This window comes from Paractinoplanes aksuensis (genome assembly GCF_024137025.1).
Taxonomy (GTDB): domain Bacteria; phylum Actinomycetota; class Actinomycetes; order Mycobacteriales; family Micromonosporaceae; genus Actinoplanes; species Actinoplanes aksuensis.
The window spans coordinates 1-84,958 of sequence record NZ_JAMYJR010000019.1 but is presented as its reverse complement, the minus strand read 5'-3'; the positions used below and the strand labels follow the sequence as shown (position 1 = coordinate 84,958).

General features: G+C 70.2%; 87 protein-coding genes and 1 pseudogene. 54 read left to right on the top strand and 34 right to left on the bottom strand.

Annotated elements, in window-relative coordinates:
- Positions 1-167: 167 nt before the first annotated feature.
- Positions 168-1,088, top strand: coding sequence for a hypothetical protein (locus M1L60_RS18950; protein ID WP_253238769.1), 921 nt, complete (start codon positions 168-170; stop codon positions 1,086-1,088).
- 324 nt (positions 1,089-1,412) lie between these two features.
- A complete protein-coding gene (gene groL / locus M1L60_RS18945; RefSeq protein WP_253238768.1) occupies positions 1,413-3,035 on the top strand; it encodes a chaperonin GroEL in 1,623 nt (540 codons plus the stop codon).
- A 45-nt stretch (positions 3,036-3,080) separates the two neighbouring features.
- Here the strand turns inward: groL and M1L60_RS18940 are convergent, their stop codons facing one another.
- Positions 3,081-8,432: an Ig-like domain-containing protein gene (locus M1L60_RS18940; RefSeq protein ID WP_253238767.1), complete on the bottom strand. Its 5,352-nt coding sequence runs from the start codon at positions 8,430-8,432 to the stop codon at positions 3,081-3,083.
- Between the two features lie 138 nt (positions 8,433-8,570).
- Between M1L60_RS18940 and M1L60_RS18935 the strand changes: the two genes are divergently transcribed.
- Positions 8,571-10,367: a glycerol-3-phosphate dehydrogenase/oxidase gene (locus M1L60_RS18935; protein ID WP_253238766.1), complete on the top strand. Its 1,797-nt coding sequence runs from the start codon at positions 8,571-8,573 to the stop codon at positions 10,365-10,367.
- Positions 10,364-10,627, top strand: a complete 264-nt coding sequence (locus tag M1L60_RS18930) for a DUF4031 domain-containing protein (RefSeq protein WP_253238765.1) — start codon at positions 10,364-10,366, stop codon at positions 10,625-10,627. Before M1L60_RS18935 ends, M1L60_RS18930 begins: the two co-directional genes overlap by 4 nt.
- Here M1L60_RS18930 and M1L60_RS18925 read toward each other — a convergent pair.
- Complete coding sequence (locus M1L60_RS18925) at positions 10,624-11,256, bottom strand: HD domain-containing protein (RefSeq protein ID WP_253238764.1); 633 nt, start codon at positions 11,254-11,256, stop codon at positions 10,624-10,626. The two genes, M1L60_RS18930 and M1L60_RS18925, sit on opposite strands and share 4 nt — an antisense overlap.
- Positions 11,257-11,460: 204 nt before the next feature.
- Here M1L60_RS18925 and M1L60_RS18920 point away from each other — a divergent pair, with 204 nt between their 5' ends.
- Complete coding sequence (locus M1L60_RS18920; RefSeq protein WP_253238763.1) at positions 11,461-12,639, top strand: FUSC family protein; 1,179 nt, start codon at positions 11,461-11,463, stop codon at positions 12,637-12,639.
- Between the two features lie 51 nt (positions 12,640-12,690).
- Here M1L60_RS18920 and M1L60_RS18915 read toward each other — a convergent pair whose 3' ends face one another.
- A complete protein-coding gene (locus tag M1L60_RS18915) occupies positions 12,691-14,943 on the bottom strand; it encodes a PrsW family intramembrane metalloprotease (RefSeq protein ID WP_438862131.1) in 2,253 nt (750 codons plus the stop codon).
- A 131-nt stretch (positions 14,944-15,074) separates the two neighbouring features.
- Entirely contained in the window at positions 15,075-15,371 is a 297-nt protein-coding gene (locus M1L60_RS18910; RefSeq protein ID WP_253238774.1) for a GroES family chaperonin, read from the bottom strand.
- 111 nt (positions 15,372-15,482) lie between these two features.
- Between M1L60_RS18910 and M1L60_RS18905 the strand changes: the two genes are divergently transcribed.
- A complete protein-coding gene (locus M1L60_RS18905; protein WP_253238762.1) occupies positions 15,483-16,736 on the top strand; it encodes an AI-2E family transporter in 1,254 nt (417 codons plus the stop codon).
- 10 nt (positions 16,737-16,746) lie between these two features.
- Here the strand turns inward: M1L60_RS18905 and M1L60_RS18900 are convergent, their stop codons facing one another.
- The 5 genes from M1L60_RS18900 to M1L60_RS18885 form a co-directional block, all read right to left on the bottom strand.
- Positions 16,747-17,076, bottom strand: coding sequence for a DUF1416 domain-containing protein (locus M1L60_RS18900; protein WP_253238761.1), 330 nt, complete (start codon positions 17,074-17,076; stop codon positions 16,747-16,749).
- 2 nt (positions 17,077-17,078) lie between these two features.
- On the bottom strand, positions 17,079-17,927 hold the full coding sequence (locus tag M1L60_RS18895; RefSeq protein WP_253238760.1) for a sulfurtransferase: 849 nt from the start codon (positions 17,925-17,927) through the stop codon (positions 17,079-17,081).
- 171 nt (positions 17,928-18,098) lie between these two features.
- Positions 18,099-18,176, bottom strand: a complete 78-nt coding sequence (locus M1L60_RS48275; RefSeq protein ID WP_369077235.1) for an Ms5788A family Cys-rich leader peptide — start codon at positions 18,174-18,176, stop codon at positions 18,099-18,101.
- Positions 18,177-18,291: 115 nt separating this feature from the next.
- On the bottom strand, positions 18,292-19,086 hold the full coding sequence (locus tag M1L60_RS18890) for an LmeA family phospholipid-binding protein (RefSeq protein WP_253238759.1): 795 nt from the start codon (positions 19,084-19,086) through the stop codon (positions 18,292-18,294).
- A gap of 235 nt (positions 19,087-19,321) precedes the next feature.
- On the bottom strand, positions 19,322-20,320 hold the full coding sequence (locus M1L60_RS18885) for a hypothetical protein (RefSeq protein WP_253238758.1): 999 nt from the start codon (positions 20,318-20,320) through the stop codon (positions 19,322-19,324).
- 261 nt (positions 20,321-20,581) lie between these two features.
- Between M1L60_RS18885 and M1L60_RS18880 the strand changes: the two genes are divergently transcribed.
- The 6 genes from M1L60_RS18880 to pstB all read left to right on the top strand — a co-directional run bounded on the left by M1L60_RS18880 (position 20,582) and on the right by pstB (position 26,548).
- Entirely contained in the window at positions 20,582-21,298 is a 717-nt protein-coding gene (locus M1L60_RS18880) for a winged helix-turn-helix transcriptional regulator (protein ID WP_253238757.1), read from the top strand.
- A gap of 9 nt (positions 21,299-21,307) precedes the next feature.
- Positions 21,308-22,189, top strand: a complete 882-nt coding sequence (gene mshD, locus M1L60_RS18875; RefSeq protein ID WP_253238756.1) for a mycothiol synthase — start codon at positions 21,308-21,310, stop codon at positions 22,187-22,189.
- Positions 22,190-22,469: 280 nt separating this feature from the next.
- A complete protein-coding gene (gene pstS, locus M1L60_RS18870; RefSeq protein ID WP_253238755.1) occupies positions 22,470-23,567 on the top strand; it encodes a phosphate ABC transporter substrate-binding protein PstS in 1,098 nt (365 codons plus the stop codon).
- 41 nt (positions 23,568-23,608) lie between these two features.
- On the top strand, positions 23,609-24,679 hold the full coding sequence (pstC, locus tag M1L60_RS18865) for a phosphate ABC transporter permease subunit PstC (protein WP_253238754.1): 1,071 nt from the start codon (positions 23,609-23,611) through the stop codon (positions 24,677-24,679).
- A 32-nt stretch (positions 24,680-24,711) separates the two neighbouring features.
- Positions 24,712-25,761, top strand: a complete 1,050-nt coding sequence (gene pstA / locus M1L60_RS18860) for a phosphate ABC transporter permease PstA (protein ID WP_438862132.1) — start codon at positions 24,712-24,714, stop codon at positions 25,759-25,761.
- Positions 25,762-25,771: 10 nt separating this feature from the next.
- On the top strand, positions 25,772-26,548 hold the full coding sequence (gene pstB / locus M1L60_RS18855) for a phosphate ABC transporter ATP-binding protein PstB (protein WP_253238752.1): 777 nt from the start codon (positions 25,772-25,774) through the stop codon (positions 26,546-26,548).
- Positions 26,549-26,673: 125 nt separating this feature from the next.
- Here pstB and M1L60_RS18850 read toward each other — a convergent pair whose 3' ends face one another.
- Positions 26,674-27,429, bottom strand: a complete 756-nt coding sequence (locus M1L60_RS18850; protein WP_253238773.1) for an NUDIX hydrolase — start codon at positions 27,427-27,429, stop codon at positions 26,674-26,676.
- Between the two features lie 126 nt (positions 27,430-27,555).
- Here M1L60_RS18850 and M1L60_RS18845 point away from each other — a divergent pair, with 126 nt between their 5' ends.
- Positions 27,556-28,533, top strand: a complete 978-nt coding sequence (locus M1L60_RS18845; RefSeq protein ID WP_253238751.1) for a Gfo/Idh/MocA family protein — start codon at positions 27,556-27,558, stop codon at positions 28,531-28,533.
- Positions 28,534-28,648: 115 nt separating this feature from the next.
- On the opposite strand, the gene M1L60_RS18840 is transcribed toward M1L60_RS18845, so the two are convergent.
- The 3 genes from M1L60_RS18840 to M1L60_RS18830 form a co-directional block, all read right to left on the bottom strand.
- The gene (locus tag M1L60_RS18840; RefSeq protein WP_253238750.1) at positions 28,649-29,662 is read right to left on the bottom strand and encodes an inorganic phosphate transporter; all 1,014 of its coding nucleotides are present in this window, start codon (positions 29,660-29,662) and stop codon (positions 28,649-28,651) included.
- Positions 29,663-29,665: 3 nt separating this feature from the next.
- Positions 29,666-30,292: a DUF47 domain-containing protein gene (locus M1L60_RS18835; protein WP_253238749.1), complete on the bottom strand. Its 627-nt coding sequence runs from the start codon at positions 30,290-30,292 to the stop codon at positions 29,666-29,668.
- Between the two features lie 79 nt (positions 30,293-30,371).
- Positions 30,372-31,319 (bottom strand): PI-PLC domain-containing protein, encoded by a 948-nt coding sequence (locus M1L60_RS18830; RefSeq protein WP_253238748.1) that lies wholly within the window; start codon positions 31,317-31,319, stop codon positions 30,372-30,374.
- 103 nt (positions 31,320-31,422) lie between these two features.
- Here M1L60_RS18830 and sigJ point away from each other — a divergent pair, with 103 nt between their 5' ends.
- The gene (sigJ, locus tag M1L60_RS18825; RefSeq protein ID WP_253238747.1) at positions 31,423-32,289 is read left to right on the top strand and encodes an RNA polymerase sigma factor SigJ; all 867 of its coding nucleotides are present in this window, start codon (positions 31,423-31,425) and stop codon (positions 32,287-32,289) included.
- On the opposite strand, the gene M1L60_RS18820 is transcribed toward sigJ, so the two are convergent.
- On the bottom strand, positions 32,269-32,775 hold the full coding sequence (locus M1L60_RS18820; RefSeq protein ID WP_253238746.1) for a DUF402 domain-containing protein: 507 nt from the start codon (positions 32,773-32,775) through the stop codon (positions 32,269-32,271). The genes sigJ and M1L60_RS18820 overlap by 21 nt on opposite strands.
- A gap of 55 nt (positions 32,776-32,830) precedes the next feature.
- On the opposite strand from M1L60_RS18820, the gene M1L60_RS18815 reads away from it, so the two are divergent.
- Positions 32,831-34,837 (top strand): ATP-dependent DNA helicase, encoded by a 2,007-nt coding sequence (locus M1L60_RS18815; RefSeq protein WP_498370527.1) that lies wholly within the window; start codon positions 32,831-32,833, stop codon positions 34,835-34,837.
- Between the two features lie 37 nt (positions 34,838-34,874).
- Positions 34,875-35,696, top strand: a complete 822-nt coding sequence (locus M1L60_RS18810) for a hypothetical protein (protein ID WP_253238745.1) — start codon at positions 34,875-34,877, stop codon at positions 35,694-35,696.
- Positions 35,697-35,711: 15 nt separating this feature from the next.
- On the opposite strand, the gene M1L60_RS18805 is transcribed toward M1L60_RS18810, so the two are convergent.
- Complete coding sequence (locus M1L60_RS18805) at positions 35,712-36,086, bottom strand: DsrE family protein (RefSeq protein WP_253238744.1); 375 nt, start codon at positions 36,084-36,086, stop codon at positions 35,712-35,714.
- A gap of 14 nt (positions 36,087-36,100) precedes the next feature.
- Between M1L60_RS18805 and mtfM the strand changes: the two genes are divergently transcribed.
- From mtfM to M1L60_RS18760, 10 genes and pseudogenes are all read left to right on the top strand, one after another.
- The gene (mtfM, locus tag M1L60_RS47590; protein ID WP_274622891.1) at positions 36,101-36,205 is read left to right on the top strand and encodes a small membrane protein MtfM; all 105 of its coding nucleotides are present in this window, start codon (positions 36,101-36,103) and stop codon (positions 36,203-36,205) included.
- A complete protein-coding gene (locus tag M1L60_RS18800; RefSeq protein ID WP_256516692.1) occupies positions 36,199-36,804 on the top strand; it encodes a heme-binding beta-barrel domain-containing protein in 606 nt (201 codons plus the stop codon). Before mtfM ends, M1L60_RS18800 begins: the two co-directional genes overlap by 7 nt.
- Before the next feature lie 50 nt (positions 36,805-36,854).
- A complete protein-coding gene (locus tag M1L60_RS18795) occupies positions 36,855-37,250 on the top strand; it encodes a Fur family transcriptional regulator (RefSeq protein WP_253238771.1) in 396 nt (131 codons plus the stop codon).
- A gap of 1 nt (position 37,251) precedes the next feature.
- A complete protein-coding gene (gene ygfZ, locus M1L60_RS18790; protein ID WP_253238742.1) occupies positions 37,252-38,286 on the top strand; it encodes a CAF17-like 4Fe-4S cluster assembly/insertion protein YgfZ in 1,035 nt (344 codons plus the stop codon).
- A 10-nt stretch (positions 38,287-38,296) separates the two neighbouring features.
- Positions 38,297-39,154: a beta-keto acid cleavage family enzyme gene (locus M1L60_RS18785; RefSeq protein ID WP_253238741.1), complete on the top strand. Its 858-nt coding sequence runs from the start codon at positions 38,297-38,299 to the stop codon at positions 39,152-39,154.
- Between the two features lie 6 nt (positions 39,155-39,160).
- On the top strand, positions 39,161-40,099 hold the full coding sequence (locus M1L60_RS18780) for an asparaginase (protein WP_253238740.1): 939 nt from the start codon (positions 39,161-39,163) through the stop codon (positions 40,097-40,099).
- 184 nt (positions 40,100-40,283) lie between these two features.
- Positions 40,284-40,655, top strand: a pseudogene (locus tag M1L60_RS18775) (helix-turn-helix domain-containing protein); the annotation flags it as partial.
- A gap of 11 nt (positions 40,656-40,666) precedes the next feature.
- Entirely contained in the window at positions 40,667-41,125 is a 459-nt protein-coding gene (locus M1L60_RS18770) for a hypothetical protein (RefSeq protein WP_253238738.1), read from the top strand.
- 65 nt (positions 41,126-41,190) lie between these two features.
- Positions 41,191-41,505 carry a DUF2516 family protein gene (locus tag M1L60_RS18765; RefSeq protein ID WP_253238737.1) on the top strand — a complete coding sequence of 105 codons (315 nt, stop codon included), beginning with the start codon at positions 41,191-41,193 and terminating at the stop codon, positions 41,503-41,505.
- Positions 41,502-42,389 (top strand): alpha/beta fold hydrolase, encoded by an 888-nt coding sequence (locus M1L60_RS18760; protein ID WP_253238736.1) that lies wholly within the window; start codon positions 41,502-41,504, stop codon positions 42,387-42,389. The genes M1L60_RS18765 and M1L60_RS18760 overlap by 4 nt, the downstream gene beginning before the upstream one ends.
- Positions 42,390-42,439: 50 nt before the next feature.
- On the opposite strand, the gene M1L60_RS18755 is transcribed toward M1L60_RS18760, so the two are convergent.
- Positions 42,440-43,483, bottom strand: coding sequence for a hypothetical protein (locus M1L60_RS18755; RefSeq protein ID WP_253238735.1), 1,044 nt, complete (start codon positions 43,481-43,483; stop codon positions 42,440-42,442).
- A gap of 245 nt (positions 43,484-43,728) precedes the next feature.
- On the opposite strand from M1L60_RS18755, the gene M1L60_RS18750 reads away from it, so the two are divergent.
- On the top strand, positions 43,729-44,085 hold the full coding sequence (locus M1L60_RS18750) for a hypothetical protein (protein WP_253238734.1): 357 nt from the start codon (positions 43,729-43,731) through the stop codon (positions 44,083-44,085).
- Positions 44,086-44,115: 30 nt separating this feature from the next.
- A complete protein-coding gene (locus M1L60_RS18745; protein ID WP_253238733.1) occupies positions 44,116-44,925 on the top strand; it encodes an EI24 domain-containing protein in 810 nt (269 codons plus the stop codon).
- Here the strand turns inward: M1L60_RS18745 and M1L60_RS18740 are convergent.
- From M1L60_RS18740 to M1L60_RS18730, 3 genes are all read right to left on the bottom strand, one after another.
- Positions 44,890-45,915: a LacI family DNA-binding transcriptional regulator gene (locus tag M1L60_RS18740; protein WP_253238732.1), complete on the bottom strand. Its 1,026-nt coding sequence runs from the start codon at positions 45,913-45,915 to the stop codon at positions 44,890-44,892. The two genes, M1L60_RS18745 and M1L60_RS18740, sit on opposite strands and share 36 nt — an antisense overlap.
- A 7-nt stretch (positions 45,916-45,922) precedes the next feature.
- Positions 45,923-47,347, bottom strand: a complete 1,425-nt coding sequence (locus tag M1L60_RS18735; protein WP_253238731.1) for a GH1 family beta-glucosidase — start codon at positions 47,345-47,347, stop codon at positions 45,923-45,925.
- A 153-nt stretch (positions 47,348-47,500) separates the two neighbouring features.
- Positions 47,501-48,262 (bottom strand): maleylpyruvate isomerase family mycothiol-dependent enzyme, encoded by a 762-nt coding sequence (locus M1L60_RS18730; protein WP_253238730.1) that lies wholly within the window; start codon positions 48,260-48,262, stop codon positions 47,501-47,503.
- Positions 48,263-48,330: 68 nt separating this feature from the next.
- On the opposite strand from M1L60_RS18730, the gene M1L60_RS18725 reads away from it, so the two are divergent.
- Positions 48,331-49,365 (top strand): UDP-N-acetylmuramate dehydrogenase, encoded by a 1,035-nt coding sequence (locus tag M1L60_RS18725; protein ID WP_438862130.1) that lies wholly within the window; start codon positions 48,331-48,333, stop codon positions 49,363-49,365.
- Here M1L60_RS18725 and M1L60_RS18720 read toward each other — a convergent pair.
- The gene (locus tag M1L60_RS18720; RefSeq protein WP_253238728.1) at positions 49,362-49,913 is read right to left on the bottom strand and encodes a CAP domain-containing protein; all 552 of its coding nucleotides are present in this window, start codon (positions 49,911-49,913) and stop codon (positions 49,362-49,364) included. The two genes, M1L60_RS18725 and M1L60_RS18720, sit on opposite strands and share 4 nt — an antisense overlap.
- Positions 49,914-50,221: 308 nt before the next feature.
- Between M1L60_RS18720 and M1L60_RS18715 the strand changes: the two genes are divergently transcribed.
- The 25 genes from M1L60_RS18715 (at position 50,222) to M1L60_RS18595 (ending at position 72,219) form a co-directional block, all read left to right on the top strand.
- The gene (locus tag M1L60_RS18715) at positions 50,222-50,920 is read left to right on the top strand and encodes a response regulator transcription factor (RefSeq protein ID WP_253238727.1); all 699 of its coding nucleotides are present in this window, start codon (positions 50,222-50,224) and stop codon (positions 50,918-50,920) included.
- Positions 50,921-51,009: 89 nt separating this feature from the next.
- Positions 51,010-53,355, top strand: coding sequence for a chemotaxis protein CheW (locus M1L60_RS18710; protein WP_253238726.1), 2,346 nt, complete (start codon positions 51,010-51,012; stop codon positions 53,353-53,355).
- A 1-nt stretch (position 53,356) separates the two neighbouring features.
- A complete protein-coding gene (locus M1L60_RS18705; protein WP_253238725.1) occupies positions 53,357-53,794 on the top strand; it encodes a chemotaxis protein CheW in 438 nt (145 codons plus the stop codon).
- Positions 53,794-54,666, top strand: a complete 873-nt coding sequence (locus M1L60_RS18700) for a hypothetical protein (RefSeq protein WP_253238724.1) — start codon at positions 53,794-53,796, stop codon at positions 54,664-54,666. Before M1L60_RS18705 ends, M1L60_RS18700 begins: the two co-directional genes overlap by 1 nt.
- Positions 54,667-54,679: 13 nt before the next feature.
- Positions 54,680-55,846, top strand: a complete 1,167-nt coding sequence (locus tag M1L60_RS18695; protein WP_253238723.1) for a protein-glutamate methylesterase/protein-glutamine glutaminase — start codon at positions 54,680-54,682, stop codon at positions 55,844-55,846.
- Positions 55,843-56,688, top strand: coding sequence for a CheR family methyltransferase (locus tag M1L60_RS18690; protein WP_253238722.1), 846 nt, complete (start codon positions 55,843-55,845; stop codon positions 56,686-56,688). The genes M1L60_RS18695 and M1L60_RS18690 overlap by 4 nt, the downstream gene beginning before the upstream one ends.
- Before the next feature lie 5 nt (positions 56,689-56,693).
- Complete coding sequence (locus M1L60_RS18685) at positions 56,694-57,080, top strand: response regulator (RefSeq protein WP_253238721.1); 387 nt, start codon at positions 56,694-56,696, stop codon at positions 57,078-57,080.
- Positions 57,077-57,562 (top strand): chemotaxis protein CheX, encoded by a 486-nt coding sequence (locus M1L60_RS18680; RefSeq protein ID WP_253238720.1) that lies wholly within the window; start codon positions 57,077-57,079, stop codon positions 57,560-57,562. The genes M1L60_RS18685 and M1L60_RS18680 overlap by 4 nt, the downstream gene beginning before the upstream one ends.
- The gene (locus M1L60_RS18675; protein WP_253238719.1) at positions 57,559-57,921 is read left to right on the top strand and encodes a response regulator; all 363 of its coding nucleotides are present in this window, start codon (positions 57,559-57,561) and stop codon (positions 57,919-57,921) included. The genes M1L60_RS18680 and M1L60_RS18675 overlap by 4 nt, the downstream gene beginning before the upstream one ends.
- A gap of 7 nt (positions 57,922-57,928) precedes the next feature.
- Entirely contained in the window at positions 57,929-58,417 is a 489-nt protein-coding gene (locus M1L60_RS18670; protein ID WP_253238718.1) for a hypothetical protein, read from the top strand.
- A gap of 120 nt (positions 58,418-58,537) precedes the next feature.
- The gene (locus M1L60_RS18665; RefSeq protein WP_253238717.1) at positions 58,538-59,002 is read left to right on the top strand and encodes a flagellar hook assembly protein FlgD; all 465 of its coding nucleotides are present in this window, start codon (positions 58,538-58,540) and stop codon (positions 59,000-59,002) included.
- A gap of 25 nt (positions 59,003-59,027) precedes the next feature.
- Positions 59,028-60,311, top strand: coding sequence for a flagellar hook protein FlgE (locus M1L60_RS18660; protein ID WP_253238716.1), 1,284 nt, complete (start codon positions 59,028-59,030; stop codon positions 60,309-60,311).
- A 183-nt stretch (positions 60,312-60,494) separates the two neighbouring features.
- Positions 60,495-60,794, top strand: coding sequence for a flagellar FlbD family protein (locus M1L60_RS18655; RefSeq protein WP_253238715.1), 300 nt, complete (start codon positions 60,495-60,497; stop codon positions 60,792-60,794).
- The gene (locus tag M1L60_RS18650) at positions 60,794-61,585 is read left to right on the top strand and encodes a flagellar motor protein (protein ID WP_253238714.1); all 792 of its coding nucleotides are present in this window, start codon (positions 60,794-60,796) and stop codon (positions 61,583-61,585) included. Before M1L60_RS18655 ends, M1L60_RS18650 begins: the two co-directional genes overlap by 1 nt.
- Positions 61,586-61,589: 4 nt before the next feature.
- Complete coding sequence (locus M1L60_RS18645; protein ID WP_253238713.1) at positions 61,590-62,618, top strand: OmpA/MotB family protein; 1,029 nt, start codon at positions 61,590-61,592, stop codon at positions 62,616-62,618.
- A 13-nt stretch (positions 62,619-62,631) separates the two neighbouring features.
- Complete coding sequence (locus M1L60_RS18640; RefSeq protein WP_253238712.1) at positions 62,632-63,090, top strand: flagellar basal body-associated FliL family protein; 459 nt, start codon at positions 62,632-62,634, stop codon at positions 63,088-63,090.
- A gap of 123 nt (positions 63,091-63,213) precedes the next feature.
- On the top strand, positions 63,214-64,164 hold the full coding sequence (locus M1L60_RS47875; protein ID WP_253238711.1) for a flagellar motor switch protein FliM: 951 nt from the start codon (positions 63,214-63,216) through the stop codon (positions 64,162-64,164).
- Positions 64,161-64,922: a flagellar motor switch protein FliN gene (gene fliN, locus M1L60_RS18630; protein ID WP_253238710.1), complete on the top strand. Its 762-nt coding sequence runs from the start codon at positions 64,161-64,163 to the stop codon at positions 64,920-64,922. The genes M1L60_RS47875 and fliN overlap by 4 nt, the downstream gene beginning before the upstream one ends.
- A 5-nt stretch (positions 64,923-64,927) precedes the next feature.
- Positions 64,928-65,368, top strand: a complete 441-nt coding sequence (locus tag M1L60_RS18625) for a FliO/MopB family protein (protein ID WP_253238709.1) — start codon at positions 64,928-64,930, stop codon at positions 65,366-65,368.
- On the top strand, positions 65,365-66,204 hold the full coding sequence (gene fliP, locus M1L60_RS18620; RefSeq protein WP_253238708.1) for a flagellar type III secretion system pore protein FliP: 840 nt from the start codon (positions 65,365-65,367) through the stop codon (positions 66,202-66,204). Before M1L60_RS18625 ends, fliP begins: the two co-directional genes overlap by 4 nt.
- Complete coding sequence (gene fliR, locus M1L60_RS18615; RefSeq protein ID WP_253238707.1) at positions 66,201-66,965, top strand: flagellar biosynthetic protein FliR; 765 nt, start codon at positions 66,201-66,203, stop codon at positions 66,963-66,965. Before fliP ends, fliR begins: the two co-directional genes overlap by 4 nt.
- A 6-nt stretch (positions 66,966-66,971) precedes the next feature.
- Positions 66,972-68,063: an EscU/YscU/HrcU family type III secretion system export apparatus switch protein gene (locus M1L60_RS18610; RefSeq protein ID WP_253238706.1), complete on the top strand. Its 1,092-nt coding sequence runs from the start codon at positions 66,972-66,974 to the stop codon at positions 68,061-68,063.
- A gap of 166 nt (positions 68,064-68,229) precedes the next feature.
- Positions 68,230-70,284, top strand: coding sequence for a flagellar biosynthesis protein FlhA (gene flhA, locus M1L60_RS18605; RefSeq protein ID WP_253238705.1), 2,055 nt, complete (start codon positions 68,230-68,232; stop codon positions 70,282-70,284).
- Positions 70,262-71,980, top strand: a complete 1,719-nt coding sequence (locus M1L60_RS18600; protein ID WP_253238704.1) for a flagellar biosynthesis protein FlhF — start codon at positions 70,262-70,264, stop codon at positions 71,978-71,980. The genes flhA and M1L60_RS18600 overlap by 23 nt, the downstream gene beginning before the upstream one ends.
- Positions 71,977-72,219, top strand: coding sequence for a hypothetical protein (locus tag M1L60_RS18595; protein ID WP_253238703.1), 243 nt, complete (start codon positions 71,977-71,979; stop codon positions 72,217-72,219). The genes M1L60_RS18600 and M1L60_RS18595 overlap by 4 nt, the downstream gene beginning before the upstream one ends.
- A 195-nt stretch (positions 72,220-72,414) precedes the next feature.
- On the opposite strand, the gene M1L60_RS18590 is transcribed toward M1L60_RS18595, so the two are convergent.
- The 14 genes from M1L60_RS18590 to M1L60_RS18525 form a co-directional block, all read right to left on the bottom strand.
- On the bottom strand, positions 72,415-74,196 hold the full coding sequence (locus tag M1L60_RS18590) for a flagellar hook-length control protein FliK (protein WP_253238702.1): 1,782 nt from the start codon (positions 74,194-74,196) through the stop codon (positions 72,415-72,417).
- 34 nt (positions 74,197-74,230) lie between these two features.
- Positions 74,231-75,241, bottom strand: coding sequence for a transglycosylase SLT domain-containing protein (locus M1L60_RS18585; RefSeq protein ID WP_253238701.1), 1,011 nt, complete (start codon positions 75,239-75,241; stop codon positions 74,231-74,233).
- Positions 75,238-75,651, bottom strand: coding sequence for a flagellar FliJ family protein (locus M1L60_RS18580; RefSeq protein WP_253238700.1), 414 nt, complete (start codon positions 75,649-75,651; stop codon positions 75,238-75,240). The genes M1L60_RS18585 and M1L60_RS18580 overlap by 4 nt, the downstream gene beginning before the upstream one ends.
- 118 nt (positions 75,652-75,769) lie before the next feature.
- Positions 75,770-77,077 carry a FliI/YscN family ATPase gene (locus tag M1L60_RS18575; protein ID WP_253238699.1) on the bottom strand — a complete coding sequence of 436 codons (1,308 nt, stop codon included), beginning with the start codon at positions 77,075-77,077 and terminating at the stop codon, positions 75,770-75,772.
- A 10-nt stretch (positions 77,078-77,087) separates the two neighbouring features.
- Positions 77,088-77,768 carry a FliH/SctL family protein gene (locus M1L60_RS18570; protein ID WP_253238698.1) on the bottom strand — a complete coding sequence of 227 codons (681 nt, stop codon included), beginning with the start codon at positions 77,766-77,768 and terminating at the stop codon, positions 77,088-77,090.
- Positions 77,752-78,777, bottom strand: coding sequence for a flagellar motor switch protein FliG (gene fliG, locus M1L60_RS18565; protein ID WP_253238697.1), 1,026 nt, complete (start codon positions 78,775-78,777; stop codon positions 77,752-77,754). Before fliG ends, M1L60_RS18570 begins: the two co-directional genes overlap by 17 nt.
- 73 nt (positions 78,778-78,850) lie before the next feature.
- Positions 78,851-80,464 carry a flagellar basal-body MS-ring/collar protein FliF gene (gene fliF, locus M1L60_RS18560; protein ID WP_253238696.1) on the bottom strand — a complete coding sequence of 538 codons (1,614 nt, stop codon included), beginning with the start codon at positions 80,462-80,464 and terminating at the stop codon, positions 78,851-78,853.
- A 1-nt stretch (position 80,465) separates the two neighbouring features.
- Positions 80,466-80,810: a flagellar hook-basal body complex protein FliE gene (gene fliE / locus M1L60_RS18555; RefSeq protein WP_253238695.1), complete on the bottom strand. Its 345-nt coding sequence runs from the start codon at positions 80,808-80,810 to the stop codon at positions 80,466-80,468.
- An 8-nt stretch (positions 80,811-80,818) separates the two neighbouring features.
- The gene (locus M1L60_RS18550; RefSeq protein ID WP_253238694.1) at positions 80,819-81,211 is read right to left on the bottom strand and encodes a flagellar basal body rod protein FlgC; all 393 of its coding nucleotides are present in this window, start codon (positions 81,209-81,211) and stop codon (positions 80,819-80,821) included.
- A 2-nt stretch (positions 81,212-81,213) separates the two neighbouring features.
- Positions 81,214-81,561: a flagellar basal body rod protein FlgB gene (locus tag M1L60_RS47870; RefSeq protein ID WP_253238693.1), complete on the bottom strand. Its 348-nt coding sequence runs from the start codon at positions 81,559-81,561 to the stop codon at positions 81,214-81,216.
- 179 nt (positions 81,562-81,740) lie between these two features.
- Positions 81,741-82,061 (bottom strand): hypothetical protein, encoded by a 321-nt coding sequence (locus M1L60_RS18540; protein WP_253238692.1) that lies wholly within the window; start codon positions 82,059-82,061, stop codon positions 81,741-81,743.
- Between the two features lie 15 nt (positions 82,062-82,076).
- Positions 82,077-82,463: a flagellar export chaperone FliS gene (fliS, locus tag M1L60_RS18535; RefSeq protein WP_253238691.1), complete on the bottom strand. Its 387-nt coding sequence runs from the start codon at positions 82,461-82,463 to the stop codon at positions 82,077-82,079.
- A gap of 46 nt (positions 82,464-82,509) precedes the next feature.
- Entirely contained in the window at positions 82,510-83,895 is a 1,386-nt protein-coding gene (fliD, locus tag M1L60_RS47865) for a flagellar filament capping protein FliD (protein ID WP_253238690.1), read from the bottom strand.
- Between the two features lie 113 nt (positions 83,896-84,008).
- On the bottom strand, positions 84,009-84,958 hold a 950-nt coding region (locus M1L60_RS18525; RefSeq protein ID WP_274622890.1), incomplete at its 5' end, for a flagellin.

Here is an 84,958-nt window from a genome sequence, read left to right as displayed (position 1 = left end):
CGCCCAACGCCATCCAGCGATCAAGAAGACCAACGTCAAGACCCCAAAACGACGAAACCGATGTTAAACGCGAAGCTAAGCTGCCCACCCTGGGTGGGGCGGCGGCGGCAGCGAGCGATGCGGCGGCCGGGGTGGCGGCCGGCCCGGTGCTCAGGCAAGGTGTCCCGGTGGACCACGGCGAAGCGCGCATCTTCATGGTCGAGGCACCGGTGGTGGCCGCCGCCGATCCCTTCGACCCTGAGGGGCGGACGGCCGACCTCACCCTGTCCCGCGCCTTCGTTCCGCCGGCCCCCGAGCCGCCCGACCCGCTGGTCGCCGGCCCCGGCCCGGCCGAGTGGTCGCAGCGCTTCGGCGCGGTGCTCGGCCGCAACGCCCTCGCTCTGCTGCCGGTGACCCTGCTGGCCGCCCTGCCCATGCACTTCTTCGTCGGCCGCCTCGACGAGGCCGTGATCGCCGCGCCCTATCTCTCGGACGTGGCCGGCGGGCTGGGGCTGCTGCTGCTCCCGTTCATGTGGCTGGCCTACCTGGCTGTGTCGGCGCTGCCCCAGGTGCTCAGCCTGGCCGGGGCGACCGGGGTGGCCGTGCCGCGCGCGGCCGAGGGCTCCCGGCCCCGCCTGCGCCGCACCTGGTCGCTGGTCGCGCTGCGCCTGCGGGCCCTCTGGCTCTGGTTCGCCGCCTTCTCGGTGCTCACCGGCAGCCTGCCGCTGGTGCTCACCGAGGACCAGTTCGGGCTGGCCGCCGCCGTGCCGCTGGCCGTCGTGCTCGGGGCCGTGTCGACCGGGCTGCTGACCCTGGGCGGGATGCTCGGTTGCGTCGTGCTGATCGAACGCGGTCAGGCCTGGCGGCGCTCGATGTATCTGCTGTCGCGCTCGCGGCCGGTCGGGCTGATCGCCGCCGCGGCCGGGGCCACCTTCGTGCCGGGGGTCACCGAGGCCGTGCTCGGCGGGTTCGCGGCCACCGCGGCCGGGGTGGTGGCGGTTCAGCTGTGGGCGATCGCGGCCCTGGTCACGTACGCCCAGGCACGCCGGGCCGACGAGCCGGTGACCAGCCTCTCCCTGCTGAACGAGCTGGCCGCCCCCGAGGACTGAGCGGGTCGGGCCAGCCAATTCAGCCTTCGGGCCGGTCTTGGGCGGCGGGCGGGGCGGTCGGATGGGTTTCCTTGCACTCGCACCCGGGGAGTGCTAAACAAGTCATTGGCACTCGGGACTGCTGAGTGCCAAGCAGGTCGGGACGGTGGGGTCTCGGTCGCGGCGTCGCCATCGACGCCGGGGCACGGGGCCGGTCGTCGCGGGCTATCCGGCTCGGCCTGAGGACGTCACATCGCCAGGTGGTGACGTCCGCAGAGTTCCGCACACGTGCGGGGGCGGGGCCCAACGGCCCAGCACCTCGAATGTCCAGGAGGACACAGCCGTATGGCCAAGATCATCGCATTTGACGAGGAAGCTCGTCGCGGCCTCGAGAGTGGTATGAACCAGCTCGCCGACGCCGTCAAGGTGACGCTCGGCCCCAAGGGCCGCAACGTCGTGCTCGAGAAGAAGTGGGGCGCTCCCACGATCACCAACGATGGTGTATCCATCGCCAAGGAGATCGAGCTCGAGGGTACCTTCGAGAAGATCGGCGCCGAGCTGGTCAAGGAGGTCGCCAAGAAGACCGACGACGTTGCCGGTGACGGCACGACGACGGCGACCGTCCTGGCCCAGGCGCTGGTTCGCGAGGGCCTGCGCAACGTCGCCGCCGGCGCCAACCCGATGGCCCTCAAGCGGGGCATCGAGGCCGCCGTGGCGAGCGTTTCCGAGGGCCTTCAGCAGCTCTCGAAGGACGTGGAGACCAAGGAGCAGATCGCTTCGACCGCCTCCATCTCCGCCGGTGACTCCACGGTCGGCGAGATCATCGCCGAGGCCATGGACAAGGTCGGCAAGGAAGGCGTCATCACCGTCGAGGAGAGCAACACCTTCGGTCTCGAGCTCGAGCTCACCGAGGGCATGCGCTTCGACAAGGGCTTCGTGTCGGCCTACTTCATGACCGACGCCGAGCGCATGGAGGCCGTCTTCGACGACCCCTACATCCTCATCGCGAACAGCAAGATCTCCGCGGTCAAGGACCTGCTCCCCATCCTCGAGAAGATCATGCAGAGCGGCAAGGCGCTCGTCATCATCGCCGAGGACGTCGAGGGCGAGGCCCTGGCCACCCTGGTCGTCAACAAGGTCCGCGGCACCTTCAAGTCGGTCGCCGTCAAGGCTCCCGGCTTCGGTGACCGTCGCAAGGCCATGCTGGAGGACATCGCCATCCTCACCGGTGGCGCCGTCATCAGCGAAGAGGTCGGCCTCAAGCTCGACAACGCCGACCTGAGCCTGCTGGGCCAGGCCCGCAAGGTCGTCATCACCAAGGACGAGACCACCATCGTCGACGGTGCGGGCAACGCCGAGCAGATCCAGGGCCGGGTCAACCAGATCCGGGCCGAGATCGAGAAGTCGGACTCCGACTACGACCGTGAGAAGCTGCAGGAGCGCCTGGCCAAGCTGGCCGGCGGCGTTGCGGTCATCAAGGTCGGCGCGGCCACCGAGGTCGAGCTCAAGGAGCGCAAGCACCGCATCGAGGACGCCGTTCGCAACGCGAAGGCGGCCGTCGAAGAGGGCATCGTCCCCGGTGGTGGCGTCGCCCTGGTGCAGGCCGGCAAGACCGCGTTCGACAAGCTCGACCTGGTCGGCGACGAGGCCACTGGCGCCAACATCGTCAAGGTCGCGCTCGACGCCCCGCTGCGTCAGATCGCCGTGAACGCCGGCCTCGAGGGCGGCGTCGTGGTCGAGAAGGTGCGCAACCTGGAGGCCGGTCACGGTCTCAACGCCGCCAACGGCGAGTACGTCGACCTGCTGGCCGCGGGCATCATCGACCCGGCCAAGGTCACCCGCTCGGCGCTGCAGAACGCCGCGTCGATCGCCGCGCTGTTCCTCACCACCGAGGCCGTCGTGGCCGACAAGCCCGAGAAGACCCCGGCTCCGGCCGGTGCCCCGGGTGGCGGAGACATGGACTTCTAAGTCCTTCTGAAAAGGGCGGGTCGCGTCAGCGACCCGCCCTTTTTGCTATCCCCGGTGCCGGCCGGGGCGGTGACGTCCCGGGGCGCCCAGGATCGGGATGCCGCCGGCCATCAGCAGGAACCCGCCGACCAGGACGGCGACGCCGCCCGCGGCGACCACGCTGATCACGTCGAGGCCGGTCTTGGCCAGCTTGCCGTCGCCGGTGTGGGCCGCGACCTCGTTGACCGTGACCGTGACGATCGCGGTGGCGGTGCCGCCGTGGCCGTCGCTGATCGTGTACGGGAACGAGTCGACCCCGCCCGCGTACGTCTTGAACGGCGCGTAGGTGACCGTGCCGTCCTTGTTCAGCACCGCCGTGCCATGTCGCGGCTTGCCGATCTTCACGACCTTCAGGGTGTCCGCGTTGGCGTCCTTGTCGTTCTTCAGCAGCGCGATCACCACCGAGTCACCGGCGTCGACCTTGGCGGCGTCGTTCGTGGCCACCGGGGCCGTGTTCACGCCGGCCACCTTGATCGTGATCGTGCCCTCGGCCACGTTGCCGTTGGCGTCGACCGCCTCGTAGGTGAAGGTGTCCGTACCGCTGAAGCCCTTGGCCGCGATGTAGGTGACCGTGTCGTCGGCGTTGAGCTTGGCCGTGCCGTGCTTCGGCCGGCCGATCGAGCGGACCGTGACCGGCACGCCGTGCTCGTCGGTGGTCGGCAGCGTGATCTTGACGGCCTGGCCCGGGCGCGCCTTGAGGGCCTTGTCCGGCACCACCGGCGGGGCGCCGACCGTGACCGTGACCGTGGTCGTGACGTGGTTGCCGTCGCCGTCGACCGCGGTGTAGCTGAACTTGGCGACCCCGGTGAAGTCGGCCGGCGGCGTGTACTTGACCTGGTTGCCGACGATCGTGGCGGTGCCGTGGTCGGGCGGGGTCACCGCGGTCAGCTTCAGGGTGTGCTCGGGGTCGAGGTCGTTGGCGAGCACCGGCACGGTGACCGGCTGGCAGTACGGGGTGGTCCGCTCGTCGGGCACGGCGACCGCGGCCCCCGAGCTGACGGTCACGGTGACCGTGGCCTGGGCGGTGCCGCCGTGGCCGTCGCTGATCGTGTAGGTGAAGGTGTCCGGGCCGGCGTAGTCGGGCCGGGCCGTGTAGCGGATCTTCCCGCCCACGACGGACGCCGTGCCGTGGGCCGGGGTGCCGACGGCGGTCACCGTCAGCGTCTGGCCGGTGTTGGCGTCGGTGTCGTTGACCAGCACGTCGAGGTCGATGCGCTTGCCCGCCAGCACCGCGGCGTTGTCGTCCTGGGCGACCGGCGCGGCGTTGGCCACGGTGACCGTCACCGTGCCGGTGGCGGTGTTGCCGGCCGCGTCCCGCACCACGTAGGTGAAGGTGTCGGCGCCGCTGAAGCCGGCCGCGGGCAGGTAGCGGACCTTGCCGTCGACGACGGTGGCCGTGCCGTGGGCCGGGGCCGAGACCGAGACCAGGGTCAGCGCGCCGCCCTCGGGGTCGGTGTCGTTGCCGGTGACCGGGATGTCCACGGCGGTGCCGGCGGCCGCGGTGGCGGTGTCGGCCGTCGCGGTCGGGGCGGCGTCGATGACGACGGTGACCGTGCCGGTGTCGGTGGCGCCCAGGTCGTCGGTGAGCACGTAGGTGAAGGTGTCGATGCCGCCGGTGAGGGCGTTCGGGCGGTAGCTGACCGTGCCGTCCGCGTTGCGGGTGACCGTGCCCTTGCCCGGGGTGCCGAGCGTGGCGATGCTCAGCGCCTGGCCGGTGTTCGGGTCGCGGTCGTTGGCCAGCAGGTCGAGCACGGTGGTCAGGCCGGGCCGGACGGTGAACCGGTCGTCCACGGCGATCGGGGCGGCGTTGCGGACGGTCACCCTGACCAGCGCCGACGCGGTGCCACCGTGGCCGTCGCTGATCGAGTAGGTGAACGTGTCGGTGCCGAACCAACCGGCCCGCGGGGTGTAGGTGACGGTGTTGCCCGCGGCGAGCACAGCGGTGCCGTGTGCGGCCGCCGTGACCGCGGTGACCTGCAGCGTGTCGCCGTTGAGGTCGGTGTCGTTGCCCAGCGGCGTGAGCACGACGGCGGTGTCGGTGTCGGTGGTGACCGCGTCGTCGCGGGCCACGGGCGCGGTGTTGATCACGCCGACGGTCACGGTGGCGCCGGCCTGGCCGCCCCGGCCGTCGGTCACGGTGTAGTGGAACGAGTCGGCGCCGAGGTAACCCGCCGCCGGGGTGTAGGTGACCTTGCCGTCGGTCCCGACCGTGGCCGTGCCGTGGGCCGGCGCGGCGTCGATGGTGACGGTCAGCGGGTCGTTGTTCGGGTCGTTGTCGTTGGCCAGCACGTCGATGGTCGCCACGGTGCCGCCGGGCACGGTGACCGAGTCGGGCCGGGCCACGGGCGCGCCGTTGGTGACGACCACGGTGATCTTCTTGGTGTCGGTGCCGCCGCGGCCGTCGTCGATCGTGAAGTCGAACGTGTCGGTGCCGGACCAGCCGGTGACCGGCGTGTAGGTCAGCGTGCCGTCGGCGTTCTTGGCCACGCTGCCGTGGGCCGGCGTGGTGAAGCCGAAGACGGTCAGGGTGTCGCCGTTGGGGTCGTTCGCGCCGGTCAGCGCGTCGATCCGGACGGCGGTGTCATAGGCCGTGTGCACCGACTGGTCGGCCGCGGTGGGCGTCGCGTTGCCCACGGTCACGACGACGGTCGCGGTGTCGGTGTCGGCGCCGTCGGTCACGACGTACGTGAAGGTGGCGTCCCCGGAGAAGCCGGCCGGCGCCTGGTAGACGATCTGGCCGCCGGTGATCGTGGCGGTGCCGTGGTCCGGCGGCCCGACCGACTGGATCGTGCGGGTGTCCCCGTTGGCGTCGGTGTCATTGGCCAGCACGTCGATCGTGACGCTGCCGCGGTAGACCACACTGGCCACGTCGTCGGCCGCGTGCGGCTTGGCGTTGCCCACCAGCACCTTGATCTGGCCGGTGCTGCGGCCGCCGAGGCTGTCCTCGACGACGTACGTGAAGGTGGCGGTGCCGGTGAACCCGGCGGCCGGGGTGTAGCTGACCACGTCGCCGGTCAGCGTCGCGGTGCCCGCGCCGGCCTGCGGCTGGGTGATCGAGTCGACGTGGATCGGGTTGTTGTTGGGGTCGGAGTCGTTGCCCAGCACCGGGATGTCGATGCGAGTGCCCGACGGCGTCGAGCGGGTGTCGTCGTTGGCCACCGGGGCCGCGTTGGCCGTGGTCACCGTGACGGTGGCGGTGGCGCCGGCGCCGTGGCCGTCCGAGACGGTGTACGTGAACGAGTCGGCGCCGGCCCAGCCCAGGGTGGGCGTGTAGGTGACCGTGCCGTCGGCCTCGACGACCGCGTGGCCGTGCGCGGGCGGGGTGCCCAGGGTGACGGTCAGGTCGGAGCGGGCGTCGTCGGGGTCGCTGTCGTTGGCCCGTACGTCGATCGACACCGGCACGCCGTTGGTCGTGCTCGCGGTGTCGGCCCCGGCCACCGGCGCCGCGTTGACCCGCAGCGCGGCCGAGCCGGTGTTGTTGCCCGTGACCACGTCGGCCCCGGCCCCCGAGACCTTGGCCGTGGCGACCGCGCTCGGCGCCGCGCCCGCACCGGCCACGGCGGGGATCGTGAAGGTGGCCTGGCTACCGGCCAGCAGGGTGCCGGCGGCGCAGGTGACGACCGACCCGGCGAGCGTGCAGCCCGAGGGCAGCGAGCCCGCGGTGACGCCGGTGGGCAGGGTCAGCTCGGCCTTGGCCGCGGGCTCCAGGTCCGTACCGTTGTTGGTGACCACGACGGTGTAGGCGACGGGGTTGGGCGCGGCGGCGCGCTGCACCGTGGCCGGCGAGACGGCGACCGCGACCGACAGGTCGGCCTTGGGCTGCTGCACGGTCATCCCGGTGGCGGCGGGCGTGCCGCTGATCGCCATGCCGGTGAACTTCGCCGTGTACGACGAGTTGGCCACGTTGGTGATCGTGAAGCCGGCCGGGGTGTCGGTGTCGACCTTGACCCGGAACGTGACGTACGAGGTCTCGTTGTGGGCCAGCGAGCCGCCCGCCGTGCCGGTGGGCGCGGTGCCGACCCCGAAGGTGGCCGTGCCGCCCGCGAACTGCGCGGTGTCGTCGCCCGCGGCGTCGGTCCGCGCGGCGCCCTCGACCTTGAGCGTGCCCGGGACGTAGGTGGTGTGGGTCGGGATCGCGTTGGACAGCACGGTGTTGAGCGCGACGTCGGTGCCGTCGTTCCTGACCGCGATCCGGTACTCGATCACGTCGCCCGGCAGCAGGTCGCCCCCGTCGACGTCGGTGCCGGTCATGGTCGTGACCACGTCGGGCGCGAACAGGTCGGTGGTGAAGGTGACGACGCCCGGATAGAACGTCTCGCCGCCCGTGGTCAGGGTCAGTTTGGCGTTGTTGACGCTGTTGTTGAGCTTGCCGCTGGCGTCGAACTGGTCGATGTCGACACCCATCAGGTTCTTGTTGCCGGGCGCGCGCCCGTTGTTGATCAGCGTGCCGGCCTGGCTCACGGTGCTGTTGAAGAAGTTGTCCTCCGGGTTCACCGCGTCCGACATCTTGTCGTTGTCGAGGGTCAGGGTGTCGCCGGTCAGGCCCAGGTCACCCTCGTAGACGACGGTGCCGATGCTGGCGTGCACGGTGCCGCTCTGCGGGGTCTCGAAGCCGGTGACCGGGATGACGACGCTGGTGTCGCTGCTGCTGACCACGCCGAAGCCGTCGAAGATGCGCAGGCTGTGCATGGGCTCGGCCGCGTTCTGGTAGGCGATGGCCAGGGCCCAGCCGGCGTACCGATCCTTGCCCGTGCCGGCCTGGATGTCGGCCACGCTGTAGACGCCGTTGCCGGCCCCCGAGACGAGCGCGGTCACGTCGGCGAAGCCCTGGTAGGCGGCGTTGTTGCTGTTGGTGAACACCTTGGAAGCGGTCACCGGCTGCCAGGCCGAGACGGGCGTACGGAACTTGACCGTGCCCCGGTCGGCCGCGTTCCTGGCCACGACACCGTTGCCGCCGGCCGAGGTGTCGGCACTCCAGTACAGACCGGCGAACAGCACCTTGCTGCCCGCGGGCATGCCGATCGTCGCCGTGCTGTCGTTGAACGTGGCCGGGTCGTTGTCGGCGTCCGCGTACTCCATGACGTACGCGTTGTTGTTGAGCGAACCGTTGGTGCCGGTGGCGAGGCCGTCCTGACCGGCCGTGCAGCCGGTGGCTGAGGGCGGGCACAACATGTTCGTGTTGCCGCGGAGCAGGATCGAGCCGTTCACGTTCGCCTCGAAACGCGAACTGAACGCGGTGGTGAGGGCAGCATCGGCTCGGTTACCCAGCAGCGTGATCGTCGCCGTCAGCGCGACGGCGGTCACCACCACCAGGACCAGCGTCCGATAGGCCTTGGACCGCAGAACGGCTCGAAGCATGAAGGACCCCGTCGTGTCGGCGAACGGCCTGGACCCCGGTGGTCCAGGCATTGAGATCGACGCTAGGGACGGCCGAGTGCGGAACGGTTGCGGCGGCGAGCGACTTCGGGAGCGACCGGGCCGCGTAACGTGGGACAGGTGCGCGAACCCTCCGTCTCCCGTTACACGGCCGGCCGGCTCTCCCCGATCCGGCGCGTGGCCGACCTCCGGCGCCTGCGTGACGAGCAGTTCGACGTCCTGGTCGTCGGCGGCGGCGTCACCGGGGCCGGGGCGGCCCTCGACGCGGCCTCCCGTGGGCTCAAGGTGGCCCTGGTCGAGGCCCGTGACCTGGCCGCCGGCACGTCCAGCCGGTCCAGCAAGCTGATCCACGGCGGCCTGCGCTACCTGGAACAGCTCGAACTGCACCTGGTGCACGAGGCGCTGACCGAGCGGGGCCTGCTCTCGACCCGGCTGGCACCCCATCTCGTACGACCGGTGCCGATCCTGGTGCCGCTGCCGGCCGGCCACCCGGCCGCGCGGGTCGGCCGCCGGGCCTACTACGGGCTCGGCGTCGCCGCGTACGACGCCTTCGCCGGCATCTTCGGCCCCGGCCGGGGCATGCCGCTGCACCGGCACCTGAGCCGCGACGGCGCCCGCCACCTGTTCCCCAGCCTGCGGGCCGAGACGGTGAGCGGGGCCATCCGCTACTACGACGGCCAGGTCGACGACGCCCGCCTGGTGGTCAACCTGGCCCGTACGGCGGCCAGCCTGGGCGCGGCCGTGGTGACCAGCGCCCGCGTGGTCGGCTTCGTGCGCGAGGCCCGCGAGGTGGTCGGCGTCCGGGTCCGCGACCTGGAATCGCCCGACTCACCGGAATTCGAGGTCCGGGCGCGCACGGTGGTCGCCGCCACCGGCGTCTGGAGCGACGACATGTCGCAGATGCTGCGCGACGTTGGCGTCCGCCCCGGCCTGCGGGTCCGCGCGTCCAAGGGCGTCCACCTGGTGGTGCCGCGCTCGGCCATCACCGGCGAGGCCGGCCTCATCCTGCGGACGCCGACGTCGGTGCTCTTCGTGATCCCGTGGGGCGGTCACTGGATCATCGGCACCACCGACACCGACTGGAAGCTCGACCGGTCGCATCCGGCGGCCTCCGCGCGCGACATCCGCTATCTGCTCGACCAGGTCAACGAGGTGCTCGACCGCCCGCTGACCACGGACGACATCGAGGGCGTGTACGCCGGGCTGCGGCCCCTGCTCAGCGGCGAGGCCGACTCGACGTCCAAGCTGTCGCGCGAGCACGCGGTGGTCGAGCCGATGCTGGGGCTGCTGCTGGTGGCCGGGGGCAAATACACGACGTACCGGGTGATGGCGGCCGACGTCATCGACCGGGCGGCCCGGCGGCTCGGGGTCGACCGGCCATCCCGTACGGCCGAATTGCCCCTGCTGGGGGCCGACGGCTACGCGGCGGCGTGGCGCGACCGGCAAGATGCGGCCCGCCGGCACGGCGTCACCACCGGGGTGATCGAGCACCTGCTCGAGCGCTACGGCACCCTCTCGGTCCACCTGCTCGCCATGATCAAGGCGGATCCGGCCCTGGCCGCGCCGCTGGCCGGGGCGCCGGAATATCTGGCGGCCGAGGTGGCGTACGCGGCCCTGGCCGAAGGCGCCCTGCACCTCGACGACGTGCTGACCCGCCGCCTGCGCATCTCGATCGAGACGGCCCACCGCGGCAGCGAATCGGTGGCCCACGCGGCCACGGTGATGGGGGCGGCGCTGGGCTGGGACGAGGCGGTGCGCGAGCGCGAGATCGAGCACTACACGGCCCGGGTGACGGCCGAACGGCAGAGCCAGACGATGGACGACGACGTGGCGGCCGACGCGGCCCGGCTGGGCGCGCCCGACGTGCGGGGTTACGCCGCCGACCGCGGGGTCGACCTGCTGCAAGTCGACCTTTGATCCTCGTCGACGAGCCGCGCTGGCCGGCCCGGGGCCGCCTCTGGTCCCACCTGGTCAGCGACGCGAGCTACGAGGAGCTGCACGTGTTCGCGGAGATGCTGGGCGCGCCCCGCCGAGCCTTCGATCGGGACCATTACGACATTCCGGACATGCGTTTCCGGAGCGCGCTGTGGTTGGGGGCGACGCTGCTGCCCTCGCGCGAGCTGGCGGCCCGGCTGCGGGCGGCCGGGCTGCGCCGCCCCAAACACCTGTACGGCTAGCCCTTGAGCTCGCGCTCCAGGTTGGCGCGGGCCTTCGACTCCCACTGCTCCCGCAGCGGGGCGAGACGGTAGATGGAGGGCAGCTCGAGCAGGGCCTTGAGCACCTGGGCCCGGCCGGCTTTGAAGTCCTCGTCGGGCACGTGGGCGTACTCCCGGCGGATGGCCGCGGTGTATTCGGCGTACGCCTCGTCGTTGCCGGCCAGCACGGCCAGGTCGGCGTCGCAGAGCAGTTCGCCATCCGGGTCGTCCTCTTCGGTGGCGTGGCCCGCGGTGAGCCCGACCAGCCGCGCGACCTCGGCCGCGGTGGCATCCGGCACGCCCAGGGTGGCCAGCAAACCCTCGGCGAACTCGGCGCTGTCCCGCTCGTTGGCGTCGCCCAGCGCCCGGGGGTCGTAGACGGCGTCGTGCATCCAGGCCGCCAGGCGGACCCGCTCCGGGTGCGGCGCCAGCTCGGCGAACTGGTCGACCACATCGAGCACGGCCGTCAGATGGGCCACAGTGTGGTACTGGCGTTGCGGCTCCGACCACCGCCCGATCAGATACCCACCGGCGGCCTCGAGGTCCGCGTCCGGCGCTGTGGCCCCGGCCGCCCGAACAGCCTCCCGGAACCGCCCCACAAGATTTTCCACACCCCAATCCTGACACCGTGCGTATCACGCAGCCTCAGCCGCCGGGGGTCGAGCGCGCCCCTACGCCTCCTAGCCAGCCCACCCGCCCCGGGGGTTGCCGTCAACTTACGCTTTTGTCCAGCTGGGACGAGCCGTTGTCCACAGGCGTGGCCTTGGCCTCGGTGAGTGCCTGTGGAGGACGGTGAGGACCTAGGGTCAGAAGTCATGACCGAGGTCGTACGGCAAGGGCGGATAGCTCGGGTGGGCGCCCGGGCCGGCACCGGCGTGCGGGCGGGCCTGCGCCGGGCCCGCCACGGGCTGGCGCTCGCCCTGCAGGCCGGGGTGGCGGCCGGGCTGGCCTGGTTCCTGGCCCACGACGTGATCGGCCGCCCGACCCCGTTCTTCGCTCCGATCGCGGCGGTGATCACGCTGGCGTCGTCGGTCGGGCAACGAGCCCGGCGTACGGCCGAACTGGTCCTCGGGGTGGCCATCGGCATCGGCATCGGGGACGCCCTGATCCTGGTCATCGGCAGCGGCCCCTGGCAAATCGGGCTGATCGTGCTGCTGGCCGTGATCGTGGCCACCGCGGTCGGGGGCGGCACGCCGCTGGTGGTGCAGTCGGCCTCCTCGGCCGTCCTGGTGGCCACGCTCACCTCGAGCACCGGCCTGCCGTGGACGCGGTTCCTGGACGCCCTGGTCGGCGGTGGTGTCGGCCTGGCCGTGATGACGGTGCTGCTGCCGCTCAACCCGCTCAACGTCGTGCGCCGCGCGGCCGACCCGGCCCTGCGCGCCATGTCCGACGGACTGCACCAACTCGGCATGGGCATGTCCGAACGCAACCGCGACACCATCAGCGACGCCCTGAACCACATGCGAGCCGCTGAAACCTCGTTCGCCGCGTTCTCGTCAGCCGTCACCGCCGCCCGCGAGAACGTCGCCTTCGCCCCCGCCCGCTGGCGCACCCGAGGCGCGCTGGCCCTCTACGTCGACGGCGCCAACCACATTACGTACGCCCTGAGAAACTGCCGCGTGATGAGCCGCCGCGCCGACACCGCCCTCAGCGACGACGAACCGATCCCGCAGGTGCTGGCCGTCTCGGTGGGCCTGCTGGGCGACGCCGTCGACCTGCTCCGCCAGGAATGGGCAAAAGGCGTCGAGCCGGTCGCCGCCCGCGAACGCGCCCTACGCGCCGCAGCCGAATGCGGCCAGGCGTACGAGGAAGGTGTCGCCTTCTCCGGCGGTGTCATCGTGGCCCAGATCCGAACTGCCGCCACCGACATCCTGCGCGCCAGCGGCATCGACTACGCCGAGGCCCCCCGCCTGGTCCGCCGAGCGGTCGGCCGCCCTCACTCCAGCCGCCGCAAGCCCACCTCCCGCTCCGCCCTGGGCCACCCACCCACCTGACCCAACGGCCACGCCGACACGGCCACCCGTCCCGGGCCGCGAAGTGGGCTACTACTGGGGAGGGTCAGCCGGCCGGTTCTCCACATCCGGGGCCGGTGCGACCTCGGAGGGCGGCGGCGCGAACGGCGGGGGCGTTGGGTAGCCGCCGGTCGTGGGGGCCTGGGTGTGGTCGGTCGGATAGCTGTAGCCAGGCTGAGCGCCATAGCCGGGCTGAGCGCCATAGCCGGGCTGAGCGCCATAGCCGGGCTGAGCGCCATAGCCAGGCTGAGCGCCATAGCCGGGCTGGGCGCCGGTGGTCGGCTGGGAGCCGGGGTCGGGCAGCGCGGCGTACCCGGGCTGGGTGCTGTCCGAGGGCTGGACGTCCCGAGGATTCTGATCCGGCTGGGTGGCATTGCCCGGCTGACTGCCGTTCCCGGACTGGGGAGGCGGCGAGTTGTACCCAGGCTGTGGTGCATAGGAAGGCTGCCCGCCATACCCCGGCTGGGCAGCATAGGGCGGCTGGGAACCATACCCAGGTTGCCCGCCGTACCCAGGCTGAGTGCCGTACCCAGGCTGAGTGCCGTACCCAGGCTGAGTGCCGTACCCAGGCTGGCTCCCGTACCCAGGCTGGCCGCCATAACCGGGCTGGCCATAACCGGGCTGAGCGCCATACCCAGGCTGAGTGCCATACCCAGGTTGCCCGCCGTGGCCCGGCTGAGTGCCGTAGCCAGGCTGAGTGCCGTACCCGGGCTGAGTGCCGTACCCGGGCTGGCCGCTGTAGCCGGGGTAGGAGCCGTACCCGGGCTGGGGTGCCTGCTGCGGCCAAGGCGCATACCCCGGCGGCGGCCCCCCATAGGCGCCACTGGTCGGGTGAGCGCCGTATGCGCCGCCAGCCGGGGCGCCGTACGGCAGGGCTGGATAACCGCCCTGTGCGTACGCGGGCTGGGCGAACCGGATCGGCACCGGCACCACCGGCTCGGCGGGCGGCGGCACCGTGCGGGTCACGCCGTCGGGGAAGTTGATCTGGTAGTTGTGCCCGTCCCAGAACGCCTGCGGCGCCTGCGGGTCCTTGGCCGTGAAGACCGCCCGGTACTCGACGATGTCGGCCAGCAACCGCTGCTCCTCGACCGCCGCCCGCTGCAAGTCTTGCGGCTTGCGGTCGAGCCCCCGGTTCATCCCGTCCCGGAGCAGGGCCAGCTGTGTCGACGCGAACTGGAAGCTCTTCATCGCCTTCTGGCCGGCCTCACCCGAGACCCGCCGGGCCCACTGCCGGGCCGAGTAGCGCCGGCCCAGGCTGCCCAGCGCCGCCACCTCGGGCGGCGAGAACCAGCCCGCCGACACGTAGTACGGCAGCACCCGCTCGGTGAGCCGGCCCTCCCAGGCGCGCAGCGCGATCGCGAAGCCGACGACCGCGAAGAAGAACGGCACCATGAAGCCCAGATAGCCGTACAACATGATGAAGGGTTGGGACAGGCTGACCGAGAGCGTCGGCAGCAGGTTGAACGTGCCGTGCAGGATCATCGCGAGCAGCAGGCCGGCGATGGGGGCCAGCCAGCGCACCCGGCGGTCGCCGGAGCGGGCCGCGATGCCCAGGCCGATGCCGGTCATGGCCGAGAACAGCGGGTGGGCGAAGCCGGTGAACAGGATGCGCACGATGAAGATCGCGAACAGGTTCTGCAGGCCGGTGGCCGGGCCGTACTGCTCGACGCCGGCCGCGTAGCCGTGCTGGCCCAGGTAGAGCACGTTCTCGACCATGGCGAAGCCGAGCGCCGACATGCCCAGATAGACGATGCCGTCGGTGATGCCGGACCACTCGGCCCGGCGCCGCCAGAAGATCAGGAACGGGCCGGCCGCCTTCATCAGCTCTTCGATGAAGGGCGCCACGAGCACCGCGACCAGGGCGTCGGGCAGGCCGATGTTGTCGAAGAGGATGGCCGAGCCGGTGTTGACCCCCAGCGCCACCGCGGTCGCGATGGCGGCGCCCCAGGCGAAGCAGAAGGCCAGGTAGCGGATGGGTTCGGGCTCGTAGCGGTCGAGCCACAGGAACGCGGCGACCAGCAGCGGGACCGGCAGCACGGCCGCCGTCAGGCCGATGGCGAGGCCGGTCGGGCCGATGTTGACGCCCAGGAACAGCAGCATGCCGATGGCGCCGGCCAGCAGGAACGAGACGACGCCGGCGATCGGCAGCCAGCGCCGCCAGCCGGTGCGGCGGCCGGCCACGGCCAGCCCGGTGCCCGGCATGACGTCCGTGGCGACGGCAGCAGTCGGCTCGGCCTCGGTGGCGGCGGGTGGAGGAGCTGACTGGTCGGGCGAGACGTCGGCCATGTGGCCAGCGTAGTCACCCGATAGGCGACAAGCCGCCCCGAGTCGCCTGCCGGCCGATCAAGGTCGCCCGCCGGCCGATCAAGGTCGCCCGCCGGCCGATCAAGGCTGCCCGCCGGCCGATCAAGAAGGGGTCAGAGGTAGAGGCCGGTGCCGTCGGTCTCGACCCGGACGGCGGCCACGGCGTGCACGTCACGCTCGCGAAGCAGCACGTATTCGCGGCCGTGCAGTTCGACCTCGGAGCGGTCGTCGGGGTCGAAGAGCACCCGGTCGCCCACGACGATCGAGCGGACGTTGGGCCCGACGCCGACCGCGGTGGCCCAGGAGAGCCGCCGGCCCATCGACGCCGTGGCCGGGATCACGATGCCGGCGGTCGAGCGGCGCTCGCCCTCGCCGCCGTCCTGGCGGACGAGCACGCGGTCGTGCAGCATGCGGATCGGCAGTCCGCTCTCGGTGCGGGTGTCGGTGCTCACGACTGCTGACGGTACGCCGCCCGCCGTGGCGGCCACCCTGCGGGAGCGTCCGGAGACTAGGTTGTATCGGTGAGCCGGTTGCAGCGAGTCCGGGACAACGTCAAGCGGGCCTACGAAGCGGGGCGGGACTCGGTTCGTCTGGCTCGGGAGGATTCGCGCCCCGAAGCGGAGCCCGAGGTCGAGTTCGCCCCGCCGCCGCCCGAGCCGGCCGACGCCCATCATTCGACCAGCAGCCGCGACGACGCCGAGGTGCCGCACTCGTTGCGCATCGCCGCGGCCTGGGGCTGGCGGCTGATCGTGGTCGGCCTGGTCGGCTGGGCGCTGCTGCGGTTCGTCGGCATCATCAGCGTGGTCGTGATCCCGCTGGCCGTCTCGTTGCTGCTGTCGGCGCTGCTGGCGCCCGCGGTGGGCTGGCTCCGCCGGTTGCGCCTGCCGGCCTCGCTGGCCACGTTCCTGGTGCTGATCTGCGGTCTGGCCGCCGTCGCGGGCACCCTCACGCTGGTCATCACCCAGTTCGTCAACGGTCTGCCCCAGCTGACCGAGGGGGCCACCGCGGGCATCCGGACGATTCAGGAGTGGGCCAAGACCGGGCCCCTGCACCTGTCGGACGACCAGGTCAACCAGGCCATCGACAACGCGCAGAACTGGATCAACCTGAACACCGCGTCGCTGACCTCGACCGGCATCGCCACCGCGGCGACCGTCTTCGAGGTGCTGACCGGGGCGATCCTGGTGCTGTTCTCGACGTTCTTCTTCCTGCGGGACGGCCGCAAGATCTTCCGTTTCGTCGTCCGGCTGTTCCCGGTGAACGCGCGCTGGTCACTGGCCGACGCGGGCGACGCCTCGTGGGCCACGCTGGGCGCCTACGTCCGGGCCACCGTGCTGGTCGCTTTCATCGACGCCGTCGGCATCGGCATCGCCCTGGTCGTGCTGGACATCCCGTTCCCGTTCCCGCTGGCCGCGCTGGTGTTCCTGGGCGCGTTCATCCCGATCGTCGGCGCGAGCATCTCGGGCGCGGTGGCCGTGCTGGTGGCCCTGGTCGACCAGGGCTGGGTGATCGCGCTGATCGTGCTGGGCGCGGTGATCCTGGTCCAGCAGGTCGAGGGGCACATCCTGCAACCCCTGATCATGGGACGGGCCGTGGCGATCCACCCGCTGGCCGTGATCGTCGGGATCGCGTCGGGGGTGGTGCTGGCCGGCATCATCGGCGCGCTGATCGCGGTCCCGCTGATCGCCGTGCTCAATACGGGCGTACGCCGTCTGACCCGCCGCAGACCAGAAGTGCCGCCGACTGCCGTGGTAGTGGCAGGCGGCGGCACTTGATGCCGGAGAACTAGGCGGGGCTGACGCTCAGTCCGACCTCGTTGACGCCGACCGTGGCGTCCACGACGACCTCGCCGTTGCCGCTGCGGCTGAGGGCGCGCAGCGTCCACGAGCCGGGCGCCGCGAAGAAGCGGAACACGCCCTCGGGCGACGAGACGACCTCGGCCGTGAACTCGCCGGTCGAGTCGAGCAGCCGCACGTACGCGCCGCCGACGGCCTCACCCTCGGCGGTCTGCACGATGCCGGTCAGGACGGTCTCGCGGTGGATGTCGACACTGGCCGGCATCGGGGCCGACTGGTCGGGGGCGGCGCAGCCGGCCGCGACATTCGGAGAAGTCATTGTCACGCCTTTCCGGGTTCGTCGCCGAGGGCGATCGGGACGCCGATGAGCGAGCCGTACTCGGTCCACGAACCGTCGTAGTTCTTGACGTTCTCGTGGCCGAGCAGTTCCTGCAGCACGAACCAGCTGTGCGAGGACCGCTCGCCGATCCGGCAGTACGCGATGGTGTCCTTGCTGCCGTCGAGGCCGGCCTCACCGTAGATCTTGGCGAGCTCGTCGTCGGACTTGAAGGTGCCGTCCTCGTTGGCCGCCTTGCTCCACGGCACGCTGATCGCGGTCGGGATGTGCCCGCCGCGCTGCGACTGCTCCTGGGGCAGGTGGGCCGGGGCCAGCAGCCGGCCGGCGAACTCGTCGGGGCTGCGCACGTCGACCAGGTTCTTCACGCCGATGGCCTCGACGACCTCGTCGCGGAAGGCGCGGATCGACAGGTCGGGCGCCTTGGCCGTGTACGTGGTGCCGGCGCGGACCGGCACGTCCTTGGTGTACGGGCGGGCGTCGAGTTCCCACTTCTTGCGGCCGCCGTCGAGCAGACGGACCTGCTCGTGGCCGTACAGCTTGAAGTACCAGTAGGCGTACGCCGCGAACCAGTTGTTGTTACCGCCGTAGAGGATCACGGTGTCGTCGTTGGAGATGCCGCGCTCGGACAGCAGCGCGCCGAACTGCTCCTGGTTGACGAAGTCGCGCCGGACCGGGTCCTGCAGGTCCTTCTTCCAGTCGATCTTGATCGCGCCGGGGATGTGCCCGCCGTCGTAGGCGGTGGTGTCCTCGTCGACCTCGACGAAGACCAGGCCCGGGGTGTCGAGGTTCTGCTCGGCCCAGTCGGCCGAAACGAGTGCGGTGTCGCGACTCATCAGTTCACTCCCTTGTCAGGTGAGAGATGGGGGTGAGTCAGCGCACGGGGTGGTGTCGCACCGCGCGCGGGACCCAGTGGAGAAGATCTCGGGCTGTCGTGCGACGGAACCACGGACCCGGCAGCGTTGCCGGCGGGGTGAGCTAGAAAGTGCTCAGCACAGGTGGCCCCGTCAGAAGACGGGGCGACACAGGCAGGCGGCCACGCGGCACAGGTCGACCGCGCGCCTCTTGGTGAGCAACAGGCTCATGAGAACGGACCCTACCAGCGGTTCACGTGCTGATAACAGAGCCGACCACGAACTGGGACATGGGACGAGTCTTCAGTCAGGTCAAAGGGCGGCGGCGGGGTGGTTGGATGGGGGGTCACACACCGGCGGCGTTCAGTGACACGTCGTTGGCCCCGGCGGTGAAGCGCAGACCCTCGGGAGTGGGCTCGACCTTCTGCACGGCCAGCTTGAGCGGAAGCTCCGGAACGCGCAGGTCGACCGACAGTTTCTGCACGTAGCTGTTGATGAGGTTGCGGATGATCGGCACGTTGGGCAGGTTCTCGGCGGTCACGTCGGAGAAGCGGACCTGCACGACGCCCTCCTTCACCGTGACCGCGGCCGTGCCCGAGACGTCGAAGGTCTGGCCGAGGGCCTGGACGGGCGCGTTGCCGACGAGCTTGCCGTCGCGTTCGGCCAGCTTCAGGCCGGGCTGGCCGATCAGCTCGGCCAGCTGCGGGTAGTCGATGGTGCCGGTGCCGGTCACAGTCTTGGCCACGATCGGCCCGCTGCCGCTGCGGATGGTGTCGAGCGGCGCGTTGACGTCGTCGGCGTTCACGTCGAGGTCGGCCACGCGGACGGTCCGGTTGTTGCCGGCCGGGCCGGAAAGATTCGCCAGCTGGATCCGGATGCGCTCGTAGTTGCCGTCGAGCACCTGGGTCAGGAACGGCACGCCCTCGATCGAGACCTCGGGCTTCTCGCTGGTCGCGTTCTGATCGGCGATCTGCTCGGAGACGCGCTCGCCGATCATGCGCTCGGCGTAACCGGCGGCGAACCGGTCGAGCCCGACCAGCACCCCGCCGACCAGGATCAGAAAGATGAGCAGGGTGATCAGCAGGCGTCGTCCCCGCCGCTTCTTGCGCGGGCGCTCAGTGCCGTAGACCTCGCCGCTCACCGACCGTCCTCCCACCAGAGCCGAAACTGCCCAGAACCGTACATGCCCCGACTGTGGCGGCTACGAAACCGTAGGGTCCGTTTCTCAGCTGGGGCGGGGCTGCGGCGAGGCCCAGATTCCGCCTGGCGGCGTCCTGTGGAGGCCTGGTTACAACACCGGTAGCCAGGCCTCCACAGGCCACCACCAGACGAAATCTGGACCGCGCCTCGCTCCCACCCCAGCTGAGAAACGGACCCTAACCGAGATACCAGTGGCTCAAGGCGTACGCGATGGGGGAGAGCAACGCGAAGGCGCCGAGCGGCCCCTGCATGTGCCGGGCCACCCAGAACGTCGGCGCGTCGCCGGCCAGCTGGCGGTCGGCCTGCCCGAAGTTGACCGCGAGGTCGACCAGGTGGGCGATGAGGACGGCGATCAGCCCCACGACGGCGCCCTTGGCCGGAGTGAACGGCAGCACCAGCACGCTGCCCAGCGCGGCCGCTGACAGCGTGCCGAGCATCGCGCCGAGCACGATCCCGGTGGCGCCGCGGGGCACCTGGGCGGCCAGGCGGGGCTTGGGGAAGATCGCGTCGGTGGCCCGCGCGACCAGCAGCGCCACCCCCGCGGCCACGGCGCCGACGGTCAGCGTCTGGGTGCCGACGGCCTGCCGGGTCAGCAGGATCGGAACGGCGTACGCGACCACGCCGGCCACGATCACCAGCGTGGTCCGCCAGGAGTCGGTGACCCGCTTGCGGTCCTCGGCCCGGAAGAGCTGACCGACCACGGCCACGACGAGGCCGCCGAGCGTCACCCAGACCAGCGGCAGGAACTCGGCCTGCGCGCTCGTGACGGCCAGATAGTCGGCGACCAGCGCGACCACCACGCAGACGCCGGCCGTGGTCAGCGCGGCCGGTGGGCCGAGCGCCATCACCCAGGCCAGCAGGGCCAGCAGCTGCACCCCGAAGAGCACGATCGCGTACGGCAGCCGGGAGTCGGGGGCCGAGGTCACGGCGCCCAGCACCAGGCCGACCGCGAGCAGCCCGGCGAAGCCGGCGATGGCCAGCGACAGCTGACGGCGGACGGGGACGACCTCGATCTCCTCGAGTTCGTCGTCCTCGCCTTCCTCGGGCTCGGGGGCGGGCTCGTCGGGGCCGGGCTCGTCCCGGAAGCCGGCGGACGGGCGCTTGCCGCCGCCCCTCGCGATCTCCCGCGAGGCGTCGGCGTCCCAGGACTCGTCCTGCGGCATGGTGGGGAACACGCAAGCGATCGTGCCAGAACGAACGCGGACGCCCAATTCCCCGGGCTCTGTTAAACCCCTGTTACGAAACTGCCATTTGTACGCCGGTAGGGCGTTCACTACATCACTCAGACAAACGATCGAGGCGTTCCTGGTGATGCATCGGTTAAGGTAAGCCCAGCCCACCCGTCGGTGACGCCGGGAAATGTCCGCCGATGTCGGAACGAAGAGTAACGCCATCGAGTCACCCGAGCGGCCCTGGCCGCAAGGACGGAGGTGAGTGTGGAAATCCTTCTGTTGGTGACGGCGCGTGCCGGTGAACCTTCCGCCGTGCTGCCCGCGCTGGATCTGCTTCCCCACTCCGTACGCACTGCCCCCCGCGACGTCCGCACCCTGGTTTCCGGGCCCAGCCCCGACGCCGTGATGGTGGACGCCCGCTCCGAGCTCTCCGAGGCCCGGGCCACGTGCCGCATGCTGCACGCGACCGGCATCGGTGTCCCGCTGATGGCGGTCGTCACCGAGGCGGGCCTGATCGCGCTCAACGCCGACTGGGGCGTCGACGACTTCATCCTGGCCAGCGCCGGCCCGGCCGAGGTCGAGGCCCGTCTGCGGCTGTCGGTCGGCCGCCTGAGCAGCGCGACCGCGGGCGCCGGCGGTTCGGTCCGCGCGGGCGAGCTCAACATCGACCCCGACACGTACGCGGCGAAGCTCAAGGGCCGTCCGCTCGACCTCACGTACAAGGAGTTCGAGCTGTTGAAGTTCCTGGCCCAGCACCCGGGCCGGGTCTTCACCCGCGACCAGCTGCTGCGCGAGGTCTGGGGTTACGACTACTTCGGCGGCACGCGCACGGTCGACGTGCACGTCCGCCGGCTGCGGGCCAAACTCGGCTCTGAGTACGAGTCGATGATCGGCACCGTGCGCCAAGTCGGCTACAAGTTCGTGGTGCCGCCGTCCGGCCGCCAGTTGCCCGACAACGAGCCGGTCTCGCTGCCGGTCTAGGGTCGGGGTATGACGACCGTCCGCGCGATTGACCGGTTGAGTGCCGCCGAGGCGGCCGAGGTGCTCGCGCTGGCGGCCGCCGCCGAACAGGCCGACGGCGTCTACCCGCTGTCCGAAGATGTAGTGCTGCGTGTGCGCGGTGGGGGAGACCCTGCCGCGCACACGCATTTTCTGGCTTGTGCCGGCGAACACCTGGCGGGGTACGCCTTTCTCGAGCGTGCGGGCTCCGGCGAGCTGTTCGTGCACCCGGCCCGCCGCCGGCACGGGCACGGCACCGCCCTGCTGACCGCGGTCGGCGCCGGCCCGCTGCGCTTCTGGGCCCATGGCGACGAGCCCGGCGCGCGGGCCTTCGCGGAAAAGAACGGCTTCGAGCGCGAACGTGTGCTGTGGCAGATGCGCCGCTCGCTGACCGAGCCCCTGCCCGGGATCCCGCTGCCGCCCGGGGTCACGCTGCGCGACTTCCGGCCCGGCCACGACGAGCAGGCCTGGCTCGGTGTCAACGCCCGGGCCTTCGCCCACCACCCCGAGCAGGGCCGCTGGACCCTCGACGACCTGGTGACGCGCGAGAAGGAGCCGTGGTTCGACCCGGCCGGCTTCCTGCTGGCCGTCGACGGCGACGACACGCTGCTCGGCTTCCACTGGACCAAGGTGCATCCGGCGTCCGGGGCCGACCCGGCGATCGGTGAGATCTACGTGCTGGGCGTCGACCCGTCCGGTCACCGGCGGGGTCTGGGGGCCGCGCTGAGCGTGGCCGGCCTGAGCCACCTGGCCGCTCAGGGCCTGACCGTCTCGAACCTGTACGTCGACGAGTCCAACCCCGCCGCCGTGGCCCTCTACCGGCGCCTGGGCTTTGCCGTTTACAAGACGGACATCAACTACTCCCGGCCATAACCCGAGGTGGGTGTCGGTGGACACACCGGCCGGGTCCCACGAGTCACGAGCCGGACAAGGTCGTGTTTCGGGGCGGTAAACACCGCCCCTATATATCCGACATATCCGTCTGTCGTCACTCAGTTCACGCAACGGACAACTCGCCCTCAGGGCAAGGCCAACTCCAGGCGTCGACGTGTTCACTGCGCGTTCATTTAGGCCCGGGTAACCGGCTACCTCGCGCTCCTAGCTTCGGTGGTGCCGGTGCGACGCCGGTATGCAAACCATCGAAGGGAAAATTGTGAAGCTCCAGCGGTCCGGTTACCTGGCAGCCGGCATTGCCTTGACTGCGACGCTCGCGCTCTCCGCGTGCGGCTCGGACAACGAAGCGCCGTCGGCCGGAGGCGACGCCTCCGCCGCTGCCGGCAACTGTGTCGCCGGCAGCCTGACTGCTCAGGGTTCGTCGGCGCAGAAGAACGCCATGGACGAGTGGATCAAGACCTACCAGGCCCAGTGCGCCGACGCCAAGGTGGACTACCAGGGCACCGCCTCGGGCGCCGGCATCCAGGCGTTCATCGCGGGCACCGCCGACTTCGCCGGCTCCGACTCGGCCCTCAAGGAGGAGGAGCAGCCGCAGGCCGACGCCAAGTGCGCCGGTGGCACCGCCCTCAACCTGCCCATGGTCGTCGGCCCGATCTCGGTCGTCTACAACGTGGACGGCGTCGACGGCCTCCAGCTCGACGCGGCCACGCTGGCCAAGATCTTCGACAGCAAGATCACCAAGTGGAACGACCCGGCGATCGCGGCGCAGAACTCCGGCGCCAAGCTCCCGGACGAGGCCATCACCGCCGTGCACCGCTCGGACGAGTCGGGCACGACCGATAACTTCACCAAGTACCTGAGCAAGACCGCCGAGGCCGACTGGACCTACGGCAACGCCAAGGCCTGGAAGGCCAAGGGTGGCACGGGCGCCGCCAAGTCCGACGGTGTGGCCACCGCGGTCAAGAGCACCCCGGGCTCCATCTCCTACGTCGAGCTCTCGTACGCCGAGAACAACGACCTGCAGAAGGCCAAGATCAAGAACGGCGCGGGCGAGTACACCGAGCTGACCGGCGAGACCGCCGGTAAGGGCATCGAGGGCGCCAAGATCGAGGGCACCGGCAACGACCTCAAGCTCAGCATCGACTACACCGCCAAGACCGCGGGCGCGTACCCGATCGTCCTGGTGACCTACGAGATCGTCTGCTCGAAGGGCAGCCCGAAGGCCAAGGAGCTGCAGGCCTTCTTCAAGTACACCTCCAGCACCGGCGGTCAGTCGGCGCTGAACGACCTGGGCTACGCCCCGCTGCCGGAGTCCATCCGGGCCAAGGTCGAGACCGCTGCCGCCTCGATCTCCTGACCTGACGAACTAATCCCTCCGAGACGACAGCGAGCGAGCAGATGGGTGACAACCCCTCCGGCTCGGACAACGCCACCGCCGGCGACCTGGGTGTGACTGGACGTCACGCCCGGGGCGCCGGCACCGGTGTTGCTCCGGGGAGCTACGAAGAACCCCCATTCGGCGGCGGGGGCGCCCTGCCCAAGAAGACCCGCTTCGGCATGGAGGCCGGTTTCCGAGGCCTGTCCGTGGCGGCGGGTGCGATGGTGCTGGTCATCATCGTCGCCATCGCGGTCTTCCTGATCTCCAAGGCCGTGCCGGCGCTCAGCGCCAACACCGAGAACTTCCTGACCTACAAGTCGTGGTTCCCGAACGAGACCGAGCCGAAGTTCGGTATCGCGGTCCTCGCCTTCGGCACCGTGCTGACCTCGATCATCGCGCTGCTCGTGGCGGTGCCGATCGCTCTCGGCATCGCGCTGTTCCTCTCGCACTACGCCCCCAAGCGGCTGGCCACCCCGCTCGGGTTCGTGATCGACCTGCTGGCCGCCGTGCCCAGTGTCGTCTTCGGCCTCTGGGGCCGGGACGTCTTCATGGAGCCGGTCCGCAACTTCTCGGCGTGGCTCAACGAGTACTTCAGCTGGATCCCGATCTTCGGCGGCGACGGCCCGTTCGGCCGCTCGGTGCTGCTGGGCAGCCTGGTCCTCGCGATCATGGTGCTGCCGATCGTGACCTCGCTGTCGCGCGAGGTCTTCATGCAGACCCCGGGCATGAACGAGGAAGCCGCGCTCGCCCTCGGCGCCACCAAGTGGGAGATGGTCCGCACCGCGGTTCTGCCCTACGGCAAGCCCGGTGTGATCGCCGCCGTGATGCTCGGCCTCGGCCGTGCCCTCGGCGAGACGATCGCCCTGGCCCTGACCCTCGGCGTCGTCTTCAACATCTCGTTCAACATCATCGAGAACGGCGGCAACTCCATCGCCGCCAACATCGCCAACTCCTTCGGCGAGGCCAACGAGACGGGCCGTGGCGCCCTGATCGCATCCGGCCTCGTGCTCTTCGCGATCACCCTCGTGGTCAACATGGCGGCGCGGGCGATCATCTACCGTCGGCGCGAGTTCCGGGACAGTGCGGCATGAGCCTTCTAGAACGTGAGTCCTCCGACGTCGTGATGACGCCGGACAACATCCGGTCCCAGAAGCTCCACCCGGGACTGAACGTCGGCATCGCCGTGGGCGCGCTGGTCGTCGGCCTGGCCCTGGCCTATGGCTTCGGCATCGGCAACTATGTGCTCGGTGTCGTCCTCGGCGTCGTCTTCTACCTGGTCGGCCTGCAGATCGTGGCCGGTCGGATCGAGGGCCGGCGGGCCGCCCGCGACCGCATGTGGAAGGCACTCATCTACTCAGCCTGCGTGCTGGCGATCCTGCCGCTCGCCTCAGTGGTGTGGACGCTGGTCTCCAAGGGCGTCGACCGTCTCGACGGTGACTTCTTCGGCTCGTCGATGAACAACATCGGCGCCCGCGACCCCAACGGTGGTGCCTACCACGCCATCATCGGCACCCTGGAGCAGGTCGGCATCGCCACGCTCATGGCCGTGCCGCTGGGCGTGCTCGGCGCGATCTACCTGGTCGAGTACGGCCGGGGCAAGTTCGCCACGACCGTACGCTTCTTCGTCGACGTCATGACCGGTATCCCGTCCATCGTGGCCGGTCTGTTCGTCCTCTCGTTCTGGGTGCTGATCGTCAGCCCGTGGTTCAACAACGGGACGCCTCGGTTCTCCGGTTTCGCGGCCTCGCTGGCGCTGACCGTGCTGATGCTGCCGACGATCGTGCGCTCCACGGAAGAGATGTTGCGACTGGTCCCGGGTCCGCTGCGCGAAGGTGCGTACGCGCTCGGCGTACCGCAGTGGAAGACGATCCTCAAGGTCGTGATCCCCACGGCCCTGCCCGGCATCGTCACCGGCGTCATGCTCGCGGTCGCCCGCGCAGCCGGCGAGACGGCCCCCGTGCTGCTCGTGGCCGGTGGCGCCGCGGCGATCAACTTCGACCCGTTCGCCGGCGGTCAGCAGTCCCTGTCGCTCTTCGTGTACCAGCAGGCCGGTGACGCCTCGCGGTACGCCCCGGCGCGGGCCTGGACGGCCGCGCTGACCCTGGTCGCGATCGTGCTGATCCTGACCGTCGCCGCCAAGCTGCTCGCCCGTCGCAACAGTCTGTCGAAGTAGAGGTAACCCCATGGCCAAGCGCATCGAGGCGAGCAACGTCTCGTCCTACTACGGCTCGTTCAAGGCCATCGACAGCGTGTCGATGGTGGTCGAGCCGAAGACCATCACCGCCCTGATCGGGCCGTCGGGTTGCGGCAAGTCCACGTTCCTGCGGTCGATCAACCGCATGCACGAGGTGCTGCCCAACGCCCGCATCGAGGGCTCGCTCACGATCGACGAGCAGAACATCTACGACCCGGACGTGGACGTCACCGCCGTCCGCCGCCTGATCGGCATGGTGTTCCAGCGCCCCAACCCGTTCCCGACGATGTCGATCTACGAGAACGTGGTCGCCGGCCTCAAGCTCAACGGCGTCAAGAAGAAGTCCCTTCTGGACGACGCGGCCGAGCAGTCGCTGAGGTCGGCCAACCTGTGGAACGAGGTCAAGGACCGGCTGAGCCGCCCCGGCGCCGGCCTCTCCGGCGGTCAGCAGCAGCGTCTGTGCATCGCCCGCACGATCGCCGTCGAGCCCCAGGTCGTGCTGATGGACGAGCCCTGCTCGGCCCTCGACCCGATCTCGACGCTGGCGATCGAGGACCTGATGTTCAAGCTGAAGGACCGCTTCACGATCATCATCGTCACGCACAACATGCAGCAGGCCGCTCGGGTCAGCGACAAGACCGGCTTCTTCTCGATCGACAAGACCGGTGACCCCGGCCGCCTGATCGAGTACGACGACACCCAGAAGATCTTCAGCAACCCGACCGAGAAGAAGACCGAGGACTACATCACCGGCCGCTTCGGCTGACGAATGTCCGCGGGATCACGTCGGCCGGCCTGTGGATAACCCGTTTTCGGTCCCACCCGGCGCGTAGTCTCGGGCCCGCCCCCTGGTCGGGCGGGGTAGGCACGTTGGACGGCGCCTTGCCGCACCTACGACAGGTGCAGCAGGGCGCCGCCGTCGTCGGTGAGTTCGACGCGAGGCATCACCGGCGTTGCGGCGTCGCGGCGGCTCGCGGCCGCGATCACTTGCGCCATTTCCCCGTACGCCGAGAGGGAATTCACCGTCTGCCGGGTCGGCGGCAGCATGGCCAGGCCGGTCGGCGTGCCCGGGCCGATCCAGGTCGCCTCCGTGGCCTCGCCCGAGACGTCCCGGGCGGCCTGCCCCTCGGGCAGCAGCGAGACGAAGAACCAGGTGTCGTACCGCTTGGGCTCGAACTCCGGGGTGATCCAGCGGGCCCACGGGAACAGCAGGTCGTCGCGCAGCCGCAACCCGCGGCGGCGCAGCAGCTCGGTCAGGGTCAGCTCGCGCGCGGCGACGGCCGCCCGGTCGGCCTCCCAGTCGGCGGTGCCCACGTCGTGCAGGGTGCGGTCGGGCTGCTCGACCGGGCCGGCCAGCAGCACGCCGGTCTCTTCGAAGAGCTCGCGCACGGCGGCGCCGACCACCGCGTGGGCGCGCTCGGCGGGCACACCGAGACGGGTGGGCCAGTCGGTGCGCAGCGTCTCGGGGCGGTCGGTCGGGTCGACGCCGCCGCCCGGGAAGGCGTACAGGCCGCCGAAGGCCATCGTCGTCGCGCGCTTCAACACGTACAGCTCGAAGGAAACGCCCGCTGGGCGCAGAAGCACGACGGTGGCCGCGTCGCGCACCGGCGCCGGCACCCCCGCGAACTCGCGTGCCCTTTTGACCATGGCTGGGGGAAGCCGCACGGGCGTCGGATCGGTCACCCCACGATCCTCCCCATCCAACTGCCCCGCCCGCCACCCAAAAGCGGACTGAAGACGATCTGATGGGGTGCGGAAGATACCGTAAGGATCATGACCGAACAGAACGTTCGCTGGGGAATCCTTGCCCCCGGCGGGATCGCCGCCCAATTCGCCGGCGACCTGTCGCTCGTGCCCGGGGCCGAGCTGGCCGCCGTCGGCTCCCGCCGGCAAGAGACGGCCACCGCGTTCGCCGAGCGGTTCGGCTTCGCCCGGGCCCACGGTTCGTACGCCGACCTGGCCGCCGACCCCGACGTCGACGTCGTCTACATCGCCACACCGCACGCCTTCCACGCCGAGGCGGCGCACTTGTGCATCGAGGCCGGCAAGTCCGTGCTGGTCGAGAAGCCGATCACCCTCGACCTGCCGTCGGCCGCGCAACTCGTGGCCCACGCCCGCGAGAAGAACGTCTTCCTGATGGAAGCCATGTGGATGCGGTTCAACCCGGCCATTCGCAAGATCGCCGAACTGGTCGAGGAGGGCGCGATCGGCTGGGTCAGCGCCATCCACGCCGATTTCGGCCTGCAGGGCCCGTTCGACGCCGAGCACCGCCTGCGCAACCCGAAACTGGGTGGCGGCGCCCTGCTCGACCTCGGTGTCTACCCGATCAACTTCGCCCACCTGATCATGGGGGCGCCGGCCTCGGTCCAGTCCTGGGCCCACCTGACGCCCGAACGGGTCGACGAGAACACCGGCATCCTGATGGGCTGGGAGCCGGGCGCGGTCGGCGCGCTGACCTGCAGCATCAACGGCCAGAGCCGCAACAACGCGACGATCACCGGCACCGACGGCCGCATCGAACTGCCCGAGGGCTTTTTCGTGCCGCGCTCGTTCACCGTGCACCGCCCCGAAAGCGACCCCGAGGTCTTCGACCTCGACTTCCCCGGCCACGGCTACCAGTTCGAGGCGGCTGAGGTCCAGCGCTGCCTGCAGGCCGGCGAACTCGAAAGCCCGCTCATGTCCCACGCCACCACCCTCGAGCTGATGACCCTGCTCGACACCATCCGCGAAGAAATCGGCGTCGCCTACTGACGCCGCGGTTCGGCGCAGAAGATAGCGCTTAACCTTTCATGGATCGCGATCTGTGAAAGGTTAAGCGTTAACCTTTCGCAGACGTCCGAAAAGCTGTCGCCCATCCGTCAGCTCCTCAGGTGAACAGCGGGCGGAAGAGGAAGTAGAGGGCGCAGGCGATCAGGCCGGCGGCGGGGAACGTGGTGATCCAGGCGATCACGATGTTGCCGGCCACGTTCCAGCGGACTGCGTTCAGGCGCTTGGTGGCGCCGACGCCCATGATGGCTGACGTGATCGTGTGGGTGGTCGAGATGGGGGCGTGCAGCACGTACGCGTTGAAGAAGAGCACCGAGCTGGCCACCGTCTCGGCCGCGAAGCCCTCGGCCGGGCCCAGGTCGATGATTTTGCGGCCCAGGGTGCGGATGATGCGCCAGCCGCCCGAGTACGTGCCCGCGGCCAGCATCGTCGCGGTGGTGATGTAGACCCACCACGGGATGTGGCTGGCGTTGTCCTGGTAGCCGCCGATGTAGAGGGCCAGCACCACGATGCCCATGGTCTTGGCCGCGTCCTGGATGCCGTGGCCGAGCGACATCAGGGCGGCCGAGATGGTCTGGGCCACGCGGAAGCCCCGGTTGAGTTTGCCGGGGTTGCCGCGGCGGAAGATCCACATGATCGCGACCATCACGACGAAGCCCAGCAGGAGGCCGACCACGGGCGAGGCCACCATCGGGATCAGGACCTTGTCGACGATGGTGCGCCACTGCACCTCGCCCAGGGCCGGGCCGGCGACCAGGGTGGCGCCGACCAGCCCGCCGAACAGGGCGTGGGACGAGCTCGAGGGCAGCCCGAACCACCAGGTGATCAGGTTCCAGGTGACCGCGCCGAGTACGCCGGCGAAGACGACGCCCAGGCTGGGGATGCCCAGGTCGAGTTTGACCAGGCCGTCGCCGACCGTCTTGGCCACGTCGCCGCCCAGGTGGGCGCCGATGAAGTTGCCGACGGCGGCCATGGCCAGGGCGATCCGCGGGGTCAGGGCCCGGGTGCTGATGCTGGTGGCGATGGCGTTGGCGGCGTCGTGGAAGCCGTTGGTGTAGTCGAAGATCATTGCGGCGACGATCACCGCGAGGACCGCGTAGAACTCGGGCGACAAGGCCTAGGACTCCTTGACCGCGATGGTCTCGACGGTGTTCGCCACGTGCTCGAACGCGTCGCAGGCGGCCTCCAGCTCGTCGGCCACCTCTTTCATCTTCAGCACCGTCAGCGCGTCGTACTCACCCGAGAAGAGCCGGACCAGCAACATCCGGTACGACCGGTCGCCCTCGTTCTCGAGCCGGTTGATCTCGATCCAGTACTCCTCGAGCCCCTTCATCGCGCGCAGCTTGGGCATGGCGTCGGCGGTGATCTTCGCCTGCTGGTCGAGCACGTCGACCAGCTCGTGCATCTCGCGCGGCAGCGACGGGAGCTCGGTCAACCCGTACAGGTAGAGCAGGTTGCCGACCGCCTCGAGGTGGTCCATCACGTCGTCGAGCTGGGAGCCCAGCGAGTAGATGTCCTCGCGGTCGAACGGCGTGATGAAGGTCGAGTTGATCTTTTTGTAGAGGTCGTGGGTGATCTGGTCACTGTCGTGTTCGACGTCGGTCAGCCGGTCGCTGACCGACTGCACGTCGACACCGGGCAGCGCGAGCTCGTTGAGCAGCGCGGTGCCCTTGACGAGGTTGTTCGCGGCCTGGGTGAACAGGTCGTAGAAGGCACCCTCGACGGGGCGGAAGGAGAACTTCACGGCGCGAACCTCGATCGACGGACGATGGTTGATCTCCGGGAATGCTACGGCCTTCCCTGGTTCACCTTTTGCTGGGCCGCTAAACGGCCTCCCGCCGCCGTTCAGTCCTGGGGGCGTGCGGGCGGGGCGAGCCCCGCCGGACGGCCCGGGTCGGCAGCGGTTCCCGCTCGACCCACCGGCTCACCGGGTGTTTGCGCAGGTAGCGGACGAGGCCGCGCTGGTCCTGGTCGGCGATCACGTCGACGCCGGCGGCGCCCAGTTCGGCCCGGATGGCGGCCCGGGCCTGGCGGGACCCCGTGGGCAGGCCCGAGATGCGCACGGTCCGCCCGTCGTCGTGGGCCGACCGCACCATGGCGTGCAACAGGTGCCGTTCCTCGGCCGGGATCGGTTCGAGCCCGTCCCAGCCGAACCGCCGGTTCCAGGCCTCACTGATCATGGGTACGAGCGTGGCCGGCGCCGCCCGCGAGCCGAGGTCGTCGAACGTCCCCTCGGCGAACGCGTACCGCAGGTCCTGGGCCGCGAGCAGCTCCCGGACGTCCACGATGCCGGTGACCGACACGGTGACCGCCCCCGGCACCAGTTCGCCGCCGTCGCAGTGGCTCAGCAGCGCGGCGTGGTCCCGCAGTTGCTGGTCGAGGACCCGGTACGCCCGCAGCAGCGTCTCGGCGTCGCGGACGGCGCCGGTGATCTCGACCACGAGCCGGAACGGCACCTGCTGGTCGCGGGCGAGCCGGCCGTTGTTGCCCCGGGCCTTGGCGAACAGTGGGGTCAGCACCAGCCGGCGCAGGGTGCGGCCGGGTTGGGGCGCACCGGGGCCGAGGAACAGCTCGCCCCGGGGTCCGGGGGTGGCGGGCACGGTGAGTCCGCCCAGGCCGCGCCGCAGCACCGAGGGCAGCGGGTCGAGGTCGTCCGGGCGCGCGAGAGCGTGACCGGCGGCCAGGTAGGTGCCGCGGCGGCGCAGCACGGTGAGTCCGGCGGCGGTCAGCCCGGCCAGACCGACGAGCCCGGTCAGGCCGCCTGCGATCATGAGCCCGTCGTTCACACCACACCATCCGATTCGTACGAAATGGGCGTTTTACACTCTGACACAAGTGCTACCCGACCTCGGGAATCTCGCGCAGAATTCCCTCATGCCACCCTCCGCCGAGGCCTTCGAGGCCGAGCGCCCGCATCTCGTCGCCGTCGCCTACCGGATGCTCGGCAGCATGGCCGAGGCCCAGGACGTCGTACAGGAAGCCTGGTTGCGCTACGTGCGGGCGGGGGACAGCGAGATCCGCGACCTGCGGGCCTGGCTGACCACGGTCACCGGCCGGCTCTGCCTCGACGTGCTCAAGTCGGCCCGCGTGTCGCGCGAGGCCTATACCGGCCAGTGGCTGCCCGACTACTTCGTGGACCCTGACGTCGGCCCGGCCGGGCAGGCCGAGCAGCGCGACCAGGTCGGCCTGGCCCTGCTCGTGGTGCTCGAGAAGCTGAGCCCGGAGCAGCGGGTGGCCCTGGTGCTGCACGACGCGTTCGCGGTGCCCTACGGCGAGGTGGCCCAGGTGCTCGGTACCACCGAGGCCACGGCCCGCCAGCACGCCTCGCGGGGGCGCCGGGCCGCCGCCGAGGGCGAAGTACGGCACAACGCCGGCCTGGCCGAGCAGCGCCGGGTGCTGACCGCCTTCATCGAGGCCGTGAACAGCGGGGACATGCAGGCGCTGGCGGCCGTGCTCGCGCCCGACGTGGTGTCGATCAGCGACGGCGGCGGCTTCACCAGCACCGCGCTGCGCCCGATCGTCGGCGCCGACAAGGTGTCCCGCTTCTTCGTCGGCATCGCGCACGGCAGCCGGATGGCCGATGCCGTCCTCGAGCCCGCCCTGATCAACGGCGGCGCCGGAGTCTTCGTCCGCGGCCACGGCCTCTACGGCGCGCTCGCCGTCACCGTGGCCGACGGCCGCATCACCGGGCTGTTCCAGCAGCTCAACCCCGAGAAGCTGCTAGTCAGCGACCTTCTGTAGATATTGGTGGAAGTGGGTGGCGAACGGCTCGCTGCCGTCGCCCAGCGCCACGAGCAACTCGTCGGCCGCCGCGCGAGCCTCGCGGACGAGGTCGTCGGGGTAGCCGAACTGGGTGCGGTGCTCGTCGAACTCGTCCTCGTCGCGCAGCTCGACCAGGCCCGACGTGCGCCGGCGGACCACGTCGAGGTCGAGGTCGATGATGTGGACCGTGTCGCCTTCCCAGCGCGCGGGGGTGGTGATGTCGCAGTAGACCTCGCTGGTGCGCGGCTGCGGGTTGAACATGCCTGTCCACCACGTGTGATGGGGGATGAGCAGCACGAACGGGATCTGCTCGACGGACGGGCGGCCGTGGTAGACCGACTTCGTGCCCTTGGTGACGCCGACCCAGACCCCGAGCTCGTCGGAATCGAAACGGCGGGCTGGGTAGTCCCGGTGGGCCGACCCGTCGTACTTCGTGTAGACGACCCGGACCGTGTCACTCGCCATGCAAGAACCCTAACGGTGGTCGGCTTCTGTCGGTGGTGGCGGGTACCGTCTGCCCGTGCCCGCAGCAACGAAGAAGTCGGTGTCCGCAGAGCAGCTCCTCCAGGCCGCCGTCGGCGCCGTGCCCGGTGGCGCGTCCCGCCCGGGTCAGCAGGCCATGGTGGCCGCCATCGACAAGGCCGTCCGCGAGCGGGAACACCTGCTCGTGCAGGCCGGCACGGGCACCGGCAAGAGCCTGGCCTACCTCACCCCGTCGCTGCTCGTCGACGGCCCGGTGGTGATCTCGACGGCCACCCTGGCCCTGCAGAACCAGCTGGTCGAGCACGACCTGCCCCGCCTCGCGGCCGCGGTCGAGCCGGTGCTGGGCCGCAAGCCCACCTACGCTGTGCTCAAGGGCCGCCACCACTACCTCTGCGTGGCCAAGATGGAACACGCCGACGAAGAGGCGCCGACCGACACGCTGTTCGACGACGCGCCGCCCAAGACCACCCAGTGGCTGGGCGAGGCGGGCAAGCTCGGCCGGCAGATCCAGCGGCTGCAGGCCTGGGCCGAGAAGACCGCCACCGGCGACCGCGACGAGCTCGACCCCGGCGTCGACGACACGGCCTGGCGCCAGGTCTCGATGCCGGCCCGCGACTGCGTCGGGGCCGCCCGCTGCCCGTACGGGGCCGACTGCTTCGCCGAGGCGTCGCGGGCCCGGGCCCGCGAGGCCGACATCGTGGTCACCAACCACAGCCTGCTCGCGGTCGACATGCTGGCCGACCGCCACATCGTCCCGCCCCACAAGCTGCTGGTCATCGACGAGGCCCACGAACTGGCCGACCGGGTCTCGTCGGCGTCCCAGGCCGAGCTGACCCCCGAGGCGGTCGAGCGCTCCTCGCGCCGGGCTCGCACCCTGCTCTCCCCGGCCGCCGTCGAGTCGCTGGCCGAGGCGGCCGACGCGCTCACCGTCGGCCTGGCCGAGGCGCCCGCGGGCCGCATCACCGGCGGCCTGCCCGAGCCGCTGGCCCTGGCCGTGGCCCGGGTCGAGTCGGCCACCCGGGCCGGGCTCACGGCGATCGGCGAGGTCAAGTCCGACGATCCCGACCCGGTGCGCAAGCAGCAGGCCAAGGCCGCCTTCGACGACCTCAACGACACGGCCCAGCGCCTGCTCGAAGAGTCCGCCTTCGACGTCGCCTGGGTCGAGAAGTCCGACCTCGGCAACGGCCGCCGCGCGCTGGTGGTGGCCCCGCTCTCGGTGGCCGGCACGCTGGCCCAGGGTCTCTATTCCGACCGTACGGTGGTGGCCACCTCGGCCACGCTGACCCTCGGCGGCCGGTTCGACACGGTGGCCCGCTCGCTCGGCCTGCCCGTCGCCGCCCCCACCGCGGCCACCGGCCCCGAGGCCTCCGGCGACGGCTGGACGTCGCTCGACGTCGGCTCCCCGTTCGACTACCCGCGCCAGGGCATCCTCTACGTCGCGTCCCACCTGCCCCGGCCCCAGATGTCCGGCCTGCCCGCCGCGGCCGGCGAAGAGCTGGTCAAGCTGGTCGAAACCCTGGGCGGGCGCACCCTGGGCCTGTTCTCGTCGCGCAAGGCGGCCACCCAGGCCGCCGAGCTGCTGCGCGCCCGCACCGACCTGCCGATCCTGCTGCAGGGCGAGGAATCGCTGCCGGTGCTGGTCCGCAAGTTCCGGGAAGACAAAGAGAGCTGTCTGTTCGGGGTGATGTCGCTCTGGCAGGGCGTCGACGTGCCGGGTGACGCGTGCCAGCTGGTGGTGATCGACCGGCTGCCGTTCCCGCGCCCCGACGAGCCCCTGGCCGCGGCCCGGGCGGCGGCGGTCGACGCCAACGGCGGTTCCGGCTTCGCGTCGGTGAGCGTGCCCATCGCGGCGGTGCGGCTCGCGCAGGGCGTCGGCCGGCTGATTCGCTCGACGGGCGACAAGGGCGTGGTCGCCGTGCTCGACTCCCGCCTCGAGACGGCCCGGGGCTACGGTGCCTTCCTGCGCAACTCCCTGCCGCCGTTCTGGTACACCACCCGGTCCGAAGTGGCTCTCGGCGCTCTCCAGCGCCTGGCCGGGAAATGAGTCCGATGCCCCGCCTCGAACCGACGGGTGGTCAGCGGTGACAGCGCTCGGCAACCGCCGGTGGTGGCTGACCGGGCTGGTCGTGGTCTGGATCGCCGGTCTGGTCGGGTTGACCGTGTGGTCGGTCGGGCACGACCGGGCCACCGTGCCCGAGCAGCGCGACATCGACCTCGCCGTGACCGATCTCGAGCGGGCCGCCGGTGTCGTCTACGCCACGGCGAGCGGCGCCGACCGGGCCGTGGTGCTGGGCGAGCTGCAGCTGACGCGCGACTGCCGCATCACGCCCGTGCGCTCGGGAGTGGCCGCCGCCCGCGCCGTGACCGTCTACGTCGGCGACTCGAAGGCGGCCGAGGCGGTCGAAGCGATCGCGGCCGAGCTGCCGGTCGAGTGGGCCCCCGAGCAGAGCCGCACCCGGGCCGGCACCCGGGTCTCGCTGCACGCCGACGCGGGCAACTTCGTCGGCATCGACCTGAGCGGTCCGGCCGTGGCGACGACCCTCACGCTTCGGCTCACCACCGGTTGCCGGCCGCTCGACGGCGCGGCGCCGGTCGGGGGCGACGCCACCGCTTCGCCGGCGCCGGCGCTGCTCAACACCGTGGTGTCTGCGCTCGACGCCAACGTGGGCGAGCCCGTCGTCCGCACCGTGGCCTGCCCGTCCGGCGGCGTCGCGGGCTCGTGGACGGTGCCGGATCTGTCCATGCCGGACGATCTGCCCGGCCGCCTGCGACAGGCCGGCGGCGAGATCGTGCACGCCGACGACGCTGTGCGGGCCTACCGCAAGGCCGGCGATTCGATAGTCGTGCTGCCGCAGGGCGAGCAGCTGAGCGTGACCGTGAGCACCAGCTGCCGAGGTGCGTGACCGTAGCGCCAGTTGTCAGTAGACGAGCGCCTGGGCGCCGTCCGACATGATCTCTTCGACGAAGACGGCGGCGCCGGCGATGCGGATGCCCGGCAGCACGTCGTCGGCGGTGATCTCGCGGCGGGCTACGCACTGGGTGCAGGCGGTCACCCGGCCTGCCGAGAGCAGCAGGTCGAGCAGGTCGGGCAGGGGCGCCGCGTGCGGCAGCTCGAACTCGGCGGCCCGGCCGGGCAGGGCGAACCAGGCCGACTCGCCGGTGAGCCAGAACGACACGTCCACCCCCGACGCGAGCGCCGTGCTCGCGACCGTGAAGGCCTGCGAGCAGCGTTCCGGGGCGTCGGCTCCGGCGGTTGCCTTGACGACCAGCAAGCGTGCCATGGGCGCCAGCATAGGATGGTCCGGTCATGGTTACGGAAATCGGGTTCGTGAGCCTGCTGGTCGCCGGTCTGGGCGCGCTGGCGGGCAGTGTCGTCTATCTGGCGATGCGCGTGTCGAGGGGGCGTTGGTGAGCGATCAGGAAAATCCGCTGGGCCCACCGCCCTGGTTGAACGCGCCCCCGGTCGACGCGTACCCCTACGAGGAGACGCACGACCTGCGCTCCGGGGCCGACCTCAACCCGGCGCTGCTGGGCCTGCTGCCGTTCGTCGGGCTGTGGCGCGGCCGCGGTCAGGGCGGCTTCCCGGCCGAGAAGGACTACGACTTCGGGCAAGAGGTTCGGATCAGCCACGACGGCCGTCCGTTCCTGCGCTACGAGTCGCGCTCGTGGCTGCTCGACGACGAGTCGAAGCCGTCCGGTGAGTGGATCGTCGAGTCCGGGTTCTGGCGGCCGGTGCTCAACGCCGAGGGCCGTGCGACCGACGACATGGAGGCGGTCATCGTCGCCCCCGAGGGCACCGTCGAGATCTACGTCGGCAACACCGTGGGCACGACCCGGCTCGAGATCGAGACCGACGCGGTGGCGTACACCCCGACCGGCCAGCATCTGACCGGCGCGCGGCGGCTCTTCGGTATCGTCGAGGGCGCCCTGCTGTACGCCCACGAGGTGTCGATCGACAAGAGCGAACTGCGGCCCCACATGTCGGCGCGGTTGCTCAGGGTCGGCGGATAGACAGCCTGACGGCGTAACCTCGTAGCGTGTCCGCCACTTCGCTTGCCGCCATGCTCCGGGAACGTGGCCTGCGGCTCACCCCGCAGCGTCAGCTCATCCTCGAAGCGGTGCACGAGCTCGGCCATGCCACGCCCGAGCAGGTGCACAACCATGTGCGTGAGCGGGCGGCCGGGGTCAACATCACCACCGTCTACCGCACGCTCGAGCTGCTGGAAGAGCTCGGCATGGTGACTCACACCCACCTGTCGCACGGCTCGCCGACCTACCACGCGGCGGGTGAGGATCAGCACGTTCACCTCGTGTGCCGTGGATGTGGGTCGATCAGTGAGGTAGACCCGAGTGTGATGCAACCGGTGACCGACCGGTTGTTGAACGAACGGGCGTTCCGCGTCGACGTGGGCCATGTGTCCCTGTTCGGGGTGTGCGGAGACTGCAAGGAGCTGTGACATGACCGTGGTGATGGTCGAAGACCTGGATCCCGCCTCCGCCGACTCCGGTGTGCCGGCCCACTACGGCGACCCGATGCGTGAGCAACGCACCCTGGCCACCGCCGTGGGCCTGGTCGACCGCTCGAACCGCGACGTGATCGCCGTGCCCGGTGAGGAGCGCGCGAGCTGGCTGCACACGCTGACGACGCAGCATCTGTCGGAGCTGTCGGCCAACCAGGGCACCGAGCTGCTGGTCCTCTCTCCGAACGGTCACGTCGAGCAGCACGCGATGGTGACCGAGGACGGCACCACGACCTGGCTCGACACCGAGCCGGGGGCGGGCGCGGGCCTGCTCAAATACCTCGAGATGATGCGGTTCTTCACCAAGGTCGAGCCGCGCGACGCGACCTCCGAGCTGGCCGTTCTCTCGCTGGTCGGGCCGGGTGCGGGCGACGTGATTCCGGGTCTGGCCGAGCCGCGCGTGCAGCCGGTGCCGGGCGCCAAGTTCGCGGCCGGCGATGTCCGGCCCGAGGCGACCAGCCTCTACGACGTACGGGAAACCGAATTCGGCCTGGCCCGCCGGGTGCCCCTGGGCATCGACCTGCTCGTCCCGCGTACCGAAAAGACCGCGGTGATCGAGAAGCTGGGGCTGCCCAAGGCCGGTCTGTGGGCGTACGAGGCGATCCGCGTCGAACACCACACCCCGCGGCTGGGCTGGGAGACCGACCACCGCACGATCCCGGCCGAGGCCGAGTTCATCGCCGCCGCGGTCCACCTCGACAAGGGCTGCTACCGCGGGCAAGAGACTGTGGCCCGGGTCCATCACCTCGGCCGCCCGCCGCGCCGCCTGGCCCTGCTGCACTTCGACGGCATCGCCACCGATCAGCCGCCGGCCAAGGGCACCCCGGTGGTTCGCGAGGGGCGCGAGGTCGGCTTCGTCGGCACCGCCGTGCGCCACCACGAGCTGGGCCTGGTCGCCCTGGCCGTGCTCAAGCGCAACGCGACCGACAACCTGACGGTGGGCGAGTCCGCCGTGGCGGTGGACGAACACTAAGGTCACATCCATGACCGGGACCGTGATCACCGTTGCTCCGACCGGCGCCGAAAGCAGCAAGGCCGACGTGCCCGCGCTGCCCGTCACGCTCGACGAACTCGTGGCCACCGCCAAGGAGTGCGAAGCGCTGGGCGCTGCCATCATCCACGTCCACATCCGGGACGCCGAGGCCGAGCCGACCCTCGACCAGGGGCGGCTGCGTGACACCGTGCGGGCGCTGCGCGAGTCGACCGGCCTGATCGTGCAGCTCTCGTCGGGCGGCGCCGTCACCGACCCCGAGGGCGACCGGCTGGCCGTGCTCGACGCCGGGCCCGAGATGGCCTCGTGCACGATGGGCACCGTCAACTTCGGCGACGGCGTGTTCCTGAACCGGTGGGAGTTCATCGTCGACCTGCACACCCGCATGCAGGAGCGGGGCATCGTGCCCGAGTACGAGATCTTCGACCTCGGTCAGCTCACGACGCTGCAGCGGCTGCTGGGGAAGCACGGCCTGCCGTCCGGCGGTCACGTGCACGTCGACCTGGTGATGGGCGTGCCGGGCGGGATGCCGGGTACCGCGGCCGCGCTGGTCGCGTGTGAGCAGGCGATCCGCGACCTGCCCGAGGGCACGACGTTCTCGGCCACCGGCATCGGGCGCTCGACCATCCCGGTCATGCTGGCCTCGCTGAGCGCGGGCGGGCACCTGCGCGTGGGCATGGAAGACACCATCACGTACGCCAAGGGCCGCCCGGTCGAGTCGAACATGCAGCTCGTGGCCCGGGCCGTCGGCTTCGCCCAGCTGGCCCAGCGCCCGCCGCTGACCGCCCGCGAGACCCGCGAGCTGCTGGGGATCCCCGCCCCCCATCCAACCACCCCGGAATCGGACTGAAGGCGCATGATTATCGCTGAAGTAGTGCGCTCCGGTTTTGTCGAGAGCGTCCACCACGGTTCCGTCTTCTCGAGCGCCGGCAGCCGCGGCGACGTGACCACGCCGATCTTTCCGCGGTCGTCGAACAAGCCGCTGCAGACGGTGGGCCTGCTGCGGGCCGGCCTGGTGCCGCGCGACGACGCCGACCTGGCCCTGATCAGCGGCAGCCACTTCGGAGAAGCTTTCCACGTACGCCGGGTCCGCGAGATCCTCGACGCGGCCGGCCTCACCGACGACGCCCTGCGTTGTCCCACCTCGCTGCCGCTGGCCGAGGACGCCCGCGATGCCTGGGTGCGCACCGGCGGCGGCCCCGAGCGGGTGCTCATGAACTGCTCGGGCAAGCACGCCGGCATGCTCGCGACCTGCGTGGCCAACGACTGGCCGCTCGAGACGTACCGCGACCCCGCCCACCCGCTGCAGAAGGCGATCACCGAGGCGGTCGCCGACCTCGCCGGCGAGCGCATCACCGCGGTCGGGGTCGACGGCTGCGGGGCGCCGGTGCTGGCCCTGTCGCTGACCGGGCTCGCCCGCGCCTTCGAGCGGCTGGTGTCGGCCGAGCCGGGCAGCCACGAGCGGCGGGTGGCCGACGAGATGCGCGCCCACCCCGAGCTGGTGGCGGGCACCGGAGCCGACGACACGCTGCTGATGGCGGCCGTTCCGGGCCTGCTCGCCAAAGGCGGCGCCGAGGGCGTGGTCGCCGTGGCCGTGCCCGGCGCCGGGGCGATCACGATCAAGATCGACGACGGTGGCATGCGCGCCCGGACCCCCGTACTGCTGAAGGAACTGCAGCGCCTCGGCGTCGACACGCCCCGGATCGGGGAGCTCGTGCTGGGCGGCGGCGAACCGGTGGGAGAGATCCGCGCTGTGTCCATGGCCTCGCCTCCGCTCGGCGGCACTTCGCCCTGAGAGGTCGATGTCGAGGGCACCGAAAAGCGCCTCGGCTGCGCCTAGCACTTTTCGGCGCCTCGACATCGACGGGCGAAGTGCGGGTGTCCGCTGGCTTAAGTCATGTGCTGCGTGACTCGTTTCACGCTTGCTGTAGTTAGCGCTTTGCTTGCAACAGCTAGCACCCCGAGCTACGGTCGGATGCATGGCCGCACCCAAGGATCTGCCCGAGGACATCGGTGGTTTCATCCGTGACCTGCGGCAGACCGCCAAGATCTCGCTGCGCCAGCTCGCCGACAAGGCGGGCGTGAGCAACCCGTACCTCAGCCAGATCGAGCGCGGCCTGCGCAAGCCCAGCGCCGAGGTGCTCCAGCAGATCGCCAGCGCGCTGCGGGTGTCGACGCCCGCGATGTACCTGCGTGCGGGTCTGCTCGACAGCGAGGGTCAGCAGGGTGTGCTGGCCGCGATCGCGGCCGATCCCGAGCTGACGATCGCTCAGAAACAGTCGCTGTCGCAGATCTACGAGACGTTCCGCAACGAGAACGCGCGCAGCAAATCCGAGACCACTCCCGTTGATGAGGAGCAGAAATGACCGAGCAGACCAAGACCCGTTTCCCCGCCCCGCTCTACGCCGCCGCCGGTGCCGGTGACATCGCCGTCGAGCAGCTGCGCAAGCTGCCCGCCGTGCTCACCGAGCTCAGCGAGCGCGCGTCGGCCTCGCTGCGTGACTACAACGAGCAGGCCGGCACCAAGGCCGCCGAGCTGCGCGACAAGGCCTCCACCACCGACTTCGTCGCGCTGCGGGGCAACGCGGCCAGCGTCGCCACCTCGTTCGCCCAGATCGCGCAGGACCGCGCGGTCGCCGCTTACACCGCCCTCGTCGCCCGCGGCGAGCGCGTGGTCGGCACCGGCGTCGTCGAGGCGGCCGAGGTCGTCAACGCCGACATCGAGACGACCGAGGAGCCGGCCGCCATCGAGGCCGCCGAGGCCACCCCGGCCAAGCCCGCCGCCACCCCGAAGCCGCGCAAGCGCGCCGCCTCGAAGTGACGACGCGATAAACATGATCAGCGGGGCCCGGCGTGCGCTGGGCCCCGCGGCATAGACTTTCCGTCATGGCCTCTTCCGCGCCGATCTTCTACGACATCGCCGTCGGCTACATAAACCTGCTCATTCTCATCTTCTCGCTGGTCGTCCAGGCGGTCGCCCTGATCCACTGCCTGACTCAGCGGGGCGACGGCTTCCAGGCCATCGGCACCCTCCCCAAGGGTGCGTGGGCGGCGATCCTCGCGATCTGCATCGTGCTCACGCTTCTGGTCAGCAGCGCGGTCGGCATCTTCAGCCTGATCGGCATCGCCGCGGCGCTGATCTACCTGCTCGACGTACGCCCGGGTCTGAAGGATCTGTCGGACGGCAAAGGCTTCTGGTGAGGCGGCGGTTCGGTCCGCCGCCGCCCGACGGTGGGCCCCGCCTGCATCGCCGTGAACCGACCGGGCCGCGCTCGGGCCGGCCGACCCTGCCCGAGCCACCGACCGAAATGCTGTCGACCCCTTCCGGCGTACGCCTGGAGGGGTTGATCACTGGGGTCGGTGACCCCGTCACCGTCTTCGCCCACGGGCTGGCCGGTGACATCGCCGGCACCCGCCCGCTGGCCAGTGCGGTCGTCGGGCGCAGGGTCTTCTTCCACTTCCGCGGGCACGGCCGCTCCGACGCCCCGCCCGGCCCCTGGAGCTTCGGCGACCTGGCCGCCGACCTGCGTGGCGTCGCCGACCAGACCGGCGCGACCCGGGCCCTCGGGGTCAGCCTGGGCGCCGGCGCGCTCGGCCGGCTGCTCAGCGACACGCCCGACCGGTTCGAGCGGGTGGTCTTCTATCTGCCGGCGCCGCTCGACGGTCACCGGCCCGCCGCGGCCGAGGCCCGGCTCGAACGGTTGCTGGCCGCGGTCGAGTCGGGCGAGGCGGCCTCGATCGCCGCCGCCGTCGAGTCGGACCTGCCGCCCTCCGTGCGCAACACGGCGACCGGCTGGGGCTTCCTGCGGCAGCGGGTCGAGCAGCTGCAACGCGACGGCCTGGCCCCCGAGCTGACCACACTGTGGCACGAGCCCGCGGTGGCCGACGAGTCGACGCTGCGCGCGTTCCGCGGCCGGGCGCTGGTGCTGGGCTGCATCGGCGACGAGGTGCACCCGGTGGCCTGGGCCGAGCGGCTGGCGTCCCTGCTGCCCGCGGCCGAGCTGCACGTCTACGACCACCCGGCCGTGCTGTGGAACAACCGGCGCGAGCTGCGCGAGCGGATCTCGAGCTTTCTGAACGACTGAGGGCCCGCCCGGTTGCCCGGACGAGCCCTCAGCTCGGCTGTGCTGATCGATCAGCTACTGATGAACGCCGTGGCGTACTTGTCGGCGCTGACATTGCCGACCTTGTCGTAGACCCAGTAGTCCACCTCGAGGTGGTACCCCTTGGTGATCCCGGAGGCCGGCACCGACCAGGTGCCCGCGGCGGTCACCGGCGAGAGGGCGATCGCGCCGTCCGGAAGGTAGGCCGTCGGGTCGGTGACCTTGACCCACTTCTTCGTCTCGAAGTTGTAGTAGTAGACCGTCTCGCCCTTCCACTTGAAGGCGATCACCTCGACGATGTCGGCCCCGGACTGGCTGTCGCGGCCGGTGCCCTTGAACGCCTTCCACGAGCTGCCCTTGCCGGCGTTGGCCGGGAAGGTGAAGCCGCTCGTCGGCGCGGTGTCGTCGACGTCGACGTTCAGCCTGGAAGCGGTGCGCGGGGTGGCCTTGCCGAACTTGTTCGACAGCTGCACCTGCGGGCTGTAGTCGCCTTCATCGAAGTAGTGCGGCACCGTGGTCTCGGTCGCGTCCTGCTTGAGCAGGCTGAACTCGCCGTCGCCCCAGGTCGTCCAGGCCTCGTCGGCGGTGAGCGGAAGGCCCTTCGGCGTGAACACGGCCTCGGTCAGGTAGGTGCCGCCGACGCCGTCGCTGGCGGTGTAGACAGTGCTCTTCTGCCAGCCCAGGGTGCCGGGGGCGGTGGTGACCGTGACATTCGGCGCGGCGATGGTGCCCGGGCCGCTGACCGTGTCGTCCTTCAATTCGACGGCCACCTTGAAGGTGCCGGCGCCGGCGTAGGTGTGTGTCCACGAGGTCTCGCCGGCGGCCGCGGCCGTGGAGGTGCCGTCGCCCCAGGTGATGGCCCGGGTGATCGTGGCGAGGTCGGTCGTGTCGTCGTCGGCCAGGGCGTCCTGGGTGAGCGTCACCTGCTGGCCCGACCACAGCGAGGCCGTGTTGAGAGTGAAGGTGCCCGTGGGCGGCTCACCGGCGGCGAGCGCCGGGGTGCCGACGCCGATCACGCCGGCCGCTAGCACAGCGCCGCACAGGGCCGGTAGGCCACGACGGTAAACGAGTTTCATCTGTCCCCCGTTGGTGTGAACCCCCCGTCCCGACAGAGGGGAGCCAGCGGACAGTACCGGCCGGTACCGGCATTGATCAAGCCTGTTCTGCCGGTTGGGCCGTAACCTTTTTCGGCTCTCGGCACGTTGTCTAGAACGTGCGGCTATCCCCTAAATCAGTCTTTGTCGGACTCGTAGCTTTCGGGCTGCCGGTCGCCGTCGCGGTCGGCTGGAACCTCGCCGCCCCGGTCAAACTCCCCGCTGCAGTGGGAGTTCCCGGCGGCGAGAGCGTCCTGGGCGCGGCCCCCACCACGGCCCGGACGACGCCGGTGGCCGTGCGCTACTCGGCCGGTCCCTACCGTCCCAAGCCGTCGACGCTCCCCGCGTCGGCGGTCCCCCAGCCATTCGTCCCCACCACGTCCCCAGTGGTCATCAGCACGTCGCCGTCCCCCACACCGCCGCCGGTCGTAGTGCCGTCCGGAGTGTCGGAGCCCCCGCTCCCGCCCCTGGACGAGCCGCCCGTCCCCACCCCGACCGACCCGTCGGAGGCGAGCACCCCGCCCGACGCCGAGCCACCGTCCTCGGCCCCCAGCAGCACCGAGCTGCCCACGCTGTTCCCCTGACGGCCGCAGCCTTGCTCTACGCTGCTGGGCGTGAATGCTGAGGCCGGTCGGCCGTTGGGTGTCGTCAAGCAGTTCTTTCTCGGCGCCGGGCTGCTCGGCCGTGGGCTGGGCATCGTGCTGCGCAGCCCCAAGCTGCTCGGGCTCGGGCTGATCCCCGCCGTGATCGCGGGTCTGCTCTACGGCACCGCCCTGTTCTTCCTGATCGACTATCTGCCCGAGCTTTCCCGTACGGTGACCTGGTTCGCCGACGACTGGGCCGAGTGGGTCCGTGACGTGGCCCGGGTGTTCGCGGGGCTGGGTCTGCTCGGCCTGTCGGTGCTGCTCGGCATCCTGACCTTCACCGCGGTCACCCTGCTCATCGGCGACCCGTTCTACGAGCGCATCTCCGAGCTGGTCGAGGACAGGTTCGGCGGCGTGCCGGACGAGGTCGAGGTCGGGTTCTGGCCCTCGTTGCGGCGCAGCCTGGCCGACTCGTTGCGGCTGATCGGACTGTCCATCCTGATCGGTGTGCCGCTCTTCCTGCTCGGCTTCCTGCCGGTGGTGGGCCAGACGGTCATCCCGGTGCTGGGCGGCGCGCTCGGTGGGTGGCTGCTGGCCGTCGAGCTCACGGGTGTGCCGTTCCAGCGGCGCGGACAGCGGCTGCGGCAGCGCCGGGCGGTGCTGTCCACGAACCGGCCGATGGCCCTCGGTTTCGGCGTGGCCGTCTTCTGCTGTTTCCTGATCCCGCTCGGCGCGATCCTGCTGATGCCGGCCGCCATCGCGGGGGCCACGCTGCTGGCCCGGCAGTCACTCGGGCTTCCGGCCTCAGGCGGACTCGCGGACCACCAGCTCCGTCGGTAGCACCACGGCGTCGGGCAGGCCCTGCTCGCCGTTGATGAGGCCGAGCAGCTGGCGGGCCATCGTGCGGCCCATGTCGGCGATCGGCTGGCGGACGGTGGTCAGGGGCGGGTCGCTGTAGCGGCTTATCTCGAAGTCGTCGAAGCCGATCACCGCGACGTCCGTGGGCACCCGGCGGCCGGCGTCCTTGAGGGCGATCAGCGCGCCGTGGGCCATCATGTCCGAGGCCACGAAGACCGCGTCGAGTTTCGGGTCGTCGGCCAGCAGCGTACGCATGGCTTGAATGCCCGACTCGCGGGTGAAGTCGCCGAGGGCGACGTGCTGGGCCAGGCCGGCCTCTTCGAGCGTGGCCCGGTAACCGGCGAGCCGGTCGATGCCCGCCACCATGTCCTGCGGGCCCGCGATGGTGGCTATTCGGCGGCGGCCCGTGGCCACCAGGTGGCGTACGGCGGCGCAGACCCCACCGAAATGATCGACGTCCACATAGGGCACTCCGGCGCCCCTCGGATTCGGCAGGCTCAGCGGGCGGCCGCTGCAGATCACTGGGATGCCCAGCGAGACCAGCGTGCCGGGCAGCGGATCGGCGCCGTGCATCGAGGCGAACATGACGCCGTCGACGTGACCGGCCACGGCGTAGCGCTCGACCCGGCCGTGACTTTTCAGCGAACCGGCCATCATCAGGACCAGCTGCTTGTCGGCCGCTTCGAGCTCGACGCCGACGCCGCGGATGATGGCCGGAAAGAACAGGTCGTCCGAGAAGACCCGGTTGGCCGTCTCGGGCAGGATCAGCGCGATCGACTCGGTGCGCTGGGTGACCAGGCTGCGGGCAGCCTGGTTGGGCACGTAGCCCAGTTCGTCGACGGCCCGGGTGACCGCCTCGCGGATGGAGGCGGCCACCGAGGTCGAGCCGTTGACGACGCGGGAGACGGTCGCCCGGGAGACCCCGGCGCGGCGTGCCACTGCTTCGAGCGTCGGCCGCTCCCGCGTCACCACAAAAACCTCACCCCTCGCTGGAGTCCGACGCCGCGATGCCGTTGCGCCGGATCACCTCCCGGTACCACTTCGCGCTGTCCTTCAGCGTCCGCTGCTGGGTCGCGTAGTCGACGTGCACGACCCCGAACCGCTTGCGGTAGCCCTCGGCCCACTCGAAGTTGTCCATGAGCGACCAGACGAAATATCCCCGCAGATCGACACCGGCCGCCAAGGCATCATGGCAGGCGCGCAGGTGGCCGTCGAGATATTCGACCCGCCGGCTGTCGTGAACCTCGCCATCGGCCGACGGTCCCTCGGGGTACGCGGCGCCGTTCTCGGTGATCAGCAGCGGGATGCCGGGGTAGTCGTCGTTGATCCGCTTGAGCAGGCCGGTCAGCGCCGAGGGCTCGATCAGCCAGTTCATGTCGGTGACCGGGCCGTCGGGCGCGCGCCAGGCGATGCCCTCGCTGCCGGGCTGGTCGAGCGCGGCCGGGGCGCCGGGCTTGGCCGAGACGTACGCCGGTTGATAGAAGTTGATCCCCAGCACGTCGATCGGGGCCTTGATCGTGGCCAGGTCACCGTCCGCGATGTACGACAGGTCGGTGAAGCGGGCCATGTGCTCGAGCATGTCGGCCGGGTACTGACCCTTGAACAGCGGGTCGAGGAACATCCGGTTGGAGAGCCCGTCGATGATCCGCACGGCCTCCTGGTCGGCGGCGCTGGTCGGGTCGACCGGCAGCGCGACGTTCGGGTTGAGCGTGATGCTGATGCTCTGAGCGCCGGCCTCACGCAGGGCGCGGGCGGCCAGGCCGTGGCCGAGCAGCAGATGGTGCACCGCCGCGAAGACGGCCGCCGGGTCCTGCTTGCCGGGCGCGTGGACGCCGCTGCCGTAGCCGAGGTAGGCCGAGCACCACGGCTCGTTCAGCGTCGTCCAGGTCTTGACGCGGTCGCCGAGGCGGGCGTGCACGATCTGGGCGTACTCGCCGAACGCCTCGGCCGTCAGCCGGTTGGCCCAGCCGCCGAGGTCCTCGAGGGTCTGCGGCAGGTCCCAGTGGTAGAGCGTGACGACCGGGTCGATGCCCTTGCCCAGCAGCTCGTCGGTGAGCCGGTCGTAGAAGTCGAGGCCCTTGACGTTGACCGGGCCGGTGCCGTCGGGCTGGATCCGCGGCCACGCGACCGAGAACCGGTAGGAGGCCAGGCCCAGGTCCGACATCAGCGCCACGTCGTCGACGTAGCGGTGGTAGTGGTCGCAGGCCACGTCGCCGGTGTGCCCGTTGTACACACGTCCCGGCGTACGGCTGAAGGTGTCCCAGATCGACGGGCCGCGACCGTCCTCCCGCGCCGCGCCCTCGATCTGGTACGACGCCGTGGCGGCGCCCCAGATGAAGTCGTCGGGGAAGGTGATCGCGGCGAGGGCCGGCTGCGCCGATGTGGACGTGACGGTTGCCGTCATGCGTTCGTTCCCCGCTTCCTAGGGTGTGCTTGGACATCCGAACTTAACCGGTTAATCATAGGAGCGGAACAGCTCCTGGTTATCTCGGTAAGTCGAATTTAAGCTCAGCCTTCAGTCTGCACTTGGGCGGCGGGTGGGGTGGCCGGAAGGGCGCTACCCGGTGCGGAGGGCCGATACCAGGCGAGGGTCGCCGGTCACCACCAGGCGATCTGTATCGATACGCCCCATCAGCATCAGGAGTAGATCGCTGGCCGATCCGGTGGCCTGGGCGCGGGCGTGATGATCGTCGGAGTCGAGGATCGTGCCCGTGTCGAGCAGGGCCACCCCGGCCGGTCCCCGCAGCCGGACGAACCATTCGTACGAGGCGTCGGTCGCCACCAGGTGGACCACGCCCCGCAGGTCGGTCGGGCCCTTGCGGCGGCCGGCCGGCAGCCAGGTGTCGAGCACCTCGTTGACCCCGTCGGCGGCCAGTTTGGTCTCGATCGGCGTGGCCCGCTGCGCCGCCGACTCGGCGTCCCAGCGGTGCACGGAGATCTCGTGGGCCATGCGGCGTTGCCAGAACGACGCCTTCTTGGCCTGGGGCGCCCAGTTCCACGCGGGGAAGTCGGCGTCGAGGGCCTCGAGCGTCTCGATCGTGCCGGTGAGCTCGCGGCGCAGGCCGTCGAGGGCCGCCGCCCACTCGGGCCGGGACGGCACCTCGGCCGGGGCGGGCCGCTCGGTCACCCCGCGGGCGGCGGACTCGCGCACCCAGCGCAACTCGGAGGTGAGGTGCTCGACCAGGTCGGCCACCGTCCACCCGGGGCACGAGGGCACGGCCGTGTCGGCCCCGGCCTGGGCGACAGCGTCCTGCAGCGCGGGACTGTCGGCGCGCAATGCGGCCAGCCAGAAGTCTTTCGTCGCGTGCAGCCTGTTCATGGCCTTGCTCTCCGCTCCACCGGACCGCCGATGAGAATGCCCGAACCGTTGAGCCTAGGGTGGTTGGCGTGTCTGACGCTACCGCCGCCCCGCAAACCGACCTGTCGGCGTACACGACGCTACGCCTCGGCGGCCCGGCCAGCATCTTGACGGTCGCCACCGAAACCCAGCAAATCGTCGCAACAGTACGCAATGCGCCCGGCGACGTGCTGATTCTGGCCGGTGGCAGCAACGTCGTGATCGGCGACGACGGCTTCGACGGAACCGTCGTGCTGCTGCGCACCCGGGGCATCCGGGTGGTCGAGAGCCACGAGGAGAGCGTCGTCGTGCGGGTCGCCGCGGGCGAACCGTGGGACGACTTCGTGGCGTACGCCGTGGATCAGGGTTTCTCCGGGGTCGAGTGCCTCAGCGGGATCCCCGGGTCGGCCGGCGCCACTCCGATCCAGAACGTCGGTGCGTACGGGCAAGAGGTCGCCCACACCATCGTCGCGGTGCACGCGTACGACCGGCGGACCGGCACGATCCGGGTCATGCCCCCGGCCGAGTGCGGCTTCGCCTACCGGGCCAGCGTGTTCAAGCACAACGACCGCTACGTGGTGCTCGAGGTCGACTTCCGGCTCGCCCGCTCGTCCGAGTCGGCCCCCATCCGGTACGCCGAACTGGCCCGCAACCTGGGCGTCGAGGCCGGTGACCGGGTCGCCCTGCAGCAGGCCCGCGACACCGTGCTGAAGCTGCGGGAGCAGAAGGGCATGGTGCTCGACCCGGCCGACCGGGACACGTGGTCGGTCGGCTCCTTCTTCACCAATCCGGTGGTCAGCGCGGCCGAGTGGACCGGCCTCGGGCTCGACGCCCCGCACTGGCCGGGCGACGACGGCTCGGTCAAGATCCCGGCGGCCTGGCTGATCGAGCGGGCCGGGTTCGCCAAGGGCTTCGCGGGCGACGGGGTGGCCATCTCGAGCAAGCACACCCTGGCCCTGACCAACCGGGGGACGGGCACGACGGGGGCGCTGCTCGATCTGGCCCGCACGGTCCGCGACGGCGTACGCGAGAAGTTCGGGGTCGAGCTGCACCCGGAGCCCGTACTCATCGGCTGCACTTTTTAGTCCCAGCCGAAGACCTGGGTGTAGTACGGCACGCCGTTGGCCGCGTAGACGACGCCGGTCCCGATGGAATGGGCCCCGCAGTTGAGCATGTTGGCGCGGTGCCGCGGGCTGGCCATCCACGCCTCGATGACCTCGGTCGCCGTGCGGTAGCCCCACGCGATGTTCTCGCCGGCCGGTTGCTCGTACCCGGCCAGGTGGGACCGCCGGACGAACGTGGTGCCGTCGCTCCAGACGTGACTGAAGCGCCCGGTGCGCGCCATGTAGACGCTCTGGCGCACCGAGGCCACGGTCAGCTCCTGGTCCACGGTGAGCAAGCGCCGGCAGCCGTTGGCCCAGCGCTGCCGGTTGGTCATGGTGACCACCTGGGACATCAGCACACGCGGCGCGACGACGCTCGGCGGCGCCGCCGGCACGGGCACCGCCGCGTCGGCCGGCGTGGGCGCGGCCAGCAGCGCGGCGGGCGCGGCCGTGAGCAGGGCGAGACGTCGCACCACCTGGAGCACGGTTGCCTCCTCTTTCCGGTGGGCCGAGTCGCCCACCAGAGACATGGCATCCGTTTTCTGGCCGTACGTCCCTTCTTTGCCGGAAACCGGAATCCGGGGCCGAAAAATTTGTCAGGCTGAAGGGATTCGCGCGATCTGGCGAATGGCCGGGTCCGCGTCGAACAGCCCGCTAAACTTTCACTGTCCGTAAATAGACCGTGACATCACGCTATCGTGAGCTTTGCGCGGTTGATTCCGACGCCGGCTATCGAGCACACGACACCGACCCACTCCCCGGGCGCCCCCTCGGCGCGCGGCGGGCGGTCGTGTCCGGACATGAGCACGAGCGAGGGGTGGGGCAGGGTGAGCACAGAATGAGTCGCCTACTCGTGGTCGAGGACGATCCGGACATCGCACTGGCTTTGCGGATGCTCTTCAGCCGGGCGGGCTACGAGGTGGCCCACGCCGGCGACGGCCGCACCGGTCTCAAGGAGGCCTACGCCGAACACCCCGATCTGGTGGTGCTCGACGTCGGCCTGCCCGAGATGGACGGCTGGCAGGTGCTCGAGCGGCTGCGCGACGTCTCCGACGTGCCCGTGCTCGTGCTGACCGCGCACGGCCAGGAGGCCGAGAAGGTGCGCGGGCTGCGCGGCGGCGCCGACGACTACCTGACCAAGCCGTTCGCCAACAACGAGCTGCTGGCCCGGGTCGAGGCGCTGCTGCGGCGCTCGTCGACCGGGCAGAACAGCTGGGCCAGCCAGGTCTACGACGACGGGCTGGTGCACCTCGACCCGACCAAGCGGCGGGTCTATGTCAAGGGCGACGAGAAGCGCCTCACGCCGACCGAGTTCCGGCTGCTCAACGCGTTGGTGCGGCATGCCGGGGCGGTGCTCAGCCCCAACCAGCTACTGACCCAGGCCTGGGACGACCCGACCGGCATCGGCCAGGAGCGGGTCAAGTTCGCCGTGCTCCGGCTGCGCCGCAAGCTCGGCTGGTCCGACCCGGACGAGTCGCCCATCGAATCCGTGCGCGGCTTCGGTTACCGCTACCGCCGCCCGGGCGGAGATGCCTGAGCACGGACGAGGTTGCGGTCCGGGTGTTCTCAGGTGACGCAGTCAACAGTCGATGAGTGCCTTGGAACGCCGAGCAGGAGGTAACGAGCGTGGAAGACCTTGGTGAGATCGTTGGCGAATTCCTCATGGAAAGCCACGAGAACCTGGACCAGATCGACCGTGACCTGGTGGAACTGGAGCAGGACCCGAATTCCCGCGATCTGATCTCGCGCATCTTCCGGGCGATCCACACCATCAAGGGCACGAGCGGCTTCCTGGCCTTCGGGCGTCTCGAGAAGCTGGCCCACGCGGGTGAGTCGCTGCTGTCGAAGCTGCGGGACGGCGTCATGCCGGTGACCCCGACGACGATCACCACGCTGCTCGCCACCATCGACGGTGTGCGCTCGATCCTCGCCTCGATCGAGGAGACGCAGGCCGAGGGCGACGTCGACATCGAGACCATCATCGCGCAGGTCAATGCCCAGATGAACGCGGGCGAGGAGGCGCCGCCGGCGGCCGAGGCGCCCGCCGCGGAGGCCGCCGAGGCCCCGCAGCCGCTCGAGGAGATGCCGGCCCGTCCGGCCCCCGAGCCGGTCGAGAACCAGCGCAAGCCGATCGGCGAGATTCTCGTCGAGACCGGCGCCGCCCAGGCCCAGGACGTCGGATCGGCCCTGGCCCAGCAGATCGAGGGCGACGAGCGCAAGCTCGGCACGATCCTGCTCGACGAGGGCAAGGCTCAGCCGGCCGCGGTCAACGAGGCCCTGCAGGCCCAGGCGCCCAAGCGCAGCATCGCCGACAGCGCCATCCGGGTCGACGTCGACCTGCTGGACACGTTGCTGAACATGGTCGGCGAGCTCGTGCTGGCCCGTAACCAGCTGGTCCGCGGGGTCATGGAGACCGGCGACGCGACCCTCGTGCGCAGCGCCCAGCGGCTCGGCATGATCACCAGTGAGCTGCAAGAGGGCATCATGAAGACCCGCATGCAGCCGATCGAGCACATCTGGTCCAAGCTGCCCCGGGTCGTCCGCGACCTCAGCAACGGCCTCGGCAAGCAGGTCCAGCTGGTCATGCAGGGCAAGGAGACCGAGCTCGACCGGAGCCTGCTCGAGGCGGTCAAGGACCCGCTGACCCACCTGGTGCGCAACGCGGTCGACCACGGCATCGAGGACCCGGATCAGCGCGTCGCCGCCGGCAAGGGCCCCGAGGGCACGCTCACGCTGCGCGCCTATCACGAGGGCGGGCACGTCGCGGTCGAGGTGGCCGACGACGGGGCCGGCCTGAACGTGGAGCGGATCGCGCAGAAGGCGGTCGAGAACGGCCTGCTGCGCCCCGATCAGATCCCCAACATGGACCGCCGCGACATCATGGCGATGGTCTTCCAGCCCGGCTTTTCGACCGCCGCCAAGGTCACCAACGTGTCCGGCCGCGGGGTGGGCATGGACGTGGTCAAGACCAACATCGAGAGCATCGGCGGCGCGGTCAGCGTCGACTCCACGCCCGGCGAGGGCACGGTCTGGCGGCTCACGATCCCGCTGACGCTCGCCATCATCCAGGCCCTCACCGTCGACTGCGGCGAGCAGCGCTACGTGGTGCCGCAAGTCGCGGTGCTCGAGCTGGTCTTCATCGACGGTCAGTCCACCAAGATCGAGTACGCCTCGGGCGCGCCCGTCTACCGCCTGCGCGGCAAGTTGCTCCCACTGGTGCGGCTCGACCGGGCCCTGGGCCTCGACGTCGGCGCCGACGAGGGCGTCTACATCATGGTGCTGCAGGCCGACGGCCGCCGGTTCGGCCTGGTCGTCGATCGGGTCCTGAACACCGAAGAAGTAGTGGTCAAGGCCCTCAACAGCCGGTTCAAGGACATCGGGCTGTACGCCGGAGCCACCATCCTCGGCGACGGCAAGGTGGGCCTGATCCTCGACGTCTCGTCCCTGGCCCGGCGCAGTCACCTCACCGCGGATGCCGAGCGGCAGAACATGGAGGCCTCGTCGCGGGCCGGCAAGGGCGCCGGATCGGGCGAGCGACTGCTGGTCACGGCGGTCGGCGAGCGGCGGGTGGCGATCCCGCTGGACACGGTCACCCGGCTCGAGGAGTTCCCGCGCAACCGCATCGAGCACGCCGGTTCGCGCGAGGTCGTGCAGTACCGCGGCCAGATCCTGCCCCTGGTGCGGCTGTCGCATCTGCTCGGGGCGTACGGCGAGGAGCCCGAGGGCGACAACGTGTCGGTCGTGGTCTACAGCGAGGGCGCCCGCAGCGTGGCCCTGGTCGTCGACCGGATCGTGGACATCGCCGAGAACTCGACGACGGCCCGCCGCGACGCTGAGGAGGACGGACTGGTCGGCACCGCGGTCATCCAGCAACGGGTGACCGAGTTGCTGGACGTGCGCCGGGCCATCCTCGCGGCCGACCCGAACTTCTACACCGACCTGGAAAACGACGAGTTGCTGGTGGAGGCCTGAGATGGCGAGCCGACAGTTCGCCACTTTCGAAGTGGCCGGCCAGCTCTTCGGGGTCGAGGTGCACACGGTGCAGGAAGTGCTCTCGTACAGCGAGTACACCCCGGTACCCCTGGCGCCGCCGGCCATCGGCGGGCTCTTCAACCTGCGCGGTCAGGTGATCGCCGCGGTCGATCTGCGGGTGCAGCTCGGCATGGCCCGCAAGGCGCTGGAGGGCCAGGTGATGAACGTGATCCTGCGCGGCGACGGCGAGCCCGTGAGCCTGGTCGTGGACCGGATCGGCGAGGTGGTCGACCTCGACGACGACACGTTCGAGCCACCGCCGGACACGCTCAGCGGGCCGACCCGGGAGCTCGTCGTCGGGACGTTCAAACTGGACGGGCGGCTGATGCTGGCCCTCGACGTCAACCAGGCCGTCGACACGCAACGCGCCACCACCTGATGTACAGCCTCGTCAGCGCCCCGGTGCTCGGCTTCGACCTGACCCGCCTCACCGGCGGGTCGGCCACGGCCGAGGTGATGCTGCGCGGACTCCGCCTGCAGGCCGCCGACCTGCCGGTGCTCGCCGACCGGCTGCCGGACGAGGGTGTCCGCGGGCCGCTCTGGGTCGAGGTGGAGAGCGCCGCCCGCCGGATGCCGTCGCTCAAGGGCCTGAACAAGGACGACGCGGCGGGCAGCCTGGCCCTGGTCGAACGGGCCCCGATCGGCACCGTCGACTCGCTGCTGACCTGCGTTCGGTACGACGTGATGGCCTGGACCTGGACCGGTGCCGGGCGCGACGCCACGCAGACCGAGGTCGCCGCGTCCGCCACCGCGCTGCTGTGCGACGCCGCGGTGGCCAGCTACCTGCGCGAGGTTTTGGACGCCGACACCCGTCGCGGTCTGGGGGCGGGCTGGGTGGCGGCCATGCGCAAGCTGCCGACCGGCGCCCCGATCGACCTCGGTCCGCATCACTACACGGTCTCCGCCCTGCTCGACCGGCTGCGCTCGCTGCGGTCGAGCGACCTCAGCCGGCTCATCGCCTCGGCCGAGGACTCCCGCCGCAACGCCGGGGGCTGGTCGCCGGCCGTGCATTCGGCGTCCTGGGCGGCTTATCTGTCGGATCGGGTCCGCACGGCCGCGGCAGCGCAGATGCTGTTGGTACAGGCCGTCGACACGGCTGCCATTCCGCTGGCCGACCGGGCCGGCGGTGTCTGGAACATGCTCAGCGGTGCGGTGCAGGCACTGGTCGTACGCGACCTGCTGGACACCTCGACCGCCCATCGGCTGCTCGCCCCGGTGGTCGCGGCCCTCGGCCCCGCGTGGCTCGGGTAAGGGAGGTGACCGGGTGATATCGGTCCTCGTCGTCGACGACTCGGTGGTCGTCCGTCGCTTGATCGTCGATGCCCTCAGCGGCGCCGACGGCATCGAGGTCGTGGCCACGGCGTCCAACGGGCTGCTGGCCCAGGCCAAGATCGACCAGCTCAAGCCCGACGTGATCACGATGGACATCGAGATGCCGCAGATGGACGGCATCACCGCGGTCCGCGAGCTGCGCAAGCGGCACAAGCAGATCCCCGTGATCATGTTCAGCACGCTGTCGGCCTCGGGCGCGTCGGCCACGCTGGAGGCGCTCTCGGCGGGCGCCACCGACTACGTGACCAAGCCGAGCAACACCGGCAGCATCGATCAGTCGATCAAGGCCGTACGCGAGGAACTGGTCCCCAAGATCTACGCGCTCGCGGGCAAACGCCGTCCGGGCGCCCCGCCGGCCGCTCCCACCCGTCCCCTGTCCCGGCCCGGAGCGGCCCCGCCGCGCGCGGGATTGCCGCCGACCGGGCCCGGACGACCACCGGCCGGTCCGCTGCCCGGTCCCGGCGCGGCCCGTACGGCGCCGCGTCGCACCGCCCCCGGCGGCCGGATCGACATCCTCGCGATCGGCTCCTCGACCGGTGGCCCGGACGCGCTGACCAAGGTGCTGACCGGCATCCCGGCCGACCTGCCGGTGCCCATCGTGATCACCCAGCACATGCCGCCCGTCTTCACCAAGATGTTCGCCGAACGGCTGGACCGCAGCACGCCGCTGCGGGTGGTCGAGGCCGGCGACGGCATGGAGCTCACCCCCGGCTGGGCCTACGTCGCCCCCGGGGACAAACACCTGGTGCTGCACCGGCGCGGCACCTCCACGCTGACCCAGCTCAGCGGGGCGCCACCGGAGAACTCGTGCCGCCCGGCCGTGGACGTCATGTTCCGGTCGGTGGCGGCACTGTACGGCGGTTCGGCCTACGCGACCGTGCTGACCGGCATGGGACACGACGGAAGAGGTGGCGCGAAGGTGCTGAGGGACGCGGGCGCCGAGGTGCTGGCCCAGGACGAGGCCACCTCGGTGGTGTGGGGCATGCCGGGCGCCGTGGTCGGCGCGGGGCTGGCCGACGAGATCCTGCCGCTCGACAAGATTGCTGCCCACCTGGTCAGCCGGATCAAGTCCGGTCGCTCGGCGGCGGTGGCTCGATGACGCTGTCGCAGGCCGAGTTCAATTTCGTCTCCCAGCTCGTGCGGCGCGAGGCGTCGATCGTGCTCGCCCCGGGCAAGGAGTACCTGGTCGAGGCCCGGCTCATCCCGGTCGCCCGCGCGGTCGGGGCGTCCGGGGTCAGCGAGTTCCTGGCCGATCTGCAGCGCCGGCCCGACCCGACCAAGCAGCGCAAGATCATCGACGCCCTGACCACCAACGAGACCTCATGGTTCCGCGACCGGGAGCCGTTCGCGGCGCTCACCGACGTGGTGCTGCCGGAGCTGGTCAAGTCGCGCGCGGCGGCCCGCAAGGTGCGGGTGTGGTCGGCCGCCAGCTCCAGCGGGCAGGAGGCGTACAGCCTGGCCATCACCATGCAGGAAGCGCTGCCGGCCGGCTGGTCGTACGACATCATGGGCACTGACATCTCGACCGAGATGGTGAAGCGGGCCGAGACGGCCGAGTACAGCCAGGTCGAGGTGAACCGGGGCCTGCCCGCGGCCCAGCTCGTGCAGTACTTCGAGCGGGCCGGCGCGCACTGGCGGATCACCCAGGCCCTGCGCCGCAACGTCTCGTTCCGGCTGATGAACCTCACCGCGCCGCTGCCGGTCATGCAGCCGTTCGACGTGATCTTCCTGCGCAACGTCCTGATTTATTTCGACGTCGCCACCAAGCGCACCGTCCTGCAGAACGTGGCCAAGCTGCTGCGCCCGGACGGCTGGCTCTTCCTGGGGGCGGCCGAGACCACGATCGGGATCGACGACAACTACGAGCGGGTGGCCGCCGGCCGCACCTCCGCCTACCGAGTCCGTACCGGGGCGCCCGCGGGCGCCATGAGAAGGGGATGACGCGGATGCGCGCCATGGTGATCGACGATTCCCGGGCGATGCGCATGATCCTCAAGCGCATCGTCACCAAGCTGAATTTCGAGGCGATCGAGGCGGGCGACGGCAAGGAGGCGCTCGACCTGCTGCACGCGATGTCCGAGGTGCCGGAACTGGCCCTCATCGACTGGAACATGCCGAACATGAACGGGCTCGAGTTCGTGACGCACGCCCGGGCCGACCCGCGCCTGCGTGAGATGACGCTGGTCATGGTCACCACCGAGAGCGAACAGAGTCAGATCGTCCGGGCACTCGCCGCGGGCGCGCACGAATACGTGATCAAGCCCTTCACCGAAGGAGCCATGATCGAGAAGCTGGCCCTGCTGGGCCTCGTCCCGACCGGAGCGAACTCATGAGCGTCGAAGTCGAGGTCAACGAGAACGACCTCGCCGAGATGGTGGAACAGGTCTGGGAGTCGTACCTGGATCCGGAGGGCGTGAGCCCGCTGATGCAGACCTACGACGAGAACCAGGCGTCCGAGGTGCATTCCTCGGTCTCCATCACCGGTTCCTGGACCGGGCACGTGGTTTATGCGTCCTCGCAACAGGCGGCCCGTCGGGCCGCCGCCGCCTTCCTGGCCATGGCGCCGGACGAGGTGAGCGAGGAGGACCTTTCCGACGTGCTCGGCGAACTCGCGAACATCATCGGCGGCAACGTCAAGGCGATGCTGCCGCCCGGCGCGTTGCTGTCGCTGCCGCAGGTGGTGCTCGCTCCTGAAACCACGGCGCGCTACCCCAACACCCAGCGGATCACCGGGGTCTACGGGATGTGGGACGGCGAGCCGGTGTCAATTTCGATGTGGCAGAGCCGCGGAGACAACAAGGAGGGCGCGGAATGAAGATTCTCATCGCTGACGACAGCCGGGTGATGCGGCAGATCGTGATCCGCACCCTGCGGCAGGCCGGGTTCGGCGACCACGACCTGATCGAGGCGGCCAACGGGCGCGAGGCGGTCGAGATGACCAAGTCGGAGAACCCGGACCTCGTGCTCTCGGACTGGAACATGCCCGAGATGTCAGGCATCGAGGCGCTGCGGCAGCTGCGGGCGGCCGGCAACGACGTCAAGTTCGGTTTCGTGACGTCCGAGAGCACGGACGAGATGAAGGAACAGGCCGAAGCGGCCGGTGCTCTCTTTTTCATCGTGAAGCCGTTCTCGGCTGAACGATTCGACGAGGTCTTCGCTCCTATTCTGGGATGATTACGACATGTCCGATGTTTCGGTTCTTCCTGGCACCCTGGCCGTCCGCAACCTCTTCGAGGACCTGCTCGGCCGCGAGGTGACCGTCAACCCCGGTGAGCCCATCAGCGCAGATGAGATTCCCACCTCGACGGTCGCGATTTTCACCGACTCCGCGCAAGCCATGTATGCCGTCCTCGGCATGGATCTCAAGCTGGCGGCCAACGCCGGCGCTGCGCTCGGCCTGTTGCCGGCCGGCGCCGCCGAGGACAGCATCGACGAGAAGCAGCTGTTCCCGAACCTCGCCGAGAACGTCGGCGAGCTGTGCAACGTGCTGACCAGCCTGCTCAACCGTGAGGGCGGCCCGCACATCAAGCTCTACCAGGTGGTCTACCCGGGTGAGCCGCTGCCCGGTGACGCGCGGGCCCACCTGATGGCGCTCGGCCGCCGGGTCGACCTGCAGGTCGAGGTCAACCGGTACGGCAAGGGGAAGTTCAGCCTCTCCCTCGCACCGTGATCACAGTTCTTCCTCGAGAACGGGTCTGCCCTGGTGGCAGGCCCGTTCTTTCTAGGGTCTAAGCAAGTTGCCGAACCGGTCGAAGCAGATTATGAGCCTGCCAACGGACGGGAGCATGTCATGACCTCGCCGATCTCCGGATTCTCCGGCGCCGCGGCCGCGGCCGGCGCCACCGGTGCCACCGGTGCCACCGGCACCGAGAAGGAGAAGAGCAAAACCCTCGGCGACCGGGACACGTTCCTCAAGCTTCTGGTGGCCCAGCTGAAGTACCAGGACCCCAGCAAGCCCGCCGACTCGACCCAGTTCCTGGCCCAGACGGCCCAGTTCACCCAGGTCGAGAAGCTCGAGGGCATCGCCGACATGCTCAAGGGTCAGCAACTCATCACCGCCAGCTCCCTGGTCGGCAAGACGGTCGAGTTCATGGACGCCGGGGGCGCCCGGGCCACCGGGGTCATCTCGGCCGCCAAGCTCAACGGCGACAGCGAACCGATGCTTCGGATCGGGACCACGGAAGTGCCGCTGTCGAAGGTCACGGAAGTCCAGGAGATCAAACCGGACGCGACCGGCGCGACACCGAAGCCGTAATCCCTCAACCGCAAAGGATCCATTCATGCTGCGTTCTCTCTATTCCGGCATCAGTGGCCTGCACGCGCATCAGCAGATGATGGACGTGACCGGTAACAACATCGCCAACGTCAACACCGTCGGTTACAAGGCGAGCTCGGTCCAGTTCCAGGACACCCTCAGCCAGATGACCGCGGCCGCCGGAGCGCCCCAGAACGGCGGGGCCGGCACCAACCCGGGCCAGGTCGGCCTGGGTGTGCGCAACGCTGGCATCACTGCGAACTTCAGCCAGGGCTCGGCCCAGACCACGGGCAAGGCCGGCGACATGATGATCCAGGGCGACGGCTTCTTCATGACCCGCCGGGGCAACGAGGAGCTCTACAGCCGGGCCGGCTCGTTCTTCTTCGACGCCAACGGCACGCTCGCGACGGCCACCGGCGAGCCCGTACAGGGCTGGACGGCCGACGAGAACGGGGTGGTGAACCCGGCGGCCAAGCCGGGCGACATCAAGATGCCGCTCGGCAAGAGCATCTCGCCGGTGGCCACCAGCACGGTCGAGGTCAAGGGAAACCTCACCAACGACATGCCGGAAGGCGTCACCGACCCGACCACCATCCCGGCCATCGAGATCCCGTACAAAGCCTTCGACAAGACCGGCAACCCGATCAGCCTCTCGATGAAGTTCAAGCGGGACACCGCGGATCCGACGGCCGCCACCCAGAACTGGACGGTGACCCTCACGAAGTCGGGTGATGCCGGCCCGGCCACGCCGGTCACCGCGACCATCCAGTTCCAGGACGGCAAGCCGGTCGCCACGCCGCCGGCGACGAAGGCGATGCTGAATTTCACGGGAGCCACGGCGATCGACCCCAACATCAGTGACACGTTCGCGGTCGACGGCGGGGACCTGACGATGTACCACGGGCTCACCGAGGCCCGGGTCTCCGACTCGAACGGCAACGCGGCCGGCACGCTGGCCTCGCTGTCGTACACGGTGTCGGACACCGGCCAGATCATCGGCGCCTTCAGCAACGGTCAGAAGAAGGTGCTCGGCCAGGTCGCCCTGGCCACCTTCAAGAACGTCAACGGCCTCGAGAAGACCGGCGACTCGCAGTGGCGGGCCACCGTCAACTCCGGTCTGGCCCAGGTCGGTCAGCCCACCAGCGCCGGCCTCGGTCAGGTGATCAGCGGCGCGCTGGAGATGTCGAACGTCGACCTGGCCCAGGAGTTCACCAACCTCGTGGTCGCCCAGCGCGGCTTCCAAGCCAACTCCCGCATCATCACGACCTCTGACGAGATGCTCCAGGAGCTCGTCAGCATGAAGCGCTAATCAGTCAGCATCAGCTCGGTCGGCGGTCGGGACAGGCGTTTTCACGCTTGTCCCGGCCGTCTGTCTTTGAACCGGCATCCACACCCGTTCGACCTCATCGGCACGGCAAACAGGCCGAAACACATAACGAGGGGCCACGGACGGCCCACCAGCCCAGGACTACACCAACAGGGACGGCTGTAAGTGATCCTCGTAACCCGCATCAATGGTGCCGTGTTCGCCCTGAACCCGGACCTGATCGAGCGCGCGGACTGCACGCCCGACACGGTCATCACGCTGGTCGACGGCACCAAGTACGTCATCGCCGAGTCCGTGCCCGAGTTCATCGACTCCGTGCGGCACTACCGCGCCTCGCTGATCGCCCAGGCCAGTCGTCTCGAGTCCGAGCCCACCAACACCCACTCCTCCGCCCCGTCGCCTGATGACGATCACCGCGACGACGATGACGCCAAGGTGCTCCCGCTGCACCGGAATGGACGCTGATGGACATCTCAACCATCGTCGGTGTAGTCGCCGGCCTCGTCATCGTCTTCACCGTTCAGATCCTCGAGGGCGGCTCGCCGGCCTCCATCCTGCTGATCCCCTCGATGCTGCTGGTATTCGGCGGCGGCTTCGCGGCCGCCATGGCCGGCGGTGTCATGAAGGACTGGACCGGCGTCGGCGGCCAGCTCAACCGGGCCTTCACCCAGAAGGTGACGCCGCCCACCGAGCTCGTCGACGAGGTCGTCAAGCTGGCCGAACGGGCCCGCCGCGAGGGTCTGCTGGCCCTCGAGGACGCGGTCAAGACGGTCGAGCACCCGTTCCTCAAGCGTGGCCTGCAGCTCGCCATCGACGGCACCGACCCCGACGAGCTGCACGACATCCTGCACGCCGAGATCGCGGCCAAGAAGAAGTCGGACAAGGCCAGCGGCAAGCTGTTCGAGAACATGGGCGGTTACGCGCCGACCATCGGCATCGTCGGCACGGTCATGGGTCTGGTGCACGTGCTCGAGAACCTCGACAAGCCCGACACCCTCGGTCACTCCATCGCCGCCGCGTTCTGCGCCACGCTCTGGGGCGTGCTCAGCGCCAACCTGATCTGGCTGCCCATCGCGTCCCGCCTGGCCCGGCTGAGCGCCGTCGAGGCCGAGGAGATGGAGCTGGTCGTCGATGGCGTCCTGGCCATCCAGGCCGGCTCGAACCCGCGCCTGGTGGCGCAGAAGCTCCGCAGCCTCCTCCCGCCGGAAGAGGCCAAGAAGGCCGAGGCGGCCGCGAACACCAAGAAGGCGGCCTGACCCGATGAGCAGTGGCGGGGGCAAGCGTAAGAAGCCGCACGAGGAGCACGAGGAGCACGTCAATCACGAGCGCTGGCTCGTGTCGTACGCCGACATGCTGACCCTGCTGTTCGTTCTGTTCGTCGTTCTGTACTCCATGAGCGACGTCAACATGAAGAAGTTCGCCCAGTTGGCGTCGGGCCTGTCGTCCGGTTTCGGCGCTCAGAGCGTCGCGTTCCAGGGCCAGACCGGCCCGATGGACGGCTCCGGCAACTCGGCCGAGATCGTGCAGATCGACCCGGGCGCCAACCCCGGCGACGGCAAGGCCGGCTCGTCCAGCCTGACCGCGCAGCAGAAGGAGGCCGTCAAGGCGGCCATGGCGGCCGAGGAACGCTCGCAAGCTTCGAAAAACGCTCAAGCCGCCGCCAAGGAAGCCGAAGACCTCAAGAAGATCGAGAACAAGATCTCGGACGCCCTGGCCAAGCAGAAGCTGCTCGGCTCGGTCAAGTTCACGATCGACCGGCGGGGCCTGGTGGTCACCGTCCTGACCAACGAGGTCGTCTTCGCCGGTAACCGGGCCGACCTGCGGCCCGGCGGCCGGAAGATCCTCGACGCCATCGCCCCGACGTTGGCCAAGTTGCCCAACCGCATCGAGGTCGACGGCAACACCAACCAGCTCAACGCCAAGACCACGTTCTACCCCAGCGGCTGGGAGCTCTCCGCGGCCCGCGCCTCGACCACCGTGCGTTACCTGGTGGCCCGGGGTCTGGCCAAGAACCGCATGAGCGCCGTCGGCTTCTCCGACACCAAGCCGCTGATCGACCCGAAGGACCCACGGTCGATCACCATGAACCGCCGCGTGGACGTCGTAGTGCTCACCACGCTGACCGCCGACCAGGCGGCACTGCTGCCGGCCGCATCCGGCGCCGACAGCAAGTTGCATACCGGTGAGACCACGTTGCAAGCCGGTAAGCGAGCTCAGAGCGGCACTGGCACCACCGATACACCTAGCGAGACAAACACCAACCCAGCAACTACGCCAGCGCACGACTGAGAGGAGCTTTCAGATGAGCAAGGACGAGACGACCACTGCTGCCGCCGACGCCCCGAAGAAGTCCAAGAAGATGCTGATGATCATCGTGATCGCCGCCGTCGTGCTGCTGGGCGGTGGTGGCGCCGGGGCGTTCTTCATGATGAAGGGCGACACCGCCGAGGCCGCGCCGGTCAAGGGCAGTGTGGTGGCCCTCGAGGACGCGATGACGATCAACCTGGCCGACGGTCACTACCTGAAGCTGAACTTCTCGCTCCAGCAGACCGCGGACGCCGGCGCCGAGTCGGTCGACACCAGCGAGGCCCGCGAGCTGGCGATCGACGAGTACACCGGCAAGTCGCTGGCCGAGCTCTCGACCGAGAAGGGCCGCGAGGAGCTCAAGAAGGAGCTCACCGCGAAGATCGTCAAGGCGTACACCGAGGAGGACAAGAAGATGGTGATGGGCGTCTACTACACCGCCTTCGTCACCCAGTAACACCGACAGCACAGGCAAGCCACGAGGGCGGGTTCACTCCGGTGAACCCGCCCTCTTCGGTCGTAAGCCCGTAAAAACGCCCCTCCCGCTCAGCCGTTCCGGAAACGAGCCGATGGGGACAACGTGACCAACGCCGCACGTACCTCGGGCCGGATCTCGCGCCGCGGCCATGGCGGCGGGCCGGCGCCGTACGACTTCCGCAAGCCGATCAAGCTCTCCCGTGAGCACGTCCGCACGCTGCAGATCGCGTTCGAGACGTACGCCCGTAGCTGCGGCACATTGCTCACGACGCGCCTGCGCGCGGTCAGCAACGTCACGCTGGCCGGGATCGAGCAGCTGAACTACGACGAGTACGTGGCCGCCCTCAACAATCCGACGGTGCTGGCCGTGGTCGTGCTCGACCCGCTGCCCGGGTCGGCCCTGTTCGAGTTGTCCACCTCGGCCTCGATGACCGCGATTGATCATATGTTGGGCGGACCCGGCGGTCCCCAGCCGGAGCGGCCGCTGACCGAGGTCGAGATGCCCCTGCTGCGCGGCCTGCTGGAGCGGATGCTCGGCGAGCTGCGGTACGGCTTCGAGACGCTCGTCGACATGCACCCGAAGCTCAAGGAGATCGAGTACAACGCGCAGTTCCTCCGGGCCCATCAGCCCGGTGACGCCTGCGTGATCGCCTCGTTCGACGTCAAGATCGGTGCCGAGGAGACCAGCCACACGATCTGCCTGCCGTTCAACACGATCCTGCCGGTGCTCTCGAAGACCGAGACGGTCGTGCTGAGCGCGGCTGAGCGGGCGGTCAAGGACACGGCGCTGAGCAACCTGACGGCCGGGCTGTCCCTGGCCCCGCTCGACGTCGCGGTGCGATTCCAGCCCATCCGGATGCGCACCGATGACATCGTGGACCTGCGGCCCGGTGACGTCGTCCCGCTCGGCCACCCGACCAGTCAGCCTCTCGAGGTGACAGTCAACGAGACCGTTTTCGCCCATGCAGTGCCCGGTAATCAGGGGGCCCGGCTCGCCTGCCTCGTCGTGCCTGCCCCCAAGGAGTCCTCGCCCAAGGAGTCTGGTCGCCCATGACCGCGCCTACCATCACCGCGCCCCAGCTGGCGCTCGCCCGTAACGCGGCCGAGGCCGCGCTGGGAGTTCTTCCCACCAGCCGGCCCCTGGTCGCTGCCGACCCGATCGCGGCGACCGCGGACGCCCTGACCGAGGGGCAGGCGGTCACCGCCCGGTTCAGCGGCGCGGCCTCCGGCGAGGTGGTCGTGGTGGTCGGGCAGGACCTGGCGGACGCGCTCAAGGAGAGCCCGCTCGGCGAGCTCGACCTGACCGCCGCGGTGCGCCCGGCCCTCGAGGCCGCGGCCCGCGTCTTCGGCCCGGTCGTGCTCGATCCCGGCGTCGTGATGGAGCCGCAGGTGGCGCTGAGCGCCCTGGCCGCCAAGGACGACGCCGTGGCGGTGCCGCTGGTCGAGGGCAACCAGATCCGGGCCGTGCTGGCGCTGGCCCTGAACCCGTGGCCCACCGCCGATGCCGGTGGGGGCGGTGTCGCCCGCCGGGACGCCGGGGGACCGGCGGCCGTGCAGTTGCGCGGCGGGCTGGACATGCTGCAGGACGTCGAGATGGAGGTCTCGGCCGAGCTGGGCCGCACCCGGATGAGCGTGCGCGAGCTGCTCTCGCTCACCCCGGGCGCGATCGTCGAGCTCGACCGGGCCGCCGGCAGCCCGGCCGACCTGCTGGTCAACGGCCGGCTGATCGCCCGGGGTGAGGTCGTCGTGGTCGACGAGAACTTCGGCATCCGGGTCACCGAGATCGTCTCGCCCGGCGCCGAGCGGGAGTAACGGCCTTGTTCGAGCTCGTGCTGCGGGTCGGCTTCTCGCTCTTCGTCATCCTCGGCATGATGTGGGGCCTGGCGAGGCTCGTGCGGCGTCCCCTGCTCGGGCGCGGCCACGGCGATCTGGTCGTGCTCAACCGCCAGCAGCTGTCCCGGGGCGCCGCGCTGGCCGTGGTCAAGGTGGCCGACCGGGCGATGATCCTGGGCGTCACCGATCAGCAGGTGAGCCTGCTGGGCGAGGCCGAGATCGAGCTGTTCGAGCACCCGGCCGAGCACCGCGACCATCTGGCCGTGGACGCCGAGCTGACCGCGGAGCTGGCCAACGGCCCGGGCGACCTGCCCGGGCGGCATCCGGCGGCGCCCAAGCCCGGGCGGCTGGACGGATCGCTGCTGTCGCCGCGCACCTGGCGCTCGGCCATGGAGTTCCTCCGCGATCGGACCAGCCACAAATGATCAAGCGCGCGCTGTTCACTCTGCTCGCGAGCCTCGGGTTCGCGCTCGTCCTGCTGCCCGGACCGGCCTCGGCCGAGCCTCAGCGCGCGCCCGCCCCGATCGCCTACACGGTCACCGTGCCGGAACGAGCCCCCGCGCCGACCCCGCCGGTCCGGCCCCGCGGCCCCAACCTCAACGTCAACATCCAGGGCACCAACCCGGACGGCAGCCGGCCGGCCACGTCGCTGATCGTCATGCTCGGCCTGACCGTGCTCTCGGTCGCGCCCGCGGTGCTGTTGCTCTGCACCTGCTTCACCAAGATCTTCATGGTCCTCGGGATCACCCGGAACGCGCTCGGCCTGACCTCCATGCCGCCCAACCAGGTGCTGGCCGGGCTGGCCCTGTTCATCAGCCTGTTCATCATGGGGCCGACCGTCTCGGCCATCAACGAACAGGGGGTCCAGCCCTATCTGAAGGGCGACAAGACCCAGTCACAGGCCTTCAACGACGGCGTCAAGCCGTTGCGGGACTTCATGTGGCGCACCACCCGCGAGGACGAGGTGGCCCTGATGCTCAAGCTGGCCGGGGACGAGAAGCCGCAGAACCGCGACGACGTCGAGCTGACCACCCTGATCCCGGCGTTCGTGCTCTCCGAGCTGCGGGCCGCCATGATCATCGGGTTCGTCATCTTCATCCCGTTCCTGCTGATCGACATGGTGGTCTCGGCCTCGCTGATGTCCCTGGGCATGATGATGCTGCCACCGGTGACTGTTGCTTTACCTTTCAAGCTTTTGCTGTTCGTGCTGGTCAACGGGTGGGGGTTGATCCTCACGGCGCTGGTGGCGTCGTATAGATGAACCTGTCCGTCCCGACCGCCGAGATGCTCGCGCTGCTGCTCGGCGCGGCTCGCACCGGCGCCTGGATGATGGTCTGCCCGCCGTTCAACTCGCGGCTCATCCCGGGCCCGGTCAAGGCGTTGCTCTCGATCGGCCTGACGCTGCCGGTCTTCCCGCAGCTGCGCGGCGCGCTGCCGTCGCTGCAGACCTCGGACATCATCTTCAGTGTCGCCCTGCAGGTCTTCGTGGGCGCCGGGCTCGGCTTCGTGACCGCCATCCTCTTCGCGGCCCTGCAGGCCGCCGGTGACCTGATCGACCTCTTCGGCGGTTTCACCCTGGCCATGGGGTACGACCCGTTGTCGCAGAACCAGAGCTCGATCTTCGGCCGGTTCTACAACCTGATCGCCGTCACCCTGCTCTTCGCCACCGACGGCCATCAACTGGTGCTGCGCGGCTTCCTGCAGTCGTTCAAGACGGTGCCGCTCGACTGGACGTTCACGCCCAGCACCTTCAACGAGCTGCTGATCAAGGGCATCGGCGAGATGTTCGTGGCCGCGGTCCAGATCGCCGGCCCGCTGATCGCCGTCCTGTTCCTCACCGACGTCGCCTTCGGTCTGCTCAACCGGGTCGCCCCCGCGCTCAACGCGTTCCAGCTCGGCTTCCCGGCCAAGATCTTCATGGTCCTGCTCATCTCCGGCATCGCGATCACGGCCCTGCCCGGTGTCCTCGACGCGATCGTGGAGCGCGCGGTCAACGCCGTGATCCAGCTCAGCGGGGGGTGAGCGGACATGTCGGGGGAGAAGACCGAACAACCGACAGAACAGAAACTCAAGAAGGCCAAACGCGAGGGGCAGATCGGCCGCAGCCAGGACATCGGCGCCTGGTTCGGCATGCTGGCGGCGAGCGTGATGCTGCCCCGCACCCTCGAGACGGCCATGGAGCACGCCGAGAAGCTGGTCGCCCAGATCCCCGACGTGATCGCCGACCCCCAGCCGGCCCAGGCCATGGCGCTGCTCAAACAGGCCATGATGGGCACGCTGTGGGCGGTGCTGCCGCTGGCCCTGACGATGATGGTGGTCGGCATCGCGGCGGCCGGGGCCCAGGGTGGCATCCGGGTCGCCACCAAGCTCTTCATCCCCAAGTTCAACCGGCTCAACCCGTGGCCCGGCCTGAAGCGGATGCTCGGCCCGCAGGCCCTCTGGGAGGGTACGAAGGCCCTGGTCAAGACCGGGGTGCTGGCCGGAGTGCTCTATTCGACGACCAAGGACGTGTTCCCGGCCCTGATGAGTGCCGGGCAGCTGCCGCTGGCCGCGCTGTTCGGCACGGTCGTGGACGCGGCCCTCAACCTGATCCGGGCCGCCTCGGTGGCCGGCATCGCGATGGCCGCGGCCGACTACTTCGTGGTCCGCCGCCGCACCAACAAGCAGCTGCGGATGACCAAGGAAGAAGTCAAGCAGGAGTACAAGAACACCGAGGGTGACCCGCTGATCAAGGCCCAGGTCCGGGCCCGGCAGATGGCGATGGCCCGCAACCGCCAGATGGCCGACGTGCCGACGGCCGACGTCATCATGGTCAACCCGACCCATGTGGCGGTGGCGCTGCGCTACGAGCCGCAGAAGGGCGCGCCCCGCGTGGTGGCCAAGGGCCAGGGGCCGCTCGCCACCAAGATCCGCGAGCTCGCGGCCGAGCACCGGGTGCCCATGGTCGAGGACAAGCCGCTGGCCCGGGCGCTGTACGGCGGCGTCGAGGTGGGCCACGAGATCCCGGCCGAGTTCTTCGGCACGGTGGCCAAGGTGCTGGCGTTCGTCATGAGCCTGAAGGCGAAGGGATCGGCGGCCGGGCTGCACCGCAACCCACATTCCGCCTCAGAGGCCGCATAACTGAAAAGTTAGGAGATTTCCTCACATCGGTACCTCGATCGGGGGAAGATCGCCTTGTGGGTCAGCCTGCCCTGCTCAGTGAAGGCGACGGATCGCCGAACAGAGAAACGCCAGGACGGCGACCACCGCGCAGGGATGGCTCCAACGTCCACTCCTGGAAGGTGCCGTGAAGAACCGCAACATCAGCAAACTTGCCGTACCCGTCGGGGTCATCGGCATCATCCTCATGATGGTCGTGCCCATGCCGACCTTCCTGCTGGACACGCTGATCGCGGTCAACATCACCGGGGCCCTGCTGATCCTGCTGGTCAGCATGTTCGTCCAGAAGCCGCTCGACTTCGCCGTGTTCCCGGCCCTGCTGCTGGTGGCCACCCTGTTCCGGCTCGCGCTGAACATCAGCGCGACCCGGCTGGTGCTGCGCGACGGTGACGCCGGCAAGGTCATCCACGCCTTCGGCAGCTTCGTCGTCGGTGGCAACCTCGTCATCGGTCTGGTCATCTTCCTGATTCTGGTCATCGTCCAGATGATCGTGGTCACCAAGGGCGCCGAGCGGGTGGCCGAGGTCGGCGCCCGGTTCACCCTCGACGCGATGCCCGGCAAGCAGATGGCGATCGACGCCGACCTCAACGCCGGTCTGATCGACGAGGACGAGGCCAAGAAGCGCCGGGCCGAGGTGGGCGCCGAGGCCGAGTTCTACGGCGCGATGGACGGTGGTTCCAAGTTCGTCAAGGGCGACGCCATCGCGGCCGTCATCATCACGCTGATCAACCTCGTCGGCGGCTTCGCCATCGGAGTCGCCCAGCAGGGCATGGCCGCGGGCGACGCGATGAACCACTACAGCCTGCTGAGCATCGGTGACGGCCTGGTCTCGCAGATCCCGGCCCTGTTGCTCTCGGTGGCCACCGGTCTGATCGTGACCCGCTCCGCCACCTCGGGCGACATGGGCACGACGGTCACCGCCCAGCTCGGCCAGAACAAACTCGCGTTGCGCATCGCCGGTGGCGCGGCCCTGGCCCTCTGCATCATTCCCGGCCTGCCCAAGGTGCCGTTCCTGGTCGTCGGCGTGGCCGTCCTGGTGGCCGCCCAGCGGATCAAGGACCCGGTGCCCGAGGAGGAAGCCGCGGCCGCGGCCGCCGCGGCCGAAGACGTCGACCTGCCGCCGCCCGACTCGCCCGAACAACTGCTCGGCGAGATGCGGGTCGACCCCCTCGAGCTGGCCCTCTCGCCCGACCTGGTCGACCTGGTCGACGCCAGCAGCGGCGACCTGCTCGACCGGGTCCGCGCCCTGCGCCGCAAGATGGCCATGGAACTCGGCGTGATCATGCCGCCGGTGCGCACCCGGGACGACCTCGACCTGCCCCTGTCCTCGTACGCGATCCGCATCTCCGGGGTCGACGCCGCCACCGGCGAGGCTCCGCCGGGAACGGTGCTGGCCATCGGCGACGGCCTGCAGGGTCTGCCCGGCAAGGCGGGCGTCGAGCCGGTCTTCGGGCTGCCCGGCAAGTGGGTGCCGTCCGAGCTGCACTACCAGGCCGAACTCTCCGGGGCGACGGTCGTCGACCGGGCCAGCGTGATCATCACGCACCTGGCCGAGGTGGTGCGGGCCAACGCGAGCCGGCTGCTCGGCCGCGAGGACGTGCGCGCGCTGACCGAGATGGTCAAGCGGACCCACCCCGTCGTGGTCGAGGAACTGACCCCCGCGGTGCTCAGCCTCGGCCAGATCCAGAAGGTCCTCCAGGCGCTGCTCGACGAGAGCGTGCCGGTACGGGACCTGGTACGAATCTTCGAAGCGCTCTCTCTGCGAGCGAAGGTCACCATCGACCAGGACAGCCTGGTCGAGGCGGCCCGCGCGGCCCTGGGCCCGGCCATCGCCGCCCAGTACACGACCGCCGGCCGGCTCACCGTGATCACGCTCGACCCCATGCTCGAGCAGCAACTGCTCGAATCTCTGCGGCCCAGCGAGACCGGCGCCTTCATGGCGATCGACGGCATCCGTGCCGAGTCGATCGTCAGCGAAGCCGCCCGGCTCGCCGAGACCGCGGAACAGCAGGGCCTGGCCCCGGTGCTGGCCTGCTCGCCACAGCTGCGGCTGCCACTGATGCGACTTCTGCGCGCCGGGTCGCGCCGGGTGCATGTGCTGTCGTACGGCGAAATCTCTGGTTCAACAGCACAGATCGAGACGATTGGGGTGGTGAACGGTGCCTACGCGGGTGCTGCTTGAGGGGCCGGCCATCGAGCCGTTGCTGGCTCAGGTACGCGATGAGTACGGCTCCCGTGTCCGGATCATCTCTGCCGACAAGGTCCGCAGTGGCGGGGTCGGTGGCTTCTTCGCGAAACAGCATTACGAGCTGTCCGTGGAGGTTCCGGACCCGAACGAGGACAGGAGTGACATGGCACAGCGCACGAAGACGGCTGACAACGGTCAGCACAGCCTGGAGCGGCTCCTGGAGCGGGCCGAGTCGCAGGACCGGACCGACGATCCGGGCCGGGGGACGGCCCGTCCCTTCGGCACGTCCTCGCCGCGGTCGGTGACGCCGGCTTCGTTCGGCATCTCCCGGCCGGCCGAGACGCCGGCCCGGCCGGCGGCCGAGAACAATTTCGGCGCCGATGAGGGGCGCAGCGCGGCCCTGGGTGACACCGGCGCCGCCTTCGCCGAGCTGATGGCCGGTCTGGACGCGGGCAACGACCGGTTCGCCTCGCGGCCCAAGCCGGCCCCGCGGGAGGACACCCCGACGGTCCGGCCGTTCCGTCCGGCCGCTGCCGCCGAGTCGGCGGTCAACGCGGCGCCGAGGATCCCGAGCCCGCCGTCGGTGGCGCCGCAGTCGCCCGCGCCGCCGCCGATGTTCGCCACGGAACCGATGGCCGCACCGATGCCCACGGTGGCGCCGATGGCGGCACCGATGCCGACGGTGGCGCCGATGGCGGCACAGATGCCGACGGTGGCGCCGATGTCACCGGCAGCGCCGATGGCTGCTCCGGCACCGACGGCGGCTGCGGCGCCGATCATCACGCCGGCTCCGGCCGCCCCGGTCGCGCCCGAGCCGGTCGTACCGGTGGCGCCGCAGTCGCCCGCGCCGAGCCTGGCCGAGCGGATCGGCGGCCTGGCGGCGAGCGCGGTCGAGATCGACCCGGTGCCGGTGGCCACCGAACCGGAGCCGGTCGCCTTCGCGCCCGTGTCCCCGGCCCCGACGGCGCCGATCGAGACCGCGGCGGCCGACAACGAGCCGGTCGTGCGCAACCTCATGTCGGTCGGCATGCCCGAGACCATGGCCCGTCAGATCACCGGCAGCGACACGTACGCCGGGGTGCTGAGCGTGCTGGCCGCCCGGCCCGCCGCCGCGGGTATCCCGGACGGACCGGGCGAGATCCTGGTGCTCGCGGGCGACCTCAACCTGGGCGTCACCATCGGCCGCCAGCTGCTCGACGAGATCGGCGTGCCGGAGAACCACCTGCTGCTCGCCGCGCAGTCGACGGCCGGCACGGGGCTGCACTCATCCCGGCTGATCTCCACCGCGGAGGCCGCCGAGCAGCGGGCCGAGAAGCTGCACAGCGCCGAGGAGCCGTGGGTCGTGGTGCTCGAGGCCCCGGTCGGCGGCAGCGACCCGATCTGGATCAACGAGATGTGCGACGCGATCGGGGCGACGGCGGTCTGGGCCGTCGTCGACGCCACCCGCAAGACCGCCGACACGGCCCGCCACCTGCGGTCCCTGGGCGAGGTCGAATCGCTGGTGGTGCACGGCGTCGAGCTCACGGCCGACCCGGCCTCGGTGCTCGGCCTCGACCTGCCGATCCACTCGCTGGACGGTAAGCCGGCCACCCCGCACGCCTGGGCCGCCATGCTCTGCGCGCGGATCGCCTCCGATGTCATGCCGGTGGCGGCGCCTCCGCGGCGGGTCACCCGCTCGGTCCGGCCGTGATCCGTCCGTCGGTCCTGCTGTTCGCGCTCCTGATGAGCGCGCCGGCGTTGTATCGCTACGTCCTCGATCAGATCGACGTCACCGAGGTACTGATCCGGTTCGTGATCGCGGTGCCGATCGCCGCCCTGCTGCTGGCAGGGTTGCGGTTCGTCACAGCGGGATACGGCCGGCCGGAGGGGAAGCCGGAAGGCACCCCGGTGACACCGAGCCCTATGAACGAGACGGAAAAGCCGGCCTGACGGGTAAGTCGACGAGGGGTGATCGCGAAAGCGATCACCCCTCCGGCGTTTCTGTGCAGCGACGGGTCGGGTTGCGCTCAGAGCTCGGGAGTGGTTGCGGCGGGACGGTTCGCTTGCGGCTGGGCGAGCGCGCGCCTGAATGCCACAGCGCCAGCCGTGCCACCGCTGCTGAGGCGAGGGTTGTGGGTTGGGTGGTCAGGCGGTGGTGTCCAGGCGGCTGGAGCCGGGGGCGGCGGGGCGGATCGTGGGTACGGTCTGGTCCGGCGTTGTGGCGGATGGGGTGGCGTCGCGGCGTAGGCCGGCCGGAGTGCCGGTGGCCTGTTGGCGGGCCTGTTCCTGTTGGGCGTTGCCCTGGCGTAGGTCCAGCGAGGTGTTGCCGAATCCGGCCTCGTCCAGTTGGCGGCGCAGGTCGTCCAGGGCGTTGCGCAGGGCGTCGTGGCCGGCGTCGGTGCTGCCGGTCAGTTGCACGTTGATGTCGCCGTTGCGGATCTCGGCCACTACCTGGACCGGGCCCAGGTCTACGGGGTGCAGGTGCACGGTCAGGCGGTGTACGCCGTCGGCGTCCAGTTTCAGCGGGATGATGCGGGTCGCCAGCTGGGCTGCGGGTGGGGAGAAGGGCTGGGCCGTCGGGGTCGGAGCCTGGGCGCCCGCGGTGGGCGCGGCCGGGGCGGCGGCCTGCGGGCCCGTCACGCCGGCCAGGCCGGCTTGGCCCAGCGCGCTGGTCGCGGCGCCGTCGGGGGCCACTCCGGGGGCGGCGGCCGGGTTGACCGGGTTCGCGGTGACGGTGCCGGTCGTGGCGTCGGGGGCTGCCTGGTCGGGAGCCGGTGCCGGTGGCGTTGTGGCGGCGTCCGGTGTGGCCGCGGCGTTGGGGTCGGCCGGGGCCGGAGTCGTGGGCTGAGCCGTGGCGTCGGGGGGCGGGGTCAGACCCGCGGGGCGAGGGCCAAGTACCACCGGGTCGCCAGTGGCGGCCGGCGAGGTGAGGGCGGCGGCGGCCTCGGCGGCTGCAGCGGGGCCCGCTGGGGTCGCGGTGCCCGTCGGGTAGGTGCCGACGGTTTGTCCAGCCGGGTCGGCGGCGCTCTGGGTGAGCTGGGCGGCCAGGGCCGGTGGCAGCGGTGTTCCTGGTCCGGTCGGCACTGGGCTGCCGGGCTGGGTCGGGGCTCCGGCGGTCTGGGGGCCGGGCATGGCCGGGTCGCCCGGGGCGGGTGGTCCGCCGGGGGTGGGTGGTCCGCCGGCGAGTGAGACGCCGCCGAGGGCGGCCTGACCGGTGCCGGGCTGGGCGGCCGGTGCGGTGCCCGGGTCGGCGGGAGTGGGCTGGGCCGGAGTTGGTGGGACCCCGGCCAGGGCGGCGGCTGCGGCAGCGGTGGCCGCGCTGCCCGCGGTGTCGGGTTGCGGTGTGGCCGTCCCGGCCTCGGTCGTACCGGTTCTGGCGGCTTCGGTCGAGCCGGCGGTCTCGGTGCTGGTCGCGCTTCCGCTCGAGCCGGTGCGCTCGGTGCCGGCCTGGTCGGCGCGGCGGTTGTCGGCTCGGTCGGCCCGGTTGGTGTCTGTGCGGTCGGGGCGGGAGCGGTCGGTGTCGGTTCGAGTCGTGGGCTCGCGGTCGTCGGATTGGCGGTTGTCCGCTCGGCCGGCTCGGTCCGCGCGGTCGTCGTCGGTGCGGCGCTGGCCGGCTCGGGTGGCGGCGGCTCGGTCGGCGGCGTCGCGTTGCAGGGCTTGGCGGCCGGCGGTGTCGGCTCGCCGGTCGGCTGCGCGGTCGGCAGTGCGCTGGTCGGCGGCCTGGTCGCGGGCTCGGTCGGCGGCGCGCTGGTCGGACACGCGGTCAGCCGTACGGCGGTCGTCGGTCTTGGCTTGGCCCGGGCGGTCGAGTTCGGCGGAGAGCGCGGAGCCGAACTCTTCCGCGCCCTCGCCCTTCTTGGCGGGGCGGCGGCCGACGTCGGACACCGACGCGCGGTCGGCCCCGCTGACGGAATTCGGCATCTTCATGCGGATCTCCTGCTCAGGTGGGGAACGAATCCGGTCAGCCGCCGAGCGCGGCCAGGGCCTTCTGGACCTTCGGGACGTACGCCTGGGTCTCGCGGAACGGTGGGATGCCGCCGTACCGGTGCACCGCGCCGCCACCCGCGTTGTAGGCGGCCAGCGCCAGCGGCAGCGACTTGAACTCGCGCAGGTTGCGGGCCAGCAGCTTGGCGCCGCCGTTGATCGCCTGCTCGGGGTCGAAGGAGTTCTTCACGCCCAGGCCGCGGGCGGTGGACGGCATGAGCTGCATCAGGCCCTGCGCGCCGGCCTTGCTGACGGCCTGCGGGTCGTAGCTGGACTCGACCTTGGCCACCGCGGCCAGCAGCTTGGGCGAGACGCCGTAGCGGTTGCCGGCCTTGACGAACAGGTCGCCGTAGGGCACGCCGTTGAGCGAGCCGCTGCCCTGCAGGCTGGCCGGGCGCACGGCGGCCGCGGCGTTCGAACCGGCCACGGCGCTGAAGTCGGAGACGACGCGGCGGATGTGCGTCGGTTTCTCGTACACACTCTGGATCTTGACCTGGTCGCCCGGCTTGGGCGCGGCGATCATCTTGTTGTCGCCGACGTAGATGGCGACGTGGTCGACCGGGGAGTCGAAGGCCAGGATGTCGCCCGGCTTGGCCTGGGCCAGGTTGGCCACCGGCTCGCCCGCCTTGGCCTGCTGGTGCGACAGCCGCGGCAGCTTGATGCCGAGGTCGGAGTAGGCCCGTTGGACCAGCGACGAGCAGTCGAGGCCGCGTTTGGGGTCGGTGCTGCCGAAGACGTACGGGGTGCCGAGGTACTTCTTGGCCGCGTCGACCACGTTCTGACCGGTGGCCTGGCTGTTCAGCCGCATCGCCGTCCCGGCCTGGCCGGTGGCGTTGGTCAGCGCCGAGGCGAAGGTCGAGCCGCCGGGAGCGGTGGTGCCCGTGGTGCCGTTCGCGCCGATGGTGCCCGGGGCCGGGTTGACCGGGTTGAGTCCGAGGTGCCCTTGCAGCTCCTGGATGCGGTTGAGCACCCCGGAAACACCCATCATTCGGTGACTCCCCGGGCCGCGTTGCGGGCCTTCATGGTCATCGCGAGCTCGTCCAGGTTGGCCTGGTCCTTGCGCAGATCGTTGGCCCGCACCATCTCGGCGTGCCGCTCGGCCATCATCTCGACCGCGCGGCGGCGCTTGGCCGCGTCGGCCAGCACGGCCATCCGCTCGCGCTCGACCTCCTCGGCCTCGGTGACCATTTTGTGGGCGCTCATCAACGCGCCGGCCAGCGACTGGCGGGCGACGAGCGAGGCCACCATGGCCCGGGCCGTGCCCTCGGTCGGGGCTTCCGCGCCGACCAGGTCGAGCTGCTTGCGGCGGACGAGGGCCTGGGCGTCCCGGATCTCCGCCCGGGACTGGATGACGGCGCCCTTGGCCGCGTCCTCCTGAGCCTTGCGGGCACGGAGCACGGGCGAGAGTCGGAAAAACCGGTTCACTGTCAGCCTCCTAGCGCGGCCAGCGGACGGGCCCTCACTAATCCGGTCGGCCCGGCAACGCTTTCGCTGAGCCCCTGCACCCCATCTGCAACTAGGCCGCGGCGACGAGGGCGTGCAGCTGGGCCCAGGCTTCGTCGGCCGTCACGCGCTCGTCGAGGTCCTGGCGCAGGAAAGCGTTGATGTGCGACCAGACCGCGGTCGCGCGGTCGGCGTCCGGGTTGGTGCCGGGCACGTAGGCGCCGATCTCGACGAGTTCGCGAACGTCCCGGTGGGCGGCCATCAGCCGGCGCAGTTCCGTGGCGTTGGACCGCTGCTCCGGGGTAGTGATCTTGTTGGCCACCCGGGAGATCGAGTCGAGGGCCTGGATGGCCGGGAAGTGCCCGGCGGTGGCCAGTTTGCGGTCCAGCACGATGTGCCCGTCCAGGATCGACCGGGCCGCGTCGGCGATCGGCTCGTTGTGGTCGTCGCCCTCGACCAGCACGGTGTACAGCCCGGTGATGCTGCCGCGCGCGCCCGGCCCGGCCCGTTCCAGCATCGAGGCGAGCATGGCGAAGACCGACGGCGGGTACCCGCGGGTGGCCGGCGGCTCGCCGACCGACAGGCCCACCTCACGCTGGGCCATCGCGGCCCGGGTCACGCTGTCCATCATCAGCAGCACGTCGGCGCCCTCGTCGCGGTAGTACTCGGCGATCCGGGTGGCCACCGCACCGGCCCGGAGCCGGACCAGGGGCGGGGTGTCCGAGGTGGCGATGACCAGCACCGATCGGGCCAGTCCCTCCGGCCCGAGGTCGTGCTCGATGAACTCGCGTACCTCACGACCGCGCTCACCGACCAGAGCGACCACGTTCAGTTCGGCCGCGGTGCCCCGGGTGATCTGGCTCATCAGGGTCGACTTGCCGACGCCGGAGCCGGCGAAGATGCCGATGCGCTGGCCTTTGCCGCACGGGACCAGGGTGTCCAGGACCCGTACCCCCAGCGACATCTGGGCGCCGACCAACTGCCGTTCCATCGCCGACGGGGGCGCCGCGTCGATGCTGACCAGGTGCCCCTGCAGCGGCGGGCCGCCGTCCATCGGGCGGCCCAACCCGTCCAGGATGCGGCCCTGCAGGTCGGGGCCGACCGCAACCCGCAGCGGGCCGCCGGTGCTGATCACGGGGGTGCCCGCGCCCAGCCCGGCGATCGGGCCGAGTGGCAGGCAGGAGAGCTTGTCGCCGTCGATCGCGGCCACCTCGGCGTAGATCGCGTCCGGGCCCTCGCCCATCTGCACCAGGTCGCCGACCCGGGCGTCGACCCCGCTGACCGTTACCCGCAGACCGACCGCGCCGGTGACCTTGCCACGGGTCATCGGCCGGGCCGCCTCGAGCGCCGCCGAGATGCGGTGGCGGAACACGTCGGTCATGGGTATCCCCTCAGTGGAGTCGTAGCGCCTCGCGTGCGCGGGCCACGGCGGCCGCGATGGTCGCGTCCACCGTCGCCATGCCGGTCTCCGCGATCGCGTCGCCGGGCTTCAGCGCGGGGTCGGCCCGCAGGCGCACCCGGCGCCCCTCGTACTCGAACTCGGTGTCGCCGCCCTCGCCGATCAGCGTGTGGAAGTCGTCGGGGTGCAGGCTGATGAGCAGGGACCCGGCTTCGGGTACGGCCTGCATGGCCCGGCGCACCGCCCCGGCCGTCCGCCCCTCGGCGTCGTCCAGGCTGCGCCCGACGATGGCCTCGGCCAGCTCGAAGGCGTGCGCCAGCAGCACCTCCTGCAGCTCGGTCAAGGTGGGCATGAGCTGGTTCTCGTGGTCGGTGACGGCCCGGCCGAGCGCATTCACGGCCTGGCCCAGCGCGGTCGCCCGGCGCTGTTCGTGGGCCTGTTCGGCCGCGGCCGCCCGGGCCTGCGCGTTCTGGGCCGCGGCGGCGGCCTCGCGCTGGCCCTGGGCCCAGCCCTCGGCGTAGCCGGCGGTGCGGGCCTGTTGCTTGGCCCGGTCGAGCGAGTGGCCGTCGGTGGGCAGGCCGGTACGCAGGTCGACCCCGAACCGGGCGGCGGCCGCGGACTCGGCCACCGTGCCCCGCAGGACGGGGCTGCTGCTCTCAGGCGATGAGCTCATCGGCCTCGCCACCGCGCTGGACCTCGATCTGGCCGGAGTCCTCGAGCGAGCGGATCACCGAGACGATCTTGGCCTGGGCCTCCTCGACCATCTTGACCTTGACCGGGCCGAGCAGGTCGATCTCCTCGAGCAGGTTCTCGCGGCCGCGCTCGGAGAGGTTCTTGGTGACCTTGTCGCGCACGGTGTCGGGCACACCCTTGAGAGCGGTGGCCAGGTCGGCCGGCTCCACCTGGCGCAGCACGAGCTGGATGGCCCGGTCCTCGAGGTTGATGATGTCCTCGAACATGAACATCCGGCGCCGGATCTCCTCGGCCAGCTCGGGGCTGCGGGCGTCCAGGGCCTCCAGGATGAGCCGCTCCGTGGTGCGGTCGGCGCGGTTGATGATGTCGACCAGCGGCTGCAGGCCGCCGACGGTGGAGAGCTCGTCCGGCTGGAGCACGGTCGAGAGCTTGCGTTGCAGGGCCTGCTCGACCTGGCGGATCACGTCGGGGGAGGTGCGGTCCATGACCGCGATCCGGTGCGCGACGTCGGTCTGCACCTCGATCGGCAGGCCGGCCAGGATCGACGAGGCCAGGGCCGAGGGGATGTGGGCCAGCACCAGCGCGATCGTCTGCGGGTGCTCGTACTGAACGTACGAGAGCAGCTGCCGGGGGTCGGCATGGCTGAGGAAGTTGAACGGGATGTCGTTCATCGAGGCTTCGAGGCGGTCCAGTATCAACGCCGCGCGGTCCTTGCCCAGCGAGGCCTCGAGCAGCTCGCGGGCGTAGTCCATGCCGCCCGAGCCCGCGTAGCGGGTGGTGGCCATGGCGTAGAACTCGTCCATCACGTCGTCGACCTGGGTCGGTTCCAGCTTGCCGAGCCGGGCGATCTCGGCCGAGATCATCTCGACCTCTTTCTCCGACATCTGCGACATGATGTGCGCGGACTGTTCCTTGCCGAACTGGACGAGCATGATGGCGGCCTTGCGCACGCCCGTCATCGACATGGTGGTGAGCGCCGGTTGGCTCAACGCGTACTCCTCGGACCGTCAGCAGGAAATCACCCCGCGACGGCCGGCATCGAGCCGGCCGCCGCGGGAAGGGTCAGCGCGTCGTGTCGGCGGCCAGCCAGCCGCGCAGAAGCACCGCCATCTCGTCAGGTTGATCCTTGACCATCTGCTCGATCTCCCGCTGGCGTTCCTCGCGAGCCTGCACGTTCGTGTCGTCCATGGCCATTCCGGCCTCCAGCATCTGAGCGGGGATCGCCTGGTTGAGCTCCGCGAGGCGCTGGGCCTCGAGGGCGGCCTGCATGTCCTCGAGGTGCTTGCGCTCCTCGGGGGTCAGGCCCCGCCGCTTCTTGCTCTTCCGGCTGAACCGCCAGGCCAGGAACATCAGGATCAGCACGAGCGCGCCGAGCGCGCCGGTCTTGATCAGCGACATCTGCTTGGCCTCGGTGGCGGCGGCCGAGGAAGCGCTCAGGGCCTCCTGGGCGGCCTTGGCCGCGCTCTCGTCGAACGGCATGGCCGAGACCGCGATCGTGTCGCCGCGGGTGGCGTCGATGCCGGCGGCGGCGGTGACGAGCTGCTGCACCTGGGCCGGGTCGATGGTGCCGGCCACGTTGCTGTTGAGCAGGACGGCCACGTTGAGCTTCTTGATGCCGCCGGGCGCGTTCCTCCGCGTCTCGTTGATCTCGTTCAGCGCGTTCTGGCGCGAGGAGGCGCTGTTCTCGTACTGGCCGGGCCCGTTCTTGTTGCCGGCCGGACCGGCGATGTTGTCGGGGCCGAGCACGCCGCCGGCGGAAGTCCCGTCGGCGTTGTAGGCCTCACGGGTGTTCTGCTCGGAAAGAGCCGGCACCGACGGGTCCGCGTTGTAGGTGCGGCTCTGCGTCTGCGTCTGGTCGAAGTCGAGCTGGGCGCTGGTCTGCACCACCGCGTTGCCCGGCCCGACCAGGCTCTCGACGATCTTTTGGAGCGACTGGTTCATCCGGTTCTGGAAGGCGACGGTCTGCGCTTCCGACCCGCTCTCGCCGCCCGTGCCGATGGCCGCACCGCCACCGGTGGAGAGGATCTTGCCGTCGGCTCCGGCCACCGTGATCTGGGTCGGGTCGAGGCCCTCGACGCTCGACGCGACCAGATGGACGATCGACTGCACCTGGTCGCCGCTCAGCGGCTGGGTCGAGCTCGAGGCGACCAGCACCGAGGCGGTCGGCTTGTCCTGCTCGTCGGCGAAGACGTCCTTCTTGGGGATCACCAGGTGCACGGTGGCCGCCTCGACGCCCTCGATCGACTTGATCGTGGTCGAGAGCTCGCCCTCGAGCGCCCGCTGGTAGTTCGTCTGCTGCATGAAGTCGCTGGTGGTGATGCCCTGCTGGTCGAGCAGGGAGTAGCCGGTGCCGGCGTCGCCGGGCAGGCCCTCACCGCTCAGCGACAGGCGCAACTCGTTGACCTGGTCCTGCGGCACGAGCACGGTCTGGCCGTCGTTGGCCAGTTCGTACGCCGTGCCGCTCTTCTTCAGCGATTCGACGATGGCACTGGCGTCCTTGGACGACAAGTTGTTGAACAGAATGGAATAGGACGGCTTGGACGCCCACGTGGCGAAGAAGTACCCGCCGATGAGGAGGGCGACAACCGCCGCGATCGTGACGGCCTTCTGTCCCGGGGTGAAGGACCGGAACGTGTCCGTGACGCGGCGGACCGGAGCGGGAAGGCGGTCGGTCATCTCAGGCCTGCATCCTCATGATTTCCTGGAAGGCCTCGACGGCCTTGTTGCGCACGGCGAGCGTGAGCTGCAGGCCGAGCTGGGCCTCGTTGGCCGCCATCGTGTACTGGGCCGGGTCCTGGATCGTGCCCTGGGCGACCCCCACGGCCAGGTCGTCGGCCTTGGCCTGCGAGGCCGAGACGCTCTCGAGGCCACGCGACAGCATGCTGGCGAAGCTCTCGTGCTCGCCCTGGGCCGCGGTCACCTTCTCGCCGCCGGTCAGGGCGCCGGCGCCGCCGATGCCGCTGACCGCGTCGAGTTTGGGGACCGCGGTGAAGCCACTGATGGCACTGATCGGGGAAGTCATCGCCTACCTCACTTCCCGAGGTTGATCGCGGCGGTGTAGGAGTCCTTGGCCCGGTCGACGACCGCCAGGTTGGCCTGGTAGGCGCGCTGAGCCATCATCATCTGGGACATCTGCGAGCTGAGGTCGATGTCCGCCTTGCGCACGTAGCCCTGGCTGTCGGCGAGCGGGTTGTCCGGCTCGTGCACCAGCACACCCTCGGCGCTGCCGAACGCGATGCCGCCGACCTGGGCCCCGTTGCCGTCCTGGGCCTCCTGGGCGAGCACGTAGCGGGCCTGGAAGGCTTTCTCGGACGTACGCACGGTGTTGTCCATGTTGGCGATGTTGTCCGAGACAGCGTCCAGCCATTTGCGGTAGACGGTCACACCGGTGCCGGCGACGCCGATCGCGTTGAAAGTGCTCATGCTCAGGCTCCCTTGATCGCGTCGCGCAGCATCGAGTACTTGGTGTCCATGGCCCGCAGCGTCAGCTGATAGCGCATCGTGGTGTCGATGTGGGAGAGCGTCTCCTCGTCGAGGTTGACGTTGTTGCCGTTGAGTCGCGTGGGCTCCAGCGACGACCGGGTCTGCGGCGCGACCCCCAGCGGAGACATGCCCTTGGCGACAGCGCCGCGCAACGCCTCTTCGAATTCGACCTTACGGGCCCGGTAGCCGGGGGTCTCGATGTTCGCGATGTTGTTGGCGATGGCGGTCTGTCGCTGGGCAAGGCCGGTGGCCGCGACGCGGAGGGATGCCGATGAGACGTCGTCGAACACAGCAGCTCCTTGTGTCGTTCCAAGGTGCCGATCCGTGGCATTACGGTGAGCGTTCCGTCGCTCGTACCATGCAGTTCGGCGTGTTCGGTGATCCGCTGAGGGTCAGACGGTTGCCGGCCGGTTGCACGAAAAAGTCCCGGAACCCCTGATAAGGGATTCCGGGACCATTCGTTCGTCCGTTACATGGCCCGGTCGACGTACACGGGCCGTTTGACCGCTTCACCGGTCTCGATTTTTCTCGTCATCGACATCTGCTGGCGGGTCGCGGTCATCCGCCGCGCGATCTCCTCGGCCGCTTTGAGCTGGCGGGTCAGGATCTCGTCGGCCCGCGGCTTGAGCTCCAGCGGCAGCGCGCCCAGCTCGGTCGGCGGCTTCCAGAGGCTGGCCGGCGGCGTCTCGGCGTGCCGGTGCTCGTCGTCGAGCATCGCCTCGATCGTGGCCACGTCGAGCTCGAGCTCGTCGAGGGCCTCGCTCCAGGCGTTCCTCCAGTCGCCGCTCATGGTGTCCTCCGCTCGTCAGTGCGCGACCGCCGAGGCGGCCGCCTCGCGCCAGGCGTCGCGCAGCGGCTCGACGAAGCCGCGGCAGACGGCCACCCGGTCGGCGTTCTTGGCGATGTTGGCCCCGATGAGCTCGGTGATCAGGTAGCTGTACAGGTTGGCCAGCCCGGGGGCGCCGGACCAGGCCTCGACGTCCAGGCTGACCTGGAGCTCAATGATGATCTCCTGAGCGTGGGAGATCTTCTCGTGCGCGTTCTCGATCTCGCCGGCCCGGATCGCCTCCTCGCTCTGCATCAGGTCGAGCACGAGACGGTCGTAGAGCATGGTCAGCAGCTTGGCCGGCGAAGCGGTCTGGATCGAGTCCTGCAGGTAGCGGTTGCGGAGGTTCGGGGCGGTCACGGTCATCGGTCTCCTCAGTCAGGGCCCTGCGATGGTCGGTCGGGGCGGTGGATCAGAGGCCGGAGAGCTGGCCGGCGAGCCAGGTGGACTGGTTCTTGAGCTTGCCGAGGCTTGTCTCGAGGTCGGCGTACTGCTTCTGCAGCGCGGTCCGCTTGGCGGCGAGCCTGAGGTCCCAGCTGCTGATCTGCGTGTTGAGGCCGTCGATCTCGTTCTTACGACCGGTGATCACCGAGGTGATGTTGGTCGTCTGATCGCCGGCGTACTTCTCCATCTGGTCGGCGAACTCGATGCCGGCCGTCTGGATCTGGAGTGGGTTCTCGTTGTAGGCGGTGGTGAACTTGGTCGAGTCGAAGGTCAGCCGGCCGGACCGGTCGAGCTCCACGCCGAGCTTGGACAGCGAGATCGAGATCTTCTGAAGGGTGGCCTTGTTGGCCGGGTCGGCCAGAGCCGCGTCATAGGTCGGGTTGGTATAGGTGACACCGATGCTGATCTTGCTGAGCATGCTCTGCGAGATGTTGCGTACGGAGAAGTCGCCGGTCAGCGGCGAACCCTTCTTGGTGGTCGCGTTGTACGCAGTCTGGTTGCCGACCTCGTTGAGCGTGCCGTTGGCCGCGTCCACCAGCGCCTGGATCTTGTTCGCGATGCTGCTGACGTCCTGCTCGGAGCTGACCGTCACGTCGTTCTCGAGCTTCGAGACGGTGATCGACACGCCGGGCATGAGCTTGGCGAAGGTGTTCGTCTCGCTGGTGACGGAGTAGCCGCCGTTGTCGGAGTTGTCGTCGCCACCGCCGATGTCGAGCTGGGCGTTGGAGGCCAGGGCCACGTTGGTCAGCGGCGAGGTGACGCCGTCGAGTCCGCTGTCGACCCGGAAGGCCGCGTTGGTGCCGGTCTTGGCCCCGCTGATCTGCAGGATGTCGCTGGCGCCACCGGTGGTGACCACGGTCGCCTTGAGGCCGATGCCGGCCGCGTTGATCGCGGCCGCGACCCCCTTGGCCGACTTGTCGTCGCCCAGTGTGATCGTGTTGACCTTGTCGTTGCTGCCGTCCAGCGGACCGGTCGTGATCTGGATGGTGCCGGAGCTGATGTCACCGCTGGTGGGCACCTTGGCCGTGGAGATCTGATTTTTGGCCAGGCTCTTCACGTTGAAAACGGTCGTGCCGGAAGCGCCGTTGGTACCGGCTACGGCGGCCGCCGTCACGGAGCTGGAGCTCGAGGTCGCCTTGACCGCGCGCCAGGTGCTGAGCTGGCCGAGCGAGTCGGCGGCGCCCTTGAGCGAAGTCAGTGCGGCGTTGACCGACTGGTAGGAGGCGATCGCGGTCTGGGCCGTGCTCACCTTCGACTTGAGGCGGTTCTGGGGCGCGGCCTCGACCTGCATCAGGGAGGTGATCATCGACGAGGTGCTGAGGCCGCTGACGAGTCCGTCCACCGAAGTGCTCACCGGTGCCTGCCTTTCACTTGCTCAACTGAAGCGGGGGCAGCCGCTTTTGACGGCTACCCCCACCTATTCGGTCGCTTGCACGAGATATTCAGTTGCTGCCGGTGGCAGTTCGGTTAGCGCAGGAGCGAGAGGACGTTCTGCGCGGACTGGTTGGCCTGCGACAGCATGGAGGTGCCGGCCTGGGTCAGGATCTGCGACCGGGTGAACGACACCATTTCCTGGGCCATGTCGGTGTCGCGGATACGCGACTCCGACGCGGACAGGTTCTCGACGGCCACGTTGAGGTTGTTGATGGTGTGCTCGAAGCGGTTCTGGACGGCACCGAGCGTGGCGCGGCTGTCGGTGACCGAGGCGAGAGCCTTGTCGAGGATCTTGATGGCGGCGTCGGGGTCCTTGGTGAGGTCGAGGGCCGCGGTGCCGAGCGTCTCGGAGTCGACGCCGCCGATGGCGATGGCGATCTTCTGGTTGGCGTTGGCGCCGACCTGGAACTTACCGGTGTTGCCACCGGTGTCCTTCATGTCGGCGATCGTGATACCCGCGCCGCCGGCGTTGGCGCCGTCAGTTCCGCCGGTGTTCGCCGCACCGGTGAGCACGGCGACGTCGGCGCCGGCGAGATCGAAGTCGCCGGCTCCGCCCATGGAGAAGGTGGTCGCGTTCTGGCTGTCGACCTTGGCCGACATGGAGACCTCGGTGCCCTGGTAGCCGGCTTGCTTGAGCGCGCTCTGCAGCCCGTCGTTGACCGCCTTGGCCAGGTCCTGCGCGGTGGCGCCGGCGTCCAGCTTCTTGACGGTCACCTCGATGCCCGCACCCGGGATGGCCGTGCCATCGGGCAGCTTGTCCGAGCCGCCCACCTTCGTGAGCGAGAACTTGAAGGTGTCGCCGCCTGGGCTGCCCTTCATCGCTCCCTCCGGCACGCCGTTGGCCGCGCCGGGGTTGGCCGTACCGGCGTTGGCCGGAATGGCGGCGCTCGTCGTGGCGCGAGTGCTGCCGAAAGTGCCGTCGAGCAGGTTCTGCTTGCCGAAGGCGGTGCTCTTGCCGATGCGGTCGAGTTCGGCGTTGAGCT

Bases quoted from the DNA above. Each gene is read 5' to 3' on its own strand.
- M1L60_RS18670 (WP_253238718.1), top strand. From the start codon at position 57,929: ATGTCCGATGTTTCGGTTCTTCCTGGCACCCTGGCCGTCCGCAACCTC.
- M1L60_RS48275 (WP_369077235.1), bottom strand. From the start codon at position 18,176: ATGAGCCTGTTGCTCACCAAGAGGCGCGCGGTCGACCTGTGCCGCGTG.
- fliP (WP_253238708.1), top strand. From the start codon at position 65,365: ATGATCAAGCGCGCGCTGTTCACTCTGCTCGCGAGCCTCGGGTTCGCG.
- pstC (WP_253238754.1), top strand. From the start codon at position 23,609: ATGGGTGACAACCCCTCCGGCTCGGACAACGCCACCGCCGGCGACCTG.
- M1L60_RS18940 (WP_253238767.1), bottom strand. From the start codon at position 8,432: ATGCTTCGAGCCGTTCTGCGGTCCAAGGCCTATCGGACGCTGGTCCTG.
- M1L60_RS18715 (WP_253238727.1), top strand. From the start codon at position 50,222: ATGAGTCGCCTACTCGTGGTCGAGGACGATCCGGACATCGCACTGGCT.
- mshD (WP_253238756.1), top strand. From the start codon at position 21,308: ATGACGACCGTCCGCGCGATTGACCGGTTGAGTGCCGCCGAGGCGGCC.
- pstA (WP_438862132.1), top strand. From the start codon at position 24,712: ATGACGCCGGACAACATCCGGTCCCAGAAGCTCCACCCGGGACTGAAC.
- M1L60_RS18830 (WP_253238748.1), bottom strand. From the start codon at position 31,319: ATGATCGCAGGCGGCCTGACCGGGCTCGTCGGTCTGGCCGGGCTGACC.
- M1L60_RS18780 (WP_253238740.1), top strand. From the start codon at position 39,161: ATGATTATCGCTGAAGTAGTGCGCTCCGGTTTTGTCGAGAGCGTCCAC.
- M1L60_RS18665 (WP_253238717.1), top strand. From the start codon at position 58,538: ATGACCTCGCCGATCTCCGGATTCTCCGGCGCCGCGGCCGCGGCCGGC.
- fliE (WP_253238695.1), bottom strand. From the start codon at position 80,810: ATGACTTCCCCGATCAGTGCCATCAGTGGCTTCACCGCGGTCCCCAAA.
- M1L60_RS18785 (WP_253238741.1), top strand. From the start codon at position 38,297: ATGACCGGGACCGTGATCACCGTTGCTCCGACCGGCGCCGAAAGCAGC.
- M1L60_RS18765 (WP_253238737.1), top strand. From the start codon at position 41,191: ATGGCCTCTTCCGCGCCGATCTTCTACGACATCGCCGTCGGCTACATA.
- M1L60_RS18915 (WP_438862131.1), bottom strand. From the start codon at position 14,943: ATGGCCGACGTCTCGCCCGACCAGTCAGCTCCTCCACCCGCCGCCACC.
- M1L60_RS18730 (WP_253238730.1), bottom strand. From the start codon at position 48,262: ATGAACAGGCTGCACGCGACGAAAGACTTCTGGCTGGCCGCATTGCGC.
- M1L60_RS18550 (WP_253238694.1), bottom strand. From the start codon at position 81,211: ATGAGCACTTTCAACGCGATCGGCGTCGCCGGCACCGGTGTGACCGTC.
- M1L60_RS18845 (WP_253238751.1), top strand. From the start codon at position 27,556: ATGACCGAACAGAACGTTCGCTGGGGAATCCTTGCCCCCGGCGGGATC.
- M1L60_RS18685 (WP_253238721.1), top strand. From the start codon at position 56,694: ATGCGCGCCATGGTGATCGACGATTCCCGGGCGATGCGCATGATCCTC.
- M1L60_RS18650 (WP_253238714.1), top strand. From the start codon at position 60,794: ATGGACATCTCAACCATCGTCGGTGTAGTCGCCGGCCTCGTCATCGTC.
- M1L60_RS18610 (WP_253238706.1), top strand. From the start codon at position 66,972: ATGTCGGGGGAGAAGACCGAACAACCGACAGAACAGAAACTCAAGAAG.
- groL (WP_253238768.1), top strand. From the start codon at position 1,413: ATGGCCAAGATCATCGCATTTGACGAGGAAGCTCGTCGCGGCCTCGAG.
- M1L60_RS18660 (WP_253238716.1), top strand. From the start codon at position 59,028: ATGCTGCGTTCTCTCTATTCCGGCATCAGTGGCCTGCACGCGCATCAG.
- M1L60_RS18805 (WP_253238744.1), bottom strand. From the start codon at position 36,086: ATGCTGGCGCCCATGGCACGCTTGCTGGTCGTCAAGGCAACCGCCGGA.
- M1L60_RS18675 (WP_253238719.1), top strand. From the start codon at position 57,559: ATGAAGATTCTCATCGCTGACGACAGCCGGGTGATGCGGCAGATCGTG.
- M1L60_RS18575 (WP_253238699.1), bottom strand. From the start codon at position 77,077: ATGACCGACGTGTTCCGCCACCGCATCTCGGCGGCGCTCGAGGCGGCC.
- M1L60_RS18585 (WP_253238701.1), bottom strand. From the start codon at position 75,241: ATGATGGGTGTTTCCGGGGTGCTCAACCGCATCCAGGAGCTGCAAGGG.
- M1L60_RS18690 (WP_253238722.1), top strand. From the start codon at position 55,843: ATGACGCTGTCGCAGGCCGAGTTCAATTTCGTCTCCCAGCTCGTGCGG.
- fliN (WP_253238710.1), top strand. From the start codon at position 64,161: ATGACCGCGCCTACCATCACCGCGCCCCAGCTGGCGCTCGCCCGTAAC.
- M1L60_RS18850 (WP_253238773.1), bottom strand. From the start codon at position 27,429: ATGGTCAAAAGGGCACGCGAGTTCGCGGGGGTGCCGGCGCCGGTGCGC.
- fliR (WP_253238707.1), top strand. From the start codon at position 66,201: ATGAACCTGTCCGTCCCGACCGCCGAGATGCTCGCGCTGCTGCTCGGC.
- fliS (WP_253238691.1), bottom strand. From the start codon at position 82,463: ATGACCGTGACCGCCCCGAACCTCCGCAACCGCTACCTGCAGGACTCG.
- M1L60_RS18645 (WP_253238713.1), top strand. From the start codon at position 61,590: ATGAGCAGTGGCGGGGGCAAGCGTAAGAAGCCGCACGAGGAGCACGAG.
- M1L60_RS18755 (WP_253238735.1), bottom strand. From the start codon at position 43,483: ATGAAACTCGTTTACCGTCGTGGCCTACCGGCCCTGTGCGGCGCTGTG.
- M1L60_RS18680 (WP_253238720.1), top strand. From the start codon at position 57,077: ATGAGCGTCGAAGTCGAGGTCAACGAGAACGACCTCGCCGAGATGGTG.
- M1L60_RS18570 (WP_253238698.1), bottom strand. From the start codon at position 77,768: ATGAGCTCATCGCCTGAGAGCAGCAGCCCCGTCCTGCGGGGCACGGTG.
- M1L60_RS18720 (WP_253238728.1), bottom strand. From the start codon at position 49,913: ATGTCTCTGGTGGGCGACTCGGCCCACCGGAAAGAGGAGGCAACCGTG.
- M1L60_RS18540 (WP_253238692.1), bottom strand. From the start codon at position 82,061: ATGAGCGGCGACTGGAGGAACGCCTGGAGCGAGGCCCTCGACGAGCTC.
- M1L60_RS18820 (WP_253238746.1), bottom strand. From the start codon at position 32,775: ATGGCGAGTGACACGGTCCGGGTCGTCTACACGAAGTACGACGGGTCG.
- M1L60_RS18895 (WP_253238760.1), bottom strand. From the start codon at position 17,927: ATGAGTCGCGACACCGCACTCGTTTCGGCCGACTGGGCCGAGCAGAAC.
- M1L60_RS18735 (WP_253238731.1), bottom strand. From the start codon at position 47,347: ATGACGGCAACCGTCACGTCCACATCGGCGCAGCCGGCCCTCGCCGCG.
- M1L60_RS18795 (WP_253238771.1), top strand. From the start codon at position 36,855: ATGCTCCGGGAACGTGGCCTGCGGCTCACCCCGCAGCGTCAGCTCATC.
- fliF (WP_253238696.1), bottom strand. From the start codon at position 80,464: ATGACCGACCGCCTTCCCGCTCCGGTCCGCCGCGTCACGGACACGTTC.
- M1L60_RS18900 (WP_253238761.1), bottom strand. From the start codon at position 17,076: ATGACTTCTCCGAATGTCGCGGCCGGCTGCGCCGCCCCCGACCAGTCG.
- M1L60_RS18640 (WP_253238712.1), top strand. From the start codon at position 62,632: ATGAGCAAGGACGAGACGACCACTGCTGCCGCCGACGCCCCGAAGAAG.
- M1L60_RS18920 (WP_253238763.1), top strand. From the start codon at position 11,461: ATGACCGAGGTCGTACGGCAAGGGCGGATAGCTCGGGTGGGCGCCCGG.
- M1L60_RS18700 (WP_253238724.1), top strand. From the start codon at position 53,794: ATGTACAGCCTCGTCAGCGCCCCGGTGCTCGGCTTCGACCTGACCCGC.
- pstB (WP_253238752.1), top strand. From the start codon at position 25,772: ATGGCCAAGCGCATCGAGGCGAGCAACGTCTCGTCCTACTACGGCTCG.
- M1L60_RS18770 (WP_253238738.1), top strand. From the start codon at position 40,667: ATGACCGAGCAGACCAAGACCCGTTTCCCCGCCCCGCTCTACGCCGCC.
- M1L60_RS18705 (WP_253238725.1), top strand. From the start codon at position 53,357: ATGGCGAGCCGACAGTTCGCCACTTTCGAAGTGGCCGGCCAGCTCTTC.
- sigJ (WP_253238747.1), top strand. From the start codon at position 31,423: ATGCCACCCTCCGCCGAGGCCTTCGAGGCCGAGCGCCCGCATCTCGTC.
- M1L60_RS18590 (WP_253238702.1), bottom strand. From the start codon at position 74,196: ATGAAGATGCCGAATTCCGTCAGCGGGGCCGACCGCGCGTCGGTGTCC.
- ygfZ (WP_253238742.1), top strand. From the start codon at position 37,252: ATGACCGTGGTGATGGTCGAAGACCTGGATCCCGCCTCCGCCGACTCC.
- mtfM (WP_274622891.1), top strand. From the start codon at position 36,101: ATGGTTACGGAAATCGGGTTCGTGAGCCTGCTGGTCGCCGGTCTGGGC.
- M1L60_RS18910 (WP_253238774.1), bottom strand. From the start codon at position 15,371: ATGCTGCACGACCGCGTGCTCGTCCGCCAGGACGGCGGCGAGGGCGAG.